Below are 115,343 nucleotides of genomic sequence, written 5' to 3'. Positions count from 1 at the left end.
TAAACAAAGCAACATAATTGGCATCCAATCCATCATTATAAAAATTGGCCAACGCCTTAAACCGTGGTAAGTTGTTCCGCCGATGCCACCAATATACAGTAAAACCAATGCAATAGACAAAAAGGTATGTTGTTTAAAATTTCCCCAAAGTTTAAATGTCCAATAAACGGCAATTGCCAAAAAGAAACAGCTCGTTATGGTATTTAAGGGTTCTGGGAAAAACTGACTTAAATTTGTTTCGGTATATATGGTACCTCCATCTGGCGGGTTTTGGGTAAAAGCGCTCATAATTTTATAACAGTATGTAAATTTGAATGTTTGCAATCTGCATTTATTAACTCGAAATTTTAGGTAAAAAATTTGCGACTTTATCTTAATGTTAAACTAACATATTTATACATCTTATAGCTTTTACGAATATCCTTTTTTTAAATATGACAAACCTTTTCTCCTTGATCCTGTTCTTTTTATACATCAAAATCTATAAAAAACATGAAAACTACAACAGCAACAGCAGAGGTATTAAACGACCTTATTCAAATTAATAACGACCGCATAGAAGGTTATGAAAGAGCACGCAAAGAATTAAAAGACGGCGATGCAGATTTAAAATCTCTATTTCTAAATATGATCGAAGAAAGCCAGAAATATAAAATGGCTTTAGCTACCGAAGTTGCCGCATCTGGTGAAGATATTGAAACCGGCACGACAACCTCTGGTAAAATTTACAGAGGCTGGATGGATGTTAAAGCACTTTTCACTGGTCACGATCGTCAAACAGTATTAAATAATTGCGAGTTTGGCGAAGATGCCGCTCAAAATGCTTATAAAATGGCTTTGGAAGAAGAAGATCTACCTTCTAATGTAAGAGATTTAATTTCTGATCAGAAATCGTCTTTAAGACGTTCGCATGATGAAATTAAAAGATTACGCGATTCTCAAGCTTAATTTTAAGAATCGCAAATAAAAAAGCATCTCAATTGAGATGCTTTTTTTATGTGTTTAAATTTTAATTGACGTTTTACGACTCTAATTCTCTGTCCAAATGTTCTGTAACTCTTTGAATCGTATTATCAATTGTATTACTTAGAATGGTAATATAAGAGCCTTTAATTGCGGTATTAATTGCATCTTCCAAACATTCTGTACTTTTATTGTTAATTACAATTTCTTTATTTGGATCAACATCGTGAATTCCCTTAACCAACAAATCGATTAATTCTTGTTGCTGGCGACCACGTAAATATTTTTCCTGACAGATGTAAATCTTATCGAACATCTGTGCTGCAATTCGGGCCGTTTCCATAATATCCTCATCCCTTCTGTCTCCCGTTCCAGAGATAATGCCTACATGTTTGGTAGCCTCAACACTTTGTAAGTATGCCTTTACCCCGTTAAATCCATCAGGATTATGTGCAAAATCTACCAATACTTTAAAGTCCTTGAACCTAAATACATTCATTCTTCCTGGAGTATGTGCGGCAGAAGGAATAAAGGTTTCGAGTGATAAACGAATATCTTCAGGTTTGTAGCCCCATAAATAAGCGGCCAAAGTTGCTGCAAGAACATTCTGGATCATAAAGTTTACCGAACCACCAAAAGTTAACGGAATGTGCGTGGCTTTATCCACCCTTAATTTCCAATCGCCTGTTTTAATGGTGATGTAACCATTTTCATAAATGGCTGCTATTCCGCCTTTTTTGCAATGATCCTTGATTACCGGATTATTTTCATCCATACTAAAATAGGCAACATTACAGCGGGCGTCTCTTCCAATTTTAACACAATAGCCATTGTCGGCATTTAAAACTGCCCAGCCTTTTCTGCGCACAGCCCCAATAACAACTTCTTTAACCCTTGTTAAATCGTCAAGGTTATGAATATCAGAAATCCCTAAGTGATCTTCCTGAATGTTGGTTACTACGCCAATATCGCAGGCGTTAAAACCCAAACCCGAACGTAAAATTCCACCTCGGGCGGTTTCTAAAACTGCAAACTCAACAGTTGGATCTTTCAAAATAAATTCTGCACTCACTGGACCTGTCGTATCACCCTGCATCAACATGGTGTTATGCACGTAAATGCCGTCACTTGTGGTAAAGCCTACACGTTTTCCATTGCTTCTAACAATATGTGCAATTAAACGAGTGGTCGTAGTTTTTCCGTTGGTTCCAGTTACTGCTATAATCGGAATTTGCGATAACTTGCCTTGCGGATAAAGCATATCGATTACAGATGCTGCAACATTTCTTGGTAGTCCTTCGCTTGGTGCTAAGTGCATTCTAAATCCTGGAGCCGCATTCACTTCCAAAACCACACCTCCGTTTTCGGTAAGGGGCTGTGTTAGGTTTTGCGCCATAATATCGATACCGCAGATATCCAATCCGATTACTCTCGAAATTCGCTCGCAGATAAAAATATTCTGTGGATGAACAACATCCGTAACATCAATTGATGTTCCACCGGTACTTAAATTCGCGGTCGATTTTAAATAAACTACCTCACCCTTTTCCGGAATGGTTTCTAAAGTATATTCTTTCTTTGCCAACAAATCCAGAGTATCGCGATCTACAGAAATTTCTGTTAAAACGTTTTCATGCCCATAACCACGGCGTGGATCTTCATTTTCCTTATCAATTAATTCTTGAATGGTATGGATTCCATTTCCTTTAACATGTGCAGGATCGCGTTGAGCTGCTGCCACAACTTTATGATCGATTACCAAAACGCGAAAATCGTATCCCGTAATAAATTTCTCGATGATTACCCTGCGAGAATATGTTTTGGCGTATTCGAAAGCTGCTTTGGCCGCTTCTAAAGTTTTAACATTAATGGTTGCTCCTTTGCCATGATTTCCATCAAGAGGCTTAAAAACCAGGGGAAAACCTACTTTTTTAACAGACGCTTCTAAATCATCGGGATTCGAAATGGTAACACCAGAAGCTACAGGAATGGCCGCTTCTGTTAATAATCGTTTGGTTTCTTCTTTGTTACTGGCAATATCAACCGCAATGCTGCTGGTTTTCTCCGTCATGGTTGCCCTAAAACGAACCTGGTTTTTGCCATAACCTAATTGCACTAAAGAGCTTTTATTTAATCTGATCCAAGGAATACTTCTACTCACCGCTTCTTCAACAATAGAACCTGTACTTGGGCCAAGCGCCTCCAGCTCACGGATTTCCTTCATCCGCCTAATGTCGTGCTCCAAATCATATTCAACATTATCAATAAGCGCCTGGGCTATATTTACAGCTGCTTCAGCAGCATAAACGCCAACTTTTTCTTCTAAATAGCTAAATACTACGTTATATATACCTTCGGTTTTGGTTTGTCTGGTGCGGCCAAATCCAGTTTCCATCCCTGCAATGGTTTGAATTTCTAAAGCAATGTGTTCAATTACATGCCCCATCCAAGTTCCTTCTTTTACCCGGGCAAAAAAACCGCCTTCAACTCCTTTCGAACAGCGGTGACTGAACATGCTGGGAATTAGTTTCTCCAATCTCTCTCCAAAACCATCAATTACATTGGTTGGTCTTTGTTCTAATTCTTCCAAATCTAAACGCATTTGGATGAGCTTTTTGCGACTTATCGACCATATATTTGGCCCTCTTAATACTTGTATGTTTGATATCTTCATTTTAAAAATCTGTCTGTTTTAATTTATCAACAAGCAATTCTGCGCCCATTAAACTCGATTATGTTTTATATAAATTGGTGATTGTAAATTATACAATTATTTTGAAAAACGGCAGTCCAAATACCTAAATCAATTTTTAAGGATATTTGTTTTGTTTTTAGGCTAAAGAAGGTAGATTTTAATCGAAATAATTTCAACGTTTGTTAATAAAGTGAATATTATTGACAAAAAAAGTCGTGTTTTTTATCATAAGCTGATATATTTGAGTTTTTTGATACAATAATATATACACAAAGAATGGTTCCGAAGGGTAAACTCATCATTATAGGCGGCGCAATAAACACAGGTAGCTTTGCGGAAACGCAGTTTGGCTTGCCTGAGAACATGAATTTTTTTGAGCGTGGAATTCTAAAAAGGATTACTACAGAATCGACAAAAGACGTAGAATCGCGTTTTGAGATAATTACCACGGCCTCTTTAATGCCAGAAAAAGTTGGTGAAGAATACATTAAAGCTTACGCTCAATTAGATGTTCATAATTTAGGCGTTTTAAATATCACAAACCGTGAGGAAGCAAATTCTTTAGAGAATTGTGAAAGAATTAAAGCAGCAGATGTTATCGTTTTTACTGGAGGTGATCAACTTCGTTTATCTTCAATTTTTGGTGGAACTAAAATTCATCAGATTTTATTGGAAAAATACAAAAATAAACCTGTTGTTATTGCGGGCACATCAGCAGGTGCTGCAGCAAGTTCAAAAAATATGATTTACCAAGGAAGCAGCAAAGATGCTTTGCTTAAAGGTGAAGTAAAAATTACTGGCGGTTTAGGTTTTATTGATGATGTGATTGTTGATACGCATTTTGTGCAACGTGGTAGAATTGGTCGTTTATTGTATGCTGCGGCAAGTAATCCGGGTATTTTAGGGATTGGTTTGGGTGAAGATACTGGCCTTTTCATCTCTGATGGACATATTATGGAGGCTATTGGTTCTGGTATGGTTATTTTAGTTGATGGAAGAAACATGGCCGATACAAATTTAACTGACGTAGAAATGGGCCAACCCGTTTCTATTAAAAATATGGTGGTGCATGTTATGTGCGATGGCGATGTTTACGATTTAACCGATCACAGCTTGGTTATTCATCACCCAAAAGTTGTTCCGGTAGGATAATTCAATTTGAAGACAATTTCATTTCTTGATACTTGCTCCTAATATCTTGATACTTAAATAAATGAAACTTATTATACATGGTGGCTTTTTCAGTGAGTCATCAACAAACCAAGAAACAAAAAAGGCTAAGCAAAATGCTTTGGCAGAGATAGTTACGCTTGGGCACGAATATTTAAAAACACATACCGCTTTAGAAACAGTAGTTTATACTGTAGCGCTTTTAGAAGATAATGATCTTTTTAATGCAGGTATTGGATCACAAATTCAGAGTGATGGAAAAGTTAGGTTAAGTGCCTCTTTAATGGATGGTAAAACCGAAAAATTTAGCGGTGTGATCAATATAGAGGATGTTAAAAATCCAATCGAAATTGCTCAAAACTTAATTGGTTACGATGATCGTGTTTTAAGTGGCGATGGTGCACAGAACTTTGCCCGCCTAAACGGGTTTGAATATTTTAATCCAATAACCGATCAGCGACAAGCCGAATATGAGGCCAAGCTAAATCAGAAAAATAATAAAGGAACCGTTGGCTGTGTAGCTTTAGATGCCGATGGTAATTTAGCCGCTGCCACATCAACAGGTGGAAAAGGATTTGAAATTCCTTGCAGGGTAAGCGATTCTGCTACTGTAGCTGGTAATTATGCCAATCCATTTGCCGGAATTTCTTGTACAGGCGTAGGCGAAGATATCACAAGTACAGCCCTAGCTGCCAAGATTGTTACTCGTGTTACAGATGGATTTTCTTTAAAGGATGCCTGCGATAAATCTTTTACCGAACTTAAACCTTATGATGGTTTTGCCGGTGTTGTCGGAATCTCGGCAAAAGGCGAAATTTACCACTGTGATTCGCATCCTTATATGGTCTGGGCATCATTTGATGTTAATTTACAGGTATTTAGCTAAAATTGTAATTAAAGTATTATTTTTGTTGCATGACCAAAATAGTTTTGGCTTTTATTAGCCTTTTTGCCTCATTACAACTTTACGCTCAAAACATCGATCGCATTGAAATTCAGGAACCTAACGGTGGAAATGCCATTAATATATCAGTTTCTAAATTTGATGAAGCAGATGGAAATACCTTTTTCGATGAAGCCGAAGATTTTGAAAAAAAAGGAGATTTTAATGAAGCATTAACATTATTTGGTAAAGCAGCCTTCGAATATAGTGCTGTTAAAAACTTTAACAGGTACGGCCAGGCAATTATTAAGATGAGCAATATGCATTACCAGTTGGGTCGCTTTACTGATGCAGAACAAATTTTGCTTAATGTTGCGCTTAAAAACTATTCGAAAATGGGCAGCAAAAATGGCTTAATGAACACTTACAATTTGTTAGGGAAAGTTTATTTGGCCAGCAATAAGTACACGCAATCTATGTGGTTTTATACACAGCAGGGTATTCTGGCCAAACAGCTTAAAAGCAACAATTCCTATATAGAATCTATGTTGGGCATTGTTCAGGTAAAAATTAGGAAGAAAGATTTTACCTTGGCTTTAAGAGATTTAAAAAGTGCCGAGTGGTTGGCAAATTCTATTAAAACTTCTCAATATAAAGCTCAGATTAAAGATGCAAGAGAACTTATTGCCATTAAAATCTCTCCAAAAAAATAAACTTCCGGCAAAAAAATACTTAAAAGTTAGTATATAATTAACCGCAATCATGGGTTAAATTAGGCAAAGCATTGTTTAACAATTCTTTGCTGTTGTTTATTGCTATGATAGGTCGTCCCCAAAATTATTTCTTATTGGCATTTTTGTGCCTATCTTTTTTGCCTGCCTTAAAAACTTATGCCCAAAACCAACGATCATTGGATAGCTTGGAAAACATTGTTAAATCTTCTAAAAGTGATTCTGTTAAAATAATAGCCTATGGCGATTTGTGCTGGGGATATGGCTTTGTAAATTTTGATAAAGCCTTATATTTTGGGAACGAAGAACTTAGGCTCGCCAAAAAATTCAACAATCAAGAGTCTATTGCGCTAGCTTACAGTGATATAGGTAACACCTACACGCGGGTAAACAAATTTAAAGAAGCTTTAGAAAATCATTTAAAAGCGTATACCATTCGCGATAAACTCGGTTTAAAGGTTAAGGCCGTTGGTTCGTTATCCAATATCGCCGTTATTTATAAACAACAGGGCAGATATGATGAAGCGATAGAATACATGACTAAGGCGCTTAAAATTTATGAAGAAAATGGCGAGGAAGTTAAGCAGGCAATCGTTTTGGTTAACATTGGGAACATCTATCGCAATTATAAAAAATCGGTTATTTCTAAATCCTACTTTGAAAGGGCAATCCTGTTAAGTAAAAAGAATAACTCTACTTCTACATTAACAAATGCTTATTCAGGAATGCTTCTGTATTATTTTGAAGCAAAAAATTATGATCAAGCCTTAAAGTATGCAAATTTAGCCGTTGGGTTAACTAAATCTTCCAATAATAAAAACGACCTGGCCACCATTTACAATAGCATAGGGCAGATTTATTTTGAAAAAGGACACTATGCCGAAGCCATGAAATTTTATAATCAGTCGTTGCAATTTAGGTTGTTTATGAAAGATAAACTGGGTGAAGCGAGCTGTTACAAAAACATTGGCCTATGTTACTCGAAACTCAAAAATTATCCAGAAGCCGAAAAAAACATCAATAAGAGTATAAATTACTTTATCGAGCTGGATGCTAAAGATTATCTAAGGGAAGCCTACAATAATTTATCGAAAGTTTACGAAGACAAAGAAGATTTAGAAGGTTCTCTAAACTCCTATAAAAAAAGCGTTGCACTTAAAGATAGCATTTACAATAAAGAGAATGCCGATAAAATTAACGAGCTCCAAATCGTTTACGAAACAGAAAAAAAGGAACAACAGATTAAACTTTTAAATGCAGATAATAAAGTTCAAAAGTTAGAAGTTGCCAAGCGAAACATTATGATTTGGATAATTGCAGGAACTTTTGTTTTCGCCATTCTTTTTTCTTTTTTGCTTTATAACCGATATAAACTAAAACAGGAAAGCAAATTGCAAGCAGAAGTTATAAAGCAACAGGATTTAGCAACAAAAGCAGTGTTAATTGCCGAAGAAAATGAACGCAAACGTATTGCTTCCGAACTGCACGATGGATTAGGGCAAATGTTTTCTGCAGTTAAAATGAATCTTTCTGGTATAGCCGAAAATCTTGATTTTAAAGATGAGCATGATGAAAAAATGTTTGGAAAAACTTTAAATCTTGTTGATGAAAGTTGCAAAGAGGTTAGGGTAATTGCGCATCAAATGGCGCCAAATGTTTTGCTTAAATCGGGGTTAACCGCTGCAATACGAGATTTTATAGATAAAATTGATGCCCGAAAATTAAAAATCAATTTGGAAACTTTTGGTTTGAATGAAAGGTTAGATCAAAATGTAGAGACTGTGCTTTATCGCGTAATCCAAGAATCTGTAAATAATGTTATCAAACATGCAAAGGCAAATAGCTTGGATATCCAATTAAACAAAGATGCGGATGGAATTGAGGCCATGATTGAAGATAACGGAAAAGGTTTTGATACCAGCCTGTCAGAAAATTTTAACGGTTTGGGTTTAAAAAATATAATCAGCCGGGTGGCGTACTTAAAAGGAAGCGTAGATTTTTCTTCAGAACCAGGTCGTGGAACTCTTGTTGCCATTCATATCCCTTTAGTAGCATAAAATGATAGATATTAAAAATAAACTTTTTATTGTTGATGACCATCAGTTGGTTATTGATGGAATCCAATCGTTACTGAATAATGAAAATAGCTATCGGGTTGTTGGTTACTGTAATCGACCCTTAGATGCGCTTAACCAACTAGAAGTAACCCCAACGGATATCCTTTTAACGGATATTAATATGCCAGATATGAGCGGGGTAGAATTGACCAGATTGGTTAAGAAAAGATTTCCAACCATTAAAGTTCTTGCACTATCTATGTTTGGTGATAAACAGGTCATCCGGGAAATGATTGAGGCTGGGATATCAGGCTATATCCTTAAAAACACCGGAAAACAAGAGTTGCTTTATGCTTTGAGCCAGATTATTAACGGCCATACTTATTTTAGCGAAGAAGTTACCGCAGAATTAATGAAAATGCCAACCCATCAAAATGGAACTGGGGCTTTAACCAATAGAGAGATAGAAATTATTAGGTTGATAGAAAAGGAGCTGAGCAACAAACAAATTGCCGATAAACTTTTTATCAGCGAAAGAACGGTAGAAACTCACCGCAAAAATATTTTCAGAAAAACTTCAACTCAAAGTGTAATCGGTTTACTTAAATATGGTTACGAGCACAAGATTATCTAACAAATGCCGAATTAATATTTTCGTCAAGATTATTTAAACCTTTCCAGCATGATTTGAGTCTACAACTTATAGAAGTTTGGCTGTCAGGATTTAGCCCAGTATTTTAAAACAAAAATAAGTAGCTAACGTTAAATCAAAGAATTGCTTAATAAAAAGCTTTTAGCTAGATTTGATACGTTTTGACAAGAGACGGTAATATTGCTGTCTCTTTTTTGTTTTTTCGCTAAAATGGTATCATATTGGCTATATAGAATTAGAAATGGATTTTAAATTATTTAAAGAGATGTTAAAGAGAATATTTTTTGTAATTTTTACTGCTGCAGTACTTGCTTGTCATGCCGCACCAAAACCTCAACCGGTTGTTGAAGGCATTATGAACGTGAAACCAGATGAGCAGCAACAACTTGTTATTAAGGAAGTAGTGAATTTGATTGAGAGTTATAATTACAAAAAAATTCAAATCAACGATTCTATCTCTTCATTAATTTTAGATAAATACATTAAAGCTTTGGATCAGGGAAAAAACTATTTTCTTGCTTCAGATATCAAAGAATTTGAAAAGTACAGATTTACCTTGGATGACGACTTTAAAAATGGCGATTTAAGTGGTCCATTTTATATTTATAACGTTTATGCTAAAAGATTAAATGAATACTTTACGGTTTCTTTAGCATCTATTAAAACCAAGTTCGATTTCAATCAAAATGATACTTACGTTTACGATAGAGAGAAAATGCCATGGGCAACTTCTGCAGCTACGTTAAACGACACCTGGAAAAAGCGTGTTAAATATGAGCTGGTTAATTTAAATTTAGCTGGAACGTCGGAAGCAAAAAATGTAGAAACCTTAACAAAGCGTTATCAAAATTTGCAGTCGCAAACATCTAAAACAAACAATCAGGATGTTTTCCAGATTTTGATGGATGCCTTTACGGAATCGATAGATCCACACACAAATTATTTTAATCCATCTAATGCAGTTGCCTTTAACGAAGATATGTCTCGTTCTTTCGAAGGGATTGGCGCCCGCTTACAGTTGGAAAACGAAGTGGTTAAAATCTCAGAAATTATTGCCGGTGGACCTGCTTTTAAAGGGAAACAACTAAGTGCGGGTGATAGAATTATTGCTGTTGCACAAGGTGATGGCGAATTTGTTGATGTTGTGGGATGGAGATTAGATAATACCGTTTCAAAAATTAAAGGCCCAGCAGGTACCAAAGTTCGTTTAAAAGTAATTCCGGTTGGAAAAGAAATGTCTTCTAAGCCAGTAATTATTGAAATAGTTCGCGAGAAAATTATTCTTCAGGATCAATCTGCCAAGAAAAAAGTTAAAACGATTAATACAAACGGTAAAACTTATAAAATTGGCGTAATTTCTTTACCGGCTTTTTATGCTGATTTTAAAGCTGCAAATGCAGGCGATAAAAACTATAAAAGCACAACCCGCGATGTTAGGTTATTAATTGATACCTTAAAAAATACCGATAAAGTAGATGCTATCGTAATGGATTTACGAGGCAACGGTGGTGGTTCTTTGGTTGAGGCTATTTCATTAACAGGTTTGTTTATCGATAAAGGCCCAGTGGTACAGGTTAAAGATTTACGTGGTAAAATTGAAGTAGATGAAGATGAAAATGCAGGCGTAACCTGGGATGGTCCATTTGGTGTAATTGTTGATCGTTTAAGTGCCTCAGCTTCTGAAATTTTTGCTGGTGCAATTCAGGATTATGGTCGTGGAATTATTATGGGAAGCCAAACTTATGGTAAAGGAACAGTTCAATCTTCAATAGATTTAAATAAGTTGGTTAATCCATCTATGTTGCAACGTGTAGCCAGTTTGATTACCAAAAACAAAACAACCGGAACTTCTCCATCGGCTGCTAATCCTGCTGATATTAATTTAGGTCAGATAAACTTAACAATGGCTAAATTCTATCGCGTGGCCGGAAGCAGTACTCAACATAAAGGTGTTACGCCAGATGTTACTTTCCCTTCAGTTTATCCAATGGATAAAATTGGTGAGGATACAGAGCCGTCTGCATTACCATGGGATGTTATTGCAAGCTCTAGCTTTAAGCCAGTTGCAAATTTAACGGCAGTTAAGGCAGGCTTAATGAAAAATAGCGAACAACGTATTAACGGATCTTTGGATTTTAAATATTTAAAACAAGATATTGCCGACCTTAAAAAACGTGATGCTGAAGTTTCCGTTCCTTTAAATGAAGCAAAACTAAAAGCTGAGCGTGACGCTCAAGAAGCTAAATCGTTAGCTAGACAAAATGATTTAAGAGCTTTAAGAGGATTGCCTGCAATTAAAAAAGGAGAAAAAGTTACTAAACAAGATACATTCGATTTTATTGAAGATGAATCATTAAAAGTAATGGGCGATTTTATGCAACAATCAGGAAGTTATGTAATGAACTTAGGTTCGTTCTAAGAAACATCTATAAAAGTAAAGCCCTTAGATTTTAATATCTAAGGGCTTTCTTCGGCTAAAGCGCCAACTAAAGTTTAGCCTTTGGTTCTTTTGGTTTATTCAGTTGCATGGCCATCATTTCTTTTAATGTTTTATTCATGCCCTCACTGCTGCCATCTAAGAAGATTACATTTCCATCTCCGTTTTCTGCAAAGTGCTTTATGGATTCTGTCCACATGGTGAATAAAATCACCGAGATATCTAGGTTAGCCTCTTCCATTTCCTGTGCTGCTTTTGTCATACCGTGTGCAACTTCGGCACGGAATAAAGCAATCCCTTGTCCACGTAATTGTGCAGCCTCGCGTTCTGCCGTTGCAGCAATTTTAATGGCATTTCCATCAGCCTCTGCTGCTTTGGTTTTTGTTATTAATAAAGCCTGACCTTCATTTTCTGCTGCTGCTTTTAAGTTATTCGAAGCCACCACGCGACTCATAGAGCGCATAATCTCTTCATCGAAAGTAATATCGTTTAATTGAAGATCCTGAAGGTGATAACCCCAACCATCCAAAACCTGATCAATTTGTTCTTTAACATGAAGTACAATTTCATTTCGTTGCGCCAATACATTGGCCTGTTTCTGTGTGGCCACGTAAGCACGGATAGAACCTTCGATGGTGCGGATTAAGGCCTGCATTAAGTTGGTTGCATCCACAAACTTGAAGGCTACATTTTTAATGGTTTCCTCATCTTGGTTTACAACCGAGTACAAAAGCATAGCCTTAAAATATACATTCGCTTGATCTTGAGTTACCGCTTGGAACGAAAGCTCAACAGATCGATTTTGAATGGAAATGCGTGAATAAATTTGCTCAATTAATGGAATTTTGAAGTTTAAACCCGGTCTTAATTGTCTTTGATATTTTCCGAAGACAGTTACAACGGCAATTGTTCCCTGTTTAACAGTTACAAAGGAGCTTAAAAGAATAACGATTCCGAGGAAGATTAGAATGTAAATGACGTATTGCATAATTAGATTTTTTTATGAAGTTATAAAAAATATATGCAAAGTGTATTTTATCAAAGGCCCAACTTAAACTAAACTCAAAACAAAATGATCTAAAATTTGTCTTTACCTAATAAAATCTATCAAAATGAATGTAAAACGCACTTTTGGAACAATATTAACGGTACTGGGTATTATTGGATTAATCTATGCCGGTTGGGGCTTTGTAAATCACAGTCAGAACGCCAGAGGCTTAATGGTTTATGGAATTATCGGATTGTTGTTTTTTGTTTCTGGGATTGGTTTGGTGAAAAATACTAAGGATGAAGTTTAATTCCCTTTCTTGTATTTTCTTTAATAAAAGCGTAATTACAAATTAATTCTAAGCCTAACGTCAAAGAATTAGCCTGTTTTACATCTGCAATCTTTATGGCTTTAATTATTGTTTATTCTTATTTTTAATAATATAATATTGACTGAAAGCAACCAGTGAGCCAGCTAAAATAATAATACCCGCTGAGATAAGATTCTTGGGGTTTTGATTAATGTAATAAGCGGCAGTTAAAACTAAAAATACTGCTGCTATTGCAATAACATAATGGAGAATCAATCCTTTTTTCATAATACAAAGATTCTGAATTAAGTTGAGATTGGTGTAACGGAAGTTTAATCTTTTAGTGTAATCCTGTTGTTTTCGAACTTAAGCTGGTGTCCAGCAAAGTCAATATCTGTTAATTCTTTTATTCTTTTAAAAGCCCGGTGATTATCATCAATTGTTAATCTATTAATTTTATTCTGTTGTACCGAAACTACATCTGCAAAAAGAAAATCGCCCTTACTATTAATTTTAAGCTGAAGTAGGGGCGCTATACCATTATTGCCTTTTAAGCTAAACATTCCGTAAGTACAAAAGTTACCCAAACTATAAGCAATAAACTTATTTTTATAAATCTCAACAGCACGAGTTACATGTGGGCCATGCCCCAAAACAACATCTGCGCCGGCATCTATAACAGCATGGGCAAAAGCATAAACATTCCCTCTGTTTTCGTTATAAAAAATTTCAGTTTTGCGGGTTACATGCTCAAATCTGGCACCTTCGCCACCACCGTGAAAGGATACGATAACAATATCGGCCATGGTTTTTAATTTTGCAACAAGCGCTTTTGCACTATCTATATTTTTTATTGAAACTGTATTTTCATTTGGTGCAAATGCACAGAAAGCGTATTTAACACTATCCTTCTCGAAAATTTCGTAAGGCTTATTGACTTGCCCAGCATAATGGATTTTTAGTGAATCTAGGATTCTGGCGGTATTCTTTCTTCCTTTGGAATCAAAATCGCCAACATGATTATTGGCAATGCTTAAAACATTAAACCCAGCCTTCTTGTAAATTCCCGCATATCGCTCTGGCATTCTAAACGCATAGCAATTGTTTGGGTTAATCCCATTACATTTATTCGAATTACCCGAGTTTAAAAAACATCCCTCAAGATTTCCAAAAACGATATCGCCTTTTAGTAAACTATCTACAGCCTTGTAACTATCTACAGCATCATCTGGCGGAAGATTTGTTTTAGAAGGAAAAGCAGAACCCAGCATCATATCGCCAACGGCAACAATAGAAATCGTGTCTTTTATTTTTCGAATAACGGTATCAGTTTTAACTGGTTGAATAACAATTTGTGCACTGTTGGGTGTACAGCTAATAAAAATAATAAGGGCGAGGGATGATAAAATTATGCTTTTTATAAACTTCATCTTAGGTTTAGTGGTATAAAAAAATCCTCCAAAATTTCTTCGGGAGGACTATATATTTGTTATTGAAGTTAACAGAAAATGCCAACTACAAACTCAATTACTCTACTGTAAATTCTTTCTTGAACGATTCTAAAACGCGACCGCCTTTGTAAAAATAGCGACTGTAGTAAGGCTCGTTTAAATTACTGATCACTACTCCGCGAGAACTAGATGCATGTGCAAATCTGTTATCGCCTAAGTAAATACCAACATGAGAAATGCTTCTGCTTTTTATTTTGAAGAAAACCAGATCGCCCTCTTTTAAATCTTCTTTAGATAATGGATCAACCATACTGAAGATATCACGTGAGTTACGTCTTATTGTTGTATTAAAAACTTTATCGTAAATCGCTTTTGTAAAAGCAGAACAATCAATACCCTTTTTGCTGTTTCCTCCAAAGCTGTAAGGAGTTCCAATCCACTCGTAAACAAACTTATAAAGTTTTAAGTTCGATGTCGCATCAACAGCAACGCCCATAACCTGCGAGAAATATTGGGAAGCTAAATTGTCGGGATCATTAAGGTCTTTGCCAGATTCTTTTGTTTTTGTTTGCGAAAATGCAACTGAGAGCGTGCAAATTACGATTAGGGATGAAAACAAAAATTTTTTAATCATGTTATACAGTTATGTTTGGGTATTCACTTACACAGTAACGTAAACCACATGGGCTTATTGTTGGATTTCAAAAGTATTAATAATACAAATGTTATCCAAATGTTTTGGCCGATAAAGTGAAAGTTATTAACATTTTGAGGATTTTTGTGCTCAAATTGGCCATAATAATGATAAAACCGTTTATAAGTTAAAACTATTCGGTTCGCTTTTTGTTAAATTCCGGCGAAAAAAAATTAAATATTAATTTCATATTAACCCATAGTTGCCAAATTATAATTTATCAGAATAGGTAATTGTATAATATACTTCTTAGTTAAGCTCTAAACTCGATTTATGCTAATAAAATGCCTAACTAGAGCCAATTAAATACATTTTTTAATCTAAAACATTCTGTTTAGATTTAGAGTCATTAACAAAAGCAAGTCTGGAAAATTATTTTTTCATTTTGATGTCTTTATCGTGTTCATTTTACACTAAATAGTTCATTTTATTACAATAAAAAATTAGATTTGCTGTCGCAAAAAAACAAATACCCCAAAATGAGTGCAGTAGAAATAAATAAAGATACCTGGTTAAAGTGGTTTGAGTCGATGTTGCTTATGCGTAAATTCGAGGAGAAAACTGGTCAGTTATACGGACAACAAAAAATTCGTGGCTTTTGTCATTTATACATTGGACAAGAGGCTGTAGTTGCAGGCGCAATATCTGCAATGCAAAAAGGTGATTCGATGATTACTACTTATCGTGATCACGCACATGCTTTAGCTCTAGGCGTAAGTGCAGATAGCATCATGGCAGAAATGTATGGTAAAGCTACTGGATGTTCTAAAGGTAAAGGTGGTTCAATGCACATGTTTAGCAAAGAGCACAACTTTTATGGTGGTCATGCAATTGTTGGTGGTCAAATACCTTTAGGTGCTGGTGTTGCTTTTGCAGAAAAATATAAAGGAACAGATAATGTTAACATTTGTTATATGGGCGATGGCGCAGTGCGTCAAGGTGCATTAAACGAAACGTTTAACATGGCTATGCTTTGGAAATTGCCTGTAGTTTTTGTTTGCGAAAACAATGGTTATGCAATGGGTACCTCGGTACAGCGTACTACAAATATGACTGATATTTATAAAATTGGTTTAGGTTTCGATATGCCATGTGCTCCAGTTGATGGTATGGATCCAGTTGCGGTACATAATGCAATGGACGAAGCCATCCAACGTGCTCGTAAAGGTGAAGGACCAACTTTCTTAGAGATGAGAACTTACCGTTACCGTGGTCACTCTATGTCTGATCCTGCAAAATATCGTACTAAAGAAGAATTAGAAGATTATAAAGCAAAAGATCCTGTTGAACTGGCAAGAGAAACTATTCTTAGAGAAAAGTATGCCGACCAAGCCTGGATTGAAGAAGTAGAAGCTAAAGTAAAAGCAACTGTAGATCAATCAGTTAAATTTGCTGAAGAATCTCCTTGGCCAGATGCTTCTGAATTATACAAAGACGTATATATGCAGAAGGATTATCCTTACGTAATGGACTAATAATTTTAAGATTTTCAATTAATAATATATAATGGCTGAAGTAGTTAGAATGCCCAAAATGAGCGATACCATGACAGAAGGGGTATTGGCAAAATGGCATGTTAAAGTTGGCGATAAAGTAAAAAGTGGTGATGTGCTTGCAGAGGTAGAAACCGATAAAGCGACGATGGATCTGGAATCTTACGAGGAAGGTACTTTATTACATATTGGTGTTGAAGAAGGAAAAGGCGTTCCTATTGATGCAATTATTGCAGTAATTGGAAAAGAAGGTGAAGATTTCCAAGCGGCAATTGATGCTGCAGGTGGGTCGGCTAAAGCAGAAGCTCCAAAAGCTGAAAGTGCTGAAGCGCCTAAAACCGAAGAGAAGAAAGAAGAAGCACCTGCTCAAGGCGGTGGCTTAAGCGAAGAGGAATTGACTGCTAAAGGTGTTACTGTAATTCGTATGCCTTTGTTAAGCGATACTATGACTGAGGGTGTAATAGCTGAATGGCATAAAAAAGTTGGCGATAAAGTTAAAGATGATGATGTTTTAGCTGATGTAGAAACCGATAAGGCAACTATGGAAGTTATGGGTTATGCTACAGGTACTTTATTACATATTGGCGTAGAAAAAGGTTCTGCTGCCAAAGTGAATGGAATTATTGCCATTGTTGGTCCGGAAGGAACAGATGTTAGCGGAATTTTAGCAGGTGGTTCTGCTCCAGCTGCAAAAGTTGAAGGCAAAGCAGAAGCTCCGAAAGAAGAAAAACAAGCTACTACAGCTGATGCAGGCTCTTCTGCGCCTGTGGCAGAAAGTTCTTCTGATAGCCGTGTAAAAGCATCTCCTTTGGCAAAAAAAATAGCTAAGGATAAAGGAATAGATTTAAGCCAGGTTGCTGGTAGTGCAGAAGGTGGACGTATTATCAAAAAAGATATTGAGAATTACAAACCTTCGGCTGCTCCTCAAGCTGATAGTCAGAAGTCCGAGAGTCCGAAAGAGAAAGCTGTAGCTGCTCCAGTTATTCCTACATATGTTGGCGAAGTTAAATTTACAGAAGCCCCAGTTTCGCAAATGCGTAAGGTAATTGCAAAACGCTTGGCAGAAAGTTTATTTACTGCTCCACATTTCTATTTAACCATCAGTATTGATATGGACAACGCTATGGCTGCCCGTACAGCAATCAACGCTGTTGCTCCAGTTAAAGTTTCTTTCAACGATATTGTAATTAAAGCGGTAGCTGTTGCATTGAAAAAGCATCCAGCAGTTAATTCATCATGGGGTGGCGATAAAATCCGTTTCAATGAGCATACTAACATTGGTGTTGCTATGGCTGTTGAGGATGGTTTATTAGTTCCTGTGGTCCGTTTTGCGGATGGTAAATCTTTATCGCATATTTCTGCTGAAGTAAAAGATTTCGGTGGAAAAGCGAAGGCGAAAAAATTACAGCCAGCAGATTGGGAAGGTTCTACCTTTACAGTTTCTAACTTGGGTATGTTTGGTATTGATGAATTTACATCAATCATCAATTCTCCTGATGGTGCAATTTTATCGGTAGGCGCTATCCAACAAGTTCCTGTTGTTAAAAACGGTGCTGTTGTTCCTGGTAACGTAATGAAATTAACTTTAGGTTGCGATCACCGTGTGGTTGATGGTGCAACTGGAGCTCAATTCTTACAAACCCTAAAAGGTTTATTAGAAGAACCAATCAGATTGTTAGCATAGTCATTAAAAAGTTGTCATCCTGAGTTTGTCGAAGGATTTCATAAATATTTTAAAGCTTCTCGATTTTGTCGGGAAGCTTTTTTATTTGAAAAGGTAATTAATGCAATTATTAACGTTTGTCCCGCTTTCGCTCATAGTCCTCATTTCGTTTCGCTAACGCTTTCACTCATTCCGGGCTAATCCGCTCAATCAGGTTTAGAAATATTATTATAAAAGACCGTTGACTTTACGATGTATGGATTGCGAAATATCTGATGCGTTGAAATTTACAAGAATACCAAGTTTTAAACCAGAAAGCTTAAGGTAAGTTAATACCTGCTTATGGTGAACTGGGCCCAAGATTTCTACTGATTTTATTTCAACAATTACTCGATCGTTAACTAACAAATCAAGTCTGTATCCTGCGTCGAGTTCTTCATCGTCAAAGAAAATTGGCAATTGTACTTGACGTTTTACTTCAAGGCCATTTTTGATTAGAACATGAGCTAAAACAATTTCATAGGCAGATTCTAATAAACCTGGGCCCAAAGCATTATAAACAGTAAAAATTGCGCCCCTGATTTGGTAAGAAATATCGTTTTCATCCATAATTAAATATTTAAAATTAGGATGTAGGTATTAATAGGTTGATTAAGATAACATTAATTAAATCATCTTTTGTTAATTTTTTGAACTTAATGCAATAAAGGATTTCACGCAGATTTCGCAGAGAGCGCAGATTGATATTGTCTGCGTAAATCATGTTGACTGTGGGATATTTTGAAACATGGCTTATTATTTTGTGCGTTAATGGATTTCCCGCAGATTTCGCAAAGAGCGGAGATTGATATTGTCTGCGTAAATCATGTTGATCTGTGGGAAATATTTTGAAACATGGCTTATTATTTTGTGCGTGAATGGATTCCCGCAGATTTCGCAAAGAGCGGAGATTGATATTGTCTGCGTAAATCATGTTGATCTGTGGGAAATATTTTGAAACATGGCTTATTATTTTGTGCGTGAATGGATTTCCCGCAGATTTCGCAGAGAGCGCAGATTGATATTGTCTGCGTAAATCATGTTGATCTGTGGGAAATATTTTGAAACATGGCATATTATTTTGTGCGTGAATGGATTTCCCGCAGATTTCGCAGAGAGCGCAGATTGATATTGTCTGCGTAAATCATGTTGATCTGTGGGAAATATTTTGAAACATGGCATATTATTTTGTGCGTTAACGGGATTTCCCGCAGATTTCGCAAAGAGCGCAGATTGATATTGTCTGCGTAAATCATGTTGATCTGTGGGAAATATTTTGAAACATGGCATATTATTTTGTGCGTTAACGGGATTTCCCGCAGATTTCGCAAAGAGCGCAGATTGATATTGTCTGCGTAAATCATGTTGATCTGTGGGAAATATTTTGAAACATGGCATATTATTTTGTGCGTTAATGGATTCCCGCAGATTTCGCAAAGAGCGCAGATTGATATTGTCTGCGTAAATCGCCTTGATCCGTGGGAGACATTTTGAAAACATGGTTTCTTATTTGTGCGATAAAGGGTTTTCCAGTATCTAACGCAAAAAAATACAGATTGAAATATCAGCGAAATTTATTCTTATGCCTAAGACATTTAAAACCCTTCATCGATTACTTTGTTATTAATCAAACACCAAAATCATGGATAAAGAAAAACTGATTCAAGAAGCATATTTAGTAGCTCATAAAATAGAAGAAAACGGAAACTTTCCCAACAACCCAAATTTACCTTTAATGATTTATAAGGGTGCTTTTTTAATCCATCCTGATGATACGGAAGATGTAATTAAAAAAGTTTTTGCTAGCAATGGCTACACCAACGCCTGGGTTGATGGCATTTTTGATTATGATCATTACCACAGCAATACACATGAGGTTATGGGGGTTTTTTGTGGCAAGGCTGATGTTCAATTTGGTGGAGAACATGGCGTTTGTGTAGAATTGGATAAGGGCGATGTAATCCTTATTCCGGCAGGGGTAGCCCATAAAAAACTAAATTCTAGTGATGACTTTACTGTTGTTGGTGCATACCCAAATGGGATAGCATATAACATTAAATATGGTAAAGCCGAAGAACGGCCAGAAGCTGATGAGGATATAGCCCAAGTGAAAAATCCGGATAGCGACCCAGTTTATGGAAGCAAAGGACATTTATTTGAATGCTGGTATAATAATAATTGCGAAAATGTGTAAAACTCTTTCCCTTTTGCGCTACAAAATTCTTTAATTTTCGGGTTTTAAATTTAGTATTTCCGATATAGATGAATTTTCGTAATATATTTTCAGCATTAGCAATCTTACTTACCTTATTAACCGCATGTTCTAGTAAAAAATCTGAAGAGAAAAAGGCTGCTGAAAGAAAAATCCGTACAAAAGATGACGATAAGGCAGACAGTCTTTTGTTAGTTTACAATCCCGAAAAAGGAGATAAATGGATTGCCGATTTTGTAGATAACCTCCATAAAAGATATGGCTTTAATGGAAATATGCTCGTTGCAAAAGATGGTAAAATCTTATACGAAAAAGCAGTTGGATGGGCCGATTACTTACATCGCGATAGCTTAAAAATAAATTCGGAATTTGAGCTTGCCTCGATTACTAAAACGTTTACGGGTACTGCAATTATGCAGTTGGTAGAAGCTAAAAAGCTTTCATTAAACGATAATGTCAAAAAATTCTTTCCTAATTTTCCTTATGATGGAATAACTGTTAAGTTGTTATTAACTCACAGAAGCGGAATGATGAATTACGTATACTTTATTGATGACATCTGGCGGAAGGAAAAACGCAACATGAAAAAAGGTGTTACCAATAAAGAAGTGATGAATGTAATCGCCGAAAAAAAACCTAATCCATACACTAAGCCGGATAATAGATTTCATTATAACAATTCTAATTTTATGGTTCTGGGCGCCATCATAGAAAAGGTTACAGGTCAGCGTTATTCTCAGTACATGATGGAACATGTTTTTAAACCGGCAGGCCTAAAACATACTCATGTGTACAGCACAACCGAATATGAGAAAATTCCTGTTGATGTAGTGGGGCATGATCGTACTTGGAAATATTCTGTAGCTCAAAACTTTTTAGATGGTCCTGTTGGAGATAAAGGCATTTATAGTACAGTTCATGACTTGGTGCTTTTTGATAAGTATTTGAAAAATGGAAGATTATTATCTAAAACTAGTTTAGATTCTGCTTATAAAGGACATAATAAACCTGTTAATGGCCATTTTAATTATGGGTACGGGTGGAGAATGTTTGATGGTGAAAAAATGGATAAAGTTGTTTACCACACGGGCTGGTGGCACGGTTTCCGCCATATCTATGTTAGAGATTTAGATAAAAACATTGTAATAATATTCTTAGGTAATTTAACTAATGGAAGTTTAATGCACTTGGACGATTTGTATAAACATTTCAACATGCCAATCATCCGTAAAGGTGCTTATCACGGTAATGGAAGTTTACCAGGAACAGACGAAGATTAACTATGGCTAAAGCAAAGTGGATTATTGAACCAAGTGTTTTAACGATTTATCCTAAGCGAAATCTGAGGATTGTTGGACTTGTTTTTTTAATCATAATCATTGTATTTATTTTTTTCTTATTAAAAGGATTACAAGGGGTTCCTGCTCAGTTTGCAATTCTGTATTACGGTTTTTTATTGCTTATACCTTTATTCGTTGTTTTCATGGCCGAATCAAAAATCATATTTGATGGTAGAAGCCGAAAATTATATAAAAAAATTGCTTTCTTACCTATGGGTTCAATAGCGTTCGAGGATATTGCAGCTGTAGAACCTTATCAGATAATTGGAAGTGGATTTAGCTATAGAGCGTTTAGAAAAAGTAATCGACATGGAAAAGGCTTAATTGTCTCGCCCGGTTATAACAAATCTTCCGATCCAAATCTTATAAAATTCCAGCAAGAAGTTTTGCCAAAAATTGATGAGCTGGTTTTCGCCAATGCACCGGTGTTGCCTAAACAAACCATTTACGAGTTTAACTTTTTTAAAGAAGAAGGTGGTGTTTATACGGTACGCGATAACAAAATAGGGAGTTTGGTTATAGGAATAATTATGATCGGAATTTCGGTAGCCATATTGCTTAACCCTAATTTTATGGCAGATGAAGAAACTTTTAAACGTTTACTAACAACATATTTTCCATTAATTATTGGCTTGGTCTTTCTTTTTGGTTTCTTCTCGAGCATTCGTTTCGATAAAAATCAACGGAAAGTATTACACTCTACTTTTGCAGGTCGTGTGGTAAAGGAATATCCATTTGATGATTTAATTCGTTTCCAGATTGTTCGTAAAACAACCAATTTTGTTTATTCGGGTACCGAGGTTAGGGCCGAATTTAATGTTCCATCTAAAAACAAAATAAATACGTTGATGATTAAAAACTTTAGAGGAACCAAAAAAATTGATCGTTTTATTGATGAAGCAAATACCATTTTAGGCAGAATTTAAAAGAAGGGGAACTGCGAGTGATCAATTCCTTTTCACTCATCAAGTAAAAATCATTAATCAAAACACAAGTTGATTTAAATCGTTTTATATTAAAAAACAACAGATTATGTTCGATAAACTATTCGCAGCACAACAAAAAGCTGAGGAAATAAAAAAACGCTTAGATACGATTTCGGTATTTGGCGAAGTAGAAAATGGAGCGATCAAAATAACCGCAACAGCTAATAAGGCCATTACCGGAGTTGCTATAAATGAGGAATTCCTTAAAAATGCAGATAAGGAAGAGCTGGAAGAATTGTTATTAACCGCAATAAACAAAGCTCTGGCCAGCGCCGAGCAGGTAAGTGCTGCAGAAATGCAATCATCAGCGCAAGACATGCTGGGCGGTTTAGGCGGACTGTTTGGGCAATAGTTTTTGCATCATACTGAATTTAAATACTTATACAATTACTAAAATGAAATACACCTATTACGGTCAATCTTGTTTCCTGTTAGAAACGACCAATAAAAAATTACTATTTGATCCATTTATTTCTCACAATCCACTTGCAAAAAATGTTGATATAAAAGCAATTGAAGCAGATTATATCTTGGTAAGTCATGGGCATGGAGATCATGTTGCCGATTTGGTAGACCTAGCAAAACAAACAGGTGCTACGGTTATTGCAATGCCAGAGGTTGCCGATTGGGCACAAAAACAGGGGGTTGAGAAATTGCATCCAATGAATTTTGGAAAATTCACTTTTGATTGGGGAACGGTTAGAATGGTTCCTGCCACGCATTCTTCGGGTTTGCCAGATGGAAGTTATGGCGGTAACCCTGCAGGATTTGTGTTAGAGGTTGATGGTAAGCAGATTTACTTTGCAGGCGATACAGGCTTAACCATCGAAATGAAGGTTCTGGCTGATGTTTGTAACCTTGATTACGCCATTTTACCAATTGGAGGTAATTACACTATGGATGTTGACGATGCGCTTGTAGCCACAAAGTATTTTGATTGTGATACAGTTATCGGTGTACATTATAATACTTTTCCGGTAATTGAAATAAACACAGAAGAAGCGCTAGATAAATTTAAGCGTGAAAACAAAACCTTACTTTTACCCGCCATTGGCGAAACAATAGATTTATAAAATAAAAAAGGGTCCCAATTTTCATCGGGACCCTTTCAAATTATAAACCTAAACCTAGTTCTTTTTAACAACTTTCGTTGTTGTTTTGTTTGCTTTATAGCGCATATCTGCAGTGCCGTCTTTTTTAGTTGGGCCAGCCACTTTAGTTACCGCTTTAGCTTTATTTTCTTTAAAACGCATATCTGGCGTTCCATCTGCTTTTACTTTGGCCGCTGTAGTAGTTGTTTTAGTTTCAACTTTTTTAGCTTCTGCTTTAACGCCAGCTTTTACTGGTGCTGTAGTGGTTTTAACTTCTTTTTTAACAACTTTTTTTGCCGGAGCAGTAGTTGCTGGTGTTTGAGCAAATGCTGTGGTTAAACCAAATGCTGCGATTGCGATTAAACTCAATAATTTTTTCATAATTCTAATTTTTTGTTTTACTCGTTAATTTGTTGATATAAAGTTGAATATTAGGAATGAAGATTTAATGAAGATAAGAAAAAATCAATTAAGAGAAAAGTTTACGTCGATTTCGTAAATAACGTTAGTGGGTTTGTTAAAGAGCTTACCAGAAATCCATCTTGGTGAATTTTCCAATACTCTGATGGCTTCAGAACCTATACTATAACTGGGGGCAGAAATAACAGTGACATCTTCTACATCTCCACTTTTGCTAACTTTAAAGGATAAATATACTTTGCCCTGAGTCTTATTTTTAACATCATCGGATGGGTACCGTACTGATTTTCCTAAATATCGATAAAACATTTTAATCCCGCCCGGATAAGAAGGAGATTTGAAAATACTATCCTTTGCAATTGGTTTGCCTGTGATACTTAAATAAGTACTGTCAACAACCTTATTTTTTTCATCATACGTTTCCTTCAAGGCAGGAGCCCCTGATTCATAAAACATTTTCCATTCACCCTGTTTTTTCCCATCAACATATTTTCCCTCTTCTTGAATTGTCCCGTTTTCCCAATAAGTTACAGAGAGGCCGTTTAGCTTGTTCGAAACATAAATTTTTGAAGCATAAGCTTTGCCTAAAGAATCATAATTTATCCAAGCACCTGTGCGCTCATTTTTAAAATAAGTTCCCTTTAAAACTATTTTTCCATTTTTATATTTTAAGTAATCTCCATTCAGAATGGTAAGCGTCGAATCAGAAAATGTTTCTCTTTTTAATGGCACAAGATTTTGATCAGAAGTGATTCTAATCCAATTTGCATCGTCTTTCTTGAATACTTTATATACCGATGTTGCTTTTTTAATTTGCTTGGTCGGTATTTTATCAAAAATATAAGTTACCAAAGTATCGCTCTTTTGCGCAAAAGAGGATGTAGAAAATAAAATTAGTAGGGCAATAAATAATTGTCTCATTCTTATTAATGTGCCGCTAACCAATTATCTCCTTCGCCAATTTCTACAACAATCGGTACGGTGGTTTTAATCGCGTTCGGCATTCTATCCTGAATAATGGCTTTCATAATTTCTTTCTCCGTTTTTAAAACGTCGAAAACAAGCTCATCATGTACCTGCATGGTCATGGTAGATTTTAAGTTTTGAGCCTTCATGTCCTTATGGATATTAATCATTGCAATTTTAATCATATCTGCAGCAGAACCCTGAATGGGTGCGTTTATGGCATTTCGCTCGGCAAATCCTCTTACCGTTTGGTTTGCTGAATTAATATCCCTTAAATAACGCCTACGGCCCATTATCGTTTCCACAAAACCATTCTCGCGGGCAAAGTTCATGGTGTCGCTCATATAACGTTTAATCCCCGGATATTGAGTAAAATACTGCTCGATTATTTCTGCGGCTTCTTTACGCGGAATACCTAAATTCTGTGATAAACCAAAAGCAGACTGTCCGTAAATAATACCGAAGTTAACCGCCTTGGCATTTCTACGTTGTGTTCCATCAACTTCCTCAATGCTTATTCCATATACCTTTGCTGCGGTTGCCGTGTGGATATCGATACCTTTACTAAAAGCATCCAGCATGTTTTCTTCTTTGCTGATATCAGCAATAATTCGAAGTTCTATTTGAGAATAATCGGCAGATAACAAGATGTGATCTTCATCTCTAGCGATAAAAGCTTTTCTAACTTCTCTTCCTCTCTCCGAACGGATTGGAATGTTCTGCAAATTTGGATTATTTGAACTTAATCTGCCCGTTGCAGCAACGGCCTGATTATATGACGTATGCACCCTACCCGTTTTCGAATTAACCATTAAAGGCAAGGCATCAACGTACGTAGATTTTAATTTTTGCAATTGGCGGAAATCCAAAATATCCTGAACAATATCGCTTTTATGGGCAAGTGCAGTTAAAACATCTTCGCCAGTTTGGTATTGACCAGTTTTTGTCTTTTTGGCTTTTGGATCGAGCTGAAGCTTATCGAATAAAACTTCGCCCAATTGTTTCGGCGACGCCAGATTAAATTTAATTCCAGCCTTATCGTAAACGTTTTGTTCAAATTTGATAATCTCGGTTTCCAGTTCTTTTGAATAGGCCTGTAAAGTTTCAATATCAATACGAACACCTTCTTTTTCAATATCTGCCAAAACATAAACCAAAGGATTTTCAATTTCCTCTGCAAGTTTTGCCGCATTAAGTTCTTTTAATTTTGGCTCGAATATATTTGCAAGCTGTAAAGTAACATCAGCATCTTCAGCAGCGTAATCCACAACATCAGTTACGGGAACATCACGCATGGTGCCTTGATTTTTTCCCTTCGGGCCAATTAATTTTGTAATCGAAATTGGCGAATAACCAAGGTAGTTTTCTGATAAAACATCCATCCCATGTCTAGTATCCGGATCGATTAGATAATGCGCAAGCATGGTATCAAAAATTTTTCCTCGCACTTGCAAACCATACCATTTAAAAACTAAAATATCGTATTTGGTATTCTGCCCAATCTTATCAATTTTTTCATTTTCAAGTACAACTTTAAACTCATCAACAATTGCCTGTGCTTGTTCACGCTCAGCCGGAACAGGAATATAATAACCTTCACCAGGCTTAATGCAGAAAGACAAACCTACCAAGTCGGCCATGTTTGCATCCGTTCCAGTTGTTTCAGTATCAAAAGAAATCCGGTCTTGCGTTAGCAATAATTTTATTAAATCGGCACGCTGTTCAGCTGTTTCAATCAACTGATAATTATGTTCTGTATTTTCTATTGTTTTAGCTGGAAGTTTTTCTGCTGGTTCCTCGTCAGCTAATGTATCAGTATATTGAATGGCTTCGCCCGATTGATTTCCAAATAAATCGGTTTGCGTACCTTCCTGAAATCTTGCTGTGGTAACCGAAAATTCATCTCCAAAAACCCTACGGCCTAAAGTTCTAAACTCTAATTCAGTAAAAAGAGGCTCTAATAAATCTCTACTTGGATCGCAAAGCTCTAAACTCGCTTCGTCTAATTCTACAGGCACATCTAAAAGAATTGTTGCCAGTTTTTTAGAGATTAATCCTTGCTCAGCAAAATTTTCTACATTTTCGCGTTGTTTGCCTTTTAACTCGTGCGAATTGGCGATGATATTTTCCATCGAGCCATATTGCTTAATTAAAAGCTTGGCAGTTTTTTCTCCAATTCCAGGAATGCCTGGGATATTATCTACAGCATCGCCCCACAGACCCAAAATATCGATAACCTGCAAAACGTTTTCAATTTCCCACTTGGCTAAAACTTCTTTTACACCTAAAATTTCCATGTCGTTGCCCATACGAGCAGGTTTGTAAATGAAAATATTTTCAGATACCAATTGGGCAAAATCCTTATCTGGAGTCATACAATAAACCTGATAACCTTTTAACTCTGCTTTTTTAGCAAGCGTACCAATAATATCATCCGCTTCATAACCATCAGAAGTAATTACGGGAATATTAAACCCGGTAATTAATTTAATAACGTAAGGCATTGCTGCGGCTAAATCTTCGGGCATGGCTTGGCGGTGTGCCTTGTAAGCTTCGAAAGAGGTATGGCGTTCTGTTGGTGCTTCGGTATCAAAAACCACGGCAATGTGGGTTGGTTTTTCTTTCTTCAAAACATCAAGCAAAGTATTGGTAAAGCCCATTACAGCTGATGTATTTATACCCGTAGAAGTAAAACGTGGGTTTTTGCTTAATGCAAAGTGCGCTCTGTACATTAACGCCATTCCATCCAAAAGAAAGAGTTTTTTATTATTCATGTGATTACACAGATTTAATGTTTACGCTGATGAGCCGAATTCATCAGATGATAAAAGTAACCAAAGTTAATCATATCGGTAAATTGCTTTTCAAGAAAAAAAATTAAATTTATTTATTGAAATCATCTACTTTAAACATCATAAATTAAAACGCCCTATGAAAACAATCTGTACATTTCTTTTTTGCCTTGTTGCATTTTATTGCAAAGCCCAACTTCCTGCTCAAGAATTGGTAAACTACATTACATTCGAAAATTTAAAAGGTCCGTTAGATGATTATGGTTCTTCAATAGATAAGCCAATTGGAACAGGTGCATTTAAAAATATTTCGGACAGAAATGCCATGCAAAACAGAATGGCTAAACTTAGAAACACTTATCGCTGGCCTGATGGATCAATTATAGATTTTTCAAAAAGAGGAAGTACTTCTGGTAAAACAGGTATAGTTGATGTTTATACATTGACCAATCCGACTACAAAAAACGTTATAAGCCTCTATGTTGATCCTTATAAAACGGATTCGGCATATTTCGTTCCAAAAGGACTAATTGCTGTTAATCCCAATATTTTAGAAAAAGAAATCGCACCTATTTTAAAATTGGTTGAAGAATTAGATGCATCGAAAGATTCTTATACCGATCAGAAAGAGAACCTATCGAAACTGATTACTTATTTACTTACCAATGTGGGTTTGGCAAACTTTATCGATAGAGAAAATCTAACAAAAGTAATGACGGATACCCAGGCGAAAGATGAGATTAAAAATTATCTTTTTAGCATATATACAATTCATAAGTTTTATGCCTTAGGCAAAAATCTTCCAACACCAAAAGCTTATGCATTAAATAAAATGAGAGTCGCCTTTACTGATTTTCAAAAGTTACACCCGGATATTGAAACAGGAAATATTAAAATTAATCTCAATTGATAAGATAGCCGAATAAGTTGCGTTATTTGTAAAATATTTTAAACGTTTATGAAATTTTTCAGTTCATTTATACTGTTTCTATTATTGGGTGGTAAACTCATTGCGCAAGATTTTATCGTAAAAAATAACGATGAAGTTATTAGAGGAACAATAAAGGGAACCGATTACTTTTCTGTTTTTATTAGTGCCAACGATGAAGCTGATGTTATTTTACCTGCAAAAGATGTAAAGAATTTCTTTTGGAATGGCAATAGTTATGTAAGTAAGGGTTTTGCGAATAAGAAGGATTTCGAATATCGATTCGTAAAGGTAATCGAAATGGGAGCGGTTAATTTATATTCCTTTGGTGGAGAAACACTGGTTCCTATTCAAAAGGAAAAAAAGGTAAAATTTAGACCGTCAATTGGAATAGGAACCGGAACTGGCGGTTTTGGTGGCATGGGAATGGGAGGTGGAATTAGCATAGGAGGTGGCAGAAATTCTGCTCCTGAAAGACCAGCAGGCGCTCCCGTTATTCGGTATTTTATCGAAAAACCTGGGACTGGACCATTGCAGGAAATCCCAATAAAAGGCATAACCGAAGATTCCCGCAAACCCGAAGTGAAAACAATTTTGCTTCAAAAACTCGGCGATAAACCTGAATTAAAAGCTAAGGTAGAAGCCAATGCCGATTTAAATAGTCGCGATGTTATTGAGTTGGTTAAAGCATACAACGAAACTAAAAAATAAGCTTTGGCCTTTAAGGTTTTGAGCTAATAGATCAAACAGTTTAGTTGGCTGAATTTAATTCGTCCCAATACTCAACAGCCCTTCTGTAATGTGGAATGACTATGCTTCCGCCTATCAAATTGGCAATCATAAAAATTTCGTTCATTTCATCGCTGTTCACACCAGCATCAAAACATTTGCCTAAATGATATTTAATACAATCGTCGCAACGCAAAACCATTGAGGCTACTAAACCCAACATCTCTTTGGTTTTAACATTTAAAGCGCCATCAGCATAAGAAGTTGTATCTAATGCAAAAAAGCGTTTAATGTTTGTATTGGCCGTTTCCATTATTCTATCGTTCATTTTTTCGCGATAGCCATTAAACTCTTCTACTAACTTGCCCATTTTATTAATTGTATGAATGATATTTTCAATGAGAGAATTACATTAATCCAGATCTTATGATCAATCATCAAGATTTATTTCTTCCATTGGATTCCAGAACACATTTTTAAAGTTTACAACCTTGTCGTTTTTAACCTGTACACCTTCAGCGGCCAAAAGCTCTTCCATTAGTTCGGGTGGGTTAAAATGAAATTTCCCTGTAAGTAAACCACTGCTATTTACAACTCGGTGAGCCGGAACCTTTGGATGTGCCAATCCCGCATAAAGCATAGCATGCCCAACCATTCTCGATGATTTGGCAGCGCCTAGACTTTTTGCAATTGCACCATACGATGTAACTCTTCCTTTCGGAATTAGTCGGGCAATTTCATAAACCTGTTCATAAAAGTTGGTGTCCATTTATTCAAAAGAAAACTGAATGTAGTTGATATTCTTATCGTGTTGTAAATATTTTTTCTCGTAATATGTTTTTATTGATAAAACCTCATCAACTAATTCAGAGGTGTATAAATGATCAGTATTTTTATGCTCTATTAAACCAAGTTCTTTAACTTTTTCGCATGTGTAAGCATAAAGCTGGTCGTTATCTGTTTTCAGATTTACTTTGCCACCACGTTTTAAAACCTCTTTATAGCGGTTTAAAAATGCTGGAAAAGTTAGTCTTTTCTTTTCTCTGCTGTCTTGAGGCTGTGGATCTGGAAAGGTTATCCAGATTTCATCAATCTCTCCTGCCTCAAAATAATCCAGTAAATTTTCAATTTGAATTCTTAAAAACGCAACATTATCAATTCCGTCTTCGATAGCCGTTTTAGCACCCCTCCAAATTCGGTTCCCCTTATAATCTATTCCTATAAAATTTTTGTCAGGAAACAGTCTAGCTAAATTTACAGAATATTCTCCTTTGCCACATGCCAATTCCAGCACAATTGGATTTTCGTTTTTAAAGTGACCACTTGCCCACTTGCCCTTTAATGGCTTGCCTTCTTCTAATTGATGCACGTTTGCAAAAGTTTCTATCTCTGCAAATCGTCTAAGTTTATCTTTACCCAAAAGTTTTTTTCGACAAATTTACAATTTAATCGTTTATTGATTGTTTTTTTAACTCAATTACTAGAGACTTTTTATAAAATCAATCGTACTTTTGCATTCGTTAAAATAAATACTTTGGAAAAAAGCGCAAAAATATACATTGCCGGTCATCGTGGCATGGTTGGTTCAGCTATTTATCGTAAACTTCAAAAAGAAGGTTACGAAAATTTATTGGTTAAAACCTCAGCAGAATTAGATCTTCGCAATCAACAGGCTGTAGCCGATTTTTTTGAGCAGGAAAAACCTGACTATGTATTTTTAGCAGCGGCTAAAGTAGGTGGCATTATCGCAAATAATACTTATAGAGCAGATTTTCTTTACGAAAATTTGGCTATCCAAAACAACGTAATTCACAGTGCCTATGTTAATGAGGTTAAGAAATTAATGTTTTTGGGCTCTAGCTGTATTTATCCAAAAATGGCTCCCCAGCCTTTAAGAGAAGATTATCTTTTAACCGGTACATTGGAGCACACCAATGAACCTTATGCCATTGCTAAAATAGCAGGAATAAAAATGTGCGACGCCTATCGCGATCAATATGGCTGTAATTTCATTTCGGTTATGCCGACCAATCTGTATGGATATAACGATAATTATCATCCTCAAAACTCGCATGTCCTGCCAGCATTGATCCGCAAGTTCCACGAAGCGAAAATTAATAACGATAAACAGGTTGTAATTTGGGGCTCAGGCTCGCCAATGCGTGAATTTTTATTTGCTGATGACTTGGCAGATGCTTGTTATTTCCTAATGCAAAATTACAATGAGCCTAACCTGATTAATATTGGTACCGGTCACGATTTAACAATTAAAGACCTTGCGTTATTAATTGCAGATGTTTTGGGTTATGATGGTGAACTTGTTTTTGATGCAAGTAAACCTGATGGTACTCCGCGTAAATTAATGGATGTAACCAAACTCCATAATCTGGGCTGGAAACATAAAATCGAATTGCCAGAAGGAATCGCTTTAGCCTATCAGGATTTCGAAAGCAAATATTAAGAGACTAATTTATCGACGCTATAGCTAAAATTGATATATTTGAAAATATAAATCAATTTTGCTTATATGACTTTAGTTCAGCTCGAATATATTGTTGCGGTAGATACTTATAGAAGTTTTGTAACTGCTGCCGATAAATGCTTTGTAACCCAGCCTACCTTGAGTATGCAGGTTCAAAAATTGGAAGAACTGTTAAGCGTTAAAATTTTCGATCGCAGCAAACAGCCTGTAACACCAACCGAGATCGGCGCTCAGGTAATCGCCCAGGCAAGGATCATTCTTCAGGAAAGTGGTAAGGTTAAAGAATTGATTAACAGTCAACAACAAGATGTTCTGGGCGAGTTAAGAATTGGTGTTATTCCAACTGTTGCACCCTATTTATTGCCCGAAGTGATTTCTGCAATGTTGGAGAAATATCCAGAGTTAAAGCTTTTAATTTGGGAATATACAACAGAAGATATTATTCATAATTTAAAAACAGGAGTTCTAGATTGTGGTATTCTAGCTACTCCATTAACTGATGCAAATATCACTGAACTTCCTCTTTATTATGAAAATTTTGTAAGCTACATTAGTAAGAACAGCAAGCTTTATAAAAAGAAATCGATAGATGCAGAAGACTTAAACGATGAAAATATCTGGCTTTTAAACGAAGGCCATTGTATGCGCAATCAGGTTTTGAACATTTGCCGATCAACTAAAAATAATCGTTTACAGGGTTTGGAATATAATACTGGCAGTGTAGAAACACTGGTTAGAATGGTCGATTTAAATGGTGGTGCTACACTCCTGCCAGAACTTGCAATTGCTGAACTTAACGCCAAACAAACTAATAAAATTAGGTATTTCAAGTCGCCAGAACCTGTTAGGGAAATCAGTTTGGTTACCCATAAAAACTTCATTAAAAAGAGAATGCTTAATGCTTTAAAAGAGGAGATTTTGTTGATTATCCCAAAAGCAATGAAACAAAAAAAGAAAAAGGATATTGTTGGGATCTAAATTTCGGGCGTTTTGTTTTTATCTAAATGATCTGCCAGTTTGTAGCCTTGAACGGTAGGATTCTTGTCCTCAAGAAAAATCAGAATTATTAATGAAATAATCGGAATCAAAAAGGAAATAAAAAACCAGAACCAAAAATTCCGGCCTGTTCTTTTTGCCAAAAATCCAGCTAAAAGCTGTGGAGATAGCAATAGGCAAATAACTAAAGAACCTAAAATTATCTCTGGCATTTGCTACTCCATTAAATATTAAGATATACTATTGGTTTTGCTTTTCTGGCTTTGGACCAGAAAGTAATCCTTTTATATCGCTTTCTACTTCTTCTTCCTCGCCTTTTTTCTTTTTCTTGCCCGTTTTGGCGGTTTTGCCACTTAAACGTTCTTCAATTATTTTATCATACTCAGTTTGTTGTTCGCCCTTTAATACGTTACGGATGTTTTTAGAAGTCTCGTTTTGAAGTTTGTAGAATTTATCTACATCTTCTTCGCGAGAAGTGCCGGCTTGTTGTCTTTTAATTAAATCTGCCTGTTCCTTAGCCTGGTTATAGGTAAACCGGTAAACAACACTTTTTTGGGTATCATTTAATTTTAATCTTTTATCCAAATCCTCTACATTCTTTTTTGCAATTTCATCTGGTGTAGGCATTTTGTTTTGCTGTGCTTTTGCCAGTCCGTTAATTCCAATTACAATTAAGAATAAAAATACAATCCTCTTCATTTTGAACATTTTAATACTACGCAAAGTTATTAATTAATCTTAAAAACAAGAAAGCCCACAAAACTGAATTTGTGGGCTTTGAAAGTATTAAATATCGAGCTTATAAAGCTTTTTTATAAAGTTCTGCAACAGCATCCCAGTTAACAGCATTCCAAATTGCAGCTAGATAATCAGGGCGTTTGTTTTGATATTTTAGGTAGTAAGCATGTTCCCAAACATCTATACCGAAAATTGGAGTACCTTTTACTTCAGCAATGTCCATTAAAGGATTATCCTGGTTTGGGGTAGAAGAAACTTGAAGTTTTTTATCAGCACCAACTGATAACCAAGCCCAGCCAGAACCGAAACGCGTTGCGCCAGCTTCCTGTAGTTTAGTTTTTAAATCAGCAAAAGAACCAAAAGTTTCTTTTATTGCCTTAGCTAAGTCGCCAGTTGGCTCGCCTCCTTTATTTGGACCTAAAACGTTCCAGAATAAAGAGTGGTTATAGTGGCCACCACCATTGTTTCTAACGGCGGCAGGGTATTTAGAAATGTTTTTTACAATTTCCTCGATGCTAGAATTTGCTTCAGGTTTACCTTCTAATGCTTTATTTAAGTTGGTAACGTAAGCTTGATGATGTTTATCATGGTGGATTTCCATGGTTGTTTTATCAATATGCGGTTCTAATGCATCGGTTGCGTAGTGTAACGCAGGTAATTCAAAAGCCATAATATATTATGTTTAAAGATTTAAAAATGTTTCTTGAAGCAAATATAACATTCAAAGGTTAAGTTTTGTTTAAGCGCCGTGTTAAAATGTTGTAAAGTTAACGCTAGTCAAAATACAGCCTTTTGCACTATCTCTTTTTTGCAAAAAAGTTCTTCATCAGCAAAGCACATTCATCAGCAAGTACACCACCTTTTAAATCTGTCTTTGGATGTAAAAGATTTGCATTTTTTGAGATAAACCCACGTTTCTCTTCTCTTGCACCGTAAACAATCCGACTAACTTGAGTCCAATAACTTGCGCCAGCGCACATTACGCAAGGTTCGATAGTTACATATAAGGTACAGCCTGTTAAATATTTGCCACCAATGGTTTGCGCAGCCGAAGTAAATGCCTGCATTTCTGCATGTGCTGTCACATCATTAAAACGCTCGGTTAAATTATATCCTCGACCAACAATTCTATTCTTACAAACCACAATTGCACCAATCGGAATCTCATCCTCAGCCAACGCCTTTTGTGCCTCAGCCAACGCCAGTTTCATGTAATGGATATCTTCTTCATCAGGATTTGTATTTTCGAAATTGTAAAAACTCATGGCGTAAAGGTAGCTTATATTAGGGTTTCATTATTCATTAATCAGCTGAAATTAAGTATTAGAAAAGCAGGTTTCTGTACTTATCGGTTACAGCAGTCCTGCTTTATGTTCCAACAAAAGCAGAAAAAGCTTTTGGTTTCCAGGGCAATCAGGTTTATTTAACTTAGGGCTGTGCATTAAACTTAAAAAACCACCCCCCAAACTCCTTCTTGAAGATAAGGAGGGGAGTTTCCCCTCTCACAGTTTATAGATCTGTCGTCATTGCGAGGAGGAACCACGAAGCAATCTTTCGCGCTAACACCAAAAAAAACATTTTCATTTTCAGAATACAAGTTTATCCTTTAAAACTTAAGCCTAAATTAAAAACGGGAATAAGAGATTAAATCATTTTGCTTCCATTAGGCACATTACTTTGAACGGTTGTTAAAACAATATCTCCATTTTCATCAGCAAATCCGGTCATCAAAAATTCCGACATAAATTTCCCGATCTGTTTTTTGGGAAAATTAATCACACCAACAATCTGTTTTCCGGGTAACTCATCTAGGCTGTAATGTTTTGTAATCTGCGCACTGCTCGTCTTAATTCCAAATGCTCCAAAATCTACCTTCAGCTTATATGCGGGTCTTCTCGCTTCAGGAAATTCGAGAGCTTCTATAATGGTTCCCACTCTTAATTCAACCTTTTCAAAATCATCCCAAGTAATTTGTTGCATAAAATTTATATTATTTGATACCATTAAACAAAAATATAAATTATTGCTTAATGCAGTTTTTGTTGCTCTTTCATTAAAATTCAAACGATTGCATAAGTGTTTATTAGCAGGTTAAACGATTTAATCAGTTATCGCGAAAATATTTTTTGCATAGAATTTTATAAAAAATTTGCGATTTATAAATTTACAACTATCTTTATGCAACCGTTTGCATAACCAAATATTAAAATTAATCTAACACCATGTATTTATTAGGTATTGATATAGGCACATCGTCTATAAAAGTTGCAGTTGTTGATGTTAATACACAGAAAAGTGTAGCAACTGCTCAATATCCTGATGAGGAAACAGAAATCAAATCTGTTAAACCTGGTTGGGCCGAACAATCGCCCACAGATTGGTGGCAACATACACAACAGGCAATTTTTAAATTAAACGCTTTGGGCTTATTTAACCCAAAAGAAATAAAGGCTATTGGTATTGCCTATCAAATGCATGGACTAGTTGTAGTTGATAAAGAACAGAATGTTTTACGCGGCAGTATCATTTGGTGCGATAGTCGTGCGGTAGAGCTTGGCGAAAAAGCATTTGATGCAATAGGTCACGAAAAATCTTTGCAGCATTTATTAAATTCTCCCGGTAATTTTACCGCTTCAAAACTGGCCTGGGTGAAAAACAATGAACCTGATGTTTACAGTAAAATAGATAAAATTATGTTGCCTGGAGATTTCATCGCGATGAAATTAACAGGCGTTATAACTACGAGTATTCCAGCTCTATCTGAAGGTATTTTTTGGGATTTCAAAAATGATGAAATCTCCTCTGATGTTATGGATCATTATGGGTTGGATGGAAATTTAATTCCTGATATAAAACCTTTATTCTCAGTTCATGGATCTGTTAATGCTGAAATGGCGGAATTGCTTGGGCTAACAGGAGGCATTCCGGTAGCTTATAAATCTGGCGATCAGCCAAATAATGCTCTTTCCTTAAATGTACTAAAACCGGGCGAAGTTGCTGCAACGGCCGGAACTTCAGGGGTTATATATGGCGTAAGCGAAGAATTAACATACGATCAACAATCGCGGGTAAATACTTTTGCCCATGTAACCTACTCAAAAGAAAAGAAACATACCGGCGTACTGCTTTGCATAAATGGAACAGGAAGCATGTACAGGTGGGCCAAGCATAATTTTGCTCCAAATTCGTCTTATGCTGAGCTTAATATTTTAGCTGCTCAGGCATCAATAGGGAGTAAAGGCTTAAAAGTTCTTCCTTTTGGAAACGGTGCAGAACGGATGCTGAACAATAAATATACCGGCGCACAATTATTGGGCATCGATTTAAATACCCACACCCAAGCAGATATTTTTAGAGCAGTACAAGAGAGCATAGCATTTTCATTTAGATATGGACTGGATATTATGCGAGAAAATGGAATGAAGCCACAGGTAATACGAGCGGGGAAAGCAAATTTATTTTTGAGCGAAGTGTTTGCACAGACTTTTGTTGATGTAACTGGAATTCCAGTAGAACTTTATGAAAACGATGGCAGTGTAGGTGCAGCAATTGGGGCTGGTATTGGTTCTGGAATTTTCAAAAATGCTGAGGAAGCTTTTACCCAACATGAAATCATCAAAATATACCAGCCTAAAAATTCAGAGGCTTATGAACATTTCTACCAAGAATGGAAAAACATTTTAAATAAATCAATCTAAAATAGAACCACAAAATATAGCACAATGACAAAAGTAGTAACAGGAGCAAAAGAATTTTTTAAAGGTATAGATCAAATCAAATTTGAAGGTTTAGAAAGCGATAACCCTTTAGCCTTTAGATGGTATGATGCCAATAAAATAGTTGCAGGTAAAACCATGAACGAGCATTTTAAATTTGCTTGTGCCTATTGGCATTCGTTTAATGGCAATGGCGCCGACCCATTTGGTGGCGCAACACATATTTTTCCATGGGATGAGAAAAAGGATGCCGTTGAACGTGCTAAGGATAAAATGGATGCCGCATTCGAATTCATTACCAAAATGCAACTCCCATATTATTGTTTTCACGATGTAGATGTTGTTGATTATGGTGATGATGTTGCCGAAAACGAACGCAGATTGCAGGCTTTGGTAGAATACGCAAAACAAAAGCAGGCAGATAGCGGTGTTAAATTACTCTGGGGAACCGCTAATTTATTTAGCCACAAACGTTACATGAATGGTGCTTCAACCAATCCAGATTTCCACGTATTGGCTCATGGAGCAGCTCAGGTTAAAGCAGCATTAGATGCAACAATTGCATTGGGTGGAGAAAACTATGTTTTTTGGGGAGGAAGAGAAGGCTACATGAGCTTGCTTAATACCAATATGAAACGTGAGCACGAACATTTGGCTAAATTCTTACATACGGCAAAAGATTATGCCCGCAAACAAGGTTTCAAAGGCACATTCTTTATAGAACCTAAACCTTGCGAACCTTCTAAACATCAATATGATTATGATGCAGCAACCGTAAAGGGCTTTTTGCAAGAATATGATTTATTGGCTGATTTTAAATTAAACCTAGAAGTAAACCATGCAACTTTAGCAGGGCACACTTTTCAGCATGAGTTACAAGTAGCAGTTGATAATGGTTTGCTGGGTTCTATTGATGCCAATCGTGGCGATTATCAAAATGGATGGGATACCGATCAGTTTCCAAATGATATTAATGAATTAACCGAAGCCATGATGATCATTTTGGAAGGCGGGGGCTTACAGGGTGGTGGTGTAAATTTCGATGCAAAAATCCGTCGTAATTCTACTGATCCACAGGATTTATTTTATGCCCATGTTGGTGGGATGGATATTTTTGCCCGTGCCTTGGTTACTGCTGATGCCATACTTCAAAAATCTGATTATAAAAAAGTAAGAACAGACCGTTATGCTTCTTTTGATAGTGGAAAAGGCGCCGAATTTGAGCAAGGTAAATTAAGTTTGGAAGACTTGAGAAATTACGCTGCAGAAAACGGAGAGCCCGAAGTGCGCAGTGGAAAACAGGAATATTTGGAAAACATTATTAACAGATACATTTAGATTATTTGTTGCATAATTAAAGCCTTAAAATATTAATTGTCATTTTAACATTTTTTAATTTAAAAAAATGATAATAATAATTTTTGATTTTACTACATTTAGCCTTCTAAACCAAATAAACACATTGTAAATGAAAGTTACAGATTACATTATCTTTCTGGCCTATTTTGCTATTGTAGCAATTTATGGCTTCTGGATCTATCACCGTAAAAAGCAGGCTCAAATGAGCAGCAAGGATTATTTTCTTGCTGAAGGATCGCTTACTTGGTGGGCTATTGGTACATCGTTAATTGCTTCGAACATTAGTGCCGAACAATTTGTGGCCATGAGTGGCGATGGATTTAAAATGGGCTTGGCCATTTCAACTTACGAGTGGATGGCAGCTGCAACGCTGGTTATTGTTGCAACGTTTTTTATTCCAGTATATCTAAAAAACAAGATATACACCATGCCACAGTTTTTAAGTCAACGTTACAATGGTACTGTAGCAATGATTATGGCAGTGTTCTGGTTATTATTATACGTTATTGTAAACTTAACTTCAATACTTTATTTAGGTGCATTAGCGGTAAGTAGTATTTCTGGCATAGGCTTTTGGTATTGTATGATCGGCTTAGCTATTTTCGCGGTAATTATTGCATTGGGCGGAATGAAGGTAATTGGTTATACAGATGTTATCCAAGTTGCGTTTTTAATATTTGGCGGTTTAGCTACAACGTATCTGGCGTTAAATCTAGTTAGCGATCACTTTGGTGGACATGGTGTTTTGGATGGTCTTGCTTTCTTGCGGGAAAAGGCCCCAGATCACTTTCATATGATTTTCAAAAAAGATAGTGCAAACTACGCTTCTTTACCTGGAATGACTGTGCTATTAGGTGGTATGTGGATCGTAAACTTAAATTATTGGGGTTGTAATCAATACATCACTCAACGTGCGTTAGGTGCAGATTTAAAGACTGCTAGAGCGGGTATCTTATTTGCTGCTTTCTTAAAACTCTTAATGCCATTAATCGTTGTATTGCCTGGTATTGCCGTTTATATGTTATATCAGGAAAAAACGGGTATTGACGTAAATTCAATGATGCCTGGTGGAGAATTGCGTCCGGATAGAGCTTATCCAACCTTGTTGAGCATTTTGCCGACAGGATTAAAAGGTTTATCATTTGCAGCCTTAACTGCGGCAATTGTAGCTTCATTAGCTGGTAAAATCAATAGTATCTCTACCATTTTTACTTTGGATATTTTCAAAAAACACATCAAAACAGATGCGACAGAAAAAGGCTTAGTAAGAACAGGACGTGTTGTGGTAATAATCGCCATGTTGGCAGCTATCGTTATTTCTCCATTCTTAGGAATTGATAAAAAAGGAGGTTTCGAGTTTATCCAGGAATACACCGGTTTTGTAAGTCCGGGTATTTTTGCAATGTTTATTCTTGGTTTTTTCTGGAAAAAGACAACTTCAAACGCAGCTTTGTTTGCTACAATTGGTGGTTTTGGACTTTCCGTTTTACTAAAATTCTTGCCGGGAATGATGGACTTATCGTTCTTGCATGATTTTGGTTTTGCTGTTGCCAATGCAGATGGTATTTATGAAATTCCTTTCTTGGATAGAATGGGATTCGTATTTGTAATTTGTATGGTTGTGATGTTCGCGATCAGTATGATTGAAAACAGTAAAGGCGATAAATCTAACGGACTGGAAGTAGACAGCAGCATGTTTAAGGTACACCCTGCATTTGCTGTTGGTTCTTTACTTGTAGTTGGTATTTTGGTTGCACTTTACTCTATTTTCTGGTAGAAAAAATAACTTTTAAATGAAAAGCTTTTCGGTCTTCCGAAAAGCTTTTTTGTTTCTATACTATTTGATCTGCGAAGTTTTGATTTGCTTAAAAGATGCTGAAATAAATTCAGTTCTAAAGGAAACTCCTTTGGAACATGACGAAAGACCTAGTTTTTGGGTTAACGATTAAAGTGTGATCTTCCGATTTTTCATCGGGAATACAGCGGAAAGCGTGTTAAAACGCCCTTATTAAATAAAATATTTTCTAGTAAGCCTGAGGTATTAATAGACTTGGAAAGTTATCCGATAATAAACCTTACAAACTTAGTAAGTCAGGATAGCTTAAATAATTTATTGCGCACATGGTCCATCGGGAATTTCTTTACTAATCTTTATCACTTTGGTTACTACAAGTGTAGAATCGAAATCATCGGAAACCGTTGCGGTATCAGATTTTGCGAAGTAACCCTCCAGCTCTACATAAACGGGTTCGTAAGGCTTTTCGAAATTTAAATTGCTATAAGAAAGCTCCAGATTTTTAACGCTGTCAGCAACCCAATACTCGCGACCGTCCTCGCAAAGGGTAAAGGATTTCATTTCGGGTCCAAAACTATATAATCCTTTTACAACTTTTGTGTTGCTCTTTTCGCCTTCTGCCTTATTGTCGCGGTTACAGGCAGTTAAGACTACGCCAAAGAGCATAGCAAAAGCAATTGCCTGTTTAAATAACTTTCTCATTTATATAGTTTGATTAATCTGGTCTATCTTTTTTACGCTCAAATTAGATGACAAACCAGATGCCAAAAACGAAAAAATACCTACTGTAAAGAACACTAAAATAAAATCTTTCCATTTTAGCCCTATCGGATAAGCACTTATCAATGTAGTATTTTCTTCGCCCATTTTTATTAGGTTGAAGTGTTGCTGGAATAGACAAAAAATCAAGCCAATTACCAAGCCCAACAAACAACCAGACATGGTAATCATCATACCTTCGAATAAAAAGATCTGTTTTATTAGGCGTTTTCCTGCTCCTAAACTACTCAAAATAGCAATATCTTTTACCTTATCGATCACCAGCATGGTTAATGAACCAATAATATTAAATATAGCAATAATTAATATAAAAGTTAATATGATGTAAACAGCCCATTTTTCTGTATTTAAAATGTGGTAAAGCGAACGATTTTGTTCTGCCCGATTTCTAACTTCGAAGCCGTTTCCGGTTTTATCGATTACTTCTTTCTGAAAATCATCAACATTAACGCCAGGCTGAAGATTGATTTCTATTGCCGAAACATTTTTATCTTCACCCAAAAGTCCACGGGCAAAATCTAATGGCACAATTATTCCATTATCAAACTCTTGTTGCACTTCGAACACACCGCTTACCCTAATGCTTTTTATAACAAAATCATCAGCAGGGTTTATAGAATTTACCGACATGGTTTTCTTTGGAGAAAAAATTTCAAGTTCGGTAAAGGGATCTACCGTGTTTACAGCAAGGTAGCTTTGCAAAGCTGAGCCGATAACGGCACTGTTTCCACTTTTGTTGCGCAGTACGAAATGGCCTTCTTTAATGGTGCTATCTAATTTATCATTCTTTAGATAATCCAAACTAACGCCCTTCACCATTCCAACAGCCTGTTTATTGTTGTATTTTAATAAGGCGTTTTCTTGCAAAACCTCTGTAAAAGAGTATACATCCTTATCTTTTTTAAGTTGATTAAAATAAGTTGTATTTGGATCGAAGGTTTTGCCCTGTGCCGGAATGATTGAAATTTGTGGTGTTATTGTATTAAACATATTTAACACCACGGTTTCAAAGCCATTAAATACCGATAAAATGATAATTAATGCGGCACTCCCAACCATAACGCCAACCATTGAAATTCCCGAGATCAGGTTAATGGCATTTGTTGATTTCTTTGCAAAAAGATAACGTTTGGCTATGTAAAATGGCGTATTCACGTGGGTAAATATAGGTAAAATGAAAAAGAGAAATTGGAATAATATTAGAACTTAGCAATGTAAAATCGCTCTCCATATATTATTACATAACCTTTAACACTAAAAGAAGGGATTATGTTCTTTTTCAAAACCGATTGTTGTAGACGGGCCATGACCAGGATAAACCTCTGTTTCATCTGGAAGTACAAAAAGTTTATCGCTTATGTTCTGAATTAATTGCTGATGATTTCCGCCTGGAAGATCTGTACGGCCAATACTTCCATAAAATAGCACATCGCCGCCGATTAAAAAATGATCTGCTTTGCTGTAAAAGCACAAATGTGCTGGCGAATGTCCAGGGGCAAAAATTAAATCCAATGTACTATTCCCGAAACTGATTGTTCCTGTTTCTGGCAAAAAGGTATCGGGCTCGGGAGAAAGTTCGTAACGGGTAAAGCCCATTTGTGGCGCATAACTAGGTACAGCCTGAAGAATTGGTAATTCACCGATATTAAATTGAGGTTTCAATCCGTAGGTGTCAAAAACGAATTTATTTCCGAAAACGTGATCAATGTGGCAATGGGTATTCAAAAGTAAAACAGGTGTTAAGCCATTTTCTTTAATATAGGTAGTGAGTTGATTTTGTTCTGCACCTTCATACATGCCCGGATCGATAATTACACAATCTTTTGTTTCATCAAAAAGGATGTATGTGTTTTCGCTATAGGCGTTAAACGTGAAAATTTTTATTGAGATCATAATTAATAGATTTTAGTTCTTCCACTTAAATGTAGAAATCATTTTGTCTATATCTTTTTTTATAAATTTAACCACTGGCTCGATAGAGTCGTATTGTGGCCTTTCGTTAAAATAGAGTGCCCCTCTAAAATAGTGTTTTGCACTATCCGTTAAAAAAAACTGAACGGAAGATGCTGTATTGCCCTCTATAGCGTAATAAATGCCGTAAACTCTTCTATCTGGATAATTAATTACCTTTTGATCAATCGCTGTGGCTTTAATGGTGTGCTTAAAAGCTAGTTTTCTTGCGTCTTCAACCATTTCATCGTACTCGCCCTTGCCAGATACATCATAGTATGTTAAATGTAAAAAGCCGTTAAACTGCTTAAAATGCAAGTTGTACCAATCTTTATGCGCATCTCTACTTTTATCTTGCTCTATAGATGCATAAGTAGGATATTCAAAGTTGAACGGTACAGGCTGATTAAATTCAGCGTATTGTTTTTTCGGAAATTCTATTCTGAAATAGGCTTTTGGTTTTGGGCTGTAATCATTGTTCTGACAGGCAGAAATGATCAGGAGCAGAATAAAGGGCGCAAGAAAAAGGTTTTTTAATTTCATCGTTTATTCAACTATATCGCATTAACGGTAAAATATGCTAATTATTCCATATTGCCCAAGCTTTTTCGGCTTGCTTATATAACATTTCCAAACCATTTTTAATTTGGGCGCCTTGTTGGGCGGCCTTGGCTAAAAAGGTTGTTTCTAAAGGGTTATAAACCAAATCGTAAGCTAAATGATCTTTGCCAATTAAACTGTAATCAATCTCTGGAAAAGTATCTACATTGGGCGACATGCCCAGCGGTGTGGTATTGATTAATAATTTATGCGTAGCTAAAATTTCTGGAGTAACATCCGCATATAAAATCGCATTTTGAACGGTTTTTCTAACCACAACCTGACATTGGATATTCAACTTTTCAAGCACATATTTAACAGCTTTTGCTGCGCCACCATCTCCAAATACCAGTGCCTTTTTATGATGATTGGAGAGCAAGGGCTTTAAAGATTCCTCAAAACCATAAGCATCGGTGTTGTACCCCTTTAGATAGTTTTCTCCTTCGAAATCTTTGATTGCAATGCAATTTACGGCACCAATTTTTTCTGCTGCTTCATCTAGTTCATTTAAATAGCAAAGTACATTTACCTTATGGGGAATGGTAACATTTAATCCTTTTAAGGTTGGGTTCTCTGATAATAAATTAGGCAAAGCCTTAATATCTTCAATGGGAAAAAGCTCATATTGATGATCGGCTATGCCCTCATTCAAGAACTTTTCTGTAAAATATTTTTTTGAGAAAGAGTGGGAAAGCGGATATCCGATTAGGCCGTAGGTTTTCATTAATCGATATTTACGTCAATGCGATGCACAAAACCTTTTTTTATCGTTAGGCTTAATGCATCGTAAGACAGTACACTATTATTTTCCTTGATTTAAGAAATAATCAAAAGTATCTCCGCGTAAACCCAAACGAATGGTTTCTAAAGGAATCACTTCCGCAGGAGCAATGTTACCTAAGTTTACGTTTGTGCCAATTAATTTGATAAACCAAACTTGTTGTTCTTTTTGTGGCGCTTCCCAAATAATGGTTTCCTCTGGAATCTGAGTTAAAATCTCATCAACCAAACCCTCACGTACTTCGCCGCTTCCACGGTAAATACCAACGTTACCCCCTTCGCGAGCTTCGGCAATAACTTTCCACGAACCGGCATCGAGTTCTGCCTGCATTAATTTGATCCATTTGTAAGGCGCAAATATTTTAGCGGCATCTTTACTGCCAACTTCAGATATAACGGTTACTTGTTTGGAAAGTTCGCGTATAAACTCACACTTTTTATCGTGTTCAATTTCAATAGATCCATCAGATACCTCTGCGTATTCCATTCCATATTGATCTAAAACACGTTGGTAATCTGAAAACTGATTGCGAATTATAAACGCTTCGAAAAGTGTTCCTCCAAAATAAGTTGGAATACCGGCACTTTTATATAAAGCTAATTTTTCTTTAAGATTTGGGGTAACATGAGATGTTGCCCAACCTAATTTTACAATATCTGTATGTACACCGGCAACTTCAATAAAATCTTCTACCTGGCGCAGGCTTAATCCCTTATCCATAACCATTGTTAAGCCTTTTTGGCGTGGTTTGGTTGGACGTTCGGGAACGTTTGTTAATGGGTAATTCATATGTGTACAAAAGTGAAAAAAATTTTGAGATTTATGTGTTAAAATTTTCTCACAAGTTTTTTACCTGATGTATCGATTTATAACGTTAATAATTGCACTGTTATCCTGCAATTGAGGCAAATATTCAAATAAGATGTAATGTTTATCTGGGTCAGTAGTTAAAGCTGTTTCCAGATATCCCAAAGCATCGTTGTAATTCCCCATTGCAAATAAATAGGCTACCATTCGGTAATACAATTCTGCAGCTTCAGGGTTATTTTTAATCGCCTCGGCCATTGTTTCCGAAGCTTCTAAAATCTTGCCCTGCTCGTAGAGAACCGTGCTAAAATCTAACCAGGCTTCAACATCAACAGGATTAAATTCCAACACTTTTTCGTAAGCAACGATAGATTCTTCAATTTGACCTAATTTATAATAAGCATCAGCCATTGCGAACCAGAAATCCGGATTTTCATCCTCAAGATCTATGGCTTTTTTATAAAAATGTAACGATTCAAAGTAACGTTCTTCATGATTTAATGTTACTCCAATCCCAAACCAGGCATCAGCCATTTTTGGGTCCATTTTTACCGATTTTTTATAATACGAACGGGCTTCGTCCATTTTTTCTAATTTTTCGTAGCATTCGCCAATTGCACAATAGGTATCTGCATTTGGCTGTTCATATTCGAAAGTATGCTTGTAAACTTCTATAGCTTCATCATATTTGTCCAATTGCACCAGTGCATTTCCTTTATTAAAGTATGCCGAGCTAAAATCTTCTTTAATTAAGATGGCATAATCGTAAGCATCAATCGCTTTTTCAAATAAATTAAGTTTATGAAAACTATTGCCCAAATTGTACCATGCAGCATACGAGTAAGGATCTGTATCAATATATTGCTGATAAAACTTAATGCTTTCTTCCTGTTTATCTAAAACATCATAACAAAAAGCCAGTTCGTACAAACCGTCCTGGTTTTCCATATTCTGTTCTAAACTTAACTTAATGTAGGTAATTGCACTTTCATAGTCAGACATGCTTTGATAAACATAAGCCATCTGTAATAAAATTTCATCAGTACTTTCTGCCAAACCCAAAGCTTTTTCATAGTTCTCAAGTGCCTCGTCAAAACGTTCCGTATTTTGAAAAATATTACCTCGCAACAAATAGATATCAGGTTCTGAGGGCTCTAAAAGCTCGGCTTTTTGCAAAGCAATAAAAGCTTTTTCATTGTTGTTGGTGAGAATGTAAAGATGAGCTTGTTTAATTAAAAAAACCGTGGCGTAAGGATGCTGACTAATTGCAAAATCTACTACCTGTAAAGCTTTGACCGGATCATTTTTCTCAATGTAAAAATCTACGATATACTCGAATGCGCCTGCATCGAAAAAATACTGATCCTGATTACGGAGCATTTCTTCGTAACGTTCTACTGAGCGTTGTGCGTCTTCGTTGGATTCAAAAAAGAATTCTTCTTCCATATTTAATAAAATTAAAAGAACCGTGCCAATAAGCAGAAAAACACATTATAAGTTTACAAGTTTTAATTATTCGTTTTAGAAATAATTATTAACATCAGCATGTTGATTTGCTGTAAATAGCTGAATATAAACGCTATTGTATGTGATTAAGATGTGTGGATAATCATTAGATTTTTACAACATCAGCGGTTCCTTTCCCTTCTTTTACAAAAATACTATAATTATACCGTACAAACGTAATGATGAAGTCATGAAAATATTGGTAATTATAACCCTTTTTATAGATAATTCCCTATCTTTTTGTAAAGCAGTGTCTAAGGCATTTTTTAATTAAGTCTGGCTTTTTGCTAAATCTTTTATTTTGAAAAAAACAAAAGGATACCGCTTCAATCCCGTTTAAAACATCAAGTCATCTGGTGCTATTTGGGGTTGCAAAGCGCTAATGCCAACGATTTAAAGATGCCTGTAAACATGATCTGCCAAAACAAAAAAGCTCCAAAGAGCAATCTTTGGAGCTTGAATTTTAAAGTTATATCTTATTTATTTTCCAAATCTGCAGCTGCTTTTTTGAAAACATCTGCCTGTTTTTGAAGATTAGATTTGGCATCGCCACTTGCAGAAGAAGCTTGTTTTTCTTTTCCTGTAGCCGTTGCGGTATAAGCCGCACTTAATTGTTTTGCTAAATATGGCGCCAATTTCAAACGATCAACAACGTCGCTAATATTTTTTACTCCTTTTTCGGTAATTGCTGGGTTCGTATTATTTCTTAAATATTGAAAATACGGACCAACCACAGAAAAAACTTTGTTTCTATCTCCTGTTGCCGTAATGTTTTCGAAGAAAGCCTGATGCTCATCTTTCGGATCATTAACATATAAAACAGCTATCGATGATGCAATATGATCTTTTGTATCCATATCTAAAGCTGCCAAGGCCGATAAGCTTTCTTGAGGTGCTAACTTGGATAAGCCCGCAACTGAGGCTGCGATAACTCTGTACGATCTATCTTTAATTCCCTCAGTTAGCAAGGTTTTATATGCCTGATCTCCTGTTTCTGCCAATTTTGAAATTGCAGCCGATCTAACTTCTGTGTTTTTTTCTGTTTTGGCTAGCTGAAGAATAACCGGAACTGCAGCGCCCTTAACTTTGGCATCATTCAAATTAATTGCTTCTACACTCAAGGTACGTAAATCTGCAGACTGATCTTTTAATCCAGCCAATAACAAATTCTGTGCATCAGCATCCTTGCTCTTTGAAGCAAATTCTAAAGCCTCAATTCTGTTTTTATAGCTCGGAGCTTTAACATACTGAAAAGAATAATTATCTAAAGTTTTGTTTTCATTAACCTGACCCACCAAAATTTTGTCTACATCAAAATCTACCAGCTCTGGCTTTGAAGCCACATCAAAAGTAAAGCTCTGCTCGCGACTATTAATCAGAATATCTTTGCTGATTTTTTTTCCGCCAGCATAAATATCAACTTTTAAAGGAAGAATAAAAGTTTGTACGCTCGCATCTTGCATCTGCTTAATTTTAATGGTTTCTTTTCCATTGCTATAGCTGTAATCTATATCCAAAATTGGGTGGCCACCATTATAATACCATTGATTAAAATAAGGACTCCAATCTTTTCCTGTAATATCTTCCATTGCCAAACGCAATTGATGCGTTTCGCCATTTTTGAAAGCATTTGTTGTTAAATATTTATTTAAACCTTTAAAGAAAGCCGCATCGCCCATTTGATTTTTCAAAGCATAAAGAATAATCGAACCTTTGGCGTAGCTGATGTTATCAAATAAGTCTTCCTTATCGTTGTAATAAAAACGAGCCAAAATTGGGCTTTCGCCTTTTTTGGTTGAACCTAAATATGACTGAAGTTTTTCGTATCGAGATTTATCTTCCGCATCTTTTCCGGCATCATGACCATGCCAGATTACTTCCCCAAAAGTTGCGAACGATTCGTTCATGGTAATGTTAGACCATGATTCTGCTGTCACATAATCGCCAAACCATTGGTGAAAAAGTTCATGGGCAATTGTTCCTTCCTGATTATCATCCAACAACTCACGATCAGTTTTTTGAACTTGCTCGCCATGTAAGGTAGCTGTGGTATTTTCCATTGCACCAGACACATAATCGCGGGCTACAACTTGAGAATATTTGTTCCAAGGGTAATCAACACCTAAAACAGTGCTGTAAAACTGAATCATGTCTGGCGTTTTACCAAAAATCTGTTTCGCATAGGGTGCATATTTTGGTTCCAGATAATAGCTTACCTCTTTGCCTTTATAACTGTCTTTTGTTATTTTAAACTCACCAATCGCCATCATAAATAAATATGGCGAATGCGGTAAATCCATTTTCCAGGTATCTGTTCTTGTGCCGTTTGCATTTGGTTTTTGCGAAACCAGTTTTCCGTTAGAAAGTGTTGTGTACTTAGATTTTACAGTGATCGAAATTTCTTCTGTCGTTTTCTGATCTGGTTTATCAATTGTAGGAAACCATGCCGATGAAGATTCAGTTTCTCCTTGTGTCCAAATTTGTGTAGGCTTGTTTTTATCAGTACCATCTGGATTAATGAAGTATAAACCTTTCGCATCCGTTATTGCGGCACTTCCTTTTACCTTTAATTCATCGGGCTTGGCGGTATAAGCGATATAAACGGTATATTTTTCTGTATTGCTATACCTCTTATTTAAAGTGATGTACAATTTATTATCGTTATAAGTGTATTTTAAGGGGGTATTTCCTTTCGCTCCAACCATGGCAACCTCTTTAATGTCCATTCCCTGGGCATCAAGCGTTAAGGAATCTGTAGCGTAAAAATGGGGTTTCAATGTAACCCATTCCTTTCCGTATAAATAACGCTTGGCGTAATCAAAAGAAACATCCAATTTGGTGTGTACAAGATCATTTACTTTGGTTGCTGTTACCCGATAAATGGAAAGGTTATCAGATTTTTCGGCTGGCTTTTCTTGTGCAAAAGCCACTGTTACCATAAAAGACGATGCAAGCATCAAACCGCAGGAGAAAATTTTTTTATTCATTTTTAAATTATTTTATAGGTCAGTTAATCTTAAAGCAAGATATTAAGAATTGTAATAAACTAAAGCGTCAAATGTAATAGGCTTTATCTTAATTTTTTGTTTTTTTGTGTAAATCGTAAGATATATGAGAACGGATATTCAGTCAATATTAAATAAATTAGGTGTAAAAGCCGAAAATGCTGCCTTTAGTACAGGCAGTGTCTGGGGTGGCGGTTCTAATTCAAAATCATTAGAGAGTTTTTCTCCAGTTGATGGAAAAATTATCGCTTCGGCCAAAGTTGCAACTTCGGCAGATTACGATGCCATAGTCGAAAAATCGCAAGAAGCATTTAAGCATTGGAGAACAATTCCTGCGCCTAAAAGGGGCGAAATTGTTCGTCAGTTTGGCGATGCTTTAAGGGCAAACAAAGATGCTTTGGGAACGCTCGTTTCTTATGAAATGGGCAAGAGCTTGCAAGAAGGCTTTGGGGAAGTCCAGGAAATGATCGATATATGCGATTTTGCCGTGGGTTTATCGCGCCAGCTTTATGGATTAACCATGCATAGCGAAAGACCAAGCCACCGCATGTATGAGCAATGGCATCCCCTGGGTATTGTTGGAATTATCTCTGCTTTTAACTTTCCGGTTGCCGTTTGGAGCTGGAATACGGCACTGGCTTTGGTGTGTGGAAATGTTTGCATATGGAAACCATCAGAAAAAACTCCTTTAACTGCAGTTGCTTGTCAGCACATTATTGCCAAGGTTTTTAAAGATAATGATGTTCCTGAAGGTGTTTGCAATTTAATTATTGGTGATAGAGAAGTTGGCGAATTGATGACGAAAGACGGTCGTGTTCCGTTAATCTCTGCTACGGGTTCTACCAGAATGGGAAAAGCTGTTGGTGCTGCGGTTGGCGCTCGTTTGGGGAAAAGTTTATTAGAGCTGGGCGGAAATAACGCCATTATAATTTCTGAACATGCCGATTTAGATATGAGTTTAATCGGTGCAGTTTTTGGCGCTGTTGGTACCGCTGGGCAACGCTGTACGTCTACAAGAAGATTAATTATCCATGAAAGTGTTTACGATGCTTTTGCCGCTAAATTGGTAAAAGCTTATGGTCAGCTTAGAATTGGCGATCCATTAGATCAAAATAATCATGTAGGCCCGTTAATTGATAATGACGCAGTTGCAAGCTATTTGGATTCTATCGAAAAATGCAAAGCCGAGGGCGGAAAGTTTTTAGTTGAAGGCGGTGTTTTAGATGGTGCGGAATATGCAAGCGGATGTTATGTTAAACCTTGTATTGCCCAAGTAAAAAACGATTTCGAAATTGTACAGCACGAAACTTTTGCACCCATTTTATATTTGATTAAATACAAAACTTTGGATGAAGCCATTGCTTTGCAAAATGGCGTTCCACAGGGATTATCCTCAGCAATAATGACGTTAAATTTAAGAGAAGCGGAGCAGTTTTTATCTTACCAAGGTTCTGATTGTGGCATTGCAAATGTTAACATCGGTACTTCCGGCGCCGAAATCGGTGGTGCATTTGGTGGCGAAAAAGAAACAGGCGGAGGTAGGGAAAGTGGTTCTGATGCATGGAGAGCTTACATGAGAAGACAAACCAACACCATCAATTATTCTAATACTTTGCCTCTTGCACAAGGCATTAAATTTGATTTGTAAGGGATTGATATTTTAAAATAAATGGTACGTGGAGACACGTACCATGGCTTTAAAATTTAAAATGAAACTTTTGATGCCTAGGTTCGTGTTTCCACGAACCTAATGGTCCTTCCCCACCCGCAACAAAATCGGGAAATGAACATCCTTTTCTGCATCATCACCCCAAGCTTCCTTTAGTTCGGTAAACATGTACTCCAATGGATTTCTATCGTTGGCTTTTTTGTAGTGCTGCAACGAAGACCAGGTATTTAAATAACCGATCATCTGGTTAAAATTCCATTTTGTCTTAATTTGAAAATGAGGCGCAATAATTTCTTCAAAAGGGAAAGGAATTGTTTTATAACCCTCTTCGATATACCTGCGCTCCGCATCCCAATATTTGCCAAGAATATCCTCATACAATTTATGGATCGATTGATCTATCTTTTTATCAATAAACATCACCCCATAACCAATTACCGCAAATAATCCGTTGGGCTTTAAAGTACGCTTTACCTCTGCATAAAAGGCTTCGAAGTTAAACCAATGGATGGCCTGCGCAACGGTAATTAAATCGAAGCTATTGTTTCCTACCGATGTTTGTTCTGCAGGTTCTATTCTGTAAGTAATATTTGGTAACTGCAATGCATTTTTCAGCTGATTTTCGCTAATGTCAGTTGCGTAAACTTCACGAAATTCATTAGCCAATATGCGAGCAACTTGTCCATTCCCAGTTGCACAGTCCCATGCTGTATCTTTATTGTCTACAAGCGAGAAAAGATAATCGTATAATTCTTTCGGATATGTTGGACGATATATTGAATATTCTGCAGATTGGGTAGAGAAGTTATCTTTCATGATTTTAGGAGTTAATTAAAGGAAAAATAAGTGATTTTTTCAATACGTTCTTGCAAATCCATTATTCTCACGCTATCTTACAATGAATACGAATTTATAAATTAAACAATTTATTGTCGAATTGTTTGATTCAATTCTTCAACCCTTTTTACTAAATATGAGTAAAACATCAACCGGTTTTTCAACAGAAGAAATAAGCGAAGTAAAGTATAGATTGAAATCTATCTTCGGCGGTTCTGTTGGCAATCTGGTTGAATGGTACGATTGGTATACCTATTCTGCTTTTGCATTATACTTTTCGCCAGCCTTTTTTCCTAACAGCAATCCAACGGCACAGCTTTTGGATACGGCCGGAATTTTTGCCGTTGGTTTTTTAATGCGCCCAATTGGCGGATGGTTGTTTGGCAGTATTGCAGATAAATTTGGCCGTAAAAAGTCGATGACGCTTTCTGTATTAATTATGGCAATCGGTTCATTAATTATTGGCTTAACTCCTGGCTACAACCAAATCAGAATCGCTGCTCCAATTTTATTAATATTTGCCCGCTTGGTTCAAGGCTTAAGTACAGGTGGCGAGTATGGTACATCAGCCACTTACTTAAGCGAAATGGCGACTAAAAAACACCGTGGATTCTATTCGAGTTTTCAATACGTAACTTTAATCGGTGGACAGCTATTAGCCTTAGGTATTCAGTTAATTTTACAGAATTGGTTATTAACGCCTGCAGAGTTGCACGATTGGGGTTGGAGAATTCCATTTTTTATCGGAGCCATACTCTCCTTTATCGCTTTATATTTAAGAAGACATATTGATGAAACCTCAGCATTTAAAAGCAAAACATCTGAGGATAAAAAAGGAGGAATTGCTGTTTTATTAAAATACCCTAAGGAAGTTTTTACCGTAGTTGGTTTAACCTTAGGCGGAACAATTGCATTTTACACCTTCAATACCTATATGCAAAAGTTCTTGGTAAATACGGTGCATTTGAGCAAGGAAACCTCAACAACATTATCATTTATTTCACTCTTGGTTTTTGCAATTATGCAACCACTGTTCGGATTACTATCTGATAAAATTGGTCGCAAGCCTTTGTTAATAGGCTTTGGAATTTTAGGGTCGATATGCACCTATCCAATTTTAACAGGACTTGCAGGGGAAACCGACACCACGATGATTTTTCTGCTGATGATTGCCGCACTGATTATTGTTAGCGGCTATACAAGTATCAACGCCGTTGTAAAAGCAGAATTATTTCCTGCAGAAATTAGAGCTTTGGGTGTGGGCTTGCCTTATGCTTTAACAGTTGCCATTTTTGGTGGAACAGCAGAATATTTCGCACTATGGTTTAAAAATATCGGGCACGAATCCTATTTTTATTGGTATGTAAGTGGCTGTATTTTGATTTCTCTAGTTTTATATGCCACCATGAAAGATACCAAACACCATTCGAAAATAGAGGATTAAACTCGGTCTTTTGAGACCATCCTGAATAAATTTTTTTGGAGACGATCCGTAGGCTAAATGTAATTACTAATCTCAATCAAATTTAAATCAGGATCGCGGAGATAAATCGATACAATTTTGCCATTTGCGCCCGTTCTTTCTACTGGGCCTTCTTCTATTTCAATGCAGTTTTGCTTCAATTCGCGTGCGACTTCATCGATATTGGTTTCGGTAATGAAACATAAATCAGCGGTTCCGGGCATAGGCTTAAAAGCTTTAGGTTCGAGCTCGCATCTGTGCTGATGGAGATTTATTTTCTGATTGCCAAATTTTAGTGCCTTTCTATCCGCTCCAAAAGTAATAATTTCCATACCCAAAGCTACATTGTAAAATTTGCAGGTGCTTTCTACGTTAGCAACGGTAAGCACCAAATGGTCTAAATTTTTAATCTCCATAATAATTAATAGAACTAAGCTTTATGCTAATTGTTTTAGATTGGGATTATTGATAAAGAATCGATTTTCGAAATTTGGTTAGTGGCGATAATCCTATCACAAAATAGCCAATTTTTATATATTTTTACCATTATGCAAAACCAAGCTCCATTAGCGGAAAGAATGCGCCCTCAAAATTTAAGCGAATATGTTGGGCAACAGCATTTGGTTGGGCCGGGAGCCGTTTTACGTAAGGCAATAGAAAGCAGCCAACTGCCCTCTATGATTTTTTGGGGACCTCCGGGAGTTGGTAAAACAACCTTGGCATATATTATATCTCAAGCTTTAGATCGACCTTTTTTTAACCTAAGTGCAATTAATAGTGGTGTAAAAGACATTCGCGATGTAATTGATAAGGCAGCAGCCCTAAAAGACAGTTTTTTGGGTTTGCCCATTTTATTTATTGATGAGATCCATCGTTTTAGCAAATCTCAGCAAGATAGTTTGTTGGGTGCTGTAGAGCGTGGGCTTGTAACGTTAATTGGCGCAACAACAGAAAATCCATCGTTCGAAGTGATTTCCGCTTTACTTTCTCGATGTCAGGTTTACATTTTAAAATCTCTTACAGAAGAAGAATTGGCTGGATTACTCCAAACTGCCATTAAAAAAGATGCAATTTTAGCGGAGAAGAACATTACGATAAAAGAGCACGAAGCATTAATTCGGCTCTCGGGCGGCGATGCACGCAAACTCTTAAATGTTTTGGAAATTGCCATAAATGGTATTGGAGGCGATAAGATAACCTTAACCAACGAAAACGTTTTGGCTCATGCCCAGCAAAATCTGGCGCTTTATGATAAGGCCGGCGAACAACATTACGATATTATTTCAGCATTTATTAAATCCATCCGTGGAAGCGATCCAAATGCTGCGGTTTACTGGTTGGCCAGAATGATAGAAGGTGGTGAGGATCCATTATTTATTGCCCGGAGACTTCTAATTCTGTCTTCTGAAGATATTGGAAATGCCAATCCAAATGCCTTGCTTTTGGCCAATAATTGTTTTACTGCAGTTAATGTAATCGGTTATCCAGAAGCACGTATCATTCTATCGCAATGCGTAACTTACCTGGCCAGCTCGGTAAAAAGCAATGCTTCATACATGGCAATAAACCAGGCTCAAGCTTTGGTTAAACAAACCGGAAATTTACCAGTACCATTACACATTCGTAATGCACCAACCAAGTTGATGAAAAATATTGGTTATGGAAAAGATTATAAATATTCGCACAGTTACGAAGGAAATTTTGAAGCTCAGGAATACCTGCCTGATGAAATTAGTGGAACAAAACTTTACGATCCAGGTAAAAACCCAGCCGAAGAAAAACTGAGAGAAAAACTGAAACAAAACTGGAAAGACAAATATAATTATTGATGTAACATTTTTTGAGAAACGGATACTAATAACCAAACAAGACTAAACTATATGCTAAGTACTTTTTTAAGCCATCAAAGAAAATCCTTTTGGCGTTCGCGGAACCGAGGCAGTAGCATTGCCACTCAGATCATTCTGGGGTTTTTTATGCTTTACTTTTTGGCAATCGCCATTGGCGCTGGATTCAGTATGCCGTTCTTGCTTCCGAAGATTTTTCCAAATCAAGATGCCATTAAAAGTTTTAACGGCTTAATTCTGTATTATTTCGCATTCGATTTTATAATGCGTTTACAGCTCCAAGAGTTGCCAACCATGAGCATTATTCCTTATCTGCATTTAAAAATTAAGAAAAGCCAGATTGTCAGTTTCTTAAACATCAAGGCACTTTTCTCTGCATTTAACCTTTGGCCTTTCTTTTTATTTCTTCCTTTTATTTTTATGAGGATTGCAGGAGCTTATGGTGTATTTCCAACATTAATGTATATCGTTTCGATATTTTCAATTGCAATTTTTAACAATTACTTTGTTTTATATATTAAAAGAAAAACCATTACAAACGTGTTGTACACGGGTATTGGCTTATTGGTTATCGCTGGATTTGCTGCTTTAGAATACTTTAAGATTATTTCGATAATGGCTGGCTCCGATTATGTATTTAGAACCATTGCCACATATCCATATCTGGGTTTCGCTTTTACCATCATTGCATTTTTAATTTTTAAGATCAACTCTAATTTTCTGGCAAAAAATCTTTATACAGAAGAACTAAGCAGTAAGCAAGAGAAAAAAGTAAGTACAGATTATGCATTCTTAAATCGATTTGGTAAAGTAGGCGAGTTGGCGGCTTTAGAGCTTAAACTCATTCTTCGCCATAAACGTTCGCGTTCTTCGGTAATTTTAGGCTTCTTTTTTCTTTTGTATGGTTTCTTGTTTTACAAAACCCCAGCCATTGATGGAGATAAATTTGGACAGATGATGTTCGGTGCAATCTTCATGACAGGCGTTTCCATTATCATTTATGGTCAGTTTATGTTTGCTTGGCAAAGTTCACATTTCGACGGCCTGCTGAGCGCTAAAATTAACTTTAAGGATTTTATTAAAGCCAAGTTTCTGCTTTTTACAATTGCATCAACAATCATTACTGTTTTGGCAAGTTTCTATGGGTTTTTAAGTCCGAAGTTGTTGCTTTTACAGTTGGCCGCTTATTTATATAATATCGGTTTCGGAACTGTTATCGTGCTTTATATGGCAACATTAAACTATAAACGATTGGACATTACTAAAGCTGCGAGTTTTAACTATCAAGGAACCAGTGCTACTCAGTTTTTGTTAATATTTCCTTATGCATTGATTCCAATATTGCTTTATCTTCCCTTTGGCAAGATGGATATGCCATATTGGGGATTAACAGTAGTTGCTTTATTCGGATTGATCATGCTGATGTTAAGAGGCTTCTGGGTAAACTTCATAACCAATAAATTTGAAAAGAAACGATATAAAATAGCCGAAGGCTTTAGAGAATAATTATGATTTTAGAAGTAAAAAATTTGAAAAAGGTTTATGGCGATAAAACCGTTGTAAACATAGAACACGTACAAATAGAACCAGGCGAAACCATTGGTTTAGTTGGAAACAACGGAGCGGGTAAAACCACTTTTTTTAGGATGCTTTTAGATTTAATACGCCCAACTGAAGGCGAAGTATTATCTAAGGGAGAAAACGTTATGCATAGCGATAACTGGAAAAATTATACAGCCTCTTTTTTAGATGAAGGTTTTTTAATTGATTATTTAACCCCTGAAGAATACTTTATTTTTATTGGTAGCCTACACAATTTAAGCGTGGCAGACGTATCTTCTTACTTAACTCAGTATAACGAATTTTTTAATGGCGAGATTTTAAGCAGTGGCAAATACATTCGCGATTTTAGTAAGGGAAATCAAAATAAGGTTGGCATTGCAGCAGCGTTAATGCAGAAACCGGAAATCTTAATCTTGGATGAGCCCTTTGCCAATTTAGATCCAACAACCCAAATCCGATTGAAAAAATTACTGAAGGAACACCCAGGGAATATGACCACATTTATTTCTAGCCATGATTTAAATCATGTTACCGATGTTTGTAATCGCATTATTTTGGTAGAAAAAGGTCAGGTAATTAAAGATTTTAGAACAGATGAAAATACATTGAAAGAGCTTGAAAGCTATTTCTCTGCTTAGTTTTTGTACTAAGAATGATACATTTAAAAGAGTGCCCCAAAAAAGGCACTCTTTTTTTTGCTAAAAAATTATTCTTACTAGCTCTATTGTGCGGAAATCAAAATAATATCATACATGATGGTTTTTTGGCATTGTGTTTGAATGGAATGGATAGAATTATAAATCTAGATTATTATGAGTATTTCAAAAGTAAGAATAGCGACACTAAGTATAGGATTAGCAGTTGGTTCAATGGCGTTCCAAAGTTGTGATAGTTTAACAAAAACACAAAAAGGAGCAGGTATCGGCGCTGCAGCGGGTGGAGTAATTGGAGCATTAATCGGCAAAAAAGCTGGTAATACTGCAGTAGGTGCTTTAATTGGTGGTGCTATTGGAGGAACTGCTGGAGCATTTATTGGTCGTAGAATGGATAGACAGGCAGCTGAAATTCAAAAAGCAATTCCAAATGCAGAAGTTATCCGTGAAGGTGAAGGTATTATTGTAAAATTTGATAGTGGTATTCTTTTCGACTTCGATAAAACAGCATTGAAAGATGCAGCTAAAACTAATGTTCAAAGTTTGGCTTCTTCTTTAAATCAATATCCTGATACCGATATTAAAATTATTGGGCATACAGACAATAAAGGAACTGAAGTTTACAACCAAGGTTTATCAGAAAGAAGAGCTGCAGCGGTTAAGGCTTATGCGGTTTCTCAAGGCGTACCTGCATCGAGATTAGTAACCATTGGTAAAGGATTTGCAGAGCCAATTGCTGATAATGAAACAGATGCCGGTCGTGCTGCGAACCGTCGTGTAGAAATCGTAATTGTTGCAAACGATGCTTTAAAAGCTACTGCACAAAAACAAGGATAATATTTGCAAATTCCCTCTACCTATGAGGTCATTATATAGCCAAACCCCGATGCATTGCATTGGGGTTTTTTAGTTTTAATCGGCTTAAACGCATTCCCAAACTTTCGGAGGGAAATCTTTAAAATGGTTCAAAGATTTCTCCACTGCGGTCGAAATGACGACATCTAGTGTTCTCTATAAAAATTCTATGTATTCTATGTTAAAATTTATAGAAAAAATCCTCATCACTATCGATACATATTAAGAATAAATATCTGCGAAATAACTTACCACCAAAGATTTCATTAGAAGCTCTTGCTCCAACATGGTATAAGGCGGAATCGGTTTAATCAATTTCCAATGAGGCCAACCATCCTGATCTACACCTTCGAGTTCGTAAAAATCCATTTCGCTTAAAAGTCTGCAGGTTGCAATATGCATTAACTCTTCTTTTTGGCGCTTGCTATATTTCTTCGGTCCTTTGCCCAATTCCTGTACACCAATTAAAAAAAGCATCACTTTTAAATCAGGGAAATCCGAATCAAACTCTTTTGCAATTCGTTCTTGTAAAACTTTCCACTTGGCATTAATCTCCGACGGTTTCATAGAAAGCAAAGATAGTGTAAAAAGGTTTAAGGCTTAAAGTAAAACGTTTATGGTTTGATGCAAAACATAAAACCATTATTGTATTTTTGATCACATTACATACATATGGATACGAATTCAAATAAAATAATTACGGCAGGATTAATGGCCTACGGCATGTCTGGAAAGGTTTTTCATGCGCCTTTTTTAAATGCGCACTCTGGCTTTAACTTAAAGGCAATTACCGAGCGCAATCAAAAAAAAGCGCAAGAAGATTACCCAAATGTGATCAGTTACAACAGCATTGACGAATTGCTTAACGATTCGGAAATAGATTTAATCGTAATCAACACACCAAATAATCTACACTATGAACATGTTAAATTGGCTTTGCAAAACGGTAAGAATATTTTGGTAGAGAAACCTTTTACCGCAACATCGGCACAAGCGAAAGAGCTTTTTGAACTTGCCGATCAGGTAGGTAAGCAGATTTTCTTTTATCAAAATCGCCGATGGGATAGTGATTTTGCATCAGTAAAAAAAGTTTTAGCAAGCAATAAACTAGGCAAGTTAATTGAAATGCATCTGAGATATGATCGTTATAGAAACGTAATCGGACCGAAAGCATTTAAGGAAAACCCTGTGGAAGCAAGTGGACTGTTGTACGATTTAGGACCACATCTTTTAGATCAGGTGATTAGTTTGTTCGGAAAACCGTTGAGTTACCATAAAGTAACAGGAAAAAATAGAGTGGGCACTTTGGTTGATGACTATTTCACCATTCAGTTAAACTATCCAGATAGCGTTAACGTTTTTGTAACCTCGAGCATGTTGGTGGTAAATCCGCAGGCCGCATTTGTGTTGCATGGAATAGATGGGAGTTTTGTAAAACAAAGAGCCGATATTCAGGAGGAACAATTATTAGCTGGAATAAAACTTACTGATAATGGCTATGGAATTGAACTTAACGGCAAGGAAGGACACTTAACTACGATCGATGCCGAGGGAAATAAATCAGAAGAAATTATTCCATCAGAAATTGGAAGCTATTTGCCACTTTTCGAAGCCGTTTATCAAGCTTTGGTAAATGATAAGCCATATCCAGTTACAAGAGAAGATGTACTCACTCAGTTGGAAATTATAGAAAGTTAGCCCTAGCAAATTTAATATCAATATTTTTCAACTTAAATCAGCGTAATTATAACCTATGAATTCATTGCCGTTTGCTTATCTAATCCCAATTTTTATCCTCACATTATATTTCATTCTTCGAAAAAAGAAACCTGCCATCGAGCCGCTGACAGAAACTGATAAAAAGATTTTAGATGACTATGTTGGTTATTATCACAATTTGGATTCTACAGAAAAATTAAGATTTGAACAAAAAATCGCTGAATTTTTCAGCACTGTAAAAATCGAAGCTGTTGAATTGGAAATGACAACTTTAGATGAACTTTTAATTGCCTCCAGCGCTGTAATTCCAATATTTGGTTTTGAAGATTGGCAATATAAAAACTTAAGCAGTGTATTATTATATCCAGATACATTTAATAAAGATTTCCAGTTTGAAGGTGGCGAAAGAAATATAATGGGCATGGTTGGGAGTGGCTATATGAACGGGCAAATGATTTTATCTCGATCTGCATTGAGACACGGTTTTTCTAAAAGTGCGGGAAAAGAAAACACCGCTATCCACGAATTTGTACACCTATTGGATAAATCTGATGGCGCAACTGATGGCGTTCCAGAAAATTTATTGAGCCATGAATACACCTTGCCGTGGATTAAGATGATGCATGAAGAGATTGAGAAAATTGAAGATAATAAATCGGATATTAATCCTTATGCCATAACCAACCAGGCAGAATTTTTTGCTGTTGTTTCTGAATATTTTTTCGAAAAGCCAGAGCTTTTAAAAGATAAACACCCAGATTTGTATCAGGCTTTAAGCCGAATATTTGCTCAAAACCCAGCCGGATCAAATTAACAAAAACTAATTTTTAAGATGAGAATATTAACAACCTTAATTTGCTTTTTTCTAATAACAAGCACTTTCGCCCAAAAAGTTTACATTCTAAAACAGAATTATCCGATAGGGAAAAAGTATAATTATAATCTTACTTCAAACCAAATTATTAAACAAAAAATTGGTGATCAAAATGTAAATCTTAGTCAGGAAATTGGTACCGATTATACTTTTGATATTGCTGGCGAAAAAGCAGGCGATAAAGCCATCAAAGTTATTTACAATAAAATCCGCATGAAATCTAGTGGGATGGGAAATACCTTAACTATGGATTCTGACTCTCAGGAACCAGGTAAGCCTAACCCCTTTAGTGGTTTAAAAGGTGCATCTTTCGAAATGATTTTTGGTGCAAATGGAAGCATAAAATCTGTTAACGGAATAGAAAAAATGCTGGATAATATGGCATCTAAAATGACTACAGATACCAGTCAGATAAAGGCGATTAAAGCTTCTTTAGGTAAACAGTTTAGTGCAGAAGGAATGAAACAGACAATGGAATCATCGTTTAAGATTTATCCTGATAAACCTGTTAAAATTGGCGATAGCTGGACGGTTGATACCAAAATGCAGATGACCATGCCAATTGAAACGATAACGATCTATACTTTAAAATTGGTTAAAGATGGTATTGCTTTTTTAAATGTAAACGGAAATCTAATTTCTAAAGGAAGTTTTGATTCTATGGGAACTAAAATTGATACCGACTTAAAGGGAACAAATTCTGGCGATATGCAGATAGATCTTAAAACCGGTCTGGTTTTAAGCAGTCATTTGCGCTTGGAAATGTACGGAACCATGAAAGCCAAGGACCAAAATATCGATTTCGATATGGAAGGCATTAATCAGATTACAGGTAAGGAAATTAATTAACTTTCCATTTATCAAACGTTCCTACGGAACGAAAAAAATACTACGAAATTTTTTCTACCCGGCAAACGTCCCGATGGGACGAGCGTTAATGAGAAACACTGTGTTGGGTTTGAATGTTGCTGTTTTATTTAAAAATTGATCAACATTCATACACGAAGAAAAAAAATACTTCTAATTTTCCAGCCCAGCAAACGTCCCGATGGGACGAGCGTTGATGTAAATTATGCGGAATATTCAGTGATTTTATAAATGTTGCTGAGTAAAAAATCTGCATGATTTTCCTATCAGACAAATTTATTCACGAGACATGTTTTAATAAGGAAGCTTATCATTAGGATTCGAATCAACTTAATATTATTCAAAGATTTGATCTCTAAGGTTCATATAAGAAGAAAAAAAATCGAATTTTCCAGCCCAGCAAAAATCCCGATGGGACGGGTGTTAATGAGAAACACTGTGTTGGACTTGAATGATTGCTGTTTTATTCAAAAATTGATCAACATTCATACACGAAGAAAAAAAATACTTCTAATTTTCCAGCCCAGCAAACGTCCCGATGGGACGAGCGTTAATATAAATTATTTTGATTATTCAGCGATTTTATAAACGTTGCTGAATAAAAAAATCTGCATGAGTTTCATATCAAACAAATTTATTCACGAGACATGTTTTAATGAGGAAGCTTATCATTGAATTTGAATCATCTTAATATTATTCAAAGATTTGATCTCTAAGTTTCATACAGGAAGAAAAAAATATTGCGAATTTTGCTGCCTAGCAAACGTTCCGATGGGACGAGCGTTAATGAGAAACACTGTGTTGGGTTTGAATGTTGCTGTTTTATTTAAAAATTGATCAACATTCATACACGAAGAAAAAAAATACTTCTAATTTTCCAGCCCAGCAAACGTCCCGATGGGACGAGCGTTGATGTAAATTATGCGGAATATTCAGTGATTTTATAAACGTTACTGAATAAAAAAATCTGCATGAGTTTCCTATCAAACAAATTTATTCACGAGACATGTTTTAATGAGGAAGCTTATCATTGGATTTGAATCATCTTAATATTATTCAAAGATTTGATCTCTAAGGTTCATACAAGAAGAAAAAAAATCGAATTTTCCAGCCCAGCAAAAATCCCGATGGGACGGGTGTTAATGAGAAACACTGTGTTGGACTTGAATGATTGCTGTTTTATTCAAAGATTCATACAGGAAGAAAAAAATCTACATTGTTTTTCTATCAACAAACATCCCTATAGACTAAATTTCTAAAACTGTTTAGATTTTTGCTCGTCCCATGGGGACGTTTGCTGGGTAGCATTTCCGCCACACATAGAATATGTTCCATTAGGAACGTTTGATCTTTTGCAACAATTCTATAAGCTTCCAGTTAAAGCGACAAGGAACTCTGTAGGAATTTCAATATGTGGAATATGCCCACACGCCTCAAATTCTACAATTTTTGCACCGGGTATTTTAGCTGCGGTTTGCTTACCCAAAAATTTATATTGACCGTGTAATGTTTGTTGATCTGCAGACAAAAGTCCTTTGCCAACAATTGTTTTATCCTCTTTTCCGATAAATAAAATGGTTGGTACTTTTAGGTTTTGAAACTCATAAACAACAGGTTGCTCATAAATCATGGTATAGGTTAATGCTGCAACTTTAGCCCATCTTGGGTAATCGGCACTAAAAGTTACGCCACCGGCAACACCAACTAAACTTTCATATTCTGGTTTCCAATACGTGAAATAAGAGCTTTGGTAATATTTCCGAACACTTTCAGCAGTAGTTTTAAGTTCGGTTTGATATTGTTGTTCGGTTGTTGTGTAAGGAACAAAGGTTTTATAATCTTCCAACCCGATAGGATTTTCGAGCAATAATTTTTCAGTTTTATCCGGATACATTAATGCAAAGCGAGTGGCGAGCATTCCGCCCATGCTATGGCCTAAAACCGAAGCCTTTTGTACACCCAAAGTATCTAACAATTTCTTGTTCCAGTAAGCCATTTGATGAAAGCTGTAGTGGATAAATGGTTTGGATGATTTTCCAAACCCAATCTGGTCAGGAGCAATAACTCGATAGCCAACTGCAGTTAACGCCTTAATCACATTTCCCCAATAATACCCGCCAAAATTTTTTCCGTGGAAAAGAATCACCGTTCTGCCGTTTGGAGCGATAGTTGGCGCTACATCCATATAAGCCATTTTAATATCCTGTCCTTCCGTATTGATCGGGAAATATTTGACAGGATAAGGGTATTTTACATTCTCAAGTGTGATAGACAGAGTATCAATTTTTTGTGCCTTAGTGTAATTGGAAATAATTAGGGAAACTGCAATTAATAGGAAAAGTCTTTTCATAATTAAAATTTATTATATCGAATATCAAAAGCGATGTGGCCTAATTTAATACTTAATTTATACTTTTGATCACCAAATAGATTAAAAACCATGCCCGTTTTTTACATCAGCAAATCGCCATTAACAATATGCTTGCCATCAGAAATTGCAGAAAATAACAAAGCAATTGCGTTAAGCGAAAGCTGTAAAGCGAATTGAAAAATGTAGAACTTACCTTAATGATAAGTTAAAGCAGCATACTGATCCGGTTTATAATATAAACATCGGTTTTGGCTATCTGCAAAATGTAAAGTTAGGGCAAGAAAATTTAACCAAACTTCAACACAATTTATTGCTTTCTCATGCCTGCCGAACGGGTGAAGAATTACCAAAATAGATTGTAAAGTTAATGTTGCTTTTAAAAATTCAATCGTTAAGTTACGGATTTTCGGGAATTGCTTTAAAAACAGTACAGCGTTTGTCGATTTTTAGAATGAAAATATTTTGCCAATTGTTTATACACAGGGGTATGTAGATGCGTCCGGATATTTGGTCTGCTAACGCATTTGGCCTTGCCATTAACTGGCGAGGAAGAAGAGGATTAAAGACGAATTAGCCTAATAAAAGACAGCTATTTATGAAGACGTATGTTTTATATCCTTAAAAAACCTGCGATTCATTTATAAATCGCAGGTTTTTAGATTAATTTTTAAAAAGCTGTTTTAAATTAGCTACTGGTGCTTGAATTTTAGTGTGATCGGAGATCTTGCCAGAGAGATTGTTAATGTTAATATTGTTGATTACAACTTCAGCTGTATCTGTTGTATTTACGGCTAAGTTTTTAATGCTATATCTATCTTTTGCATTTTCATCTCCGTTGAGTCCAATTTGCGACACCCCTTTCGTATTGATGATTAAATCCTGATAAGAATGGCCATCGCTAGAAAAATTTGAGTTGATTAAGTTAATGGTCAATTTGCCAATTTTGGTATCGTTTACCGTTCTAATCACGTTGCCACGATTATCATTAGTCGTAATCCCGCCAGAGAGACTAAAAGACTGGACTTTGCTCATATTGGCCTCAAGAGAATCTGAGGTGGCGGTTACAACTAGCAAATCTGAATTAGATACATTTATTTTCTTAAACTTTGGAGCATAAATACTAATTGGAATTTGATTCCCACTATATGGATTCCCTTTTATTGTAATGTTTAAAATTCCTTTGTCATCAACATCAAAGTTGAAATAATCTTTAGCGTATTCCGGAATTTTTATACCTGATACATCAGAATTATTTAAGTGAATTTCTAAACGAAGATTTTTTGCATCATTAACAATTACGTAATCAAATGGCTTTGAAATTGGAATGGCCATTCTCTGAGCAGATTTTTTATTAAATGGCTCATTGTTTATTTCCTGCTTAGAAATATAGTCTTCGTGTACTACATATTTGTAGTTAATTTTAATATTTATTGCAATTGCTATAATCGGTACAATGATTAATAATAGAGCAAGAACGATTAATAATTTGTTACTTGTTTTCATATTTTAAGCGTTAAAATTTTCTTTAACAAAAGTTTCATATTTGGTTTTCAGTTCGTCAAAACCAATGTTCAATAAATAAATATTTCTAAATACTACCGGTAATTCATCATCCATGAACTGAACTTTTCTATAGCTTTTTACTCCATCTATAGCATTCTCCGCTACGAAAAAGCCTATTCCCCTTTTATTGTTGATGATGTTTTTGTTTTGTAGTAATTCGTATGTGCGCATAACGGTATTCGGGTTTACTTCTAGCTCTACAGCCATTTCCCTAACCGAAGGCACTTTTTCGTCGGCTTTCCATTTCCCTAGTAAAATATGCTCGCAAACATATTCTGCTATTTGAAGGTATATTGCCTTGTTATCTCTAAATTCCATTTTTATACCTTTTTAAATTATACTTCTTTCTCTTTTAGGCGAACATAAGTAATCACCCAAAAAAACAAGCACAGTATAACAGACGAAACAAATATGATTGTAAACGCAATCTTTTCGTTGTTTTGAGAATCCGTAATCTGAACCATGTTCTCGCCAATTTTCGACACAGAAAGGTAAACGATGTACATAATAATTGCCACAGAAATTACAACCGAAACTGCGGTTTTAATGTAATGAAAGCGGTTAAAGTATACCGATCCCAGCAAAAAAATGCTTGTTACCAAAAATGGAAGAAATGAGAAGCCTCTGTATTCTTCGAAATCCATTTCATCATTGAGTAGTTGGGCGTGAATCCCATGAATGTGCGTAATTTTACCCATAAAAGTTAAACTTGCATCATAGGGAAAAGTGCTAAAACTACTATCGATATATTTGCAAAAGGCAAAATCGGTGATGTAGAAAATAAACAGATAACTTGCCACGCTTAATATGGCTGTGTAAAATACACCCGCTAAAAATTTCTCGAAAGTTGATGATGGTGTCATTAAATCGATTATCGCTTTCGATTTTTGACCAAGATTACTAAAATAGCTACTGGCTACTATGCTAATGAACAAGAAACCTACGATTCCAAAAATGGGATATCTAAATCTCAAGCTAACGTAATTCAGATCCATTGGCGGAAGCCCGTCTTGTGCCTTTGGGATATTAAATGCATAAAACCCAATCAATACACCAAAAATTACAATCAAGCTTAATAAGTAAATCTTGCCAAAATCTAACCATTGTCTTCTCAGCAATAGGCCAAATCTATTTATGTTAAATGTGTTGTTCATGTTGGGAGATTAATTAAATAGGGGTTTAAATTTGATTTTCTCGGCAAGGATGGCATTAAATAAAAGCTCCATATCCAGCTTGCTTTCTTCTTGATGATAATTTGGCATAACGGCATTGTAACCGGAAAGTGATGGCTCTGCATAAATGATGCTTTCATCAATTTCCTTAACTCTTTTGAAAGTTAATTTCTCTGTAATTTCTTGTACCGAAGCTTTCAAAGCCACGTCATTTTCATCAAGCATAATTACGGTATCGATCAAGTTATCCAAATCCCTAACCTGATGGGTAGAAATAATAATGCAACGATCTTCTGTCATCGCCGAAGCCATGATTTTTCTAAACTGTGCTTTCGAAGGGATATCCAAACCATTTGTGGGTTCATCCATAATGATGAGATTAGCTTGAGTTGCAAGTCCAAAAGCAATGATTACCTTTTTCTTTTGGCCATAACTCATGTTAATCAACTTCTGACCTACAGGAATATCAAACTCCTTTAAGAGATTGCCAAAATATTGATGATCGAATTTTTTATAGAAAGGAGCATTGGCCCTTACATAAGCATCGATTTTTACCGAAGGCAAATAAAATTCCTCAGGAATAAAACAGATCTGCTCCAATAGTGCAGGTTGTCTCTTTGCGGGATTAAACCCCATAACGTCTAAAGCTCCGCTTTGCGCATAAACTAAACCTGCTATGTTTTTTAATAAACTAGATTTACCCGCCCCGTTTTTTCCAAGCAAGCCATAAATATGGCCATTACTTAGTTGCATACTCATGTTTTTGAACAAAGGCTTATGCTTGCTGTAACCAAAATTAAGATTGTTAATTTTTATCATATCTACTGTATTAGTTAAATAATACACTAAAGTATGTTCTATTTTGATCACCTCCAAATTATTTTTGAAATAATTTTTTAAAGCTTCCAGTTTTTATAACGGGCTTGTAAAATATGATTTAATATTTATTGCGTTAAAACATCCTTAACGCAGAGATTGTATGTTTGTATAAAGAAAAATCATCATGTCGAAATTATTTTCCCCATTAAAACTTAAAGACGTAACCTTAAAAAATAGAATTGTAATTTCACCCATGTGCCAATATTCGGCGGTTGATGGATTTGCAAACGATTGGCACCTTGTACATTTGGGAAGCCGTGCGGTAGGCGGGGCAGGACTAATTATTCAAGAAGCCTCTGCAGTAACAGCGGATGGAAGAATTACTTATGCCGATTTGGGGATTTGGAAAGATGAACATGTAGAAAAGCTTAAACAGATAGTTTCTTTTATCCATCAAAATGGAGCCATAGCAGGAATTCAATTGGCGCATGCGGGTAGAAAAGCCAGTTGCGATGTGCCTTGGGAAGGTGGTGAACAAATTGCCGAAGGAGAGAAAAGCTGGTTGCCCGTAAGTGCTTCTCCCATTCCCTTTAAACCAGGGCAGGTAATTCCGCACGAGCTCAGCATTAAAGAAATTCAGGATGTGGTTTTTGCCTTTAGGGCAGCAGCGCAACGGGCAAAGGTTGCGGGTTATAAAGTAGTGGAAATCCATGCGGCACACGGATATTTATTGCACCAGTTTTTTAGTCCGCTGAGTAATAAACGCACCGATATATATGGTGGAAGTTTCGAAAATCGCATTCGCTTTACTATTGATGTGGTAGAAGCTGTACAATCTGTTTGGCCTGAAGAACTGCCAATTTTTGTTCGTATTTCTGCTACAGACTGGACTGAAGGCGGTTGGGATGAAAATGATGCGGTTCAATTGGCTGCGGTTTTAAAAGATAAGGGTGTCGATTTAATTGATACTTCTTCTGGTGGAAATGTACCTGATGCAAAAATTCCTGCTGGACCAAATTATCAGGTTCCTTTTGCAGATAAGATTAGAAACGAAATTGGGATTTACACGGGTGCCGTAGGTGTTATTGTAGAAGCACACCAAGCGGAAGAAATTTTAGAACAGGGAAAAGCCGATCTAATTTTCATTGCCAGAGAATCTTTACGAGATGCTTATTTCCCAACGCATGCGGCTCAAATTTTGGGTGATGAAACGGAATGGCCGAACCAATATGTTAGGGCAAAAAGAGAAATTTTTAAGAAGTAGTTTTTATTATTAAGCCACAGATTTACAGATTAAAAATAATAATCTGTGGCTATGTTTTTACCTAATCCGTAATTGCCGGCTCGTTAGATGAAATATATATGCAACTCTGGATAAGCTATCATGCTGAGGTATGAAGCAGGTGCAAACATAAAACATTTGTCCTTCGACAAGCTCAGACTTGCATGACAGATGTTGTTTAAAATAAAAAAAGCGGGACTGATCTTTCGATTAGCCCCGCAACTATTTTCCAAGAAGGCATCTTGAAAATGAAGTACATTGATTATTTTACCAAAGTAAAGGGTACATATAACCCAAAGGTGATGTTTCTGCCTGTATTGTAAACACCAAGATTTGGATTTTCCTGATCAAAACGACCTGGTTTAAATCTGCTCAAAGCATCATAATATTTTTGATCCAACAAATTATTTGCAGAAACTGATAATTTAATCGGCTGTTTGCCCAAATTAAAAGTAGCACCTATTCCTGCATTTAGCAAGGTATAACCACTTGTTGGTGTTTCAAAAACATCATCAACACGGGTTTGTTTAAAGGCCGAATTTATACCCACAGATAGGTAAGCATCATTTGTCCCTTTTAACTTAGGCTCAAAGCGCAATTCGTTTCTTAAAGTTCCGGCGGGGATAAATGAAAGCGGCTTGGCCAAAGTATTGTTTTGGGCATGTACATATCCGAACGTATTTTCGAAATGGATAAATGGAACGGGGTGAATGGTTAAACTGGCCTCAGCACCATATAAATTCGCATTTACCTGACCATAACGATAAAGGGCATAATCTGTTCCATCTACGTTTCTTAACTCACCATTGTTAGATGCATAAATATAATTGTGGATATAGTTGTTGTAAACGCCAGCGCTTGCACTCACAATTTTTCCTTCGTACTCTAAAGTTGCATCTATTTGATAACTGCGTTCCGGACTTAAATTAGCGTTACCGATTTCATATCTAAATGTTCCTTCATGCACACCATTTGAACCTAATTCTGCTGGATTTGGCGCACGGAATGCTGAACCTGCATTGGCTTTAAAATTCCATTCCTCGTTAAACTGGTGGGTAAAGCCTAGGGCGCCGCTCACGTTAGAAAACTTGTTTTGAAAAGGCGCAAAAAGTTCTTCGCCATCGTCAAAAAGTTGTTTTCCATTGTTTTTACGGAAATCGTAGCGGGCACCAATGCTAAACGTATTTTTGTCCCAATTTTTCTTCGCAAAAGCGAAAACACCCAAACCAAAAGTATCGTAGGCGGGAATTAAAAATTCTGTTCCCTTATTTTGGCTGTGCGCATCATCAAGGCTTAAACCAAAAACAGGTTGCCATCCGTTGTTTTCGTGGATATAGTATTTTAAATCTGCGTTGTAAGTTTTAAGATCGAAAAATAGAGCCGGGTCTGGTCCATCCAATTCACGGCGTTGATTTTGCTGATAGCCAAAATCGGCCTTTAAGTTTCCATCTCCCAAAATAAAGTTATTGTTTAAAGCAATTTTAAAATGCCTAATGTCTTGACGAGGGTACTCCAAATCGCGATTTTTATAATCATCATTGGTAAAAGCATCGCCATCTTCCTTAACAAAATTTCCGTTGGCATCTAAAGTAGGCTCGTAAAAACCAATGTTATTGCGGAAATTAGATACGTTTAAATGGGTGTAACCCCAGCTTTTATTTAAGCCAACCATTCCGCTTAAATCCGTTTCATTAAAACCAGAGTTGGGAAAATATCCCGTAGGAGTTTTAAAAGAATAAGCGTTTTTATACGTTCCTCTTGCTCTCCAAACAAATCCATTCTCGTTTCCATTTAGCATTAACGAGTTGGCTGTAAGTCCGTTGTTTGTAGAATAATTGGTGATAAACTCGCCTTTAACCTGTCCTTCTGGCGCAGTGCTCGGCTCTAGTAAGTTGATTACGCCACCCAGTGCATCAGATCCATACATTAAAGATGCGGCACCACGTAAAACCTCAACACGATCTGATTTAAACTGATCAATCTCAATTCCGTGCTCGTCGCCCCATTGCTGTCCTTGCTGTTTAATTCCATCATCTAAGGTTACAATTCGGTTGTAGCCCAAGCCCCTAATAACAGGTTTTGAAATGGATGGCCCTGTGGTAATTTGCGATACACCGGGGATTCTAGTTAAAGCATCGATTAAATTTGTAGAAGGCTGTAAAAGCTGATCTTTACCAACCACCGCAGATGAAGCGCTGTTTCTTTTGCTGGTACTGCTTATTAAACTGCCTGTAATTACAATTTCCTTAGTTTCGATTGCTGTTGGCTGAAGTGCAAATTCTAAACTATTCGCAGAGGTAAGATTGACTACCTGAGTAGCCGTTTTGTATCCTACGTAATGAACTTCTACCAAGTATGTTCCCTTAGCAGGAAGATTGTTCAAAGTAAATTCACCATCGTTATTGGTTACTGCGGTAACTTTTAAATCAGGTATAAAAATAGTAGCGCCAGGTAAAGTTTGTTTATTGCTGGCATCGATAACCTTGCCCTTAATGTCTTTTAAAACAGATGCAAAAGCAGTACTGCTTAATAATGTATATAGAATTACAAAGCCTATAAGCTGTAATTTTTTCATAATAATAGAATAACGTAAAATGATATGGATTGCCAAAAAGAGAAGTCGCTACAAGTGGAGGCATCTTTTTTAGAATCTCATAAATAAAATAAAATGGTTAATTGAAAACACTCAGAAAGTGTTTTATGGCTAAAGAATTAAACCAAAGGAGGACCGCGTAAACAGGTACGCTTTATTTCGGTATAGGCACTTTTTAACACTGGTTCTGTTTGACCAAATATTTTTACGGAAAGAAATATCTTGTAAATATTGTGTGCCTGAACGTAGTTTTTTTCGAAACCCGCATTACAAATTAAACAATTATCGGCATGTGCTTGAACATGGCTAACGTGTTTACAGTTAACTTCTTTTGGTACAGAAGGCAGGGCTTGGTGATGATGCAATAAACTCCACGGCGTTAAGGCAATGGCAAAAACCATCAGCATTACTGCAGATAGTAAACGGTTTATGTTTTGTTTATGCTTTTTCAACGCCTCAAAAGTAGCAAATACTATTTAATTATATATATTTGAAAAGTAACATTGCTTTTATAGTGCCTAAGATTATGTTAGAATCCCAACTTACAAGATTTTCTCTCAAATGATCCTGAATATTCACCCTTATCTTTAAAGATTAACGATTTGTAGATAGATAGCTTTCTGCAATTTTTGTACTTTTGCGGCTATGTCAGTTATTAAACCCTCGTTAGCAAAAGGTACCCGCGATTTTTCGCCAGTTGAAATGGTAAAACGTAATTTTATATATGATACCATTAAAACGGTTTTCAAAAAATATGGTTACGCAGAAATTCAAACGCCAAGTTTTGAAAATCTTTCTACTTTAACCGGTAAATACGGCGATGAAGGTGATAAACTGATTTTTAAGATTCTGAATAGCGGGGAGTTCTTAAAGGATGCAAAGAAAAAATCTTTCGATTTTGCAGAAGAAGAAAATAGCAATAAACTGATTTCATTAATTTCCGAAAAAGCCCTTCGTTACGATTTAACCGTTCCTTTCGCCCGTTACGTGGTGATGCACCAGCACGAAATAACTTTGCCCTTCAAACGTTTTCAGGTACAGCCGGTTTGGCGTGCAGATCGTCCTCAGAAAGGAAGATATAGAGAATTTTACCAATGCGATGTTGATGTTGTAGGTTCAGAAAGTTTATTAAACGAAGCCGAATTCATTCTCATTTATAACGAAGCCTTAAGCAGATTGGGCTTAAAGGATTTCAGCATAAAAATTAACAATAGAAAAATTTTATCGGGCATTGCCGAAATTATTGGTAAACCAGATTTAATTATCGATATGACAGTCGCAATCGATAAACTTGATAAAATAGGTTTGGATGGCGTGAGCAAAGAATTATTAGAACGTGGGTTTACCGAAGCTGATCTGGAAAAACTTCGTCCAGTTATTTTATTGGAAGGTACAAACGAAGAAAAGTTAGCCAGCTTGAAAGAAGTTTTGGCTTCATCGGAGACTGGATTGAAAGGAGTTACCGAAATAGAGCAGGTTTTTGAATACGTAAATGGCTTAATTGCCTACAGTTTACCACTTACAGCCAAGTTAGAACTGGATATTACCTTAGCCCGCGGTTTGAACTATTACACCGGCTGTATTTTCGAAGTAAAGACTAACGAGGTTGCCATGGGCAGTATTGGCGGTGGCGGTCGTTATGATGATTTAACCGGAATGTTCGGTTTAAAGGATTTAACCGGAGTGGGCGTTTCTTTTGGTGCCGATCGTATTTACGATGTTTTGGAAGAACTGAATCTTTTCCCGGCATCGGCTGAAGTTGGAACGAAAGTATTGATCAGCAATTTCGATTCAGAAGCCGAAAAATACGCCTTACCAATTTTACAGCAGTTTAGAACCGCAGGTATCTCTGCAGAATTATATCCGTCATCCGCAAAACTAAAAAAGCAAATGGCTTATGCCGATGCTAAAAAAATCCCTTATGTAATTTTAATTGGTGGCGATGAAATGGAAAGTGGAGCGCTTACTTTAAAGGATATGCAAAGCGGAGAACAAAAGAAATTGAGTGCTTTGGCTATTTTGGATTTATTAAAATAGATAATATGTTGATAATGGATTACAAATCCATATTGTCCTTGAGTACGCGATGCGCTCTGCTAACATCTCGAGCAGCAAGTAACAGAACAAGCTTTTACTTGATTTTTTGTCTTGGCCAGACGGGCTCTTTTCTTTTTGATGTCAAAAAGAAACAAAAAACACCAGCTGAAAATTTTGTATTAAAGTCGGTACTGAGGCTTGGATAATGGATACCCAAAAATTTGTTAGGCCGGCTAAGAGCAGAACGAAGATACAGTGGTTTTGCAAGGTGCCTAAAAAACTATAAGGGGTATTCCCCTCTTGCAGAGGCAGCCTGAAAGGCGGGGTGTTATAATAGCGGTTCAATGATACCACTTGTTTTTCTTTCGTTTTAAGATTGCTTCATGCCTCGCAATGACGAAAGATCATAGCTGTTCGATATGTTCCGAAGGGCATATCGAATTTAAGGATAAGGAAGGTTTTGTAAACCTTCAAATAATGAAATTCTACACACCTTTTAAACGTTTACGAAGCAATCTTTATGCATTTGTTGGCTTGGCTCTCATCATTGCGAGGCACCAAGCAATGACGATAGGTTATCTTAAAACAAAAAAGCGTTACCCGATTTAAATCGAATAACGCTTGGCGATATGATGGATTATTAGAAAAGTTTTTCTAATAAGTCTGCTTGCAAATCATCGTAACGAGTAGCTGATGTACTGGCCAGAACCTGTCTTGGTAAAGTGCTGATGTTGGTATTTTGAGCAGTAAAATCATCCATTTTTAATTTTGCCAAAGTACCCATTACAGCAATGTGATCTTCAGTTGCACCTTCTAATTTTAAATGGGCGCCGTCATTAACTCTTGTGTATAAGCATACGGTATTTGCATTGATATTCGCCGATGCCTGATCTTTTAATACAACACTTAAGTTTAACAAATTGAATTTTCCTGCAGTTGTAATGGTCGAATTATTGGATGCTTCGATGGCTGAAAGGTTATTTACGTGTGCAATAACGGTTAAGGTTTCTTTATCAAAAGAACTGATGCGAAGCTCGCCTCTCTGTTCTTGCACCAAAGCATTTTTTGCATAATACTTATCGTAAACCTCAACACTTTCTCTTCCATCTTGAACCAAAATCACTTTCACGTTTCCGCTTACTACAATTTTGTTAATGTTTTTTACTTGTGTTAATGCGGTATAGTTTGCATTAATTTCTGTAGCGTTTGCTACTAAGTTTGCACTGCTTAAAGCAACTATAGTTAAGGCAGCTGCGAATAAATTTTTAATAGAAGTTTTCATGATCTGAATATTTTATATTTATAAATCTTTTTTTTAAATCCCTAATTATTAGGTGGTTTTGTAATTAAGACGACATCAGATGGAAAACGTTTCAGCAGATTTATGGGTATTATACCACGACCATGTAATTATAGACGAACGCCAATTTTGTCTAGACAAAAGCGATTAAAAAATTTCGTCGATAGACCAAATTTTGAACTTAAATACCCATTTAATATTCTAATTGTTAAAAAAAGTTAAAGCATTACAATTAACTAAAAAATTAGTTTTATATTCGATTCATAAACCTAATCATCTTATGAAAAGACTCTTACTCTCGGTGTGCTTTCTATTTTTACTATCTACTTACGTTAAGGCGCAATCCCTGCATACCATTAAAGGCCGAGTGATTGATACTGCCTCGACATCTATTTTGTCGGGCACATCAGTCTCGGTTTTAAATGCTAAAGATTCTACCCTGGTTAAATTTACAAGGGCTGCAGAAAACGGTACATTTGAGCTTACCAATATTAAAAACGGCAAATTTATTCTGTTGGTTTCTTATCCAAAATACGCAGATTTTGTTGATCATTTTACGCTGGATTCTACAAAACTCGTAATCGATTATGGAAAAATAAACTTAACGGGTAAAGCCAAATTGCTCGCTGATGTAATAATCAAAGGGAACCGAGCTGCCATTAAAATTAAAGGCGATACGACCGAGTTCGATCCGCTGGCTTATAACATAGAACCAAATTCGAAGGTTGAAGATTTAATTAAACAGTTTCCGGGAATCCAGATTGATAAGGACGGCAAAATTACGGCTCAAGGACAAACGGTAACGAAGGTTTTGGTAGATGGCGAGGAGTTTTTTGGCGATGATCCAACTTTGGTAACCAAAAATCTCCGTGCAGATATGGTAGATAAAGTTCAGTTATACGATAAAAAGAGCGATCAGGCTACTTTTACAGGCATAGATGATGGAGAAAAAAGCAAAACCTTAAACATCAAACTTAAAGAAGATAAAAAAAATGGATATTTTGGTAAACTTCAGGGAAGTGTTGGCACAGACAAATATTATACTGGGCAAGGGATGTTTAATAAGTTTTGGGGCAAAAAGAAATTTTCGGCCTATGGCATTTTAGGAAACAACGGAACGGTTGGCTTAGGTTGGGATGATCGAGACAAATATGGTGCTGGCGGTGGTCCAGAAATAGGCGACGATGGAAGCATGTATTTTTACAATAATGGCAATGATGATTTTGACTCTTACGATGGACAGTACAATGGCCAGGGAATTCCAGTTGCGAGAACAGGTGGTTTGCATTTCGACAATAAATGGAACACCGATAAGGAATCTTTAAATACCAATTACAAAATCGGCTCTATTCGTGTCTCTGGCGATCGAAATACTCTTAATCAAAACAGTTTGGCAGATCGTGTAATCAATACAAATTCCAATCAGTTTTACGATAACGATATGTTTAGACAGAAGCTGGATGCCACTTACGAAATCAAGTTGGATACAACTTTAACCTTAAAAGTGAGTGTTGACGGAACCTTGAAAAACAGCAATACCTTTAACGATTATAGCACCATTGCAACGCGTGGCGATAACAGCTTACAGAACAATTCTGCAAGAACTTTAAACAACAAAGTTGATGACCAGATATTTAACGTAAATGCGTTATTTACAAAGCGCTTAAAGAAAAAGGGCAGAACCTTGTCTTTAAATTTAAATCAATCTATAAATGATAGTAAAAGTAACGGCTATTTAAACTCCGTAAATAAGTTTTATAATGAACAGGCGGTTTTAGACAGTATTCAAACTGTAAATCAATATAAAACAAACGATATCAAAAACAGCGCTTTTAAATCTAATCTGGCCTATACCGAACCGATTACCAAGTCGCTTTCTGTAATTGTGAATTATGGTTTAAGTTTAATTAATGGCGAATCCGATCGAAAATCATTTAACCAGGCGGGAAGCGGGAACTACGATATTCTTGATCCATTATATAGCAACGATTATGAACTGGATCAGGTTGTGAACCAAGGCGGAGCAATTTTCAATTATAAAAAAGGGAAAACGATTATCAATTTCGGATCTAAATTTAGTGGCGTTAATTTTAAGCAGTACGATGTTTACAACAACAAATCGTACAACAGAAATTTTGTTAACTACATGCCACAGGCCTCCTATCAATATCGCTTCTCTCAGCAAAAATCGTTCAGGTTTAACTATAACGGAAATACAAACCAGCCATCTTTAGATCAGATTCAGCCCATTAGAAGCAATTTGGATCAATTGAATTTAACTATCGGAAATCCGAATTTAAAACCATCTTTTAGAAGCAATCTAAGCGCAAGCTATAATTCGTACAAAGTTCTAACCGATCAATCTATCTGGTTAAGCGGATCGTATAATTTCACGGCCAATCCAATCATCAGCAATGTAACCACGAGTTCTGGTGGCCAAAGTATTTATCAATCGGTTAATTTATCAGATAAAATGCCCGCAAATTATTACTTCTACGGAAGTTTGAGCAGAAAAATATTAGGTGTTAGCACAGGCTTAAATCTAAATGCAAATGGGAACACCTCTTATAATTTTATAAATGATGTACTAAACAAAACGAAAAATTACACTTACAGCGGTGGATTAAATATTCAAAAGTATAAGGAGAAAAAATATAGTTTCTATGGTAATTTCGGGCCAACGTATAACATTGCCAGAACTACAATTCGGGAATCGGGAAACAGTGATGGTTGGGGATGGAGAGGTTATGCCAACTTCAATATTCAGTTGCCTGGCAAATTCGAGATTAATAGTGATGGAGAATACACTTATAATGGCAAAACACAAACCTTTAACGAAACCTTTGAGCGCTTTATCTGGAATGCTTCAATCGCGAAAAAAATGTTTAAGGATAACTTGAGACTTTCTATTTCTGGAAACGATTTATTAAATCAAAATGTTGGCTTTAGCCGATCGGCAAACAGCGGTAACATTACTCAGAGCAGTTATACCACCATCCAAAGATATTTTATGTTCAACGTATCCTGGGATTTTAGCAAAATGGGCGGTGGTATTAAAAAACAAAACTAGAATTATGAAAACGACGTTAAAATATATCATCTTATTTGCTGTTACTTTCATCAGCACCAATCTTTACGCACAAAATGTTCACTTTGTGCAGAACGGGGTAATCGAATTTGAAAAAAGATCGAACATGTATACCATCATTAAAAAGAAAATTAATAAGGATAATGAAACTTGGTATACACAGGCATTTGATCAGTATAAGAAGAATAATCCACAGTTTAAGGCGGATAAAAGCACATTAAGTTTTAACAAAGATAAAAGCATGTACAAATGGGTAGAAAATACAGATCCGGTAAACAACAATTGGATTAGCAGAGACCCACTTGCAGATTTAAAGAATACAATTGCCACCAATTTCGATACCCAGAGCAGCATCACACAAAAAAATATTTACGAAGCTACCTATTTGGTTAAGGACAGTGTTCGGAAAATTAACTGGAAAATTACGGATGAAACCAGAGAAATTGCTGGTTACGAATGTAGAAGAGCCAATGCACTTGTTATGGATTCTATATATGTTGTGGCTTATTATACCAATGAAATTGCAGTTTCTGGCGGACCAGAATCATTTATAGGTTTGCCAGGTATGATTTTGGGCTTAGCCATGCCACACGAAAATATAACCTGGTTTGCAACGAAGGTAACTGAAATGGCTGTTCCCGAAAAAGATTTATTACCACCTACAAAAGGAAAACCAATCGATAATAAAGGCCTGAATAAAGTATTAATTGGTGCTATGGGCGATTGGGGTGAATATGCCCAGCCCATGTTTAAGGCTTTTTCGCTCTAACCCTAACTTCTGCATTTCTTTCTTTAATTTAGCATAAATAAAGGATTGACATGTACAGCGCACTTTATAGCCATATTAATAGATTTATAGATTTGAGTACTGATGAAAAGGAAATTCTTGCATCGCTGCTCAAATCTTTTTCATTTAAGAAGAAAGCATTTTTATTAGAGCAAGGGCAAATTTGCAAGGCAAATTACTTTGTTGTAAAAGGGTGTTTGAGGTTATATTTTATTGATATCAAAGGCGCTGAGCAAACCACACAATTTGCCATTGAAAATTGGTGGATTACCGATCTTACCAGCTTCATTTTTCAAAAACCCTCCGAATTTTATATCCAGGCGGCAGAAAACACAGAAGTAATTGCCATAGAGCAGCATCATTACGAGGAAATGTTTGATAAGCTGCCCAAAATTGAAAGATACTTTAGGTTGATTTTGCAAAAAAACCATCAGGCTTCGCAACGGAGAATTATGTTTTTATACAGCTTTACTGCAGAAGAAAGGTATCACCACTTTAACGGTTTATTTCCGGGATTTGTGCAACGAATACCACAATATATGCTGGCATCATATCTAGGTTTTACACCAGAGTTTTTAAGTAAAATAAGAGCTAAAAAATAATTTTCGGGGAAGTTAATTTCTTAAACTACATTAAGTTTTTTAAGGCTTTTGATGCGGAACTTTACATCGTATTAAAAAATAAAAAACAATGAAAAATAGAATCGACATTCAGAAAGTAGAACCTGCAGCATATCAAGCTATGTATGCGTTAGAAAAATATTTGGCAGGCGGACTATTGAATCCGGTACACAAAGAACTGATTAAACTTCGTGCTTCACAGATTAATGGATGTGCTTTTTGTATCAATATGCACACCATCGATGCACGCAAAATGGGCGAAACAGAGCAACGCCTTTATTTATTGAGTGCCTGGAGAGAAACTACTTTATTTACTGAAGAAGAGCAGGCCATTTTAGCTTTAACAGAAGAAGTTACACTAATTGCAAACCATGTTTTTGATGCCACCTATCAAAGAGTTTCAAAGCTTTTTGACGAACATTATGTAGCACAGATTATTATGGCAATAGTAACTATAAATGCATGGAATAGAATTGCAATTTCTTCAAAAACAATGGTTGGCTAGTTAGGTTGTTTGCATCGGATTATTATATAAATGCACTTTTAGGGTTGTGGATTAGCCATCTCGTCATTGCGAGGAGGAACGACGAAGCAATCCTTATTAACATGATTTTTCGATATTAGGGATTACTTCGTGCCTCGAAATGAGGATATTCTGAACTGCAGTAAAAATTTCGTCAGGTTATTTCTGGTTTTAATCTGGCGAAATTTATTTTTCTATTCTAAACCAATCGTATTCTGCAACACCCGAATCATTAATCTGCGTATCTCTAATGGCAAATAAACCAACTTTGGCGCCAATCCATTGTCCGGCAGTTGCCTGAAATTCATCGCCTACATTGATATATGTAACTCCATCTTCACTGTAACTAAATTGGCATTTTGCCCCTGAGGAAACGTTAACTCTTAGATAAACCATACCAGATTTTAGTTTCAGAATTTCCTTTTCATTCTCTGCTTTCCCCTTATCTGCATTTTGGCAAATTCCGAAAACTAAATAAAGTCCATCTTTTTTGCTTTTGATGCTGATATTGGCATAGCTTCTTCCCATTATTACCAATCCTGTTTTTTCGTTTTCTAACTTAAGATTGGGTTTAAAATTAACTTTGGTAGTCACCATAAATTCCTCAGCCGGAAATTTCTGCATCAATAAATTTGGAACATCCCAAAGGTTTTTTGCTTCATCTGGTATTTTAGCTGTGTAGAGTTTAAGCTTACCATTTACGGCATCGGTAAATAGCCACGTAGCTTGCGGGTTTGCCTGCCACTGCCATTGTAAACCCAATTTTTGCGCATTAAATTCATCTGTCTCAATTGGAGTTCCTATAGCATAGATTCTGACAACATTGGGTTTTTTAAAAACCGAAATTGGCTCGCCCTTTCCATCATTATCTTTATCAATACCAATAACCGGCCAATTGTTAATCCATTTCATAGGTTGCAAATGCACCACTCGCCCGTAAGCATCCTTATCCTGAAAATGCAAAAACCAGTCTTCACCTGTCTGTGTATTTACCCAAGCCCCTTGGTGCGGTCCGTTTACATTTGATTTGCCTTGTTCCATCACAACCTTGCGTTCGTAAGGGCCATATATATTTTTGCTCCGCAAAACCAGTTGCCAACCTGTAGACACGCCTCCGGCAGGGGCAAATAAATAATAATAACCATTGCGTTTGTAAAATTTGGGGCCTTCAATCGTTGGATCGAGTTCGTGCCCGTCGTAAACAATTGTACCTATCCCAGTTGCTTTTGTTCCTTCTGAATTTAAAGGCATCACAGCCAAAACACTTTTAATGCCGGCTCTACTTCCTGCGTAAGCATAAGCCAGGTAAGCTTTATTGTCATCATCCCAAAACGGACAGGGATCAATAAGGCCTTTTCCCGAAACTACTAATTCGGGTGCAGACCAATCGCCGGTAATCGTTTTTGCCTTGGTTAAATAAATACCAAAATCGGGATCTGGATAGTAGATATAAAACTCACCATTTCTATATCGAATTGATGGCGCCCAAACACCGTTACCATGTTGTGTTTTTTCAAAATGATAAAGTGGAGGCTGGCGTTTTAAGGCATGACCAATAATCTTCCAATTCACTAAATCTTTCGATTGCAGGATGGGCAAGCCTGGAATGGCATCAAAACTCGAAGCAATCATATAAAAGTCATCACCAACCCGAATGGCATCCGGATCCGAATAATCAGCATTTATAATTGGATTTTTATAGGTTCCATTGCCTTGATCGGAAACCCAAACTTTAGAAACGTATGTGGCTGTGGGCAATTGTTGGGCTGAAACGGACAAACCAATTGAAAAAATAAAAAGGGTGATGATTAGGTATCTCATTTCTTTGTAGACAAGCTTGAATCAATCTAAGTCATTATATCTGGTGTAAACAAGGTTAAGCCAATTTTTGATTTTATCCAACCCTAATTTATGCAATCGTTCCCGTTATCGTTTGCGACGTTTAATCCGCTTAAATATTCTTTTGGTTAATATTTATTATTTAAAATTGTTCATCATATATTTATTAGAATATGGCTGCGTTTTAGGTTTTTGGCTTTACGTGGCCTATTTTAATTTTATAGCTAACCAAATCCTTCAGATGAAATCATTCTTCTTATTGTTTTTGCTTGCCACTTGCCTATCTGCAAATGCGATTGATGTTAAACCAGATTTTGTAGTTGCTCTTGATGGAAGCGGGAATTTCAAAACCGTCCAGGAAGCCATCAATGCCGTGCCCGATTTTAGAAATAAAACCACCATTATTTTTATTAAAAAGGGCACGTATAAAGAAAAGCTGATTTTGGCGGCATCAAAAAAGAATGTCAGATTTATTGGCGAGGATAGAGACAAAACCATTTTAACCTATGATGATTTTGCTCAAAAGAAAAACACTTTTGGCGAAGAAAAAGGAACATCAGGTTCATCTAGCTTTTATATTTATGGTGAAGGTTTTTCTGCCGAAAACATCACTTTCGAAAATTCATCTGGTCCGGTGGGGCAAGCAGTAGCGGTTTGGGCAGGTGGCGATAAACTGATTTTTAATAATTGCAGGTTTTTAGGTTTTCAGGATACACTTTACACCTACGGGGGCAACAATCGCCAGTATTATAAAAACTGCTATATCGAAGGAACAGTCGATTTTATATTCGGTGCGTCTACAGCCTGGTTTGAGGCTTGTACCATTTTCTGCAAAAAAGCTGGCTACATTACCGCGGCATCAACAGCTGATACCACAAAATTTGGTTATGTGCTAAACAAATGCAGAATAAAGGGCGATGCTCCTGTTAATGGTTTTTATTTAGGCAGGCCATGGCGACCTTATGCTAAAGTGGCTTATCTAAATTGCGAACTGCCAGAGTTTATCCGACCAGAAGGCTGGAACAATTGGGGAAAAGAAAGCAACGAGAAAACGGCTTATTATGCAGAGTATAAAAGTACTGGCAAAGGTGCCCAACCAGACAAAAGAGCCAATTGGTCGCATCAATTAACCGATGAAGAGTACAAAACCTATATTTTGGAAAACGTTTTCCGTGGATGGAATCCGGAGGCTAAATAATCGATTTAACGTTTTGATAATCAATATGTAAGCGCCTGTTTATGGGGGCTTTTTTAGTTGGTTTTCCGGCAACGTTTGCATAGATTTCTCTTCTGTTTTAGCCTCAAACAACGTACACTTGTTATACGAATAACCAAGTATAATTTAACAGCACAACTAATGAAATATTTTTCAGGTAATTTATCCCGTTTAAAAGCGGTTTTAGCTTGCATCATTCTATCTGCAAGTTCGGCTGTGGCACAAAGCCAGGTCTTACCCGTTATTCAGCAGGTTAAATTTAAAAAAGATACCACAAGCATAGTAAGTTTTGGTGCCAAAGGCGATGGCATTTCACTAAACACGCAAAGCATAAATCGGGCAATTGCAACTTCAAGTCAAAAAGGTGGTGGCGTAGTATTAATCCCTTCGGGCTTATGGCTAACAGGACCAATCGAACTGAAAAGCAATGTAAATCTTCATTTAAAACGAGACGCCATTTTGTTGTTTACAGATGATTTTAATCAATATAAATTGGTGGAGGGAAATTGGGAAGGACAGCCAGCTTGGCGCAACCAAAGTCCAATTTCTGGAACCAATCTAGAAAACATAGCCATTACAGGATCAGGAATTATAGATGGTAACGGCGGATCGTGGAGAATGGTTAAGAAGGATAAATTAACAGAATCTCAATGGAAGAAATTGACAACATCCGGCGGTTCAGTTAGCGAAGATGGTAAAACCTGGTATCCATCAGAAAAGGTGGTTAAAGGTTCTAAAACAAAAAATGCAGGCGTATTGGAAGCTGGCAAAACGGCTGCAGATTACCAAGACATTAAGGATTTTTTACGCCCGAACTTAGTCGTTTTAACTAACTGTAAAAAAATTCTTTTAGAAGGCGTTACCTTTCAAAACTCGCCAGCGTGGAACTTGCATCCATTGCTTTGCCAAGATTTAACACTTAGAAATCTGCAGGTTAAAAATCCTTGGTACGCACAAAATGGCGATGGAGTAGATGTAGAATCCTGCAAGAATGTTTTAATAGAAGGCAGTACTTTCGATGTTGGTGATGATGGAATTTGTATTAAATCTGGTAGAGATGAGGCTGGCCGTAAACGCGGTGTTCCGACCGAAAATGTAATCATCAGAAATAACGTTGTTTATCATGCTCATGGTGGTTTTGTAATCGGAAGTGAAATGAGCGGTGGCGCCAAAAATATTTGGGTTTACGATTGTTCTTTCATCGGAACGGATATCGGTTTGCGTTTTAAAACCACTCGCGGAAGAGGCGGAATTGTAGAAAATATTTACATCAACCGAATCAATATGATTGATATTCCAGGTGAAGCCATTTTGTTTGATATGTATTACGCGGCGGTAGATCCTGTTCCTTTAGCAGGCGAAAAACGCGAAGCAATTAAAACTGTTGTGGTTCCGGTTACCGATGCAACACCTCAGTTTAAGAATTTTTTCATTAAGGATATTGTTGCAAATGGAGCAGAAAAAGCCATCTTTTTTAGAGGTTTACCAGAAATGAACATTAAAGATGTGCATTTGGAAAACGTAACCATTCAATCTAAAAAAGGGATTGAAATAATCGAAGCTTCAGGTATTTTCTTAAAGAATGTAAACGTTATTACTGAGGATACAAATCCAATTGTTCAGGTTCAAAATAGCAACAACATCAATATTAACGGATTGCAGTATAAAAATGGGAGTGATCTTTTGTTCAGCATCACAGGCGAAAAATCTAAAGGTGTGAAAGTTAGCGGAACAGATGTTTCGAAAGCGAAAAAGACATCAACCTTTGGTGATGAAGTAAATAAATCGGCACTTGAGATTTCAAAATAATTGAGAAAAATGAGAAAACCAATTCTATATACCTTATCTGTTTTAGTAAGCTTAACGCTTTTATCACAGTACGGATTTGCGCAAAAAAAACTGTCTGAACAGTTAACGCTTACTGCGATGGAAACCTTGTTTCAGGATTCTACGGTTTTGAAAGATGCCAAAGGCCCGAAGTGGAGTTATGATATGGGCGTTGTTTTGGAAGGTGCGGCTATGGTGTGGCGCAATACGGGCAATGGTGATTATTTTAAATACATCCAAAGTTCAATGGATGCTTATATAGATAAGGCCGGAAACATTAGAACTTATAAAGGCGAAGATTTTAATATAGATAATGTAAAAAACGGTCGTGCACTTTTGCTTTTGTACAAAGTTACCGGTCAGCAGAAATATTTAACGGCAGCCACACAATTATACGATCAGTTGCAGAAACAACCACGGACAAAAGAAGGTGGATTTTGGCACAAAAAGATTTATCCTAACCAAATGTGGTTGGATGGATTATATATGGGCGAACCTTTTTATGCAGAATACGCCGCGTTGATGAATAAGGATGCCGCATTCGATGATGTTGCAAAGCAGTTTATTTTAATGGAAAAATATGCCCGAGATGCAAAAACAGGTTTGCTTTATCATGGTTATGATGAAAGCAGAACAGAGCAATGGGCAAACAAAACTACGGGTACATCACCAAATTTTTGGGCTAGGGCAATGGGCTGGTATATGATGGCTTTGGTGGATGTGTTGGACAATTTTCCTAAAAATCACCCCAAAAGAGCAGAATTAATCGCCATTTTAAATCGCACGGCAACCGCAACCGTAAAGTATCAGGATGCAAAATCTGGAGTATGGTTTGATATTATGGATCTGCCAATAAAAAAAGGAAACTACCTTGAATCTTCTGCATCGAGCATGTTTGTTTATGGTTTGGCAAAAGGCGTTCGCAAGGGTTATTTACCACAAACTTTTATGATGGCTGCAAACAAAGGCTATGCTGGTTTAAAGAAAGAATTTGTCTCCTCAGCGGGCGCAGAACGCATAAACTTAAATAAAACAGTTTCCGTTTCAGGTTTGGGTGGAAAGCCAAAATATCGCGATGGAAGTTTTGAATATTACATCAGCGAAAAAGTAATTACCAACGATCCGAAAGGTATGGGCGCATTTATTTGTGCAGCTGCTGAAATGGAAATCGCTGCTTTGCCAAAACCAGGAAAAGGATTAACCGTAACCGTTGATAATTTCTTTAATAATGAATATAAAGATGGGCCAGCTGGCGTAAAAATCCCTTTCCATTACCTGTGGGATGAAGATGATAACAATGGTTTTTCTTTATTTGGAAGCGTGTTTAATAACGCTGGAGCTAAAATCTCGACACTTTCTGCTGCGCCAACTTTGGCTAATTTGAAAGGCAGCAACATTTACATTATCGTTGATCCCGATACGGAAAAAGAAACAGCTAACCCAAATTACATGAACGCTCAACATGCCAAGCAGATTAGCGATTGGGTAAAAGCAGGCGGCGTTTTAGTGCTGTTGCTAAACGACGTTGGCAATTGTGAAATCACTAAATTCAATGTGCTTCCGGAAACTTTTGGAATCCATTTTAATGAAGATAGCCGCAACAAGGTTCAGGGTTTAAATTTTGAACAGGGTGCAATAAATATTCCTGCAGGAAACTCGATTTTTAAAACCGCAAAGAAAGTGTACATCAAAGAGATTTCTACAATCGTTGCAAAAACTCCAGCAGTTTCTGCTTTAACCGATAAAGGAGATGTAATTATCGCGACAGCAAAGTATGGTAAAGGCACTGTGTTTGCAGTTGGCGATCCTTGGTTTTATAATGAGTATATCGATGGAAGAAAATTGCCAGCAGAATTCGAAAATTTTAAATCGACTAATGATTTGGTAAACTGGTTGATTAAGCAAGTTCCGTCTAAGAAATAGGAATTAACCACAGATGGACAGGATAAAAACAGATAAGAAGGGTTTAAAGGTTTTGTCATCGAGAAGAGAAAAAGTTAAGTGGTCCGTGAGGACACGAACCATGGCTATTCGGGCGAGTCGAATTTTACTAACCTCACCTCGGTTCGTGTCTTCACGAAACGAAAATGAAAGGTTTACATAATTAAAAATTAAATAGGCACTAGGTACGAATCATAGTCGTGTCTCCTTAACAAAAAAGAATAAATATGATGAAAATTAAAATACTTTTAACCCTAGTTTGCAGCGTCTTGCTTGCATCTTGTTATGCTCAGTTGCCTACAGATTCTACCGCAGATAAAATGTTGGTTTATCAGTTGGGTAATGGTGGTTGGCCAAAGCAACTGGAAGATAAAAGTGTTGTAGATTATGCCCTTCCTTTAACTCCAGAGTTGTTGGGGAAAATAAAATCGACAAGAGATTTACACGCCACTTTTGATAATAAGGCAACCAGCAGAGAGGTAGTTTATCTAATTAAGGCCTTTAAAAAAACTCAAAACCAGGCTTATTTAAAAGCAGCACAAAAGGGGCTTGATTATATTTTGATGGCACAGTATGCTAATGGAGGCTGGCCTCAGTATTATCCAGATAAAGCCTTGTACCGCTCGGAAATTACGTATAACGACGATGCAATGATCAACGTTTTAAATATCCTGCAAGACATCGCTACTAAGAAAAACGACTTCGAAGTTGTTGATCCAGCATACATTAAAAAGGCAGAAAAAGCCATTGCAAGAGGGATAGATTGCATTTTAAAAACACAGGTAAAACAGAATGGAAATTTAACCATTTGGGCCGCTCAATACGATAAAGACTTGATGTTGCCAGCTAAAGCCAGAAACTTTGAGCCTACATCATTAAGCACAAGCGAATCGGTTGGAATCGTTCGTTTTTTAATGCGGATAAGTAATCCGTCACCTCAGATAAAAACAGCTATAAGCGCTGCCGTAAAATGGTTCGATGCAAATAAAATTGTTGGGTATCGCTTTGATCGGGCGACTGATCCACAAACGAAGGTAAAAACTGCGGCATTGGTTGCCGATAACACTTCTACCGTTTGGGCCCGTTTTTATGATTTGGATAAGAATACTCCGATTTTTGGAGATCGGGACAACTCAATAAAATTAAGAATGGAAGATTTAGCTCCCGAGCGTAGAAATGGCTATGCTTGGTATGGTAACTGGGCACAAAAATTAATAGAAAAAGAATATCCAAAGTGGTTAACCGCTAACGGATCAAAATAAGGTATAACGCGTAATTGCATCAGCAAGAACAGAAAAAAGCAAGGAAATGATTTTAAGCAAAGAAAATTTAAAAAACATTAACGGGGAAAAGGTTACTAAACCAACCGCAGAAATTCTTGAATTGCCAGAAAGAGTAATCCAATTTGGAACTGGCGTTTTACTACGTGGTTTGCCAGATTATTTTATTGATAAGGCTAATCAGAATGGTATTTTTAATGGGCGCATTTTAGTTGTTAAATCAACTTCAAAAGGTGGTGCTGATGCTTTTTCTAAACAGGATAATCTCTATACGCTTTGCGTAAAGGGAATTGAAGACGGTGTAAATGTCGAAGAGAATATGATCAATTCCTCAATCAGCAGGGTTTTGGCTGCATCCAAAGATTGGGCAGAGATTTTAAAAGCTGCACATCAACCAGAAATGCAGATTGTTATTTCTAACACCACAGAAGTTGGGATCGTTAAAAGCGAAGATCTGATTACCGATCAGCCACCACAATCATACCCTGGTAAATTACTTGCCTTTTTACACGAAAGATATACCGCATTTAACGGTTCTGCAGAGAGCGGAATGGTAATCGTGCCAACAGAATTAATCAGCGACAATGCCGATAAACTTAAACAAATCCTAATGGATTTGGCCATTCAGAATAAACTGAGCTGGGATTTTCAGCAGTGGCTAAAAACCGCTAATCATTTCTGCAAAACCTTGGTAGATAGAATCGTTCCAGGCAAATTACCTGAAGCGGAACAAAAAGAAATTGAAACAGAACTGGGTTATAGCGATGATTTGATGATTATGGCAGAACCTTTCAGACTTTGGGCAATCGAGTCATCAAATGAAAGAGTTAAAGAAATACTATCATTTGCCAAGGCAGATAAGGGAATTTTTATTGTTCCATCAATCGATAAATTTAAAGAGTTAAAATTGCGCTTACTGAATGGTACACATACCATCAGTTGCGGGTTAGCAATTTTAGCCGGTTTTAATACGGTTAAGGAAGCTATGGCTGATGAAGAATTTTCTGATCATGTACTAAAATTAATGAAAGATGAGATTGCACCAGCTGTAGAGAACGAAGACATTACTTACGATGAAGCCGTAAATTTTGCCAAAAGTGTAATTGATCGTTTCAGCAACCCATTTTTAGAACACCAATGGCAAGCCATAACCTTAAATTACACCTCTAAAATGCAAATGCGCAATATTCCTTTAATTAGAAAATATTATGCTTTAAATAACGAAGTTCCCCAACTTACAGCCTTCGGTTTCGCGGCTTACATCGTTTTCATGAATGTGAGTAAAGATGGAGAAATTTATACCGCAAGTGTAAACGGAAAAACCTATCCAATCCAGGATGAATTTGCCGAAATCTTATTCAACTATTGGAAATGCCCAGAAACAGTTGTCGAAAATACTTTAGGCGACAGACGCTTATGGGATAAAAATTTAAATAATTATCCAGGTTTTACAGCCGCTGTAAAATCATATGTAGAATTAATACAGAATAAAGGTGCAAAGGAAACTTTAAGTAACTTGCATTCAGAAAGAACAATTTAAAATGGTTACTAGAATTTTAAAAATCCATCCCAATGATAATGTGTTGGTTGCCTTGCAAAATTTGGCTAAGGGCGAAACCGTTATTCACGATGGACACGAGTATATTTTAACGGATGATATCAATGCGAAGCATAAGTTTTTTATGCAGGATATGAACGTTGGAGATCCAATTATGATGTACGGTGTTTTGGTTGGAAAAGCACAGCACTTCATTCCCAAAGGCGGATTGATGGATACTGAAAACACCAAGCATGCATCAGATCCTTATGAGTTTAGACCCTATCATTACGAATGGCATGCGCCGGATGTTTCAAAATTTGAAGGCAGAACTTTTAATGGTTACATCCGCAGCGATGGTAGAGTTGGAACAGCTAATTATTGGTTGTTTATTCCCACTGTTTTCTGTGAGAATAGAAATTTAGATGTCATCCGAGAAGCTTTACACAACGAACTGGGTTATGCCGTAACCGATAAATATAAATCATACGCACACCATTTGGTAGAAGCCTATAAGAATGGCGAAATTTTAGAAGAAGCCGATCCAAGTTCTATCGGATTAGCCAATCCAGTTGCTAATCGTGTTTTTAAAAATGTTGATGGAATTAAGTTTTTAAACCATCAGGGTGGTTGTGGTGGTACCCGCCAGGATGCTGCGGTTTTAAGTAAGCTTTTAGCCGCTTATGCAGATCATCCTAACGTAGCTGGTGTAACCGTTTTAAGCTTAGGTTGCCAAAACTTACAGGTTCAGGATTTTATGGATGATTTAAAGCACCGCAGTCCGAATTTTGATAAACCTTTATTTGTTTTCGAGCAACAGCAATCGCAAAGCGAAGAACAATTGGTTAAAGAAGCAATTAGAAAAACCTTTATCGGCTTAACCGAAATTAACAAAATTGAACGCAAGCCAGCACCAATCAGTAAACTTGTTTTGGGTGTGAAATGTGGTGGTAGCGATGGTTTTAGTGGCATTAGCGCAAACCCTTCGGTTGGTTATACTTCAGATTTATTGGTGGCATTGGGCGGAACAGTTTTATTGGCCGAATTCCCCGAGCTTTGTGGTGCCGAGCAACAATTGATAGATCGTACAAAAGATGAAACTGCAGCTCGTAAGTTCATTCAGTTAATGACAGCCTATAATCAATCTGCAGAAAATGTAGGCTCAGGATTTTTCATGAATCCATCCCCTGGAAATATAAAAGATGGGTTAATTACCGACGCCATTAAAAGTACAGGAGCAGCTAAAAAAGGCGGAACATCGCCAGTAGAAGATGTTCTGGATTATACCGAACCTGTAACAAAGGCAGGCTTAAATTTAGTTTGTACCCCTGGAAACGATGTGGAAGCAACAACTGGGAAGGCCGCTTCTGGTGCAACCCTAATTTTGTTCACAACTGGCTTAGGCACGCCAACCGGAAATCCGGTTTGTCCAACCATTAAAGTTTCTACAAATAATGCGCTCACCAAACGCATGGGCGATATTATCGATATAAACTGTGGACCAGTAATAGAGGGCGAAAAAACCATCGAAGAAATGGGAGAAGACATTTTGGAATATTGTATTAAGGCCGCCAGTGGCGAAGTTATCCCGAAGGCTGTGTTGCTTAATCAAGATGACTTTATTCCGTGGAAACGTGGCGTAAGCTTGTAGCCATTAAAAACAAAATTGAACATATAGTTGATTCCTATAAATTATAAAATATAAATAGATTTTGACAATAACACGTCAAATCTACATCTCATATCTAATCAAATGAAATCTTTTTTAGACGAAAATTTTCTTTTGCAGAGTAAAACAGCCGAAAAGCTTTACCACAACTTTGCAAAATCATTGCCGATTATAGATTACCATAATCACTTAATTCCAGAACAGATTGCAAACAATACACAGTTCGCAAACATCAGTCAGGTTTGGCTAGCGGGCGACCATTACAAATGGAGAGCCATGCGGGCCAACGGGGTTGATGAAAAATACATCACTGGTGTTGGATCTGATTATGAAAAATTTGAAAAATGGGCTGAAACTGTTCCGTATACCCTGCGTAACCCTTTATACCATTGGACTCATTTAGAACTGCAACGTTATTTTGGAATTACTGATTTGCTTTCTGGCAAAACAGCCCAAAAAATTTACGATGATTGTTCTGCCAAATTGCAAACACCAGAATATTCTGTTCGTGGTTTATTAGCGAAAATGAATGTTGAAGCTGTTTGTACTACTGATGATCCTTTGGATAGCTTAAACTTCCATCAGCAATTGGCTAGAGAAGGTGCAAACCTAAAAATGTTGCCAGCTTTCCGTCCTGATAAGGCTATGAATAGTGATGATGTTGAGGGCTTAAATGAATATATCGATAAATTGGAGTCGGTGGTAAATAAAACCATCAGCAGTTTTCAGGATTATATTGATGCTTTAAAAAGTCGCCACGATTACTTTGCAGATAATGGCTGTTCAGTTTCAGATCATGGTTTGGAGCAGATTTACGCTGAAGATTATACCGAAGCTGAAATCGCGTCAATTTTTGATAAAGTTCGTGGCAGACAAGAAATCAGCTATCAGGAAAACTTAAAATTTAAATCGGCAATGCTGGTTTATTTTGCAGAGTGGGATCATGAAAAAGGATGGGTTCAACAATATCACTTAGGTGCTTTGCGCAACAATAATGCAAGGATGTTAAGTAAACTGGGGCCAGATACAGGCTGGGATTCTATCGGAGATTTTAGTCAGGCGAGAATGCTCTCTAAATTTTTAAACCGTTTAGATACGCAGGATAAATTGGCGAAAACGATTATCTATAACCTTAATCCGGCAGATAACGAACTAATTGCAACAATGATTGGGAATTTCAATGATGGATCAATCGCGGGCAAAATTCAGTTTGGCTCAGCTTGGTGGTTTTTAGATCAGAAAGACGGCATGATCAAACAACTTAATGCACTTTCGAATATGGGACTTTTAAGCCGCATGGTAGGAATGCTTACAGATTCTCGCAGTTTTCTTTCATTTCCTCGTCACGAATACTTTAGAAGGATTGTATGTAATCTGTTTGGAGAGGATATTGAGAACGGAGAATTGCCAAACGACTTAGAGTGGGTTGGCAAAATTGTGCAGGATATTTCGTATTTTAACGCAAAAAATTACTTTAAATTTTAACCAAAATCAGGCTTTTTGAGTTGAATTCGTTTGAATCAAATCATTTCAATCGTTTTCCTTTCTTTTCATACCGTTGAAGAAAACAGCATGAAATACGCCGATTAAACACAAAAATGAGCGACCAAATATTAGCTTCATCAAAAAAAGGAGAAAAAGTTTTAAGCTTTGGCGAAATACTTTTACGCATTTGCCCCGATATGGATGGCCAATGGTTAAAAGAAAATAAATTACCTTTTTACGTTGGCGGTGCAGAGCTTAATGTAGCAACTGCATTAGCCCTTTGGAATGTGCCTTCTGCTTACCTATCGGCTGTGCCAAAAAATTCGGTAACTGAAGAAATTGTAGAATACCTCAATAGCAAAAATATAGATACCTCGCCTATGGTTTACCACGGCGAGCGTTTAGGATTATATTACTTACCCAAGGGAAAAGATTTAAAAAATGCAGGTGTAATTTACGATCGTGCAGATTCTGCCTATGCAAAATTACAAGTTGGTCAAATTAACTGGGATGAAGTTTTTGAGGGTGTAACCTGGTTTCATTTCAGCGCAATTTGCCCGGCTATAAATCAGGCAATTGCCGATGTTTGTTTGGAAGCCTTGAAGGTTGCAAGCTCAAAAAACATCACCATTTCCTTAGATTTAAACTACCGGGCTAAACTTTGGAAATATGGTAAAGAACCCATTAATATCTTACCAGAGCTGGCGAAATATTGTACCTTGATTATGGGCAATGTTTGGGCGGCAAACAAGATGTTGGGTACAGCGCTTCACCAAGATTTAATGCCTACTGAAGGCTATGCAAAGGAAACGTTACTCCAACAAGCAACAGATACATCTAAAGAAATATTAAGTTTGTTTTCGGCGTGTAAGGCAGTTGCAAACACCTTCCGATTTGATAACGGAAAAGGAATTAAATATTACACAACCCTTTTCGCCAATAATGAATTAACCGTTTCTGAAGAGTATGTTTCTGAAGAAATTTTAGATAAAGTAGGAAGTGGCGATTGCTTTATGGCGGGATTGATTTACGGTTTTTACAACCAATTATCAGTTAAGGAAACCCTAAACTTTGCCACTGCGGCAGCATACGATAAATTGTACATTCCAAGCGATGCCACAACCAGTACCGTGGCCGATATAGAAAAAAGAATATTAAGATGATCAGCAACAAGCATAAAATTTTAGATGCCATTTTAGAGCAGGGCATGCTACCCCTTTTTTATCAGGATAGCGAAGCTGGAAGTGTAGAAATTCTTCGCACTTTGTACAATTCTGGTGTTCGGGTTTTTGAATATACCAATCGTGGAAAATCGGCTTTGCCCAACTTCAAAAAATTGAAGGAAATTCGCGATGCAGAAATGCCTGATCTGTATTTGGGGATTGGCACAATAAAAACTCCTGCAGATGCACATGCTTTTATTGATGCCGGAACAGATTTTATCGTAGCTCCAATAGTAAATCCTGCCGTTGCAGAAATCGCCAACAAAATTGGCATGCTTTGGATTCCGGGATGTATGACGCCGACAGAAATTAGTGTTGCGCAAGAACACAAGGCCATGCTGATTAAAATTTTTCCAGCAAATATTTTAGGTCCTGAGTTTATCTCCTCAATAAAAGATTTATTTGCCGGGCAACTGTTTATGCCAACAGGTGGAGTAGAAATAGATGCCGATAACTTGAAGACATGGTTTAAGGCAGGTGTTTGTGCGGTAGGCATGGGCAGTAAACTGATCAGTAAAGATGTTATGAGCAAAGGTCTTTACGAAGAGCTAGCTGAGAATACAAAATTAGCGCTTGATTTAATTAAGCAGAGTAAATAAACCAAAACACACCCTAACCAAATGAACCAAACAAAAACAAGCAGATACAGATGGACAATATGTTTACTGCTGTTTCTTGCAACCACAATTAATTATTTAGATAGGCAGGTACTCTCGCTAACTTGGACAGATTTTATTAAACCAGAATTTCATTGGGATAATAATGATTATGGAAACATTACCGCACTGTTTTCAATTTTCTATGCGGTTTCTATGCTATTTGCGGGTAGATTGGTTGATAAACTGGATACTAAAAAAGGCTTTTTGTGGGCCATTGGCGTTTGGTCAGTTGGCGCATGTTTACATGCTTTTTGTGGAATTGCAACTGCTGGTATAATCAGTGGAAATTGGCTTGTAGGCTTTGAAGGTGCTAAGGAGATAATTGCCCGTATTAACGATACCGGAATGGTTGTTTCTGTAAGTGTCACCTTGTTTATTTTTGCTCGTTTCGTGTTGGCCGTTGGTGAGGCCGGAAACTTTCCTGCTGCGATTAAAGCCACAGCAGAGTATTTTCCCAAAAAGGATAGGGCGTTTGCGACCAGTATTTTCAATGCAGGCGCTACAGTTGGGGCACTTGCTGCACCAATCACCATTCCATTTATTGCAAAGGCTTACGGATGGGAAATGTCTTTCATCATTATCGGTGCGCTAGGTTTTGTATGGATGGGACTATGGGTTTTTGTGTACAACAAACCAGAATTGCATAAAAGGGTTAGTGTTGAAGAGTTAGCCTACATTCAGCAAGATGTAATTAATGATAGGAAATTGGCTACCTACGTTGAAGAAACCACTGAAAAAGTTTCCTTTATCGATTGCTTTAAATATAAGCAAACCTGGGCTTTTGCCTTTGGTAAATTTATGACAGATGGCGTATGGTGGTTCTTCCTATTTTGGACGCCCGCTTACCTAAAATCTGTTTATGGAATGGATTCTACCCAAAGTGCATTGCCGTTATTTGTACTTTATATGATTACCTTGCTTTCTATTATTGGAGGTTGGTTGCCAACTTATTTTGTAGATAAAAAAGGAATGAACCCTTATGAAGGCAGAATGAGAGCAATGCTAATTTTTGCATTCTTTCCTCTATTGGCATTAGCAGCTCAGCCCTTAGGGCATATTACTTATTGGATTCCGATAATTATTATTGGTATTGCAGGTGCAGCACACCAAGCTTGGTCGGCTAATATATTTTCAACCGTTGGCGATATGTTTCCAAAAAAAGCAATTGCAACCATTACCGGTATTGGAGGTATGGCTGGCGGTCTTGGCTCTTTTATCATTAATAAAGGATCAGGCTTACTGTTCGATTATACAGGAAAAAACAAAATCGTATTTATGGGTTTTAAAGGTGAAGAGGCCGGTTATTTCATTATCTTTTCTATTTGTGCCGTTTGCTATTTAATCGGCTGGACGGTAATGAAAACCCTAGTTCCAAAATACAAGGTTATTGAACTAAAATAAATAAGTAAAACGAAGCTGTTTCATAAATGTAAATTGTCATTCTGAGCTCGTCGAAGGATCAATGAGACAAAAATCCATATAAAAATTAATATGCGATACCGCTTCATTTTCTCTTTCTAAAATGAAAACGATATTAATCTATACTAAGACGATAGATTTACAGAATTAAATTAAACCCTAACAAACAAACCAAAATTGAGCACAACTTTAAACCTCGAAAGTATTTTCGTTGAAGAAAGCCAGATTCCAGATGAATTTAGGCTCAAAGAAGAAATCAATCAAAAAGAGTTTCTTTCCAATGGAGAAATGAAACCTTGGAATGGGCCTTTTAACGAGGTTTTTTCTCCAGTATGCATTAAAACGCCCAATGGCTTAGTGCGAAAACGGATTGGAAGTTTTCCGGTTTGTACCGAAAAGGAATCTACAGAAGCCTTAGATGCAGCTGTTGAGGCATACGATAATGGCCGTGGCCAATGGCCTACTATGAGTGTTGCCGATCGCATTACCTGTGTAGAAAACTTCACCCATAAAATGATTGAGCAAAAGGAAATTGTTGCCAAATTAATTATGTGGGAAATCGGCAAATCATACGCCGATTCGGTAAAGGAATTTGATCGTACGGTTGAATATATTTATGCAACGATTGATGCGTTGAAGGATATCGATAGACAATCTTCTCGTTTCGAAATTGAGCAGGGAATTGTGGCTCAGGTTCGTCGTTCTCCACTTGGAGTTGTACTTTGCATGGGGCCGTTTAATTATCCTTTAAACGAAACCTTCACTACATTGATTCCGGCCTTGATTATGGGCAACACGCTTTTATTCAAACCACCTAAACACGGAACGTTATTGCATTATCCACTACTTGAGGCTTTCCGTTCTAGTTTCCCGAAAGGTGTGGTAAATACCATTTACGGCCGTGGAAATACGATTGTCCCTGGATTAATGAAATCTGGAAAAATCAATGTATTAACACTCATCGGATCGAGCAAGGTTGCGAATGAGCTTAAAAAATTACACCCAAAGGTCAACCGCTTAAGGGCAATTTTAGGTTTAGATGCTAAAAATGCGGCTATTATTACCAAAGATGCTGATTTGGATTTAGCCGTTTCTGAAACGGTTTTAGGATCCCTTTCTTTTAATGGGCAACGTTGTACTGCGATTAAAATCGTTTACGTTCACCGCAGTTTGGCTCAGGAGTTTTTAAAACGTTTATCTGCAGAAGTTGAAAAATTAAAATTTGGAATGCCTTGGGAAAAAGGTGTAAACTTAACACCACTTCCAGAACTTAACAAACCTGAATATTTAAAAGAGTGTATTGATGATGCTGCAAGTCATGGTGCAAAAGTGGTAAACAAAAACGGCGGACAAACTTTAGAAACTTTTGTTTATCCAGCTATTGTTTATCCGGTGACCAGCAACATGAAATTATACCGCGAAGAGCAGTTTGGACCTGTGATTCCAGTTGTACCTTTTGATGATTTGGAAGAACCTATTGAATACCTAATCGGCTCGCCACACGGACAGCAGGTAAGTATTTTCAGTAATAATGCAGCTGTAATTTCTTCACTTATTGATCCTTTGGTCAATCAGGTAAGCCGGGTTAACATTAACTGCCAATGCCAGCGTGGTCCAGATGTGTTTCCTTTTACTGGCCGTAAAGATAGTGCTGAAGGTACGCTTTCTGTTGTTGATGCATTACGCTCGTTCTCCATCCGATCTTTGGTTGCAACGAAACTAACCGATAACAATAAGAAATTATTAAATGAAATTGTTAGTGATAACGATTCGAACTTTTTAAGTACGAAATACATTTTCTAAAATTTCAATTCACAAGTTCCATACCTAGTCGTAGCGCCTCGTTACGACTAGTACTTGAGTTAAGCCTTTTTATCTAACCGGATTCCAGTTATCCAGTCCCTTTAAAATATTTTGGTTGGTATAACTTTTAGCTTCCTTATCGCTTAATTGTTTCGACCAAGAAACACGAGTTCTCGGAGAAGCGCCCAATCCCTTGCTTTGGTATTCAGCATAGTAAGCCGTTTTTTCTTTATCAGGAAACATAGCATCGCCTTTCCACGGATTCCAGCCTTCTGCAACAATGTGTTTGCCAAGCTCACAATTAATAAAAACTGTTTTGGCGAAAGGCCTCCATGGTCTGCCTAAATAAACTTTAGTTACCGTATTTTCTGCAATTAAATTGCAATCAAAAAACACAAGGCCAAATTTTTGTCGAGGAGATGTTGCGGCTGCGGTTACGTAAGAATTACTCAAGCTTTTAATGGTACAATGTTTAAATACCATGGTCGCTTTACCAAATATAAAATCGGTAGTTCCTTCAATATAGCAGTCGAAGTAAATTTGCCTGCTATTTTCTGTAGCGCCGTATAAGGTATCCTGATGACCTAAAATTGTACATTTTTTCGCCACAAAACGATCACCCCCAACGTGAAGTGCAACCGCTTGTCCCACAGCTCCTGCATCATTTGTAATGGTTAAATTTTCTATGGTTACATCATCAGCTTCAACTAAAAGCGTGTAAGAAGTGTAAGTAGAAAATTTATCCTTGCCAAAGGCGTCTTTGCCTAATGGATTTATTTTGCCAGAGAAATCGCCGAATGTTATAATTGTATTTTCTCTGCTTTCGCCAATTAATTTGATTTTCGTTTTCCAAGATGGGATGATGATTTTTTCTCTATAGGTTCCGTTTTTAATTAAAATTTTAACTTCCTTTTCGCCTAAATCTCTAATTGAATTCAAAGCTTCCTGAATGGATTTATAATTTCCTGTACCATCTTGAGAAACGGTAATTTCTTGAGGATAGCTTGGAGCTTGTGCATTACAATTGTGCTGAAATAGAATTAATAATATTGTGAATGAAAAACCAGCAAAAACCGCTTTTATATTGAAAGATGTTATTGAAAATTTAATTATCATTTTAATTTTTTGGCTAAACTCAGTTTTTGTTCCTTAATTCCGTTGACCACCAATTGGGCAACTTGTTTAGCCCCTTCGGGACTTAAATGTGTATCGTCTTTTTTGCCTGTGGGATAATTCACATTTCCGGAATCTACGTGATTAAATAATTTGATTGAGGGAAGATCGCCCATGCGATTTAACAGACTTTCAGTTTTAACCAGCATATCGATTAACGGAACATTTAACGAATCTGCAACTTTTCTGGTCACGCTAGGATAATCTCCATGAGAATCCATCAGAACACCATTTTTAAAACTCCGTCTGGAGATTGGCGTTAACAGAACCGGGAAGGCTTTTTTACTTCGGGTTTCGTTTACAAATTTAATCAGATTGGCTTTAAATTCTTGAAGTGATGTTCCAATTGCAGGCTTATCTATTTTTTCATCGTTATGCCCAAATTCAATAAAAACATAATCGCCAGGAATTAATTGATCCAAAATGGGTTGCCAATGTTTTTCGGTTTGAAAGGATTTTGTACTTCTTCCATTTAATGCCCGATTATCAACTATAACATCGTTTTTAAAAAAAGATTGTAATTCCATTCCCCAACCCGTTTCGGGATAAGCTTCAGGCTTTTTGTTGGCTGCTGTAGAATCGCCGATAATGTATAAAGTGGTTTTCTTCTGCAGCAATGTGAAAGACATTAAAATGAGTACACAAAGTATAGGTAGAAATTTGAAGGCTTGTTTATTCATCGTTTAAATTTATCAAAAAAAATGGGGCTCTAAAAGCCCCATTTCTTAAACCGAATTATTTTATAATCTCCATCTAGGATCACCCGAGGTGCTTTTTCCAGCAAATCCATCATCTTTTATTTTGAAGTTCTTAGTTGTTGGCGCTGTAAATAAGCTGGTGCTTGCTCCGGTATAAGCTGTAATGCTAGGAATAGGATTAGCTGCAAATACTACATCAGAAGTTTGGAAATTGTTGGCAACCGTAGGTGCTGTTCCAGATCTAATTCCTCTTGCGGTTGCCAATGGAGAAAGCGTTTTCGCAACGATATTGTTTTTGAAAGAAAAACCATTCGCAATCGTTTGTGCATTATAATCAATAAAATATCTACCATCACCAACTACATTGTAGAATGTGTTATTCTCTATAGTAACCGAAAGGGATGGGGATACGTTATGAAGAATTAAACCATAACCAATGTTAGAAAAGGTATTGTTGGTTAAGGTGATGTTATTTATTTTTCCTGTAGCCACATTGGAATTAATGAAGGCATAGTTACCGGCACCTGGCCCGGCATCGGCTACACTAATGTTATCGATGATACAATTATTCACAATAAATTTATTGATCGTAATGGCATTTGAACTTTGAATACGCATTGGCGTGTTTACAAAATTACGGATGTTGCAGTTTTCAAAAGAAACCTCATCAAAGTTTGTAGCCGTACTCTGGTTAATGATGTACTGACGTCTGGTTGTTGTCTCATCTCCTTTTGCGTAAGCAGTTAAGTCTACGTTTTCAAAATGCAATTTTCCACCTGTTAAAGGCAAGATAATCTGCGTAAAGGAAACAATTGGTTTGATTGGAGCTACTTCTCCGATTATACTAATGTCTATTCCGGCAGGTAAGGTAAAGGCCACATCAGAATTGTATTTAGATCCTTCTAAAATTACAAATCTTGTGCTTTTTGTAGCCGCTTGAATCATGGCAGCCAAATCATCGGTTGCAGCTAAAACCACAACATCTGATCCTGTTGGCAATTGCGCAGGAGTAGTGAAAGATTTGGTTCCTCTAATGGCAGCATTTAATAATAAAGTTGATGTGTAAGTTACTTTAGGAGTTAAACCTGTAAAGGTAACTTCGCCAGCTGCAATTTCTGCCGGAGTTAGGGCACGGCTTATAGAACCGGGATTAAGCGTAATGGTGGTTACGTTTTCTCCTGCTGGCCAGTTTAAGGTAACCGATGTTGAAGTCAGTTTTGCTGCATTTACATCCTGAAAAATTTGCTCAGGTTCTGTTTTTACACTAACGCTCACATATTTAGAATCCTGAATGCCATCTCCTACGCCCTTAACTCTAATGGCATATTGTGTATTTCCTGCTAGGCCAGTTACGGTATAAGGTAATTGTGCAGCAGTAATATCCTTTACAATTTTGAAGGCTGTGCCAGAAAAATCTGCCGTTTCGAAAACCTCTATGGTATATGTTTTTGCATTGGGAACAACATTCCACGATAATTTTACCCCCGTTTTATTTACCACCGTGGCGGTTAAACCTGGACTAGAAAATACTCTGGCTACATCAAGCGTGGTAATTTCTTCAATATCATTCTTCTTACAGGCCGATAAACTAACAATCGTCATCAGAAAGAAGATGTAAGCATATATTTTATTCTTTTTCATAACCTTGATTTTATAGATTTAAAGGTTTGTTATTCAATAATCCATTTGATGAATCTAGGAATACTTGCCAGATTGGCCAATATTGCTGCAGATTTGGATCTTTGGTGTAGAGTGCGTTCCAGTAAGAAACAGCCTCGCCAGCTGTAACCATTGTCCAAGACTTACTTGATGGATAACCCAGCGCAACACCCTGTGCATCGGTATCTCCGAATTTTAATCCGTAAATTTCAACGGTTTCACCATTTGCTAAGGTTTTATAATAAATTTTGGTAGGAAGTGTAGCGTATTTACCCTGTCTGTTTTCTAATTGCTGTAATTTGGTTTTTGCTTCGGCTAACTTTGCGCCTAATAAGTTCCAGCGAATCAAATCTGCTTTTCTAAGCATTTCTCCAGTAAATTCCAATGCTCTTTCATTTACAACCGCATCAAAAAATGCTGATTTTGAAGCCGTAGCCGTTGCCATGAAAGCCGTAACTTTTGCTGGTGCAGTAGGGAAAGCCCGATCACGGATCATTTTTAAATACGGTGCTGCTGCAGCTGGCCCATCAATATCGTTAACGGCTTCTGCCGCCATTAAAACTACGTCCGCATAACGCATGTACATCCAATTCAATCCATCATCATTTGTAGAAGTTACTCTTCTTTTCATCCACTCGTAACGGTATTTACCAAAATACAAACGACCAAGCGCTGAAGGTACCTGTGCGGCTCCTTTTGTTCCATCACCACCATCCCATTCGTAAGGTACAACGGTTACATCTCTGCGTACATCCTCATTATCATACTCATATAGCATTATTGGGTTTGGTCCATCCGTTCCACCTTTATTTTGACCGGTATATTGATCTGTTTTAAGGTGTTTCACGCCCAAATCAAAAATAACCCTTCCTCTACCATCGCTAAACGGGATTTCCCACATCGATTCTAATCCTGCCGCTCCAGTTTCTTCATTTAATTTTCTGAAAACCTCCTCAAATCCAAGTAATTTTAATTTACCACTGGCAATAATTTCCAAACATTCTTTTTTGGCAATGGCATACATTTTATCATGAGCCAGCTCAGGGTCGGAACTTAACTTAATGGTTCCATCCAAACGTTGTGCATAACCACCTGCTGCCAAAGCCAAACGTGCTCTTAAACCTTTTGCAAAGGCTTTGTTTACGCGTTCTACTTTAGCTGTTGTTGCGCTTTCATTTGGCCATGGCAGGTAACCTGCAGCTTCATTTAAATCAGCCAATAATTGTTTGTAAATCACATCTCTATCGCTTCTTGGCAAATAAGAAGTTGCTGAAGTAATGGGCTCAAAGCGTGCAGGAACATCGCCCCATCCTTTTATCAAATCGTTGTATAAAACGGCTCTTAAGGTTAAAATTTCGCCCAGAATTTGAGCCATTGCAGGATTGCTTTCTATTTTACCGTAGGTTCTAATCCCTCTAATAGCCAGGTTAGCTCTTTCAATTCCCTCATAAAATTTCGCCCATGCATTATCAGTTGTATTCATTTGGCTATTGTTTACATTACAATTGTAATTGGAAAGTTTAGCCTTGTCATCATCAACAGATTTTAAGGTATTGTATACCTCGGTATCATTATTAAGTCCATAATAAACCAAAAAACGACCTCTGTATGAATTGGTTTCGCCAAATGACTGCAAAACGCCTGCAATAGCGCCTTCAGCTAAACTTGGTGTCGAAAAAATAACAGATTCGTCTAAGGATGATTGTGTTGGAGCATCCAATGTTTTTTTACAGCTGCTTACAAGGGTTATACCTGTAATGATGAATAGCGTATATATAATCTTTTTCATTTTCTTAAAATTAATGATCTTCTAGAAATTTGCGTTTAATCCAAAAACGTAAGATTTACTTCTTGGATAAGCAGAATAATCCACTCCTGGTGTTAATGGAGTATTTCTTCTGGTCGAAACCTCCGGATCAAATCCGGTATAATTGGTCCATAACCATAAGTTGTAACCAGAAGCGTAAAATCTTAATTTTTTCATTTTTAACTTACGCGATATCTTTTCTGGTAATGTATAACCTAAGGTAATTGTAGATAGTCTTAAAAATGAACCATCTTCTACAGCCCAATCGCTCAATACAAAAGTTTTGGTATAAGGCGACCATAACGTGGTATTTGTATTCATTGCTGTTAACTCAGCCGGATCGTTACTGATTGTTCCGTCAGCCCTTAAATTTGTCCAGCGCTGTCCGGTTTCCATAATAGAACTTAGATTTCTAGAAGCGTATTTACTTGTAGAAGTATACTCGATCTTATTTGCATTGTAAACATCGTTGCCATAGCTCCAATTAAAATATGCACCAAGATCAAAATCATAAATTCTTGAGTTAAGTGAAAAACCACCCGTATTTAACGGGTTGGTATTTCCGATAATAGAACGATCAGATAAATCTATTTTTCCATCGCCAGAAATGTCTTCGATCTTCATTGTACCAGGACGAACAGTTCCGACAAATGATGTTGCATCAACTATACCAGGTTTTAAGATCCATTTGCCAGTTGTCGAGTTGTATCCTGTAAAGTCCGAGACTTCGTATCTGCCAGCACTCTTATAACCATAAATGCGTCCGATTGAAGCACCTTCTTCTACCAGATAATCTACACCAATTTCTGTTGAAGCCCATCCAGATGTTCCATTGATATTTTTAACCGAACCTAGCGATAATACTTTGTTTCTGTTGAAACTGATGTTCGCATTTACAGAAAGATCGAAATTCTTTTCCTTTATTGCATTCCAGTTTACAGAAAGTTCGATACCCTTATTCTGAGTTTGACCTAAATTTCGGTATTGGGCATCGTATCCTGTGCCTCCAACTGGGAACAAAATCAATAAATCCTTTGTCTTATTCAAATAAGCATCAACTGTACCTGTAATTTTAGAATTGAGCAAAGCGAAGTCTAATCCTATATTTCTGGTTACATTGGTTTCCCATTTCAAATCTGGATTGGCCATAATTTTTGATGCCGCCCAATAGTTGTTGAAACCATTGATCCAGGTTGTGGTAGAATTTTGGAAAGATTGAGTGATTTGTCCTGGAGGAATATTGTTATTCCCTGCAGCACCGTAACTGGCTCTAAGCTTTAAGTCTGTCAGCCAAGATTTTGTGCCTTCCATAAACTTTTCCTGAGAAATTCTCCAACCTGCAGAAACCGATGGGAAATAACCCCAGTGGTTTTCTGGAGAAAATTTAGATGAACCATCTGCCCTAAAGGTAGCGCTTAATAAATATTTGCCTTTGTAATCGTAATTGGCTCGGCCAAAAAATGAAAGCAATTTATCGTCAGGCGAAAAATTATTGTCTATGGTAGTGGCTTTACCCTGGGTAGTTAGTACTCTAGTCTGCTCAAAAGCAAACGATTTTGGAAAGCCATGAACCTCTGTAGTTAAAGTATTTTGCTCTGTTTTAATATATTCCTGCCCAAGTAAAACCGTAAGATTATGGTTTTTTCCAAGAATTTTATTAAAGTTATAGTTTAAGGTATTGGTGTTTCTGAAACTATTTCTGTTTGTATTCATTGAAATAATTGCCGGTAAGTTGGGATAATCGGCAAGATTTTTAACGTAGTAAGTTGTAATGCCATAAAAACGATCCTGATCATTTCTAAGTCCATCGTAGCCAACCTCCGATCGTAACCTTAAATTATCGATGATCTCGTAGGTCATAGCACCATTAATGTTATATGCCTTACGATGAACGTACTGATCATTATCAGATATGGCTACCAAAGGGTTATACAGATTAAACTCATCGTTGGTATCTGTTGATGATGTTAATCCCGGTACCGGGAAAGGAGGATAAAGAATTGCATATTTCAAACGTGAATCAGCAGACGATTTTTCATTTTGCTCATTGGCACCGCCACCGTTGGTTTTGGTATCGGCATAGCGTAATCCAAAATCCAAGGTAAGTTTATCGTATAATTTGTGGTTTAATTTAAAGCTGATGTTCTGCCTTTTAAAATCCGACATTTGCATTATGGCCTTGTCATTTACAAAACTGTGGCTTAAGCTGTATTTGGTTTTATCGCTACCGCCCGTAATGCTTAAATTTTGATTAAACGTTGTTCCCGTGCGGCCGAAAACCAGGTCTTGCCAATTATTTTCATTGATGTTATCGTACAGATCAATGTCCTGATAATTTCCAAAATATTGTGTGTAATCTGTTGGCGAAGCATCTAAAAGTGATCTTTCATATTGCCAGTGCACATAATCAGATGCAGATAATACATCTAATTTTTTAGCCAATTTTCTCGTACCCGCAAAAACATTGTAAGTAATGTTTGTTTTTCCATCCTTACTATTTTTGGTGGTAACCAATATTACGCCGTTAGCTCCTCTAGCCCCATAAATAGCGGTTGATGAAGCATCTTTTAATACATCAATAGATTCTATATCCTGAGGTGCAATATCCGCTATAGAAGTTACGGGAAAACCATCAACAATATAAAGCGGAGAATTATCGCCTGTAATGGAACCGCCACCTCTAACCCTAACATTAATTTGTGCATCGGGAGATCCTTCTGATGATGAGATATTAATACCGGCAACTCGGCCTTGTATGGCTTCTAGGGCCGAAGAAACAGGTGCTGCAGCGATTACATCGGCACCAACAGAAGACACAGCGCCAGTTAAATCTTTTTTGCGTACCGTTCCATAACCTACATTTACCGTAACTTCCTGAAGGGTATTTGCATCCTCTTCCAAAATTACCTCTAATTTTGTTTGATTGCCAACGGTAATGCTTCTTGTTTTATAACCAACATAAGTGAAGGTTAATACAGTGCCATTCGCAGGTACGCTGATTTTGAAAACGCCATTTGCATCGGTGCTCGATCCTGTTTTTGAATCCTTAACCGTTACACTTACGCCCACCAGTGGCTGTCCATCTGATTTGTCTTTTACGGTTCCGGTAAGTTGCCTAGTTTGGGCCTGTACACTCGAAATGCCAAAGGAAAATGAGAGAAATGCTAAAAAGAGTAAAACTCTGCTCATAATTATGTATTTATTGGATTAATTTGGTTTCTTGGAAAAATGATGCAATCGCTTGCATGAAGAATATAATTCTTTATTGGAAAGTTATTGTTTGTTAATATTTGGTTACGTTGATCTAACAATTTTACAAACTTAAAACCGATTGCCGACAGATTTAACCAAAAAAGTGTGCAAACGTTCCCAAAAACGTTGTTTTAACGTTTATTTATTAGGTCGGTTTCGAATTCCAAAAGAGATATTTTTTGTAACTTGGGAGCAAGTACTAAAAATGAGATTTGAAACTTCTACCATAAAAGATATTGCTAAGGCTTTGGGGCTATCCACATCAACGGTTTCCAGAGCTTTAAGAGACCGTTATGAAATTAGTGAAGAGACTAAAAAGATTGTTTTAGCCTATGCAGAGAAGGTAAATTACCGTGCAAATCCAATTGCAAGAAGTTTAAAGGAGCGCAGAAGCTATTCAATCGGAATTATTGTTAGCGAGATCGCAAACAACTTTTTTTCGCAGGTGATAAATGGAATAGAATCGATTGCATACAATAAGGATTACCATGTAATCATTTCTCAAAGTCATGAGTCGTATAAGCAGGAAAAACTTAACGTAGAACACTTAGCCTCACGTTCAATTGATGGTTTATTAATCGCACTATCTTCTGAAACACAGGATATAGATTATTTAAGAGATTTATATGCAAAAGGATTACCAATTGTTTTCTTCGATCGGGTGCCCGAAAATTTTGAAACCCATAAAGTAATCGCCAATAATTTTAAAGGTTCTTTTGATGCAACAGAACATTTAATCCTATCCGGAAAAAGAGTTATAGCGCATTTAACCAATTCCGAAACCTTATCTAATACAAAAGAAAGATTAGAAGGCTATAAAGCGGCTTTAACAAAATATCATATAGAATTTAAACCCGAATTGGTAAAGTATTGCCAACATGGCGGTATGCATAGTGCCGAATTAGAGCAAGCGGTTAAAGAACTTTTGCCCTTAAAACCAGATGGCATTTTTATTTCAAGTGATAGACTCACCACGGGCTGTATCTTGGCCCTGAAAAACACCAATCCAGAAGTTGCCCATAAAATTGCAATCGCTGGTTTTACGAACTCCAATTTGGTTGAGTTGTTTTCGCCTTCTTTAACTTCTGTAAAGCAACCCGCTTTTGAAATTGGGCAAGTAGCAACAGAATTGCTAATTTCTATGATTGAGGCAAAAAGACCAATAACCGAATTTGAAACTAAGATTTTGGATACGGAATTGGTTAGAATGAAGAAAAACCTAGGAAACCGGTTTTTGTAGTTCTTTTGTCTTTAAGGTACTCTAAAACTCAAACGCTTAACTCCAAACTAATTATTACCTTTGCGATATGGTAGAAATCGTATTAAAAAAGGGCAAAGAAAAGGCGGCGTTACAAAGACATCCATGGGTATTTTCTGGAGCATTAGAAAAAGTAAAGGGAAAACCGGAAGATGGCGATGTTGTTAAAGTTTTTGCTTTCGATAACGAATTTCTAGCTTATGGATATTTCAACAGCAATTCTAGGGTTGCCGTTCGGCTTTTGGAATGGGACGAAAATCAAGTCATTGATAGGACTTGGTACGAAAACCGCTTAAAACAAGCCATTGCTTCACGTCAGTTTATTTTAACAGATGAAACGAATACTTGCCGTTTGGTTTTTAGTGAGGCCGATTTTCTGCCCGGCTTAATTGTAGATAAATATGCTGATTTTCTTTCCTTTCAGATTTTAAGTTCTGGGATAGAAAAAGTTAAAAATCAAATCGTTGAAATACTAAAAAATGAGCTCAGTCCAAAAGGAATTTTTGATAAGAGCGATGCCACAGCTCGTACCCACGAAGGTTTACCGATAGAGAATGGATTAATTTGGGGCGAAAATCCGCCAGAATTGCTAGAGGTAAAGGAAAACGGAATCATTTACAACATCAATATTGCCGAAGGGCAAAAATCGGGATTTTATTGCGATCAGCGAGACAACAGAAAAATTTTGGCCAGCTATACAAAAGGTAAAAAAGTTTTGGATTGTTTTAGTTATAGTGGTGGTTTTAGTTTAAATAGCTTAGCCAACGGTGCTCTGAGCATTACTAGTGTAGATAGTTCGGCACTTGCCGTAGAAACTTTAAAGCAAAATATTGCCTTAAATGATTTCGAAGAAACAAAGGTTGTGGCCATTCAATCTGATGTAAACAAACAGCTTCGAGCATTTAAAGAATCAGGTGAGACCTTTGATGTAATTGTATTAGATCCACCAAAATATGCACCGTCGCGTTCAGCTTTGGATAGGGCAGCAAGAGCTTACAAAGATTTAAACCGCTTAGGTATGCTGCTTTTAGAAAAAGGTGGATTACTTGCTACATTTTCATGTTCTGGAGCTGTAGATATCGAAACTTTTAAACAGATTATTGCTTGGGCTGCTTTAGACGCGGGCAAAGAAGTTCAAATTATCAAACAGTTTTGCCAGCCGGAAGATCATCCAGTTCGAATCTCTTTTTCTGAAGGGGAATATTTAAAAGGATTACTGTTAAGGGTGCTATAAATCTATTGAGTTAATTTTAGGCCTTCTTAATTATTTGGAAACACTGCATTGCTTTTTTAATGTTCTCCCCGTTTCAAAGGAAAAACCTTCACCGAATTAAAGTCCAGTGTTATCAAAGCATAAGATGCGCTTTTGCTAACATCCCGAGTAGCCAATAAATTGCAATATCTTTCCCATTGGTTTCAACCAACGCAACAATTTATGAACATCCAAGGCTTTAGCCAAAATTTTACGATCTGCAACCATGATTATGGTAGTTGCAAGGCTAATAAACCTCATTATTATGTAACAAACCTAAATCTCCTCCGAACTTGATGGTAATTTATCATACTCGCCTTTCACTGCGTAAAATCCAAAAATCACCAAGCCAATACTGATCGGGAAGAAAATGAACAGAATAATTGCCCACTGCAGAATGGTATTGGTTCGTTCAATATCGGTATGGGTTAATCCTACTTTTTGTATGGCCTGTACAATTAAAAAAGCCATTGCCAGCGGACCAGTAACCATCCAGATTATACCTAAAAATTTCTTTAACGCGTTCATGTTTTCTCTTTAATCGTTAATGTTTTCGTCTCTTTTGTTCGATAAATAAACCGTTCCAATAACTAAGCTCAGCGCAGCAATTCCAATTGGATACCATAATCCTGACAGGGGCGTTGCACCAGCAAAACTTGCAATTAGGGTTGCAATAAAAGGCACTAATCCTCCAAAAACACCGTTGCCAATATGGTAAGGTAAAGACATAGATGTGTATCTGATTTTGGTTGGGAACAGCTCGACCAAAAATGCCGCAATAGGTCCATAAACCATTGTTACCAATAGAATTTGAAAGAAAATTAACCCAACAAATTTCCAAAAAACAGCGGTTGGCAAAACTTTGTCTTTCATGATTTCCTTAACAGGCAATAACCCTTTCGTAACGGAAACAGTATCGGCTTGAATAATGTTAAAAGAAGCTCCGTTTTTCAATAATACTTTGGTTGTCACAGTTTTTAAGCTGTCTTGTGTACCCTCTATTAAAATAGATTTGGTTGTTGGTGACGAAGATAAAATATCATTTTTTTCAATTTTGGTAAAATCCGTATCATCTAAAAAAATCTGATAAATCGGACGGTAAAAGATTATACCCAGCAACATTCCGCTTAACATAATCCACTTCCGACCTACTTTATCGCTCCAAGCCCCAAAGATTACAAAAAATGGTGTTGCAAAAGCAATGCCCCAAAGTAAAATGTATCGAGAATCGTTAAAATCTAGTTTACAGGTATTCTCTAAAAAAGACTGTGCATAAAACTGGCCGGTGTACCAAATAACCCCTTGCCCCATGGTTGCGCCAAACAAAGCCAGCAATACCATTTTGAAGTTTCCTTTATTGTTAAAACTTTCTTTAAGCGGGTTTTTAGAAATATTTCCTTCAGCCTTCAGCTTCGAAAACATAGGCGATTCATGCATCTTCATGCGGATGTAGATTGAAACCACAACCAGCACAATAGAAAGTAAAAAGGGAATTCTCCAGCCCCAATTGCCAAAGGTTTCGGCACCCAAAAGGTTTTTGGTAATAACGATAACACCCAAAGAAAGGAACAAACCCAAAGTTGCTGTAGTTTGAATCCAGCTGGTAAAAAAACCTCTTCTATTTTTAGGGGCATGTTCGGCTACATAGGTTGCCGCACCACCATATTCTCCGCCAAGCGCTAAGCCTTGGATCAACCTTAAAATTAAAACTAAAATTGGTGCCGCATAACCAATGCTTCTATAGGATGGAATTAAACCTATAAAGAATGTTGAGCCACCCATTAAAACCAGGGTTAATAAGAAGGTGTATTTCCGCCCTATTAAATCGCCAAGCCTCCCAAAAACAAGTGCACCAAAAGGGCGAACAATAAAACCAGCGGCAAAAATGGCAAGCGTGTTGATTAGGGCTGAAGCACCCGCATCTTCGGGAAATAACTGATGACCAATGATTACAGCAAGACTGCCAAAAATGTAAAAGTCGTACCATTCTATTAAAGTGCCGAGAGATGAGGCTCCAATAACTTTAAAAATATTATTCTTCGGTAAGGTTTCGCTCATAAAATAGGAATATTTGGTTTTTCTAAGATAAACATTTGTATTACAAATCAGTAACCTAAAGAAGTACACTTTAAATTTTTACAGATGAAACATTTCAGCTTTTCTTTTGTATTTTCAATTGCTAAACATAACATATGCTTTTAATACAGAATATTAGACTAAGTAGAATTTTAAGAAACACCTGGCAGGTAGATTTAATTATGATCGCATCTTGTACGGCAGCGTACTTTGTTAGAGCTTATTTAATCGCCCATCACTTCGAAATCCCAACCATAATCCCTACGGTTCTAGGTACGGCAATCGCCTTTTTTATTGGTTTTAATAACAATCAGGCTTATGATAGATGGTGGGAAGCCCGTAAAATTTGGGGCGCTCTGGTAAACGATTCTCGTTCTTTTGCAAGGAATTTGATCAACTATGTTGATCAGGATGATGAAACCGTTAAACGAATGATCCATCGCCACATTGCATTTTTGTATGCACTAAAGGCAAACCTCCGAGGAGCTGTCGATGAAATATACATCAAGTATTTAAGCGAGGAAGACTTAAGAGAAATTGAGAAACATAATAATGCCCACAACGCGATTTTAAATATTCAATCGAGAGATTTACAAAAACTTTCAAAATCAAATGCAATTGATGGTTTTCGGTTTATCGAAATTAATGAGATGCTTACCCGCTTTTCGGATTCGATGGGCATGAGCGAGCGGATAAAAAACACCATCTTTCCCACTACATATACTTATTTAACCAAAGTTTTTATTTGGCTTTTCGTAGTTACTTTTACATTGGTTATTAGCCAGTCAGCGGGGATTGCCTCTATCTTTTTAGGCTGGTTAATCGGTTTTGTATTTGTTTCTACCCAAATTAATGGGATGAGTTTGGTCAATCCATTCGAAAATAATTCAGCAGGCGTTCCGCTTAATCAAATTACCCGAACTATAGAAATAAATCTATTGCAAATGCTCGAAGAAGATGAAATTCCAGAGCCAATAAAACCCATTAATGAAGAGTACATTCTTTAGTGCTTTTCAGTTATTTTTTTTCCAATAAAAATTAAGAAAATAGAAAGAAGATAGAATATAACAACAACTACTAAAGCATTTATAATGGCTTTTGGATAGCCTAAATCTGTTACGTTTATAAATGGATAAGGATATTGACCGATTATAGCGCCTCTAATAACTATAAAAATAACATAGAGCAGAGGATAAATCATCCATAATTTAGCATCACGATATTCTAGCTTAGATTTATCAACATAAAAAATCCAAAAGGCTATAAAAATTAATGGATCAACTACGTGGAGTAATTCATCGGCAACTCTTGCCCAGCCCATAGGCGAAACCAATCCCCTTAAAACAGCATTGTATACGAGGCCAACAACTGATATGTAAACCGTAATTGCAGTTAAAGTCTTTGGTTTTGAAAAAAACTTTCCTAGCGAACTCTCTTCAAACAGCCACAATGTTGCGAAACATATGGCAATAATTATGTTGGTTGTAACCGTAAAAAAAGACATGAATAATTTAATTGTGGCCGAATAATCGCCATTCAAAAGCTTCAAGCTAATGTTAAACTGAAGACTAATTGCAAACCATGCGATTAGCGCAGCAAGCATTATGAAAATTTTTTTGCCTGTTAAAGAATTCATAAATAAAGTAGGAGATGATTAATATAGCCAAAAAAATATGCCTATCTAAAACTAAGATAAGCATATTATAAGAAATTGCTTTTAGGCAATTTTTAAATATAGAAATTACTTATTCGGTGTATTTCTTAACTTAATGGGTTTTTTTGTATTCTTTTTCATTTTCAGATTAAGCATTTCTACCAGTACAGAGAACGCCATTGCAAAATAAACATATCCTTTAGGTATGTGTTGATCTAAACCTTCGGCCAAAAGAGACACACCAATTAGAAGTAAAAATGAAAGCGCAAGCATTTTTACGGTTGGGTGCTTGTTTACAAAATCGCTAATAGAGCCTGCAGAGATCATCATAATAATTACGGCAATTACAACGGCTGCAATCATAATTTCGATGTGCTCTGCCATTCCAACGGCGGTAATTACAGAGTCTAGAGAAAATACAACATCCAGAATTAAAATCTGCACAATTGTTGGCCAAAAAGAGTGCGCTTTTGTGTTGCCTTCAGCATCTTCCTCACCTTCCAATTTATTATGGATTTCATGTGTGCTTTTATAAATCAAGAACAATCCACCAACAATTAAAATTAAATCGCGACCAGATATTGCAAGTTTCTCGAACCAATCGCCACTGTTTATGCCAATCCAGCTGCCCATATTAAATAAGGTAGAAGTTAACGTCATTACCCAGCTCAAAGACAGTAACAACAATACTCTGGTAATCATTGCCAAACCCAAACCCAATTGGCGAGCTTTTTTCTGTTGGTTTTCTGGAAGCTTACCCGAAAGGATAGAAATAAAAACAATATTATCGATGCCTAAAACAATTTCTAAAACGGTAAGCGTTAACAAAGAAATCCAGGCTTCTGGGGTACTTAAAAATTCCATAATTATTTTATCTGATAAGGCGAAGATATAAAAGGCAACTGATTAATTGAACAGTTTTTACTTCTATTTAGTTTGTACAAGGTTTATTTAATGAGAGGTTCTCGATATAGACGTTTAGTCGAGCCCGAGTAGAGAATCTTCGTTCACATTAAATCTGGCCTAACAAATTTTTCGGAACAGCTTTCCCAAGCCTAACCCTTAACTTCAATAGAAAAATTTTCAGCCGGCGGTTTTTGTTTTTTCACAAGTTTGTATTTTTTCATTGGTGTTCAAGCTTGCATTGTAGGTCTTTTTGACGTCAAAAAGAAAGAAGCCCGTCTGGCTAAGACTGATCAACTAAAAGTCAGGATTTTATTTATTGCACAGTTCTTTCAATCTCAGCTTTTAACCTTTCTTCCAAGATGATCGATTTTGATTTAAATTCGGGATCTGAAAAAGAAATATTTGCAGTTGCGTATAAGATTTTACCATCCTTGCCCACTAAAATATTAGAGGGAAAGCCGTGGTTAATATTCAACTTTCTAATTTCATCTTTGGTTAAGCTTACAATTTCATATTTATAGCCATTTCGTTTTTGAAATCGTTTCGCAGAGCCAGGTAAATCGTATGTGAATGCAATAAACCTAACATTTTTACTGGCGTATTTACTCACAAGCTTATTCAGTTCGGGCATTTCCGCTATGCATGGTGGGCACTTTTCAAACCAAAAATTAATTAAAACAATGTAACCTTTTAAGTCTTCCTCTTGGAATGAAGTTTTGTTTACTGTTTGTCCTTTAAAGGCTGGTAAATCTTTGCCAACTAAATCTTCAAAAAAAGTTTCCTGAGTTGCCCATCGCACTGTTTCCGTTTGTGCCTTGACAAAAAATGAAGATATTAATAAAAGAAATGTGCTTAAATAAGTTTTCATTATGAAGGCTGACTAGTCCTGAAATAGCGATACAGGATTAATAAAAATTACAATTTAAATAGCAGTTAGTTCATTCTGGCTGCTATTTTTTCGTTTATAGGTCCTGATTTTAATTTTACTCTGCCTGTGCATATAC

102 protein-coding genes (1 of these 102 running past the window's edge) are annotated in these 115,343 nt (G+C 36.6%); 52 read left to right on the top strand and 50 right to left on the bottom strand.

What is annotated here, in order from left to right; translation table 11 throughout:
* Positions 1 to 288, bottom strand: partial view of a hypothetical protein gene (locus DF947_RS04990; RefSeq protein WP_109928619.1) — the start only. 387 nt of this gene lie to the left of the window's left edge; 288 of the gene's 675 nt are visible here — the first part of the coding sequence; it begins with the start codon at positions 286 to 288; the stop codon falls past the left edge of the window.
* A 204-nt stretch (positions 289 to 492) separates the two neighbouring features.
* Between DF947_RS04990 and DF947_RS04985 the strand changes: the two genes are divergently transcribed.
* A complete protein-coding gene (locus DF947_RS04985) occupies positions 493 to 948 on the top strand; it encodes a PA2169 family four-helix-bundle protein (protein ID WP_109928618.1) in 456 nt (151 codons plus the stop codon).
* Between the two features lie 73 nt (positions 949 to 1,021).
* Here the strand turns inward: DF947_RS04985 and cphA are convergent, their stop codons facing one another.
* Positions 1,022 to 3,637: a cyanophycin synthetase gene (gene cphA, locus DF947_RS04980; RefSeq protein WP_109928617.1), complete on the bottom strand. Its 2,616-nt coding sequence runs from the start codon at positions 3,635 to 3,637 to the stop codon at positions 1,022 to 1,024.
* A gap of 297 nt (positions 3,638 to 3,934) precedes the next feature.
* Between cphA and DF947_RS04975 the strand changes: the two genes are divergently transcribed.
* From DF947_RS04975 to DF947_RS04950, 6 genes are all read left to right on the top strand, one after another.
* Positions 3,935 to 4,810 (top strand): cyanophycinase, encoded by an 876-nt coding sequence (locus DF947_RS04975; protein ID WP_109928616.1) that lies wholly within the window; start codon positions 3,935 to 3,937, stop codon positions 4,808 to 4,810.
* 61 nt (positions 4,811 to 4,871) lie between these two features.
* Complete coding sequence (locus tag DF947_RS04970) at positions 4,872 to 5,714, top strand: isoaspartyl peptidase/L-asparaginase (protein ID WP_109928615.1); 843 nt, start codon at positions 4,872 to 4,874, stop codon at positions 5,712 to 5,714.
* A gap of 29 nt (positions 5,715 to 5,743) precedes the next feature.
* Entirely contained in the window at positions 5,744 to 6,424 is a 681-nt protein-coding gene (locus DF947_RS04965; protein ID WP_109928614.1) for a tetratricopeptide repeat protein, read from the top strand.
* Positions 6,425 to 6,630: 206 nt separating this feature from the next.
* Positions 6,631 to 8,499 carry a tetratricopeptide repeat-containing sensor histidine kinase gene (locus tag DF947_RS04960; protein WP_158526229.1) on the top strand — a complete coding sequence of 623 codons (1,869 nt, stop codon included), beginning with the start codon at positions 6,631 to 6,633 and terminating at the stop codon, positions 8,497 to 8,499.
* 1 nt (position 8,500) lies between these two features.
* Positions 8,501 to 9,133 (top strand): response regulator, encoded by a 633-nt coding sequence (locus tag DF947_RS04955; protein WP_109928612.1) that lies wholly within the window; start codon positions 8,501 to 8,503, stop codon positions 9,131 to 9,133.
* A 259-nt stretch (positions 9,134 to 9,392) separates the two neighbouring features.
* A complete protein-coding gene (locus DF947_RS04950; RefSeq protein WP_109928611.1) occupies positions 9,393 to 11,570 on the top strand; it encodes a carboxy terminal-processing peptidase in 2,178 nt (725 codons plus the stop codon).
* A 67-nt stretch (positions 11,571 to 11,637) separates the two neighbouring features.
* Here DF947_RS04950 and DF947_RS04945 read toward each other — a convergent pair whose 3' ends face one another.
* On the bottom strand, positions 11,638 to 12,576 hold the full coding sequence (locus tag DF947_RS04945) for an SPFH domain-containing protein (RefSeq protein ID WP_109928610.1): 939 nt from the start codon (positions 12,574 to 12,576) through the stop codon (positions 11,638 to 11,640).
* A gap of 124 nt (positions 12,577 to 12,700) precedes the next feature.
* Here DF947_RS04945 and DF947_RS04940 point away from each other — a divergent pair, with 124 nt between their 5' ends.
* The gene (locus DF947_RS04940) at positions 12,701 to 12,886 is read left to right on the top strand and encodes a hypothetical protein (protein ID WP_109928609.1); all 186 of its coding nucleotides are present in this window, start codon (positions 12,701 to 12,703) and stop codon (positions 12,884 to 12,886) included.
* A 105-nt stretch (positions 12,887 to 12,991) separates the two neighbouring features.
* Here the strand turns inward: DF947_RS04940 and DF947_RS04935 are convergent, their stop codons facing one another.
* From DF947_RS04935 to DF947_RS04925, 3 genes are all read right to left on the bottom strand, one after another.
* A complete protein-coding gene (locus tag DF947_RS04935; RefSeq protein ID WP_109928608.1) occupies positions 12,992 to 13,174 on the bottom strand; it encodes a hypothetical protein in 183 nt (60 codons plus the stop codon).
* Positions 13,175 to 13,218: 44 nt separating this feature from the next.
* Positions 13,219 to 14,316 carry a CapA family protein gene (locus DF947_RS04930; RefSeq protein WP_109928607.1) on the bottom strand — a complete coding sequence of 366 codons (1,098 nt, stop codon included), beginning with the start codon at positions 14,314 to 14,316 and terminating at the stop codon, positions 13,219 to 13,221.
* A 97-nt stretch (positions 14,317 to 14,413) separates the two neighbouring features.
* Positions 14,414 to 14,971: a C40 family peptidase gene (locus tag DF947_RS04925; RefSeq protein ID WP_109925461.1), complete on the bottom strand. Its 558-nt coding sequence runs from the start codon at positions 14,969 to 14,971 to the stop codon at positions 14,414 to 14,416.
* 539 nt (positions 14,972 to 15,510) lie between these two features.
* Between DF947_RS04925 and pdhA the strand changes: the two genes are divergently transcribed.
* Both pdhA and DF947_RS04915 read left to right on the top strand, forming a co-directional pair.
* Entirely contained in the window at positions 15,511 to 16,506 is a 996-nt protein-coding gene (gene pdhA / locus DF947_RS04920; RefSeq protein ID WP_109928606.1) for a pyruvate dehydrogenase (acetyl-transferring) E1 component subunit alpha, read from the top strand.
* A gap of 31 nt (positions 16,507 to 16,537) precedes the next feature.
* Complete coding sequence (locus tag DF947_RS04915) at positions 16,538 to 18,208, top strand: pyruvate dehydrogenase complex dihydrolipoamide acetyltransferase (protein WP_109928605.1); 1,671 nt, start codon at positions 16,538 to 16,540, stop codon at positions 18,206 to 18,208.
* A 207-nt stretch (positions 18,209 to 18,415) separates the two neighbouring features.
* Here DF947_RS04915 and DF947_RS04910 read toward each other — a convergent pair whose 3' ends face one another.
* Together DF947_RS04910 and DF947_RS04905 are read right to left on the bottom strand one after the other, a co-directional pair.
* Positions 18,416 to 18,796, bottom strand: coding sequence for a GxxExxY protein (locus DF947_RS04910; RefSeq protein WP_109928604.1), 381 nt, complete (start codon positions 18,794 to 18,796; stop codon positions 18,416 to 18,418).
* A gap of 399 nt (positions 18,797 to 19,195) precedes the next feature.
* A complete protein-coding gene (locus DF947_RS04905; RefSeq protein WP_146202871.1) occupies positions 19,196 to 19,726 on the bottom strand; it encodes a hypothetical protein in 531 nt (176 codons plus the stop codon).
* Positions 19,727 to 19,868: 142 nt separating this feature from the next.
* On the opposite strand from DF947_RS04905, the gene DF947_RS04900 reads away from it, so the two are divergent.
* From DF947_RS04900 to DF947_RS04880, 5 genes are all read left to right on the top strand, one after another.
* A complete protein-coding gene (locus tag DF947_RS04900) occupies positions 19,869 to 20,420 on the top strand; it encodes a cupin domain-containing protein (protein ID WP_109928602.1) in 552 nt (183 codons plus the stop codon).
* Positions 20,421 to 20,488: 68 nt separating this feature from the next.
* Positions 20,489 to 21,718, top strand: coding sequence for a serine hydrolase domain-containing protein (locus DF947_RS04895; RefSeq protein ID WP_109928601.1), 1,230 nt, complete (start codon positions 20,489 to 20,491; stop codon positions 21,716 to 21,718).
* 2 nt (positions 21,719 to 21,720) lie between these two features.
* Positions 21,721 to 22,704 (top strand): hypothetical protein, encoded by a 984-nt coding sequence (locus DF947_RS04890; RefSeq protein WP_109928600.1) that lies wholly within the window; start codon positions 21,721 to 21,723, stop codon positions 22,702 to 22,704.
* Between the two features lie 106 nt (positions 22,705 to 22,810).
* A complete protein-coding gene (locus DF947_RS04885; protein WP_109928599.1) occupies positions 22,811 to 23,116 on the top strand; it encodes a YbaB/EbfC family nucleoid-associated protein in 306 nt (101 codons plus the stop codon).
* Positions 23,117 to 23,159: 43 nt separating this feature from the next.
* Positions 23,160 to 23,837: a metal-dependent hydrolase gene (locus DF947_RS04880; RefSeq protein WP_109928598.1), complete on the top strand. Its 678-nt coding sequence runs from the start codon at positions 23,160 to 23,162 to the stop codon at positions 23,835 to 23,837.
* A gap of 54 nt (positions 23,838 to 23,891) precedes the next feature.
* Here DF947_RS04880 and DF947_RS04875 read toward each other — a convergent pair whose 3' ends face one another.
* From DF947_RS04875 to polA, 3 genes are all read right to left on the bottom strand, one after another.
* Positions 23,892 to 24,236, bottom strand: coding sequence for a hypothetical protein (locus DF947_RS04875; RefSeq protein ID WP_109928597.1), 345 nt, complete (start codon positions 24,234 to 24,236; stop codon positions 23,892 to 23,894).
* An 84-nt stretch (positions 24,237 to 24,320) separates the two neighbouring features.
* Positions 24,321 to 25,196, bottom strand: a complete 876-nt coding sequence (locus DF947_RS04870) for an energy transducer TonB (protein ID WP_109928596.1) — start codon at positions 25,194 to 25,196, stop codon at positions 24,321 to 24,323.
* A gap of 5 nt (positions 25,197 to 25,201) precedes the next feature.
* Entirely contained in the window at positions 25,202 to 28,015 is a 2,814-nt protein-coding gene (gene polA, locus DF947_RS04865) for a DNA polymerase I (protein WP_109928595.1), read from the bottom strand.
* A gap of 157 nt (positions 28,016 to 28,172) precedes the next feature.
* On the opposite strand from polA, the gene DF947_RS04860 reads away from it, so the two are divergent.
* The gene (locus DF947_RS04860; RefSeq protein ID WP_109928594.1) at positions 28,173 to 28,943 is read left to right on the top strand and encodes a hypothetical protein; all 771 of its coding nucleotides are present in this window, start codon (positions 28,173 to 28,175) and stop codon (positions 28,941 to 28,943) included.
* Positions 28,944 to 28,991: 48 nt separating this feature from the next.
* Positions 28,992 to 29,672 carry a hypothetical protein gene (locus DF947_RS04855; protein WP_109928593.1) on the top strand — a complete coding sequence of 227 codons (681 nt, stop codon included), beginning with the start codon at positions 28,992 to 28,994 and terminating at the stop codon, positions 29,670 to 29,672.
* A gap of 40 nt (positions 29,673 to 29,712) precedes the next feature.
* Here the strand turns inward: DF947_RS04855 and DF947_RS04850 are convergent, their stop codons facing one another.
* The 3 genes from DF947_RS04850 to trmB are packed head-to-tail and all read right to left on the bottom strand — an operon-like array spanning position 29,713 to position 31,110.
* Positions 29,713 to 30,060 carry a carboxymuconolactone decarboxylase family protein gene (locus tag DF947_RS04850; RefSeq protein WP_109928592.1) on the bottom strand — a complete coding sequence of 116 codons (348 nt, stop codon included), beginning with the start codon at positions 30,058 to 30,060 and terminating at the stop codon, positions 29,713 to 29,715.
* Between the two features lie 60 nt (positions 30,061 to 30,120).
* Entirely contained in the window at positions 30,121 to 30,459 is a 339-nt protein-coding gene (locus DF947_RS04845; protein WP_109928591.1) for an MGMT family protein, read from the bottom strand.
* Complete coding sequence (trmB, locus tag DF947_RS04840) at positions 30,460 to 31,110, bottom strand: tRNA (guanosine(46)-N7)-methyltransferase TrmB (RefSeq protein ID WP_109928590.1); 651 nt, start codon at positions 31,108 to 31,110, stop codon at positions 30,460 to 30,462.
* 114 nt (positions 31,111 to 31,224) lie between these two features.
* Here trmB and fcl point away from each other — a divergent pair, with 114 nt between their 5' ends.
* Positions 31,225 to 32,151, top strand: coding sequence for a GDP-L-fucose synthase (fcl, locus tag DF947_RS04835; RefSeq protein ID WP_109929181.1), 927 nt, complete (start codon positions 31,225 to 31,227; stop codon positions 32,149 to 32,151).
* Between the two features lie 66 nt (positions 32,152 to 32,217).
* Complete coding sequence (locus tag DF947_RS04830) at positions 32,218 to 33,150, top strand: hydrogen peroxide-inducible genes activator (RefSeq protein WP_109928589.1); 933 nt, start codon at positions 32,218 to 32,220, stop codon at positions 33,148 to 33,150.
* On the opposite strand, the gene DF947_RS04825 is transcribed toward DF947_RS04830, so the two are convergent.
* The 5 genes from DF947_RS04825 to DF947_RS04805 all read right to left on the bottom strand — a co-directional run bounded on the left by DF947_RS04825 (position 33,147) and on the right by DF947_RS04805 (position 35,886).
* Complete coding sequence (locus DF947_RS04825) at positions 33,147 to 33,380, bottom strand: hypothetical protein (RefSeq protein ID WP_109928588.1); 234 nt, start codon at positions 33,378 to 33,380, stop codon at positions 33,147 to 33,149. The genes DF947_RS04830 and DF947_RS04825 overlap by 4 nt on opposite strands.
* Positions 33,381 to 33,408: 28 nt before the next feature.
* A complete protein-coding gene (locus DF947_RS04820; protein WP_109928587.1) occupies positions 33,409 to 33,867 on the bottom strand; it encodes a hypothetical protein in 459 nt (152 codons plus the stop codon).
* Between the two features lie 100 nt (positions 33,868 to 33,967).
* Positions 33,968 to 34,576, bottom strand: coding sequence for a superoxide dismutase (locus DF947_RS04815; RefSeq protein ID WP_109928586.1), 609 nt, complete (start codon positions 34,574 to 34,576; stop codon positions 33,968 to 33,970).
* Between the two features lie 127 nt (positions 34,577 to 34,703).
* On the bottom strand, positions 34,704 to 35,171 hold the full coding sequence (locus tag DF947_RS04810) for a nucleoside deaminase (RefSeq protein ID WP_109928585.1): 468 nt from the start codon (positions 35,169 to 35,171) through the stop codon (positions 34,704 to 34,706).
* Positions 35,172 to 35,550: 379 nt separating this feature from the next.
* On the bottom strand, positions 35,551 to 35,886 hold the full coding sequence (locus DF947_RS04805) for a tRNA-binding protein (protein ID WP_109929180.1): 336 nt from the start codon (positions 35,884 to 35,886) through the stop codon (positions 35,551 to 35,553).
* A 242-nt stretch (positions 35,887 to 36,128) separates the two neighbouring features.
* On the opposite strand from DF947_RS04805, the gene DF947_RS04800 reads away from it, so the two are divergent.
* The 3 genes from DF947_RS04800 to DF947_RS04790 all read left to right on the top strand — a co-directional run bounded on the left by DF947_RS04800 (position 36,129) and on the right by DF947_RS04790 (position 40,758).
* Complete coding sequence (locus DF947_RS04800) at positions 36,129 to 37,604, top strand: xylulokinase (protein WP_109928584.1); 1,476 nt, start codon at positions 36,129 to 36,131, stop codon at positions 37,602 to 37,604.
* 24 nt (positions 37,605 to 37,628) lie between these two features.
* Entirely contained in the window at positions 37,629 to 38,960 is a 1,332-nt protein-coding gene (gene xylA / locus DF947_RS04795) for a xylose isomerase (RefSeq protein WP_109928583.1), read from the top strand.
* A gap of 130 nt (positions 38,961 to 39,090) precedes the next feature.
* Positions 39,091 to 40,758 (top strand): sodium/sugar symporter, encoded by a 1,668-nt coding sequence (locus tag DF947_RS04790; RefSeq protein WP_109928582.1) that lies wholly within the window; start codon positions 39,091 to 39,093, stop codon positions 40,756 to 40,758.
* Positions 40,759 to 41,091: 333 nt separating this feature from the next.
* On the opposite strand, the gene DF947_RS04785 is transcribed toward DF947_RS04790, so the two are convergent.
* From DF947_RS04785 to DF947_RS04750, 8 genes are all read right to left on the bottom strand, one after another.
* Positions 41,092 to 41,478, bottom strand: a complete 387-nt coding sequence (locus DF947_RS04785) for a hypothetical protein (protein ID WP_109928581.1) — start codon at positions 41,476 to 41,478, stop codon at positions 41,092 to 41,094.
* On the bottom strand, positions 41,479 to 42,711 hold the full coding sequence (locus DF947_RS04780; protein ID WP_167397997.1) for an ABC transporter permease: 1,233 nt from the start codon (positions 42,709 to 42,711) through the stop codon (positions 41,479 to 41,481).
* A gap of 99 nt (positions 42,712 to 42,810) precedes the next feature.
* Positions 42,811 to 43,449, bottom strand: coding sequence for an MBL fold metallo-hydrolase (locus tag DF947_RS04775; protein WP_109928580.1), 639 nt, complete (start codon positions 43,447 to 43,449; stop codon positions 42,811 to 42,813).
* A gap of 12 nt (positions 43,450 to 43,461) precedes the next feature.
* Positions 43,462 to 44,049, bottom strand: a complete 588-nt coding sequence (gldD, locus tag DF947_RS04770) for a gliding motility lipoprotein GldD (RefSeq protein ID WP_109928579.1) — start codon at positions 44,047 to 44,049, stop codon at positions 43,462 to 43,464.
* Positions 44,050 to 44,086: 37 nt separating this feature from the next.
* Complete coding sequence (locus tag DF947_RS04765; protein WP_109928578.1) at positions 44,087 to 44,830, bottom strand: shikimate dehydrogenase family protein; 744 nt, start codon at positions 44,828 to 44,830, stop codon at positions 44,087 to 44,089.
* Positions 44,831 to 44,908: 78 nt separating this feature from the next.
* Positions 44,909 to 45,676: a phosphosulfolactate synthase gene (locus DF947_RS04760; RefSeq protein WP_109928577.1), complete on the bottom strand. Its 768-nt coding sequence runs from the start codon at positions 45,674 to 45,676 to the stop codon at positions 44,909 to 44,911.
* 60 nt (positions 45,677 to 45,736) lie between these two features.
* Entirely contained in the window at positions 45,737 to 47,140 is a 1,404-nt protein-coding gene (locus DF947_RS04755) for a tetratricopeptide repeat protein (RefSeq protein ID WP_109928576.1), read from the bottom strand.
* A gap of 536 nt (positions 47,141 to 47,676) precedes the next feature.
* Positions 47,677 to 50,187, bottom strand: coding sequence for a M1 family metallopeptidase (locus DF947_RS04750; protein ID WP_109928575.1), 2,511 nt, complete (start codon positions 50,185 to 50,187; stop codon positions 47,677 to 47,679).
* A gap of 124 nt (positions 50,188 to 50,311) precedes the next feature.
* Between DF947_RS04750 and amaB the strand changes: the two genes are divergently transcribed.
* Positions 50,312 to 51,853, top strand: coding sequence for an L-piperidine-6-carboxylate dehydrogenase (amaB, locus tag DF947_RS04745; RefSeq protein ID WP_109928574.1), 1,542 nt, complete (start codon positions 50,312 to 50,314; stop codon positions 51,851 to 51,853).
* 99 nt (positions 51,854 to 51,952) lie between these two features.
* Here the strand turns inward: amaB and DF947_RS04740 are convergent, their stop codons facing one another.
* The gene (locus DF947_RS04740; protein WP_109928573.1) at positions 51,953 to 52,690 is read right to left on the bottom strand and encodes a class I SAM-dependent methyltransferase; all 738 of its coding nucleotides are present in this window, start codon (positions 52,688 to 52,690) and stop codon (positions 51,953 to 51,955) included.
* A 157-nt stretch (positions 52,691 to 52,847) separates the two neighbouring features.
* On the opposite strand from DF947_RS04740, the gene DF947_RS04735 reads away from it, so the two are divergent.
* Complete coding sequence (locus DF947_RS04735) at positions 52,848 to 54,155, top strand: MFS transporter (protein ID WP_109928572.1); 1,308 nt, start codon at positions 52,848 to 52,850, stop codon at positions 54,153 to 54,155.
* 53 nt (positions 54,156 to 54,208) lie between these two features.
* Here DF947_RS04735 and DF947_RS04730 read toward each other — a convergent pair whose 3' ends face one another.
* Complete coding sequence (locus DF947_RS04730; RefSeq protein ID WP_109928571.1) at positions 54,209 to 54,589, bottom strand: VOC family protein; 381 nt, start codon at positions 54,587 to 54,589, stop codon at positions 54,209 to 54,211.
* A gap of 132 nt (positions 54,590 to 54,721) precedes the next feature.
* Between DF947_RS04730 and DF947_RS04725 the strand changes: the two genes are divergently transcribed.
* The 4 genes from DF947_RS04725 to DF947_RS04710 all read left to right on the top strand — a co-directional run bounded on the left by DF947_RS04725 (position 54,722) and on the right by DF947_RS04710 (position 59,073).
* Entirely contained in the window at positions 54,722 to 56,002 is a 1,281-nt protein-coding gene (locus DF947_RS04725) for a replication-associated recombination protein A (RefSeq protein ID WP_109928570.1), read from the top strand.
* A 51-nt stretch (positions 56,003 to 56,053) separates the two neighbouring features.
* Positions 56,054 to 57,526: a DUF5687 family protein gene (locus DF947_RS04720; protein WP_109928569.1), complete on the top strand. Its 1,473-nt coding sequence runs from the start codon at positions 56,054 to 56,056 to the stop codon at positions 57,524 to 57,526.
* Positions 57,527 to 57,528: 2 nt separating this feature from the next.
* Entirely contained in the window at positions 57,529 to 58,221 is a 693-nt protein-coding gene (locus DF947_RS04715; RefSeq protein ID WP_109928568.1) for an ABC transporter ATP-binding protein, read from the top strand.
* Positions 58,222 to 58,395: 174 nt separating this feature from the next.
* Positions 58,396 to 59,073 (top strand): OmpA family protein, encoded by a 678-nt coding sequence (locus DF947_RS04710; protein ID WP_205940741.1) that lies wholly within the window; start codon positions 58,396 to 58,398, stop codon positions 59,071 to 59,073.
* Positions 59,074 to 59,313: 240 nt separating this feature from the next.
* On the opposite strand, the gene DF947_RS04705 is transcribed toward DF947_RS04710, so the two are convergent.
* Entirely contained in the window at positions 59,314 to 59,658 is a 345-nt protein-coding gene (locus DF947_RS04705; RefSeq protein WP_109928566.1) for a hypothetical protein, read from the bottom strand.
* A 105-nt stretch (positions 59,659 to 59,763) separates the two neighbouring features.
* Between DF947_RS04705 and DF947_RS04700 the strand changes: the two genes are divergently transcribed.
* Genes DF947_RS04700 through DF947_RS04690 form a run of 3 tightly spaced genes read left to right on the top strand, consistent with a single transcriptional unit; the run spans position 59,764 to position 62,533 of the window.
* Positions 59,764 to 60,789: a Gfo/Idh/MocA family oxidoreductase gene (locus DF947_RS04700; RefSeq protein WP_109928565.1), complete on the top strand. Its 1,026-nt coding sequence runs from the start codon at positions 59,764 to 59,766 to the stop codon at positions 60,787 to 60,789.
* Positions 60,790 to 60,844: 55 nt separating this feature from the next.
* Positions 60,845 to 61,624: a M90 family metallopeptidase gene (locus tag DF947_RS04695; protein ID WP_109928564.1), complete on the top strand. Its 780-nt coding sequence runs from the start codon at positions 60,845 to 60,847 to the stop codon at positions 61,622 to 61,624.
* An 18-nt stretch (positions 61,625 to 61,642) separates the two neighbouring features.
* Positions 61,643 to 62,533, top strand: a complete 891-nt coding sequence (locus DF947_RS04690) for a DUF6263 family protein (protein ID WP_109928563.1) — start codon at positions 61,643 to 61,645, stop codon at positions 62,531 to 62,533.
* A 1,381-nt stretch (positions 62,534 to 63,914) separates the two neighbouring features.
* Here the strand turns inward: DF947_RS04690 and DF947_RS04685 are convergent.
* Positions 63,915 to 64,901 (bottom strand): alpha/beta fold hydrolase, encoded by a 987-nt coding sequence (locus DF947_RS04685; RefSeq protein ID WP_109928562.1) that lies wholly within the window; start codon positions 64,899 to 64,901, stop codon positions 63,915 to 63,917.
* A gap of 193 nt (positions 64,902 to 65,094) precedes the next feature.
* Between DF947_RS04685 and DF947_RS22660 the strand changes: the two genes are divergently transcribed.
* Positions 65,095 to 65,277: an aromatic amino acid lyase gene (locus DF947_RS22660; RefSeq protein ID WP_205940753.1), complete on the top strand. Its 183-nt coding sequence runs from the start codon at positions 65,095 to 65,097 to the stop codon at positions 65,275 to 65,277.
* Positions 65,278 to 65,582: 305 nt separating this feature from the next.
* Here DF947_RS22660 and DF947_RS04675 read toward each other — a convergent pair whose 3' ends face one another.
* Genes DF947_RS04675 through DF947_RS04660 form a run of 4 tightly spaced genes read right to left on the bottom strand, consistent with a single transcriptional unit; the run spans position 65,583 to position 68,476 of the window.
* Positions 65,583 to 66,425, bottom strand: a complete 843-nt coding sequence (locus DF947_RS04675) for a hypothetical protein (RefSeq protein WP_109928561.1) — start codon at positions 66,423 to 66,425, stop codon at positions 65,583 to 65,585.
* 3 nt (positions 66,426 to 66,428) lie between these two features.
* Positions 66,429 to 66,803, bottom strand: a complete 375-nt coding sequence (locus tag DF947_RS04670; protein ID WP_109928560.1) for a GntR family transcriptional regulator — start codon at positions 66,801 to 66,803, stop codon at positions 66,429 to 66,431.
* 17 nt (positions 66,804 to 66,820) lie between these two features.
* Positions 66,821 to 67,639, bottom strand: a complete 819-nt coding sequence (locus DF947_RS04665; protein ID WP_109928559.1) for a hypothetical protein — start codon at positions 67,637 to 67,639, stop codon at positions 66,821 to 66,823.
* Between the two features lie 9 nt (positions 67,640 to 67,648).
* Complete coding sequence (locus DF947_RS04660; RefSeq protein WP_109928558.1) at positions 67,649 to 68,476, bottom strand: ABC transporter ATP-binding protein; 828 nt, start codon at positions 68,474 to 68,476, stop codon at positions 67,649 to 67,651.
* 184 nt (positions 68,477 to 68,660) lie between these two features.
* Here DF947_RS04660 and DF947_RS04655 point away from each other — a divergent pair, with 184 nt between their 5' ends.
* Positions 68,661 to 69,740, top strand: coding sequence for an NADH:flavin oxidoreductase/NADH oxidase (locus tag DF947_RS04655; protein WP_109928557.1), 1,080 nt, complete (start codon positions 68,661 to 68,663; stop codon positions 69,738 to 69,740).
* Between the two features lie 280 nt (positions 69,741 to 70,020).
* Here DF947_RS04655 and DF947_RS04650 read toward each other — a convergent pair whose 3' ends face one another.
* Positions 70,021 to 72,333: a TonB-dependent receptor gene (locus tag DF947_RS04650; protein WP_109928556.1), complete on the bottom strand. Its 2,313-nt coding sequence runs from the start codon at positions 72,331 to 72,333 to the stop codon at positions 70,021 to 70,023.
* A gap of 137 nt (positions 72,334 to 72,470) precedes the next feature.
* A complete protein-coding gene (locus DF947_RS04645; RefSeq protein WP_109928555.1) occupies positions 72,471 to 72,803 on the bottom strand; it encodes a hypothetical protein in 333 nt (110 codons plus the stop codon).
* 193 nt (positions 72,804 to 72,996) lie between these two features.
* Here DF947_RS04645 and hisS point away from each other — a divergent pair, with 193 nt between their 5' ends.
* Positions 72,997 to 74,388, top strand: coding sequence for a histidine--tRNA ligase (gene hisS / locus DF947_RS04640; protein ID WP_109928554.1), 1,392 nt, complete (start codon positions 72,997 to 72,999; stop codon positions 74,386 to 74,388).
* A 640-nt stretch (positions 74,389 to 75,028) separates the two neighbouring features.
* On the opposite strand, the gene DF947_RS04630 is transcribed toward hisS, so the two are convergent.
* Entirely contained in the window at positions 75,029 to 75,670 is a 642-nt protein-coding gene (locus DF947_RS04630; protein WP_109928552.1) for a GIN domain-containing protein, read from the bottom strand.
* A 298-nt stretch (positions 75,671 to 75,968) separates the two neighbouring features.
* On the opposite strand from DF947_RS04630, the gene DF947_RS04625 reads away from it, so the two are divergent.
* From DF947_RS04625 to DF947_RS04610, 4 genes are all read left to right on the top strand, one after another.
* Entirely contained in the window at positions 75,969 to 78,758 is a 2,790-nt protein-coding gene (locus tag DF947_RS04625) for an outer membrane beta-barrel family protein (RefSeq protein ID WP_109929178.1), read from the top strand.
* Between the two features lie 4 nt (positions 78,759 to 78,762).
* A complete protein-coding gene (locus DF947_RS04620) occupies positions 78,763 to 79,545 on the top strand; it encodes a GLPGLI family protein (RefSeq protein ID WP_109929177.1) in 783 nt (260 codons plus the stop codon).
* Between the two features lie 50 nt (positions 79,546 to 79,595).
* Positions 79,596 to 80,165: a Crp/Fnr family transcriptional regulator gene (locus tag DF947_RS04615; RefSeq protein ID WP_109928551.1), complete on the top strand. Its 570-nt coding sequence runs from the start codon at positions 79,596 to 79,598 to the stop codon at positions 80,163 to 80,165.
* 88 nt (positions 80,166 to 80,253) lie between these two features.
* Positions 80,254 to 80,688, top strand: coding sequence for a carboxymuconolactone decarboxylase family protein (locus DF947_RS04610; RefSeq protein ID WP_109928550.1), 435 nt, complete (start codon positions 80,254 to 80,256; stop codon positions 80,686 to 80,688).
* A 204-nt stretch (positions 80,689 to 80,892) separates the two neighbouring features.
* Here the strand turns inward: DF947_RS04610 and DF947_RS04605 are convergent, their stop codons facing one another.
* A complete protein-coding gene (locus DF947_RS04605) occupies positions 80,893 to 82,527 on the bottom strand; it encodes a glycoside hydrolase family 43 protein (protein ID WP_109928549.1) in 1,635 nt (544 codons plus the stop codon).
* Positions 82,528 to 82,786: 259 nt separating this feature from the next.
* On the opposite strand from DF947_RS04605, the gene DF947_RS04600 reads away from it, so the two are divergent.
* From DF947_RS04600 to DF947_RS04550, 11 genes are all read left to right on the top strand, one after another.
* Positions 82,787 to 83,743, top strand: a complete 957-nt coding sequence (locus DF947_RS04600) for a pectinesterase family protein (protein ID WP_109929176.1) — start codon at positions 82,787 to 82,789, stop codon at positions 83,741 to 83,743.
* A gap of 159 nt (positions 83,744 to 83,902) precedes the next feature.
* A complete protein-coding gene (locus tag DF947_RS04595; RefSeq protein WP_109928548.1) occupies positions 83,903 to 85,570 on the top strand; it encodes a glycoside hydrolase family 28 protein in 1,668 nt (555 codons plus the stop codon).
* Positions 85,571 to 85,579: 9 nt separating this feature from the next.
* Positions 85,580 to 87,511 (top strand): glycoside hydrolase family 88 protein, encoded by a 1,932-nt coding sequence (locus DF947_RS04590; protein ID WP_109928547.1) that lies wholly within the window; start codon positions 85,580 to 85,582, stop codon positions 87,509 to 87,511.
* A 245-nt stretch (positions 87,512 to 87,756) separates the two neighbouring features.
* A complete protein-coding gene (pelA, locus tag DF947_RS04585; protein WP_109928546.1) occupies positions 87,757 to 88,791 on the top strand; it encodes a pectate lyase in 1,035 nt (344 codons plus the stop codon).
* 46 nt (positions 88,792 to 88,837) lie between these two features.
* Positions 88,838 to 90,349 (top strand): tagaturonate reductase, encoded by a 1,512-nt coding sequence (locus tag DF947_RS04580; RefSeq protein ID WP_109928545.1) that lies wholly within the window; start codon positions 88,838 to 88,840, stop codon positions 90,347 to 90,349.
* A gap of 1 nt (position 90,350) precedes the next feature.
* Positions 90,351 to 91,997 (top strand): UxaA family hydrolase, encoded by a 1,647-nt coding sequence (locus DF947_RS04575; protein ID WP_109928544.1) that lies wholly within the window; start codon positions 90,351 to 90,353, stop codon positions 91,995 to 91,997.
* A gap of 102 nt (positions 91,998 to 92,099) precedes the next feature.
* A complete protein-coding gene (gene uxaC, locus DF947_RS04570; protein WP_109928543.1) occupies positions 92,100 to 93,500 on the top strand; it encodes a glucuronate isomerase in 1,401 nt (466 codons plus the stop codon).
* A gap of 113 nt (positions 93,501 to 93,613) precedes the next feature.
* Positions 93,614 to 94,663 carry a sugar kinase gene (locus DF947_RS04565; RefSeq protein WP_109928542.1) on the top strand — a complete coding sequence of 350 codons (1,050 nt, stop codon included), beginning with the start codon at positions 93,614 to 93,616 and terminating at the stop codon, positions 94,661 to 94,663.
* Positions 94,660 to 95,322: a bifunctional 4-hydroxy-2-oxoglutarate aldolase/2-dehydro-3-deoxy-phosphogluconate aldolase gene (locus tag DF947_RS04560; protein ID WP_205940740.1), complete on the top strand. Its 663-nt coding sequence runs from the start codon at positions 94,660 to 94,662 to the stop codon at positions 95,320 to 95,322. Before DF947_RS04565 ends, DF947_RS04560 begins: the two co-directional genes overlap by 4 nt.
* A gap of 21 nt (positions 95,323 to 95,343) precedes the next feature.
* Positions 95,344 to 96,783, top strand: coding sequence for an MFS transporter (locus tag DF947_RS04555; RefSeq protein WP_109928541.1), 1,440 nt, complete (start codon positions 95,344 to 95,346; stop codon positions 96,781 to 96,783).
* A gap of 195 nt (positions 96,784 to 96,978) precedes the next feature.
* The gene (locus DF947_RS04550; RefSeq protein ID WP_109928540.1) at positions 96,979 to 98,604 is read left to right on the top strand and encodes an NADP-dependent glyceraldehyde-3-phosphate dehydrogenase; all 1,626 of its coding nucleotides are present in this window, start codon (positions 96,979 to 96,981) and stop codon (positions 98,602 to 98,604) included.
* A gap of 69 nt (positions 98,605 to 98,673) precedes the next feature.
* Here the strand turns inward: DF947_RS04550 and DF947_RS04545 are convergent, their stop codons facing one another.
* The 5 genes from DF947_RS04545 to DF947_RS04525 are packed head-to-tail and all read right to left on the bottom strand — an operon-like array spanning position 98,674 to position 107,130.
* On the bottom strand, positions 98,674 to 99,720 hold the full coding sequence (locus tag DF947_RS04545; RefSeq protein WP_109928539.1) for a pectinesterase family protein: 1,047 nt from the start codon (positions 99,718 to 99,720) through the stop codon (positions 98,674 to 98,676).
* Positions 99,717 to 100,457 (bottom strand): rhamnogalacturonan acetylesterase, encoded by a 741-nt coding sequence (locus DF947_RS04540; protein ID WP_109928538.1) that lies wholly within the window; start codon positions 100,455 to 100,457, stop codon positions 99,717 to 99,719. The genes DF947_RS04545 and DF947_RS04540 overlap by 4 nt, the downstream gene beginning before the upstream one ends.
* 60 nt (positions 100,458 to 100,517) lie before the next feature.
* A complete protein-coding gene (locus DF947_RS04535; protein ID WP_109928537.1) occupies positions 100,518 to 102,116 on the bottom strand; it encodes a DUF5123 domain-containing protein in 1,599 nt (532 codons plus the stop codon).
* Between the two features lie 10 nt (positions 102,117 to 102,126).
* Positions 102,127 to 103,923 carry a RagB/SusD family nutrient uptake outer membrane protein gene (locus tag DF947_RS04530; protein WP_109928536.1) on the bottom strand — a complete coding sequence of 599 codons (1,797 nt, stop codon included), beginning with the start codon at positions 103,921 to 103,923 and terminating at the stop codon, positions 102,127 to 102,129.
* 21 nt (positions 103,924 to 103,944) lie between these two features.
* Positions 103,945 to 107,130: a SusC/RagA family TonB-linked outer membrane protein gene (locus tag DF947_RS04525; RefSeq protein ID WP_109928535.1), complete on the bottom strand. Its 3,186-nt coding sequence runs from the start codon at positions 107,128 to 107,130 to the stop codon at positions 103,945 to 103,947.
* A gap of 268 nt (positions 107,131 to 107,398) precedes the next feature.
* Between DF947_RS04525 and DF947_RS04520 the strand changes: the two genes are divergently transcribed.
* Both DF947_RS04520 and DF947_RS04515 read left to right on the top strand, forming a co-directional pair.
* A complete protein-coding gene (locus DF947_RS04520; RefSeq protein ID WP_109928534.1) occupies positions 107,399 to 108,433 on the top strand; it encodes a LacI family DNA-binding transcriptional regulator in 1,035 nt (344 codons plus the stop codon).
* 67 nt (positions 108,434 to 108,500) lie between these two features.
* Positions 108,501 to 109,685 (top strand): class I SAM-dependent rRNA methyltransferase, encoded by a 1,185-nt coding sequence (locus tag DF947_RS04515; protein ID WP_109928533.1) that lies wholly within the window; start codon positions 108,501 to 108,503, stop codon positions 109,683 to 109,685.
* Positions 109,686 to 109,820: 135 nt separating this feature from the next.
* Here the strand turns inward: DF947_RS04515 and DF947_RS22180 are convergent, their stop codons facing one another.
* Genes DF947_RS22180 through DF947_RS04505 form a run of 3 tightly spaced genes read right to left on the bottom strand, consistent with a single transcriptional unit; the run spans position 109,821 to position 111,761 of the window.
* Positions 109,821 to 109,964 (bottom strand): hypothetical protein, encoded by a 144-nt coding sequence (locus tag DF947_RS22180; protein WP_158526228.1) that lies wholly within the window; start codon positions 109,962 to 109,964, stop codon positions 109,821 to 109,823.
* A gap of 15 nt (positions 109,965 to 109,979) precedes the next feature.
* On the bottom strand, positions 109,980 to 110,231 hold the full coding sequence (locus DF947_RS04510; protein WP_109928532.1) for a DUF6814 family protein: 252 nt from the start codon (positions 110,229 to 110,231) through the stop codon (positions 109,980 to 109,982).
* Positions 110,232 to 110,240: 9 nt separating this feature from the next.
* Entirely contained in the window at positions 110,241 to 111,761 is a 1,521-nt protein-coding gene (locus tag DF947_RS04505) for an MFS transporter (protein WP_109928531.1), read from the bottom strand.
* Positions 111,762 to 111,895: 134 nt separating this feature from the next.
* On the opposite strand from DF947_RS04505, the gene DF947_RS04500 reads away from it, so the two are divergent.
* Complete coding sequence (locus tag DF947_RS04500) at positions 111,896 to 112,786, top strand: bestrophin family protein (protein ID WP_109928530.1); 891 nt, start codon at positions 111,896 to 111,898, stop codon at positions 112,784 to 112,786.
* On the opposite strand, the gene DF947_RS04495 is transcribed toward DF947_RS04500, so the two are convergent.
* The 3 genes from DF947_RS04495 to DF947_RS04485 form a co-directional block, all read right to left on the bottom strand.
* Positions 112,783 to 113,415: a Pr6Pr family membrane protein gene (locus tag DF947_RS04495; RefSeq protein WP_109928529.1), complete on the bottom strand. Its 633-nt coding sequence runs from the start codon at positions 113,413 to 113,415 to the stop codon at positions 112,783 to 112,785. The genes DF947_RS04500 and DF947_RS04495 overlap by 4 nt on opposite strands.
* A gap of 105 nt (positions 113,416 to 113,520) precedes the next feature.
* On the bottom strand, positions 113,521 to 114,297 hold the full coding sequence (locus DF947_RS04490; RefSeq protein ID WP_109928528.1) for a TerC family protein: 777 nt from the start codon (positions 114,295 to 114,297) through the stop codon (positions 113,521 to 113,523).
* Between the two features lie 355 nt (positions 114,298 to 114,652).
* A complete protein-coding gene (locus tag DF947_RS04485) occupies positions 114,653 to 115,207 on the bottom strand; it encodes a TlpA family protein disulfide reductase (RefSeq protein ID WP_109928527.1) in 555 nt (184 codons plus the stop codon).
* Positions 115,208 to 115,343 lie beyond the last annotated feature (136 nt).

The sequence above is a fragment of the Pedobacter paludis genome (assembly GCF_003173575.1).
Lineage (GTDB): Bacteria > Bacteroidota > Bacteroidia > Sphingobacteriales > Sphingobacteriaceae > Pedobacter > Pedobacter paludis.
This window is presented reverse-complemented; position numbering and strand designations above follow the sequence as displayed.

Excerpts from the sequence above, each read along its gene's own strand:
- DF947_RS04985 (WP_109928618.1), top strand. The coding sequence starts at position 493 with ATGAAAACTACAACAGCAACAGCAGAGGTATTAAACGACCTTATTCAA.
- cphA (WP_109928617.1), bottom strand. The coding sequence starts at position 3,637 with ATGAAGATATCAAACATACAAGTATTAAGAGGGCCAAATATATGGTCG.
- DF947_RS04975 (WP_109928616.1), top strand. The coding sequence starts at position 3,935 with ATGGTTCCGAAGGGTAAACTCATCATTATAGGCGGCGCAATAAACACA.
- DF947_RS04970 (WP_109928615.1), top strand. The coding sequence starts at position 4,872 with ATGAAACTTATTATACATGGTGGCTTTTTCAGTGAGTCATCAACAAAC.
- DF947_RS04965 (WP_109928614.1), top strand. The coding sequence starts at position 5,744 with ATGACCAAAATAGTTTTGGCTTTTATTAGCCTTTTTGCCTCATTACAA.
- DF947_RS04955 (WP_109928612.1), top strand. The coding sequence starts at position 8,501 with ATGATAGATATTAAAAATAAACTTTTTATTGTTGATGACCATCAGTTG.
- DF947_RS04950 (WP_109928611.1), top strand. The coding sequence starts at position 9,393 with ATGGATTTTAAATTATTTAAAGAGATGTTAAAGAGAATATTTTTTGTA.
- DF947_RS04945 (WP_109928610.1), bottom strand. The coding sequence starts at position 12,576 with ATGCAATACGTCATTTACATTCTAATCTTCCTCGGAATCGTTATTCTT.
- DF947_RS04940 (WP_109928609.1), top strand. The coding sequence starts at position 12,701 with ATGAATGTAAAACGCACTTTTGGAACAATATTAACGGTACTGGGTATT.
- DF947_RS04935 (WP_109928608.1), bottom strand. The coding sequence starts at position 13,174 with ATGAAAAAAGGATTGATTCTCCATTATGTTATTGCAATAGCAGCAGTA.
- DF947_RS04930 (WP_109928607.1), bottom strand. The coding sequence starts at position 14,316 with ATGAAGTTTATAAAAAGCATAATTTTATCATCCCTCGCCCTTATTATT.
- DF947_RS04925 (WP_109925461.1), bottom strand. The coding sequence starts at position 14,971 with ATGATTAAAAAATTTTTGTTTTCATCCCTAATCGTAATTTGCACGCTC.
- pdhA (WP_109928606.1), top strand. The coding sequence starts at position 15,511 with ATGAGTGCAGTAGAAATAAATAAAGATACCTGGTTAAAGTGGTTTGAG.
- DF947_RS04915 (WP_109928605.1), top strand. The coding sequence starts at position 16,538 with ATGGCTGAAGTAGTTAGAATGCCCAAAATGAGCGATACCATGACAGAA.
- DF947_RS04910 (WP_109928604.1), bottom strand. The coding sequence starts at position 18,796 with ATGGATGAAAACGATATTTCTTACCAAATCAGGGGCGCAATTTTTACT.
- DF947_RS04905 (WP_146202871.1), bottom strand. The coding sequence starts at position 19,726 with ATGTTTTCAAAATGTCTCCCACGGATCAAGGCGATTTACGCAGACAAT.
- DF947_RS04900 (WP_109928602.1), top strand. The coding sequence starts at position 19,869 with ATGGATAAAGAAAAACTGATTCAAGAAGCATATTTAGTAGCTCATAAA.
- DF947_RS04895 (WP_109928601.1), top strand. The coding sequence starts at position 20,489 with ATGAATTTTCGTAATATATTTTCAGCATTAGCAATCTTACTTACCTTA.
- DF947_RS04890 (WP_109928600.1), top strand. The coding sequence starts at position 21,721 with ATGGCTAAAGCAAAGTGGATTATTGAACCAAGTGTTTTAACGATTTAT.
- DF947_RS04885 (WP_109928599.1), top strand. The coding sequence starts at position 22,811 with ATGTTCGATAAACTATTCGCAGCACAACAAAAAGCTGAGGAAATAAAA.
- DF947_RS04880 (WP_109928598.1), top strand. The coding sequence starts at position 23,160 with ATGAAATACACCTATTACGGTCAATCTTGTTTCCTGTTAGAAACGACC.
- DF947_RS04875 (WP_109928597.1), bottom strand. The coding sequence starts at position 24,236 with ATGAAAAAATTATTGAGTTTAATCGCAATCGCAGCATTTGGTTTAACC.
- DF947_RS04870 (WP_109928596.1), bottom strand. The coding sequence starts at position 25,196 with ATGAGACAATTATTTATTGCCCTACTAATTTTATTTTCTACATCCTCT.
- polA (WP_109928595.1), bottom strand. The coding sequence starts at position 28,015 with ATGAATAATAAAAAACTCTTTCTTTTGGATGGAATGGCGTTAATGTAC.
- DF947_RS04860 (WP_109928594.1), top strand. The coding sequence starts at position 28,173 with ATGAAAACAATCTGTACATTTCTTTTTTGCCTTGTTGCATTTTATTGC.
- DF947_RS04855 (WP_109928593.1), top strand. The coding sequence starts at position 28,992 with ATGAAATTTTTCAGTTCATTTATACTGTTTCTATTATTGGGTGGTAAA.
- DF947_RS04850 (WP_109928592.1), bottom strand. The coding sequence starts at position 30,060 with ATGGGCAAGTTAGTAGAAGAGTTTAATGGCTATCGCGAAAAAATGAAC.
- DF947_RS04845 (WP_109928591.1), bottom strand. The coding sequence starts at position 30,459 with ATGGACACCAACTTTTATGAACAGGTTTATGAAATTGCCCGACTAATT.
- DF947_RS04830 (WP_109928589.1), top strand. The coding sequence starts at position 32,218 with ATGACTTTAGTTCAGCTCGAATATATTGTTGCGGTAGATACTTATAGA.
- DF947_RS04825 (WP_109928588.1), bottom strand. The coding sequence starts at position 33,380 with ATGCCAGAGATAATTTTAGGTTCTTTAGTTATTTGCCTATTGCTATCT.
- DF947_RS04820 (WP_109928587.1), bottom strand. The coding sequence starts at position 33,867 with ATGAAGAGGATTGTATTTTTATTCTTAATTGTAATTGGAATTAACGGA.
- DF947_RS04815 (WP_109928586.1), bottom strand. The coding sequence starts at position 34,576 with ATGGCTTTTGAATTACCTGCGTTACACTACGCAACCGATGCATTAGAA.
- DF947_RS04810 (WP_109928585.1), bottom strand. The coding sequence starts at position 35,171 with ATGAGTTTTTACAATTTCGAAAATACAAATCCTGATGAAGAAGATATC.
- DF947_RS04805 (WP_109929180.1), bottom strand. The coding sequence starts at position 35,886 with ATGCAACAAATTACTTGGGATGATTTTGAAAAGGTTGAATTAAGAGTG.
- DF947_RS04800 (WP_109928584.1), top strand. The coding sequence starts at position 36,129 with ATGTATTTATTAGGTATTGATATAGGCACATCGTCTATAAAAGTTGCA.
- xylA (WP_109928583.1), top strand. The coding sequence starts at position 37,629 with ATGACAAAAGTAGTAACAGGAGCAAAAGAATTTTTTAAAGGTATAGAT.
- DF947_RS04790 (WP_109928582.1), top strand. The coding sequence starts at position 39,091 with ATGAAAGTTACAGATTACATTATCTTTCTGGCCTATTTTGCTATTGTA.
- DF947_RS04785 (WP_109928581.1), bottom strand. The coding sequence starts at position 41,478 with ATGAGAAAGTTATTTAAACAGGCAATTGCTTTTGCTATGCTCTTTGGC.
- DF947_RS04775 (WP_109928580.1), bottom strand. The coding sequence starts at position 43,449 with ATGATCTCAATAAAAATTTTCACGTTTAACGCCTATAGCGAAAACACA.
- gldD (WP_109928579.1), bottom strand. The coding sequence starts at position 44,049 with ATGAAATTAAAAAACCTTTTTCTTGCGCCCTTTATTCTGCTCCTGATC.
- DF947_RS04765 (WP_109928578.1), bottom strand. The coding sequence starts at position 44,830 with ATGAAAACCTACGGCCTAATCGGATATCCGCTTTCCCACTCTTTCTCA.
- DF947_RS04760 (WP_109928577.1), bottom strand. The coding sequence starts at position 45,676 with ATGAATTACCCATTAACAAACGTTCCCGAACGTCCAACCAAACCACGC.
- DF947_RS04755 (WP_109928576.1), bottom strand. The coding sequence starts at position 47,140 with ATGGAAGAAGAATTCTTTTTTGAATCCAACGAAGACGCACAACGCTCA.
- DF947_RS04750 (WP_109928575.1), bottom strand. The coding sequence starts at position 50,187 with ATGAATAAAAAAATTTTCTCCTGCGGTTTGATGCTTGCATCGTCTTTT.
- amaB (WP_109928574.1), top strand. The coding sequence starts at position 50,312 with ATGAGAACGGATATTCAGTCAATATTAAATAAATTAGGTGTAAAAGCC.
- DF947_RS04740 (WP_109928573.1), bottom strand. The coding sequence starts at position 52,690 with ATGAAAGATAACTTCTCTACCCAATCTGCAGAATATTCAATATATCGT.
- DF947_RS04735 (WP_109928572.1), top strand. The coding sequence starts at position 52,848 with ATGAGTAAAACATCAACCGGTTTTTCAACAGAAGAAATAAGCGAAGTA.
- DF947_RS04730 (WP_109928571.1), bottom strand. The coding sequence starts at position 54,589 with ATGGAGATTAAAAATTTAGACCATTTGGTGCTTACCGTTGCTAACGTA.
- DF947_RS04725 (WP_109928570.1), top strand. The coding sequence starts at position 54,722 with ATGCAAAACCAAGCTCCATTAGCGGAAAGAATGCGCCCTCAAAATTTA.
- DF947_RS04720 (WP_109928569.1), top strand. The coding sequence starts at position 56,054 with ATGCTAAGTACTTTTTTAAGCCATCAAAGAAAATCCTTTTGGCGTTCG.
- DF947_RS04715 (WP_109928568.1), top strand. The coding sequence starts at position 57,529 with ATGATTTTAGAAGTAAAAAATTTGAAAAAGGTTTATGGCGATAAAACC.
- DF947_RS04710 (WP_205940741.1), top strand. The coding sequence starts at position 58,396 with ATGAGTATTTCAAAAGTAAGAATAGCGACACTAAGTATAGGATTAGCA.
- DF947_RS04705 (WP_109928566.1), bottom strand. The coding sequence starts at position 59,658 with ATGAAACCGTCGGAGATTAATGCCAAGTGGAAAGTTTTACAAGAACGA.
- DF947_RS04700 (WP_109928565.1), top strand. The coding sequence starts at position 59,764 with ATGGATACGAATTCAAATAAAATAATTACGGCAGGATTAATGGCCTAC.
- DF947_RS04695 (WP_109928564.1), top strand. The coding sequence starts at position 60,845 with ATGAATTCATTGCCGTTTGCTTATCTAATCCCAATTTTTATCCTCACA.
- DF947_RS04690 (WP_109928563.1), top strand. The coding sequence starts at position 61,643 with ATGAGAATATTAACAACCTTAATTTGCTTTTTTCTAATAACAAGCACT.
- DF947_RS04685 (WP_109928562.1), bottom strand. The coding sequence starts at position 64,901 with ATGAAAAGACTTTTCCTATTAATTGCAGTTTCCCTAATTATTTCCAAT.
- DF947_RS04675 (WP_109928561.1), bottom strand. The coding sequence starts at position 66,425 with ATGAAAACAAGTAACAAATTATTAATCGTTCTTGCTCTATTATTAATC.
- DF947_RS04670 (WP_109928560.1), bottom strand. The coding sequence starts at position 66,803 with ATGGAATTTAGAGATAACAAGGCAATATACCTTCAAATAGCAGAATAT.
- DF947_RS04665 (WP_109928559.1), bottom strand. The coding sequence starts at position 67,639 with ATGAACAACACATTTAACATAAATAGATTTGGCCTATTGCTGAGAAGA.
- DF947_RS04660 (WP_109928558.1), bottom strand. The coding sequence starts at position 68,476 with ATGATAAAAATTAACAATCTTAATTTTGGTTACAGCAAGCATAAGCCT.
- DF947_RS04655 (WP_109928557.1), top strand. The coding sequence starts at position 68,661 with ATGTCGAAATTATTTTCCCCATTAAAACTTAAAGACGTAACCTTAAAA.
- DF947_RS04650 (WP_109928556.1), bottom strand. The coding sequence starts at position 72,333 with ATGAAAAAATTACAGCTTATAGGCTTTGTAATTCTATATACATTATTA.
- hisS (WP_109928554.1), top strand. The coding sequence starts at position 72,997 with ATGTCAGTTATTAAACCCTCGTTAGCAAAAGGTACCCGCGATTTTTCG.
- DF947_RS04630 (WP_109928552.1), bottom strand. The coding sequence starts at position 75,670 with ATGAAAACTTCTATTAAAAATTTATTCGCAGCTGCCTTAACTATAGTT.
- DF947_RS04625 (WP_109929178.1), top strand. The coding sequence starts at position 75,969 with ATGAAAAGACTCTTACTCTCGGTGTGCTTTCTATTTTTACTATCTACT.
- DF947_RS04620 (WP_109929177.1), top strand. The coding sequence starts at position 78,763 with ATGAAAACGACGTTAAAATATATCATCTTATTTGCTGTTACTTTCATC.
- DF947_RS04615 (WP_109928551.1), top strand. The coding sequence starts at position 79,596 with ATGTACAGCGCACTTTATAGCCATATTAATAGATTTATAGATTTGAGT.
- DF947_RS04610 (WP_109928550.1), top strand. The coding sequence starts at position 80,254 with ATGAAAAATAGAATCGACATTCAGAAAGTAGAACCTGCAGCATATCAA.
- DF947_RS04605 (WP_109928549.1), bottom strand. The coding sequence starts at position 82,527 with ATGAGATACCTAATCATCACCCTTTTTATTTTTTCAATTGGTTTGTCC.
- DF947_RS04600 (WP_109929176.1), top strand. The coding sequence starts at position 82,787 with ATGAAATCATTCTTCTTATTGTTTTTGCTTGCCACTTGCCTATCTGCA.
- DF947_RS04595 (WP_109928548.1), top strand. The coding sequence starts at position 83,903 with ATGAAATATTTTTCAGGTAATTTATCCCGTTTAAAAGCGGTTTTAGCT.
- DF947_RS04590 (WP_109928547.1), top strand. The coding sequence starts at position 85,580 with ATGAGAAAACCAATTCTATATACCTTATCTGTTTTAGTAAGCTTAACG.
- pelA (WP_109928546.1), top strand. The coding sequence starts at position 87,757 with ATGATGAAAATTAAAATACTTTTAACCCTAGTTTGCAGCGTCTTGCTT.
- DF947_RS04580 (WP_109928545.1), top strand. The coding sequence starts at position 88,838 with ATGATTTTAAGCAAAGAAAATTTAAAAAACATTAACGGGGAAAAGGTT.
- DF947_RS04575 (WP_109928544.1), top strand. The coding sequence starts at position 90,351 with ATGGTTACTAGAATTTTAAAAATCCATCCCAATGATAATGTGTTGGTT.
- uxaC (WP_109928543.1), top strand. The coding sequence starts at position 92,100 with ATGAAATCTTTTTTAGACGAAAATTTTCTTTTGCAGAGTAAAACAGCC.
- DF947_RS04565 (WP_109928542.1), top strand. The coding sequence starts at position 93,614 with ATGAGCGACCAAATATTAGCTTCATCAAAAAAAGGAGAAAAAGTTTTA.
- DF947_RS04560 (WP_205940740.1), top strand. The coding sequence starts at position 94,660 with ATGATCAGCAACAAGCATAAAATTTTAGATGCCATTTTAGAGCAGGGC.
- DF947_RS04555 (WP_109928541.1), top strand. The coding sequence starts at position 95,344 with ATGAACCAAACAAAAACAAGCAGATACAGATGGACAATATGTTTACTG.
- DF947_RS04545 (WP_109928539.1), bottom strand. The coding sequence starts at position 99,720 with ATGATAATTAAATTTTCAATAACATCTTTCAATATAAAAGCGGTTTTT.
- DF947_RS04540 (WP_109928538.1), bottom strand. The coding sequence starts at position 100,457 with ATGAATAAACAAGCCTTCAAATTTCTACCTATACTTTGTGTACTCATT.
- DF947_RS04535 (WP_109928537.1), bottom strand. The coding sequence starts at position 102,116 with ATGAAAAAGAATAAAATATATGCTTACATCTTCTTTCTGATGACGATT.
- DF947_RS04530 (WP_109928536.1), bottom strand. The coding sequence starts at position 103,923 with ATGAAAAAGATTATATATACGCTATTCATCATTACAGGTATAACCCTT.
- DF947_RS04525 (WP_109928535.1), bottom strand. The coding sequence starts at position 107,130 with ATGAGCAGAGTTTTACTCTTTTTAGCATTTCTCTCATTTTCCTTTGGC.
- DF947_RS04520 (WP_109928534.1), top strand. The coding sequence starts at position 107,399 with ATGAGATTTGAAACTTCTACCATAAAAGATATTGCTAAGGCTTTGGGG.
- DF947_RS04515 (WP_109928533.1), top strand. The coding sequence starts at position 108,501 with ATGGTAGAAATCGTATTAAAAAAGGGCAAAGAAAAGGCGGCGTTACAA.
- DF947_RS22180 (WP_158526228.1), bottom strand. The coding sequence starts at position 109,964 with ATGAGGTTTATTAGCCTTGCAACTACCATAATCATGGTTGCAGATCGT.
- DF947_RS04510 (WP_109928532.1), bottom strand. The coding sequence starts at position 110,231 with ATGAACGCGTTAAAGAAATTTTTAGGTATAATCTGGATGGTTACTGGT.
- DF947_RS04505 (WP_109928531.1), bottom strand. The coding sequence starts at position 111,761 with ATGAGCGAAACCTTACCGAAGAATAATATTTTTAAAGTTATTGGAGCC.
- DF947_RS04500 (WP_109928530.1), top strand. The coding sequence starts at position 111,896 with ATGCTTTTAATACAGAATATTAGACTAAGTAGAATTTTAAGAAACACC.
- DF947_RS04495 (WP_109928529.1), bottom strand. The coding sequence starts at position 113,415 with ATGAATTCTTTAACAGGCAAAAAAATTTTCATAATGCTTGCTGCGCTA.
- DF947_RS04490 (WP_109928528.1), bottom strand. The coding sequence starts at position 114,297 with ATGGAATTTTTAAGTACCCCAGAAGCCTGGATTTCTTTGTTAACGCTT.
- DF947_RS04485 (WP_109928527.1), bottom strand. The coding sequence starts at position 115,207 with ATGAAAACTTATTTAAGCACATTTCTTTTATTAATATCTTCATTTTTT.